This window comes from Tritonibacter mobilis F1926, assembly GCF_000376545.2.
Taxonomy (GTDB): domain Bacteria; phylum Pseudomonadota; class Alphaproteobacteria; order Rhodobacterales; family Rhodobacteraceae; genus Epibacterium; species Epibacterium mobile.
The window spans coordinates 1,042,294-1,152,019 of sequence record NZ_CP015231.1; the positions used below are offsets into that span (position 1 = coordinate 1,042,294).

The window sequence follows — 109,726 nt, forward strand, 5'->3', positions numbered from 1 at the left end:
CTCGCGGTGGAAATCCGCCCCGATGAGAACATCATTCCCCTCGCGGATGCGCCTCGCGCGCTGATTGAGGAATGGCGCGCTGCCTATGAGGTCGAAGCGGTGAATGCGTCTCCTGATCAAGCACAGGAAAAGGCGCGCCGTGACATCGCACAGTATATTGCCAGAGACAGCCACCGCGTGTTGTTGGTGGAGGGTCGCCCGGTTGCAATGGCCGGACATAATACTGCGTTTGCCGAGGCGGTGCAGGTCGGCGGGGTCTATACGCCGCCTGCGTTGCGTGGTCGGGGCTACGCGCGCCGCGTCGTCGGTCGGCATATGTTGGAAGCGCGTGCACGCGGCGCAACGCAAGGGGTGCTCTTTGCCGCCAGTGAAGAAGCAGCGCGCGCTTATCGCTCTATCGGTTTTCGCCGGGCGGGGACGTTTGCGCTGGTGCTGTTTGCGAGACCTGCGCAGATCCGCGCAGGCCATGTGAGGAGATGCACATGAGTTTCATTCGACCAGAAGCACAGGCCTTTTTGTGGCGCTGGCGCGAGCTTCTTGGGGCATTGGCGCTGCTGTTGCTGGGGCTTCGTTGGGCCATCTGGGGCATAGGTCTGATGCAGATCAACGGTTGGGCCTGTGTCGCATTAGCGCTGGTGCTTGGGGTGGTCGGCGCGCAGCGAATGCGGTTCCGGCTCGGCTCTGGCGGGCCGGGCGTGGTGCAGGTCACCGAAGGGCAAATCAGCTATTTCGGACCGCTCACTGGCGGTGCAGTGGCGCGTTCTGAGATTGAGACCTTGCGGCTCGACCATACAGCGCGGCCGTCGCATTGGGTGCTGGAACAGCCCGGTCAGTCACCGCTGGCAATCCCGGTGACAGCTGCCGGAGCAGAGGCGTTGTTTGATGTGTTTGCCAGCCTGCCGGGGTTGAAGACAGAACGCATGTTAAGTGAACTGCATCACAAAGGTCCTCATCAAGTCGTGATATGGCAGCGATCACCAGAGCCGCGCAGCCAGTATCGGCTGCATTGACACTGGCGCGATTTCGCATCACGACTTTAACCCCGGGCCCCGTGCCCTTTGTCAGAAATGCCACGCCTGCCCTTGGCGGCGACCTACGAAGGGGGCCTACCCATGTCCATTCCTCAGTCCGGCGGCGGACCAATCGAAAGCCATGCTCAACTGGCGGAGTATATGGAAGCGGGCTGCAAACCCAGCAATGACTGGCGGATCGGTACCGAGCATGAAAAATTCGGCTACTGCAAGGATACGCTGAAGCCGCTGCCCTATGAAGGTAAGCGCTCGATTCAGGCGGTGCTTGAAGGGCTGCGCGATCGGCACGGCTGGGACCCGGTCACCGAGGGGGGCAAGCTGATTGGCCTCACTAAGGACATGGCGAACGTCAGCCTAGAACCCGGCGGCGCGCTGGAGCTGTCGGGGGCGCCGCTAGAGACTATCCATGAGACCTGCGACGAGGTGAACACTCACCTGCGCGAAGTAAAAGACATCGCTGATGAGATCGGAGTTGGCTTTATCGGTCTTGGTGCTGCGCCGATCTGGCAACACGAAGAAATGCCCTTGATGCCCAAGGGGCGTTACACGCTGATGAACGACTACATGGAGCGCGTCGGCACCATGGGGCGCGCGATGATGCGGCGCACCTGCACCGTGCAGGTGAATCTCGATTTCGCTTCCGAAGCCGACATGGTGCAGAAGCTGCGCGTGGCTCTGGCCTTGCAGCCGGTGGCCACCGCGCTCTTTGCCAACTCTCCCTTCTTTGAGGGCAAGCCCAATGGGCTGAAATCCTGGCGCAGCCACATCTGGCGGCATCTGGATGATGCCCGTACGGGCATGCTGCCTTTCGTGTTTGAAGATGGCATGGGGTTTGAGCGTTACGCCGATTATGCGCTCGATGTGCCGATGTATTTTGTCTACCGTGATGGCAAATATATCGACGCTTTGGGCCAGTCTTTCCGGGATTTCCTCAAAGGAGAGCTGCCCGCGCTGCCGGGCGAAACACCGACGCTGAGCGATTGGGCGGATCACCTGACGACCGCATTCCCAGAGGCGCGGATCAAGAAATACATGGAGATGCGTGGTGCCGATGGTGGCCCGTGGCGACGCCTTTGTGCGCTGCCCGCCTTCTGGGTGGGACTGATGTACAATCAAACCTCTTTGGATGCGGCTTGGGATCTTGTCAAAGGCTGGGATGCGCAGACCCGCGAGAGCCTGCGCGTTGAGGCGTCGGTCAAAGGGCTGCAGGCCGAGGTTGGCACACTCAAGATGCATGATCTTGCCCGCGAGGTTCTGGCGATCTCCGAGGCCGGGCTGAAGGCCCGCGCACGCCAAGGTGCAGGCGGATTGGTGCCGGATGAGACACATTTCCTGAACGCCCTGCGCGAAAGCGTCGAGAGCGGGAAGGTTCCGGCGGATGAATTGCTGGATCGTTACAACGGCGACTGGAACGGTGATCTGAGCCGGATCTACGCAGACTATAGTTATTGATGTCTTGCGCATCTCAATATCGATAATGCAAAAGGGGCGCCGCTGAGACGCCCCTTTTTCTTGCCCCTGTTGTCCTGGCGGCGCGGCGAAACCTCGCGTTGGTGGTGACGATTAAGGGGCGTTTTTCCCCCTAATCCGATTCTTGTGAGATGACAGGCGGCCCCTTAAGAGAGCGCTCAATCTATCGCTCTGAAAGGTGTTCAAATGGGCAATTTCTTTATCTCTGCATTCGAGAAACTTGTTGGCGTCGTGATGGTTTTGTTGCTGCTGCTCGTATTGGGCGGCACTGTTGTCGCTCTAATCGAGCCCAGTGCAGGTGGCATTTTGCCGGCGCTTGGCGTGCTCGTCGGCGGCACACTCTATGTCATCTTGATTGGTGGTTCGCTCTATTTGGCGCTGGGTATCTACAACAATACCAAGCGTACAGCCGAAGCGGTCGAGCGTCTCGCATCGAAATAAGCGCCCTGTTCACCGTTCCCTCCGGTGTCAGTGTGCAAAGAACGGGCGACAGTATATCCTGTCGCCCGTTTTCATGTCGTGGGTGTGAGTGGCGCGCGCCGTCTTATTGCAGCAATTCTGCGGGATCAGCGTCTTCGATGTTTTCCCAGTTCACATCTGCTTTTTCGATGTAGCCCGGAATATCGGTGACCCAGCGTTCCTGAATGTCCTTGGAAAGGTTCAGGTACAGCACATCGTCAACGATCTTCCACTGATGCGGGTCGCCATCGAATTTAAAGCCCATTGCGGCGCCGAAAGCGCAGTAGCCACCATAAGCGGGCACATAGGCCTCCGGGTTGGCTTCGAACAGGGCTTTGTTTTCCTCAGACGTGAACCAGTAGGTCGCCTCGTCATGCGTTGCGGTCAGCTTGTAGCTGCCCTTGTTGGCCTCCCCTTCGGTGAAATAGGCGACCGGGTCGAAGCCCTGCATCGCAAGGCCAGTGGATGAGGCGTTCACGTCAACGCCCGCAGCGAAGGAGGCAGTTGCCAGCGCCACAGAGAAGGCGAGACCGCCGAGGAGGGATTTGGTCAGGGATGTTGTCTTGGTCATCGATTTGAACCTTTTGATCTGTCCGGGGCCGAAATGCACCCGGGGGGATGTGTGAAAAGGGACAGGTGCTTAAAATCCTGTGTGAGTTGGGCGGGTGAGTGCCGCCACACCGACGATTTGGGGAAGGGTCTGATCACATGCAAAACAACTCAATTTGTCTGTGCACCGGCGCAAGGTCGACCTGCGCTGCTGCGGCAAAACAATTCTGTGAGCGCAATGTGAAAAGCCCCGCCCATGAGGGCAGGGCTTTGAAAATCAACGGTGTATACGCTGGGTGGCGTTATTTCTGGCCAATCTTTGGCTCGGTCCCCGCTAGCAGTCGCGCGATGTTGTCCTTGTGCCGCCAAAAGATCACCAGCGTGAGGACGATCGAGAGCGCAACGGTCGAAGGGTAACCCAGGACCAGACACCAGATCGGAGCCGCCACAGTCGCACAGAGCGCCGCCAGTGACGAAATTCGCCGCAGCAGCGCCAGTGCAAGCCACGTCATGCAACAGGCGATGCCCACCGGCCAGGCGATAGCCAGCAAGAGCCCGAGGAAAGTTGCAACACCCTTGCCGCCCTTGAACCCCAGCCAGACCGGGAAGCAATGCCCGACAAAGGCCAACAACCCGGCCAGTTGCGCCGCATCCTCGCCCGCCAGAGCACGCGCCAGTAGCACTGCCGCCGCGCCCTTGCCGCCATCCAGAAAGAGCGTCGCTGCCGCGGCGGCTTTGCTTCCGGTGCGCAGCACGTTGGTAGTGCCGATATTGCCCGATCCGATTTCGCGCAGATTGCCCAGTCCAAAGGCCCGAGTGATCACCATGCCAAAGGGAATGGAACCCAGAAGATAGCCGATCACACCCCACATCAGGAGCATCGGCAGGGCGGTCTCAAGCGCAGGCAACATCACGCGTCCTTCCGATAGACGGGTTCACCCGCCACATAGGTGGCCAACACGCGGCCCTGCATCTGCTGGGTGTCAAACGGCGTGTTCTTGGATTTGGACTGTAGTTTGAAACGGTCCAAAACCAGCGGTGCGTCCGGGTCAAACAGCACCAGATCCGCAGGCGCGCCTGCGCTCAAGCGGCCAGACGCAAGACCAAGCCGCGTTGCGGGGTTCAGGGACATCGCCCGAAACAGCGTCGGCAGATCCAAAAGCTCCGCATGATAGAGGCGCAGCGCCGCCGGCAGCAGCGTTTCCAGCGCCACCGCCCCGGCGGCGGCCTCTTCAAACGGCAGTCGCTTGCTCTCTTCGTCCTGCGGCGTGTGCATCGACGAGATCACGTCAATCAGACCAGTGCGCACGGCCTCGACCACGGCGAGGCGATCCTCTTCGGAGCGCAGCGGCGGCTTCACCTTGAAGAAGGTGCGATAATTGGCCACGTCCAGCTCATTCAGCGTCAGGTGGTGGATCGAGGTGCCCGCCGTGATGTCGATCCCGTTGGCCTTGGCGCGCTCCAGCGCAGGCAGCGCGCGCGCCGTGGTGATTTGATCCGCGTGGTATTTGGCACCGGTCATTTCCAGCAGCGCAATGTCGCGGTCGAGCCCCATCCGCTCCGCAATGGGAGAGACCGACGGAAGTCCGCGGAGCGCTGCGAATTTGCCAGAGGTCGCGGCAGCGCCCGCCGACAGGCCTGGCTCTTGCGGATGGGCGATCACCAGCGCGCCGCAACTCCTGGCATAGGTCAGCGCGCGCGAGAAAACCTTGGTGCTGGTGACCACGTGGTCGCAGTCGGTAAAGGCCACGGCACCCGCGTCCAGCAAAAAGCCGATCTCGGTCATCTCGCGCCCCTCGCGCCCCTTGGTGAGCGCGGCCATGGGCAACACATTGACGGGGGCGTCGGCCTGTGCGCGGCGGGTGACGAATTCCAGCGTCTCCGGGCTGTCAATGCAGGGGGTGGTATCGGGACGGGTGACAATTGTGGTCACGCCACCTGCCGCCGCCGCAAGCCCCGCGGATTTATAGCTTTCCTTGTGACGCTCGCCCGGCTCGCAGACCTTGACGCCAATATCGACGATCCCCGGCGCAAGGCATTTGCCGTGGCAGTCTACTATCTGCACATCGGCTGTGTTCAGGTTATGCGCAGCAAGAAACGCGGCTTTGTCACTTTGATCGGACCGGGCAAGGATACGGCCATGCTGTACCAACAGGCTGCCGGGGGCATCGCTGCCTGCTTCGGGGTCGATCAGGCGGGCGTTGAGGAAAAGCGTCGTCATCAGACCGGGTCCTTCGCAAATGTCGGGCGGGCGGGGGAGCAGGGCGCGGTCATGTGGCCAGCGCCCAGATCAGCAGAAAAATCAGCAGCATCACCACTGCAAACAAGGACGCCCCGATGCGCCGGGCACGGTTGCGGGCGTCGCGGGGCGATGTGCGCAGGGACGGCTGGGCCGCGTCACTAGGGATCGCGCCGGTGGAGGACCAGTCGGTTTTGACCTCGCCGAGACGCGCCACCAACATGAGGCTGCTGGCCGGGGTCAGTCGGGTCTCTGCCCCGTCAAAGGCGCGGGCGCGCAGCACCAGGACCCAGCCGCTGAGACCATCCAGCGCCATGCCGTGGTCGGAAAGATCGGCCTCCGAGACCCCCATGCCCTCGCGCAGATACCCCAGCAGCCCCAGACCTTCGAGGTCCTCGACGGGGAAGATCTCCGCTTGCGTCATGTCCAGTGCAGGCAGTCCCAACACTTGCGCCAATGCGCCATCTTCGTCGCGCAGGAATTTTGCCTGCTCCACCGGCATGTCGAGGGCAAAGACCAGCACCTGATCGCGGGCGCCCTTAGGGATTTCGATCACATCACTCATCGCGCTCAGGACGCCTCGGCCTGACGGGTGCTGCGCAGGTTGCGCGCCAGCAGATCCATCGCGGCCATGCGCACGGCCACACCCATCTCCACCTGTTCCTGAATGACGGAGCGTTTGATGTCATCAGCGATGGTGCCGTCGATCTCCACGCCGCGATTCATCGGGCCGGGGTGCATGACGATAGCGTCGGGTTTGGCCAGCGCCAGCTTTTCGGCATCCAGCCCGTAGCGGTAGAAATATTCGCGTTCCGAGGGGATGAAACCGCCGTCCATACGCTCCTTTTGCAGGCGCAGCATCATGACCACATCGACGTCCTTTAGCCCTTCGCGCATGTCGTCATAGATTTCGGCGCCAAACTCCGCGAATTGCTGCGGCACCAATGTGGGTGGGCCGATCAGGCGGATGCGGTTTTCCATCTTGCCCAGCAGGATCAGGTTCGACCGGGCCACCCGCGAGTGGGTAACATCACCGCAAATGGCGATGTTCAGCCGGTGCAGCCGCCTTTTGGCGCGCCGGATTGTCAGCGCATCCAGCAGCGCTTGCGTCGGATGTTCATGCCGCCCGTCGCCGGCGTTCAGCACCGCACAGTTCACCTTTTGCGCCAAGAGATCTACCGCGCCGGAATGCGGATGGCGCACCACCAGCAGATCCGGGTGCATGGCATTCAGCGTCATAGCGGTGTCGATCAGGGTTTCGCCCTTTTTGATCGAGGACGCCTGCATCGCCATGTTCATCACATCCGCGCCCAGACGCTTGCCCGCCAGCTCGAAACTGGCCTGCGTGCGGGTGGAATTCTCAAAGAACATATTGATCTGGGTGAGACCCGCCAGCGCCTCGGAGTGTTTCTCTGTCTGCCGGTTCAGCGCTACATAGTCTTCGGCCAGATCCAGAATGGCGGTGATCTCATGTGGCCGAAGCGGCTCGATCCCGAGGAGGTGAGACTGGTCGAAAGAGGGGGGCTGCATGGGCGAACTCCGCGCTGTTTCGGCCCTTATAAGAGGGCTGTGCCTATGGGGCAAGCGGTGGTCAGGACCGCGTGGGCGGCTCTTCAAAAATTGTCTTTAGAGAGGCCAGCCGTGCGCCAGGATGCGCGCCGCGTCAGCGGCGCCCGGCCCAACGGGAGGGAATGCATCTTTGTTGCAGATCCGACGGGCGGGAGCGCTACGGTCGCGAGTTTTGTCTGTCGTCAGTGGCCAAGATCTCAGGCATGGCCCGCATCCATCGACAGGTTCAGCGGGGTCACACCCAGACTGGCCAGCGCCGCCTCCCACTTGGTGTCCGCAGTATCGGTAAAGATCATTTCCGGCTCGGCATCCGTGGTAAGCCAGCCGTTTTGCGCGATCTCGTCCTCCAACTGTCCCGGCCCCCAGCCCGCATAGCCCAGCATCACGAGATACCGCTCAGGCCCGCGTCCTTCTGCGATGTCTTCCAGAACATCCAATGTCGCGGTCATGGAAAATCCGGGCTTTACCGGCAGCGAATTGACAGTGGAGATATATTCATCCGAGTGCAGCACAAATCCGCGCTGCGTTTCCACTGGTCCGCCAAAATAGACGGGCGCACTTGCGATGGCGGGTTCGATATCGATTTCAAGCTGATCCATCAGGGTTTGCAGCGCCACGCCGGGCGCGAGCTTGTTGATGATCAGCCCCATCGCTCCCTCATCCCCGTGCGAACACAGGAATACCACCGAGTTGTCAAACCGGGGATCCCCGATTCCCGGCATAGCGATCAGCAACTTACCTGTCAGTTCCATGTGACTGCCTCTGTTGCGGCGCGTGGCCTTTCCACCCAGCATGACGCGCAGGCGCGACACTTGCAACCCTGCCACCGCCTCTGGGAAATTCACTTTCCATGTCACGATTGAGTTATTTTACGCGCGCCTCTCTGGGTTGTGACTTGGCTTTAACGACGCAAGCGGCAATAGCTTCGGACATGATTTCAATACTTCGCTCCTGCCTCGCGCCTGCTTTGCTTGCCTGTGCCACTTTGTTTGTGGCTCCGGGCATCGCCTCGGCGCGTGAAAATCTGGATAAGCTTGTCTCGATTGAGGTGCTGGATGGTGGCCCGACGCAGAATGGTCGCTATATGGGCGCTTTGCGTCTGCGGCTTGCGGAGGGGTGGAAAACCTACTGGCGCGCGCCGGGCGATGCGGGCATTCCGCCGCAGTTTAACTGGCAAGGGTCGCGCAACGTCGCCGATCTGCGCATCACATGGCCCACGCCCGAGGTGTTCCTGACCTCTGGAATGCGCACCATCGGGTATCACGATGAACTGGTGCTTCCGATTGAAATCACCCCCAAGACACCGGGCCAACCCATCCGTATCAAGGGCCGGATGGAGTTGGGTCTGTGTAAGGATGTTTGCATCCCGTCCGAACTGCGCTTTGACCATCGCGCCGACCTCGCCGCCGGACGCCATCCCGCGATTGCCGCGGCACTGGCTGCGCGGCCCTACACGGCGGCCGAGGCTCAGGTGCGCGGTGTGACCTGTCACCTTTCGCCAACGCCTTATGGTATGAAAGTGTCGGCTCGGATTTCCATGCCCTCTGCGGGGGGTGAGGAATACGCGGTGATCGAAGGGGGGGGTGCTTTGGTTGCGACAGAGACCAAATCCTGGCGCGAAGGTCGCGAATTGGTGGCCGAGGCCGAGCTTTTGCCTGCAAGCAACGGCCCCATTGCGGTTGACCGCTCCGCCCTGCGCTTTACGGTGCTGGGCAAATCACATGCGGTAGACATCCGGGGCTGCACTTCGGGCTAAAGGCTTGGTTCTTGCCAAGTCCATGTTGTCGCCGCGTCCTTTGTGTCGACAGAAGGCCCTTATCCTGATGACTGATATTACCCCGGCCCCACCGCGCCGACCGATCCTTGGTGCTCTTGGGGTGGTTTGCACCCATATCGAGGGTGAGGATTGCGTGATCCTTGTGAAGCGCAAGAACCCGCCCAATGCGGGCACATGGGGGTTTCCCGGTGGTCACGTGGAACTGGGCGAAACAGCCGCCGAGGCCGCCGCGCGGGAGCTTTTTGAAGAAACCGGCGTTATCGCAGAGCCCGGCGCGCAGTTGATGACGCTCGACGTGATCCCGCGCAATGCCGATGGCACGGTTGGCGGGCAGTATTTTCTCGTGGCGACGCTGTGCCATTATATGTCTGGCCAGCCGGTGCCCGATGATGACGCGCTGGAGGCTCGTTGGGTCCCGGTTGTGCGGATCGAGGACTTGGGCCTTGAGCTGCTGGACCGGGTGGCGGACCTGGCGCGACTGGCTCAGATTGCTTGGCGAGAAGAGCCCCGCGTGGCTCCCAACGCGCCGATTACATAAGTTAGCAACGCCAAGATCATCATACCGCCGAGGCACAAAAGCAGCGCGGCCCGGAGGGGGTCTATATCCGTCATCCATGGCAGTGCTTTGCGCAGCACCGCAGGCAGCAGACCCGTTGCCATGGTCCAGCCCAGTGTACAGGCCAACCACACAAGTTGCACAATCCCGCTAAGCGCGATCAGCGCCCGCAAGCGGCGTGCCCCGGCATGTTGCCCGGCGGCCATGGCCCGCTTCAGCGACTGCATCGGACGGGCAATGTCGGCCTGTATCGCCACCAATGCGGGCACCACGAGCAACACGAGGAACATGCCAAATCCAAGGCCATAGACCAGCGTGATGACCGTGGGCTTCAGAAACTGCGCCTGTTGCGAGGTCTCATACATCAGCGGTGCGAGCCCCAGCACCGTGGTCAGCGTGGTCAGCATCACCGGCCGCAACCGGTCCGCCGCCCCATCTATGATCGACGGGATCAACCCGCGCTCCTGCGCGTATTCGTCAATGGTCGAGACCAGCACGATGGAATCGTTGATGATGATCCCTGTCATCCCCAAGAGTCCCACGACGGTGAACATGCTCATCGGCAGCTCCCACAGATGGTGGCCCCAGATGGTCCCGACGAGGCCAAACGGGATGATCGCCATCACCACAATCGGGCGCGTCCAGCTGGAGAAGATCCAGCACAGCACCAGATAAATCCCGGTGAGGCACAGGATCAGCCCGGTGCGCGCATCGCTGAGGAACTCGTCCTCCTGCTCGCTGAGGCCAGACAGACGGAACTCGATCTGACGTTCCTCGGCGATCTTGGGCAGGATCTCGGTTTCCAGCGCCGCGATGATGGCCTCGGCCTGCACCGGATCATCCTCGGAGATGTCGCCGGTAACGGAAATCAGCCGCACCCCGTTTTCGCGCCGGACGGTTGAAAAACCGGTGCGCTGGCTGACGGTCACGATATCCGCGAGAGGCACATAAATCCCTGACGGCGCGCGCATTTGCGTGCGTTCCAGAAAGTCCGCTGTCAGCTCCCCTTCGGGCAGTTCCACCCGGATCTGGGCGGAGCGTGGCCCGTCCGGGTAGGTGGCGGCCTCGATCCCGTTCAGGCGCCGCCGCAGAGCCTGACTAAGGTTTTCAATAGTGAAATTGAGCGCCTGCCCCTGCGGTGTCAGATCCAGAACCAGCTCTTCCTTGTCATAGGCGAGGTTGTCCTCCACCGCCGAGACCTCTGGATAGCGGGTCAGCGCGGCTTTCAGATCTTCTGCGGCGGCCTTCAGCGTGGTGACATCGGCGCCATAGAACTGCACGTCCAGCGCATCGCCGCCGGGACCGGAGCGCCAGCCACGGAAGGACACCACCTCGGTCAGGGGCAATTGCACCACGCGTTCCTGCAACTCGCCCACAAAGGCAAAGCTCGAATAGGGGCGCAGGTCCGCATCGATCAGCTCGATCGCGATGCTACCCAAGAGGTCTCTGTCCTTGGTTTCTGTCCCTGCAAGGCCCCGGCCCGTGTTACCGCCCACTTCGGCCATGACAAAATCGACCGGATTGCGGCCATAGCGTTCCTCATATTCCGCTCCCAGGGCCTCAACCGTGCGTTGGAATTCGCGCATCTGTTCCAGCGTGTCGGCGCGTGTGGCACCTTCGACCATGGCAAAATTGCCGGACACCGATGCCCGCTCTGGCGCGTTGAAGAACCGCCAAGTGACATCGCCCTTGATGAACAGCGCCATCTGGCTGGCCAACAGCACAAAGGCACCCGCCACCACCACGTAACGCGCCCGGACCACACCGACCATCAGTGGCCGGAACAACCGGTCCCGGCACCAGCGAAAGCCTCGGTTCACCACCCGGTTTGGCGCGTCATACCAATGCCGCTCGCTGGTGTGGGCCAGGGCGTGCGCCATATGGTTGGGCAGGATCAGGAAACACTCCATCAGGCTCGCCGCCAGCACCGCAATGACGGTAAAGGGAATGTCGGCGATCAACTCGCCAAACCGCCCGCCAATCGCGGTCAGACCAAAAAAGGCGATCACGGTCGTAAGCGTCGCGGCAAAGACCGGCATCGCCATGCGCCGGGCGGCATTTTCGGCGGCGATCATTGGCGGCTCGCCCAGGCGGCGGGCGCGAAAATCCGCGTGTTCGCCCACCACGATGGCATCATCCACCACGATCCCCAGCGTGATAATCAGACCAAAGAGTGAGATCATATTGATCGTCAGCCCGCCAATATACATCAGCGCAATGGCGGCAAACATCGCCGCCGGGATGCCAGCGGCCACCCAGAATGCAATGCGGGCATTGAGGAACAAAAACAGCAGGATCACCACCAGCCCGAGGCCCATCAGACCGTTGTCGACCAGAATATCGAGCCGCCCGGTGATTGCCTCCGCGCGGGTGCGAATAAGTGAGACCTCCACCCCCTGCGGCAGTGACAGGTTCATCTCGGCCACGACGTCCTCGACCTGTCGCTGGATCTTGATCGCATCCCCCTGATCAGAGCGGTCCACCCGGATCGACATGGCCCGGTTGTCGCCGACAAAGTAGCTGCGCTGGCGATCCACGCCCTCGACCCGGATCGTGGCCACATCTCCAATCGTCAGCGCTGATCCATCCGTCTCGGAGCGCAGGACAACCGCCTCCAGTTCCTCGGGTGTGCGTTTCTGGGTGCCGGTGCGCACGCGGGCGTTTGCGCCCTCGACCTCGCCCGCCGGGTTGATCTCCACCTCGGCGGCGATCACCGACGCAATCTCCGCCATGGTTATATCATGGGCAATGAGCTGGCTGGATGGCACCTCGACAATGGTGCGGGGGGCGGCGACACCGCGAATGGTGGTGCGGGTGACACCGACCTCAAAAAGCCGCAGGATCAGCTCATCCGCCAACAGCCCCAGTTGCTGCGCCCCGACCGGGCCTGTGATGACAATATCGGTGACGCGGTCACGCCAGATCGCGCGCTCGACCTCCGGATCTTCGGCGTCTTCGGGCAGGGTGGTGACCGCATCGACCGCGTTTTGCACATCATCGGTGGCGCGCGCCATGTCCCAGCCGGGTTCAAAGTCGATGTCGATCACCGCGCGTCCCTCGCGCGAGGATGATCGTGTGTCCTCCACACCGTCGACGGCCAGCAAGGCAGGCTCCAGCGCCTGTACGATGGCGCTGTCGACATCCTCTGGACCCGCACCTTCCCAGACGATGGAAACATCGACGGATTCCACAATCACATCGGGAAAGAACTGTGCCCGCATATTGGGAATTGCAGCTGCGCCCAACACCAGAAGGAGCATCAGCAACAGGTTCGCCGCCGTGCGGTGGCGGGTGAAATAGCTCAGGATGCCGCTGGCCTTTTCGGTCGATTTGCTCGCCATGAGAATTCACCTGTTGCTGTCGCTTATGAGGGTCTGCCCCACGGCGAACGGTGGACTTGCGGCTAAGGTCGCCCCTCAGCCGCCCCTGTTTTGTTCAATTCGATCGATAAGCGTGACAGGAACTCGCGGCTGATCAAGCTGCGCCAGCACACGGGTTTTCACCGCGCTTGGCATACGGCCATTATCGGTAACGATGGCTTTCAACTGGGCGCGGCGTTCATCTGTCAGCTCAATGAGGTCAGGTTCCACCGCTTGCACGGCGTTGTCCGCGCCCTTGGTCAGGGGGCGGACCTTAATACCGGCACCCAGCAAGGGGGTGCGTCCGGTGACCACTTGGCGACCATTCAACCCATCACCACGCACGAGGATCTCATCTCCCTGACGGCGCACCAATTCCACCTGCACCTCCTCAAGACGATCATCATCGCCCAAAACCAGAACGGTTTGACGCGAATCCATCGCTGAGGCAGGCAACCGGGCCAGATTGGCGATCACCGGCTCTCGTACCGTAATGGTGACAAAATCGCCGGGTTTAAAGCCGGTCGCATTGTCCAGGCGAGCATAAATCAGACGTCCGGACTGGCCATCCCCGACCGCACCACTGGCCCGCACAAGCATGCCCTTCGCCTCGATCCCAGCACCGGCAGCGTCCAGTGTCACAGTGACCTCCGCCGGGATAAGCTGGCCAGTGTCCTCTAGCAGCCGCGCATATTGTGCCGTGGAGACGCGAAAGGCGACCTCCAGCAGGTCCGGGTCAACCAGTTGCGCCAAGATCTCATTGGCCGAGACCAGTCGCCCCTCGACCAGCGTCACCGCTTGCAATGTGCCGGTGAAGGGCGCAGTGACGGTGGTGTCTTCAAGGGTGCGCTGCGCCTCGTCCAGCGCGATTTGTGCCCGCGCCACGAGTGTTTGTGCCTGATCCACACGGGCCTCGGCCTGACTTACGGCCTGACGACGGGTGATCACTGCCTGACGAGCGCTGGTGGCGGTCAGCTCTGCCGCCTCAACCGAGGCTTCGGTGCCGACGCCGCGAGATTTCAGGTCCACTTGCCGCTGATAAGCCCGTTCCTGCAATTCGGCCTGCATTTGCGCGGTTTCCAACTCGTCCATCGCAAGCCCAAGGGCGCGTCCCGCATCGCGGCTCTCCGCTTCTGCATCCATCATGTCTGCTTCGGCGCGGGCCAGCGTGGCCTGTGCGTCGGCCTTGTCGATTTCCACCAGCGTGTCACCCGCAGTGACGCGACCGCCGTCCTGAAACCCCTCGGCCAGCGAAATGACGCGGCCTGAGACGGCGGCGCGCAGTTCAAGCGTGCGGCGGCTCTCAACATGGCCAAATCCCGTGAGTTCAGGGCGTTCTTCCCCCAGTGAGGCCGTGATCACATTCACCGCAAACACCCGTTCGCGTGCGGGCGGCGCGCGCCGCTCCTCTGCGAGGCTGTCCTGTATGGCTGAACTGATCAGTTGCAGCGCAAAAAGCGCCAGCGCAATCGTGAGGCCAAGCAAGAACAACCCCGTCACGCTGTGTCGCAGAAATCGCATCCTCATCCCTTTCGGCTGGCCCGGGTGCGTCCCGGCTGGCCATCTGATGTGTGTCACGCAAAGACCGCGCAAATATAGCACGAACCATATGCTTTACGCTCTTATACGTGACGGCAGATCATTTCCGTCGCAAATGTTCGTCAAGTCTGGGCATAATTTCTACGAAATTGCAGGGGCGATGCCGGTAATCGAGCTGTTTTTGCAGAATTTCATCCCAGGCATCTTTGCAGGCACCGGGGCTACCGGGCAGCGCAAAGAGGTAGGTGCCCTGCGCAACCCCGCCTGTTGCGCGGCTTTGTACGGCTGAGGTGCCGATTTTTTGCATCGAGACAATGGTGAACACGGTGCCAAAGGCGTCGATTTCTTTTTCATAGACATCGCGATGCGCCTCTACCGTGACATCACGCCCCGTAAGTCCGGTGCCGCCGGTTGAGATCACCACATCCACGTCTGGGTTTGCGCACCATTGACGCAATTGATCGGCGATGTCGGCACGCTCGTCCGGCAGGATCTGGCGGGCGGCAAGGGTGTGGCCTGCGGCCTGAAGTCGGTCAACCAACACTTGCCCCGAGCGATCCTCATCAAGGCTGCGGCTGTCGGATACCGTCAGAATGGCGATACGGACCGGGATGAATTCCTTGCTGTCATCAATACGGGACATGGCTTTCAGGCCCTTTCCAATAGCGCAAGCCGCACTGCGAGGCCTGCAAAAATTCCACCTGTGATGCGGCTCATCCAACGCGCGGCGCGTCCGCCTCCGGCAAAGAGTGCGCGCGCGCGTCCGGCAAAGACGCCAACACCGCCGTTGATCATCACTCCGCCCAGTCCGATGATCGCGCCGAACACCAAGAACTGACCCAACACCGATCCGGCCTCAGGTCGGATGAATTGCGGCACGAATGCCAATACGAACAGGATCACCTTTGGGTTTGTGAGGCTCACCATCAGCCCGGCACGAAAGGCGCGTGATGCACGCACTGCCTGACCGGGGGCCTGCGCGCCGCCGGGGTGCATGATCGCGCCCCACGCCAGATAGAGCAGATAGGCCACGCCGACCCAGCGGATGATATCAAACAGCGCCGGTCGTGCTGCGACCACTGCCGCAACGCCAAGCCCGGCCAGCGCCACATGCACCATGCCGCCCGCCGCCACGCCAAGGCTTGCGGCAATGGCAGGGCGCGGGCCGGATTTCAGCCCTTGCCCGAGGCAGAACATCATATCCGCACCGGGGGTGATGTTGAGCGCGAGCGCGGCTGGGACAAATGCGGCAAATGTGGAGAGCGCAATCATCGCGACACCTCAAACCAATTGGGCGTCGGGCCAAGGTTGGCGCATTGCGTCGCCCCGATCTGACCGCGATAGCCCCAGCAATCATGCACATGGCCATAAACCGCAAGTTTCGGCTGCAAGGTCTGGATCGCGGCGAGGATGCTTTCGGAACCAATCGACAGCCCCGCCGACGTGGTATCGCCTGCGTCTTTTGGTGGCGAATGGGTCACCAGAATGTCGATCTCGCCCGCTTTGGCCAATTCCCGTGCTGCGGCGCGGTCAGAAAGGTCAAAGGACCAATCGCCAAAGGGCGTCTCCGGGATGCCACCGCCAAGACCAAAGATGCGCAGCCCTTCGACCTCTGCGGCCTGACCATGCAGCACGGTCATGAAGGGCAGGGCGCATCCATGGAGCTCTTCGGCGCTTTCGGCGTTGCCGGGCACCACCACCATGGGGGCAGCAATACCGGCAAGCATCTCCATTGCGCGCGGCAGGCCTTGGCGTGTGTTGCAGAAATCGCCAGCGCCAATCACCAGATCCGCCCCGACACTGGCGGTGACCAGATCTGCGGCCAACTTCTCGACCAGATGCAAGTCGGAAAATGCGAGGATTTTCATGGGCAAGGGTCCTTGATGCGGAGGTCAGTTCTGACTGTTGAGGCGTGCGCGCAATTCCAGCAAATCGGCCCAAGCCTGTCGCTTGGCAGAGGTTTGTCGCAACAAATAAGCAGGGTGGAACATCGGGATCACCGGCTTGCCCCAGGCTTGGGCCCAATTGCCGCGCAGCCGCGTGATGCCCCGTTTGCCCAGTACGGCCTGACAGGAGATATTGCCCATCAACACCAGCACGTCTGGTTGCGCCAGCGCCACATGGCGCTCAAGGAAGGGCACCAGCATTGCAATTTCTGCAGGCAGCGGGTCGCGGTTCTGAGGGGGGCGCCACGGTAGCACATTGGTGATATAGACGTTCTCGTCGCGGCTCAGGTCAATGGCGGCAAGCATCTTGTCCAGCAACTGCCCGGCGCGGCCCACAAAGGGTTTGCCTTGCAGATCCTCGTCCCGGCCCGGTGCTTCGCCAATGATCATCACACGCGCACCGGCCTGACCATCTGAAAACACCAGATTGCGCGCCCCGCGTTTGAGGTCGCAATGTTCGAAAGTCTCAAGAGCGGCCCGCAAGCTTGGTAGTGCATCAGCGGATTTGGCGAGTTTGGCAGCTTCGGCCACGGGATCGACCGACTTGGGTTTTACCGGGGCGGGCGGGGCCTCCGCTCCGCGTGCGGCTTTAGGCTTTTGGTCCTGTAGCTCGTACCGGTTGATGGGCGCATCCATCATGGCTTCGGTAGCGCCAAGCTCTACCTGCCACTCCAACAGCGCCTTTGCGCTCCAATAATCCAGTTCCGATTCCATGGCTCACACAGTAGACCGCTGCTGAACAAAGGAAAACGCCCATTGCGCCTCGGATGGCATTCAGCTGTCGCGCGGGGCTGCAGCGCGGCGCAGGCGGTCGTTTATCGCGATGCCAAGGCCATGTTCCGGCACCGGAGCCACCGCAATCGGGCGCTCCATCGCGTCGAGTTGGTGCAGATACCCAAAGAGATTCGCCGCCGCCTCATTCAGATCACCACTAGGCGAGAGGTTCAGATCAAACGCACCCGGGCCAAACCCCAGCGATACTTCACCGGGGGCAAAATCGCGCGCCGCCAGCCGCACGCTGGCGTTTGGTGCGTAATGGGATTGCAACTGCCCCGGCGCGGTCAGGGGATCTGCGGCGTTTCGCTCGGCCAACGGACAGCCAAGGGCGGCCTCAATATCCTCAGCCGCCAGCCCACCGGGGCGCAACAGCACAGGGGCATCCCCCGCCAGCCCAAGGATGGTGGATTCCACACCAACCCCACAGGGGCCATCGTCAAGGATCGCGGCGATTTTGCCTCCGAGGCCTGCGCGGACATGGGCGGCGGTTGTCGGGCTGATCCGGCCCGACGGATTGGCCGAGGGGGCTGCAATGGGACGGGCCACCGCTGCCAGAAGATCACGCGCGCAGGCTTTGGCCGGGACCCGCACCGCCAAGGTACCAAGACCTGCGGTCACCAGAGGCGAAATAGGGTGGTCCGGGCGCAATGGCAAGACCAGCGTCAACGGGCCGGGCCAAAAGGCTGCCGCCATCGCTTCGGCCCACTCATTCCACTGCACCAAGGTCTGCGCTGCTGCAACATCAGCCACATGGGCAATCAGCGGATTGAACGATGGCCGCCCTTTGGTGGCATAGATCGCCGCCACCGCCGCGCCATTGGTGGCATCCGCGCCAAGGCCGTAAACAGTCTCTGTTGGGAACGCCACCAGCCTTCCTGCCGCAAGCAATTCCGCGGCACGGGCAATGCCCTCGGGCGCTGCGGTCAGCGCTTCGGTGTTATATGTGGCATCGGTCATGGTGGGGTACATCTCGGGGTAAAATTCAGGCTTGGCCGTTCCGTCACTTCTTCGGTGACGCCGCGTTTTGATTGCGCTGCCGCCGGGGCTGTTTACGAAATCGACCAAGGCACAGTAAATAACGGCTCGCAGCCCGGAAGCCAAGCGGCTCCGGTCTTGGGTCTGAAGGCTGCGCCATGACGCCCGCCAGGATGAGAAGAGGTCCCCCGATGAGCTACCGCGCCCCCGTTTCCGAGTATCAGTTCCTGCTGCAGCAGATCCTTGGCTATGAGCAGATCACCGCAACGGAGCGTTTCGCCGAAGCGGACAATGATCTGATGGCCGCGATCCTCACAGAGGCGGGCAAGATGTGTGACGAGGTGATGGCCCCTCTGCAACGCGGCGGCGATCTGGAACCGGCGCGGCTGGAAAATGGCGTCCTGCGCACCTCGCCGGGGTTTGGTGACGGCTACAAGGCCATCGCCGAGGGCGGCTGGATCGGGATGAGCGCGGACCCCGAGTATGGCGGCATGGGGCTGCCGATGTCGCTGACCACCTCGGTCAATGAGATGATGTCGGGCGCGTGTCTCAGCCTGCAACTGGCCCCGCTCATGAGCCAAGGCCAGATTGAGGCGCTGGAGCATCACGCCTCTGATGCGCTGAAGGCGCTGTATCTGCCCAAGCTCATCGCTGGCGAATGGGCGGGCACCATGAACCTCACCGAGCCGCAGGCGGGATCGGACGTTGGCGCTTTGTCTTCAAAGGCAGAAGACAACGGCGACGGCACCTATGCGGTCTCTGGCCAGAAGATCTATATCTCCTGGGGCGACAATGACTTTACCGAGAACGTCTGCCATCTGGTGCTCGCACGGCTGCCGGATGGGGTGCCCGGCACAAAGGGCATCTCGCTCTTTCTTGTGCCCAAATACCTGCCCGACGAGAACGGTAATCCCGGCAAGTCCAACAGCCTCAAGGTGGTCAGCCTTGAGCATAAGATGGGCCTGCATGGCTCACCCACCTGTGTGATGCAATACGACGGCGCAACAGGTTGGCTTGTCGGCAAGGAACATGGCGGCATGGCGGCGATGTTCACGATGATGAACAACGCCCGTCTTGGCGTGGGCGGTCAGGGTGTTGGCGCAGCCGAAGGGGCCTATCAGCACGCGCTGGCCTATGCGCTGGATCGCAAACAGGGCAAGACACCGGTCGAGGGCGGCACGGGAACCATTGTAGACCACGCCGATGTGCGCCGGATGCTGATGGAGATGAAGGCGGATGTCTATGCATCGCGCGCGATCATGCTGGCCTGTGCAGGTGCCATCGATATGGGCACCGCCACAGGGGACGCCGAGTGGAAAACCCGCGCGGCCTTCCTGACCCCCATTGCCAAGGCCTTTGGCACCGAGACCGGCATCCGTGTGTCCGAGCAAGGCGTGCAGGTGCATGGCGGTATGGGCTTTATCGAGGAAACAGGTGCGGCGCAGTTCTACCGCGACGTACGGGTGACGGCGATCTATGAGGGCACCAATGGTATTCAGGCCATGGACCTTGTGGCGCGCAAGATGATGGACGGTGGCGAGATGGCGCATCGCCTGATCGACGAGATCGAAGAACAGGCCGAGCGCGCCCGCCCCACGCACCCCAATATGGCCGAAGCCGTCTGGCAGGCCTGCGAAACCCTGCGCGAGGCCACCGAATGGCTGGTCGAAGCAGATATGCAGGACCGCTTTGCCGGGGCGGTGCCCTACCTGATGGCCTTTGCCCGCGTTTTGGGCGGGCACTATCACCTTGCGGCGGCCTTGGCGGACAAGGGCGGTGCGCGTGAGAAACTGGCGCGGTTCTATATCAAGCGGATGCTGCCCCAGCACGCAGCCTATCTGATCCACGCCCGTGAAGGCGCTGCTGGGACCTTTGCCCTCACCGCAGAAGAGCTGGCAAGCTGATGGTTTCCGTCGCCGACGTGGCCCCCCGCACCCCGTGGGAAGAGCCGCCCGCACAGGGCGACGCCATTGAGGTCGCCGAGGGCGTTCTCTGGATGCGCCTGCCGCTGCCGATGAAACTCGATCACGTCAACGTCTATGCCTTCGACGAGGGAGACAGCTGGACGGTGGTGGATACCGGCATGTCCTCAAACAAGACCCGCCGCATCTGGGAGCAGTTGATGGCGGGGCCTCTGGGCGGCAAACCCGTGCGCCGGGTGGTGGTGACCCATCATCACCCCGATCATATCGGCAATGCGGGCTGGTTTCAGTCCGAACACGGCGTGGAGCTGGTTACCACCCGCACGGCCTGGCTGTTTGCCCGGATGCTGACGCTGGATGTGCAGGAGGAATGGCCTGCGGAAACACTGGCCTATTATCGCAGCGCCGGCATGGACCCGGAAACCTACGAGACGCGCAAGGCCGACCGGCCCTTTAACTTTGCCGATACGGTCTACCCGATGCCCTTGGGCTTTACCCGCGTGCAGCAGGGCGATGTGTTTCGCATGGGTGGACGCGACTGGGACTTGCATATGGGCAATGGTCACGCGCCGGAGCACGCAACCTTCTGGAGCCGGGACGATAACCTCGTGCTGACCGGCGATCAGGTGCTGTCCTCCATCAGCCCCAATATCGGCGTCTATGCGACTGAACCCGAGGCCGATCCGCTGGCGGAATGGCTGGAGGCTTGCGAGCGACTGGCGGCTTTGGCGCGCCCCGAGCATCTGGCGCTGGGCGGGCACAAGCTGCCGTTTACCCGGCTGCCGCTCAGGATGCGGCAATTGATCGACAATCACCACGGCGCGCTGGAACGGTTGATGGAGTTTCTCGAGACCCCAAAAAGTGCAGCGGAGTGTTTTTCGGTCTTGTTCAAACGCACCATTGGACCGGGCGAATACGGCCTCGCGCTGGTCGAGGCGGTGGCCCATGTCAATCATCTCTACCGCACGGGCCAAGTCTCGCGTACACGGCGCGATGATGAGGCTTGGGTTTACCAACGGCGCTAAGCCTGCCACCTTGGGTGAAATATCGACGACCCAAGGACGTTTCCAATGGATGACAAGATTTCCACCAGTGCCGAAGTGGCAGAAGCGGCTGCACTGCCATGCCACCGCGAAGTGCATACAGATCCAGATGCGCCCGCCGCCCTGACGGATGTGCCTGCCCCGATGCAGAAGGTGCCAGCGCCTGAACAAAAAAGCGAGGCGCGCTGGGCCTACGAACGTCTGATTCTCTACATTCAGAACTTTGAAAAGACGCTCGACGGCGAACACGAGGTTGCTATGGGGTTCGCAGGCGGTGATGCAGGTGTGCTGCGGATCGAGGGCATGGGCTATTTCGATCCCGATATCATCACTTTCTACGGCAGCGACACGCGTGGCGCTAAAACGCAGCTTGTTCAGCATGTAAGCCAGCTCAATGTTATTCTGCGGGCGATGCCCAAGCCGAAACCGGAAGAACCTGCGAAACGCATCGGATTTCGGCTGGTGGCAGAACTGGAAGATCAGGTCTGAAACGGCGCCTGAAGAGCGATGTCGCCCGCAACTAAGTTGTGACCTTCCGCTCCGGGGCTTTGAGGTTTTGCGCTTTGCTTTGCAAATCGCCGGGGGCAGGGGCGGCGCCTTCGGCGCCGCCCCTGCCGGGCCCAACGCTTTTGCGGGAGGCTGTGCCTCATGCACAAAGGGGCGGGAGCGCTCCGCGCGTTGGCGCGAAGCTGTTTGATTTAAGGTGAGGGGCTGACGTGTTGCCCGTTTGGGTCTTGGCGAGAATGGGGCTTACTCGAGAAACGGGATACTTGCGCCAAACACATCCGCAAGCAGCACGAAATTGAGCCCCAAAACCGCGCAAGATCCAAGCGTTGCCAGCACACGCAACAGCGGGCTGATCGCGAAGGCCCCCATGATATCGCGGCGCGCAGAAAAGTAGAGCAAGGCGAGCATTGGCACCGGCAGTGCGATCGACAGCACCACCTGCGACAGAACCAGCGCCTGCGTGGCGTTGACACCCGCGGCCACCACGGCAAAGGCCGGCAGCATGGTGATCAGCCTGCGCAGCCAGATCGGAATGCGGATGTGCAGGAAGCCCTGCATGATCATCTGACCAGCCATGGTGCCGACCACCGAACTGGAAATCCCCGACGCAATCAGAGATGTCAGGAAAAATCCGGCCGCTGCGGCCCCCAGCAAAGGGGTGAGCATATAATATGCGGTCTCGATCTCGGCCACTTCGGGGTTGCCTTGGTGGAACGCGCTTGCGGCCATTACTACCATCGCCATGTTGATCATCCCTGCGACGGCCAGCGCCAGCACCACTTCGATATTGGAATAACGCAACAGTTTTCGGCGGTCGCCGTCATCACGCACCTCAGCCCGCGATTGGGTCAGACCGGAGTGCAGGTAGATCGCATGCGGCATGACTGTGGCACCGATGATTCCAACGGCGATGGTCAGTGCCATACTGTCGGGCAGTGCAGGGGTCATCAGCCCGACGCCAAGTGCCGCCCAATCAACGGGCGCAATCAGCATCTCAGCCAGATAACACAGCCCGATCACGCCGACGAAAGCCCCGATAATCAACTCCATCGGGCGAAAGCCACGGTTTTCAAAAATCAAAATGCCGTAGGTCACAACCGCGGTGATCGCCATGCCCACCACAAGCGGCAGATCAAACAGCAGTGAGAGCGCAATCGCGCCGCCCAGAAACTCTGCAAGGTCCGTGGCCATGGCTGCAATTTCGGAAATCGCCCACATCACCCAAACCAACGGGCGGGGCAGATTGTCGCGTGAGACCTCGGCCAAGTTCTTCCCCGTTACGATGCCGAGGCGCGCCGAAAGCGCCTGAAAGAGCATCGCGATGAGGTTCGCCAACAGCACAACCCACAGTAGTTTGTAGCCATAGCCCGCGCCGGCCTGAATGTTGGTCGCATAGTTTCCGGGGTCCATGTAGGCGACCGAGGCGATGATTGCGGGCCCCGCGAACAACAAGCGGCTGCGCAGACCACGCGCGTCACCGCGCAGCACGGCAGCTATTCCGCTGCGCGTGCGATGGGTCAGGTCAGGCATTGGGGATGACTCCATTAAATTTACACAAATATAGCCATGGCTATAACTTGGTTATCTGGCAATAAGGTGTAGCATCAACTTTTCGTGTAACATCTCGCTGAACCAATTGGTGTGGAAAACAGCATCGGCTTTGCTATATGTTGGACCTCCAACCAAGAGACTGCTGCCTTGCCCGATACTTTCCTTGATAAAGACCAGCCTGCGAACCGGTTTGCGCGTGCCAGAGAAGCACAGGCCGCTGCCGTTCTCGAAGACTATGTTGAGATGATTGGCGATCTTATTGAGGAGTTTGGCGAAGCGCGGGTGGCAGATATCGCAGCCCGCATGAGCGTCTCTCAACCCACCGCCACCAAATCGATAGCACGCCTCAAACGCGAGGGGCTGGCGATGTCTCGCCCCTATCGTGGTGTGTTTCTGACGGAAGAAGGCGCAGCGCTGGCGACGCGGGTGCGCGCACGGCATCGGACAATCGTTGAATTTCTGGTGAAAACGGGCGTGCCACGCGACATCGCCGAACTTGATGCGGAAGGGATTGAGCATCACGTGTCGCAGGTCACATTGGAAGTGTTTGAGCGCGCCCTTCAGGCCCGTGGTGGGGACTAACCCAGAAACGATTGCCAGGGCGCCACACCCTTGGGTTTAGAAGGTATTCCTTCCAGGCTCTTCTCTCCAGTAGGGTGGTGACAGCGGTTCTGAAATCCAGTATCACCGCTCTTAAGCAAAAGTCGCGAACAGGACCAAAGATATGGCTGAACATAAGCACGGCACCATGGACATCACCGTTCAGGAACAAACTTACACAGGGTTTATGACCTTCGTGACCCGCTTCTGCATTGCGATGGTGTTTTTCGCTCTGTTCCTCGCGATCTTCGCCACCTGATCTCACCAAATACCGGAGCAATCCTCCATGCGGACCCCGATCCTGATTCTTGCGCTTTGCACAGCTCTTGCGGGGTGCGCAGCGCCTCAGCGGCCGGACGCCGACCCCGAAGCGATCGCGCGTGCCGCCTATCGGGATGCAGGGCAGCCATCGATGACCCTGATTACCGTGGTGAATAACCGAACCGGGCAGGGCGGTCATACCGGGCTGATGATCAACGCCTCCGAGCGGATCATTTTTGATCCGGCGGGGTCGTTCTACGCCGATGTGGTGCCAGAGCGCCAAGACGTGCTTTACGGCATTACGCCGGGGGTCTTTCAGGCGTATCGCAGCGCACATGCGCGCTCCACCTTTCATGTTGTGACTCAGGAAATCCAGCTGACGCCTGAGCAGGCCCAGATCGCTTATCAGCTGGCGACAAGCAATGGCCGTGTGTCGGGAGCGTTTTGCTCAAACGCGACCTCGTCGCTGTTGAAGAAAATTCCTGGCTTTGAGAGTATTGATGTGACCTTTTATCCGGTGAAACTGCAGGAGCAATTCGCGCAACTGCCCGGGGTGGTTACTGACAAATACTACGAAGACGACAGCGATGACCTCAAAGCAGGACTTGCTGCAGGGAATGCCACGCTCAACGCGACGGCGGGCGGCTGATACATCGCATATTGCCAGTGAAGCTCATAAGGCGTCGCAAGTGCGACGCCTTATGAAGTTCTGCAGTTTGCGTTCTGAGCGACGACGACCTCAGCCGAAGAGATACATAAGGGTCCACAGGCTGCAGGCCCCTGTCACCATGGCAAGCAACACGTTCTTGCTGAACACGGCCACAGCAAAGGTCAGGGCAGCGGCGGCAAAATGAATGAGGCTGGGTGCGCCATCGGTTGGGGCGGGCCAGACCACCAGCGGGGCCACAAGGGCGGGAATAATCGCCACTGCCGTATACCGCAGGTGCCGCATCAGCCACGCAGGCATCGCGCGATTGCCGACCAGACCAATAAAGGTAAACCGCAGCGCATAAGAGCCGACGGCCAGCCCAATGATCACCAGCCAGAGCGTGGTGCGATCAAATGCCATCTCAGTGCCTGTCATTGTTTTGCCTCCGCTGCAGCGCTTTTGCGCTCAAACCACACTTCGGCCTGCGCGCCCGCCATCATGCCGGCGATCCCTGCAATGATCAGCCCAAGGTTATATGGCATCAAGGTTGCCGGCAGCGACACCGCGCAGGCCGTGAAGCAGGCGACCACATGTGCCGGAGTGCGTAGCATCGGCCCGATCATTGCAAGAAACGCGATGGGCAACACGAAATCCAACCCCAGACTATCTGGGATCGAGGCCCCGACCAGAGCGCCGGTGATGGTTGCCGCCATCCATGCCGGGGCCACCAGCCCATTGGTGCCAAAGAAATACGCCATCCGCTCGCGGGTGCCCCACTCTGCGCGGCGTTCAAATTCAATCATCGACAGAGCATAGGCTTGATCCACGGTCAGATAGGCTGCACAGGCCCGCTGCCACAGCGGCGCATCGCCCAGATACGGTGTGAGGGACGCCGAATACATCGCCACCCGCAGGTTCACCGCCAGTGCTGAGATCAGCACGATCAACGTCGGTGTATGTTCCTGCATCAACTGGAGCGCGGTGAACTGTGCCGAGCCTGCAAAGACCGCAAGCGAGAAAGACATTGCTTCGAGCACATTGAGCCCAGCCTCTGCGGCGAGCACGCCGAACAGCAGTCCAAAGGGGCCAGAGACCAGCACAAAGGGGGCGCTGTCGCGAACACCTTTCCAAAATGCGGATTTCGCGGTGGAGATTGTCATGGCGGGGCCTTAGGTTACGTTGCACATGGCTACGCGGGTTGAAGGATCTTGGCAATTGTCAAAGCTTAACGTGTCAACGGAATATCGTATTGCACCGGACCCCGGCAACCCGCGTCTGACTCGCAAGGTCACGGGTGTTGATCATCTTGGTCAAGAGGCCGAGATTTCGGTGGTCGAGGAGCGCCCGCTCACGATCTATCTGAACCGGCAAGAGATCGTCACCGCCATGACCATTGGCGACTACCCGGAGTATCTGGCGCTCGGTTTTTTGAAAAATCAGGGCATGCTGAGCGCTGATGATGTCGTGACCCGCGTCGACTACGACGAAGAAGTCGAGACGGTTGTGGTCCGCACCGAGGTCGAGACCTCGCATGAAGAAAAGCTCCAGAAAAAGACCCGCACCTCGGGCTGTGCGGTGGGCACGGTCTTTGGCGATATGATGGCGGGGTTGGAGGGCGTGACCCTGCCCGCAACACCGGTGAAGACCTCGTGGCTTTATGCGTTGGCGCATGAGATCAACCGCACGCCCTCGCTCTATCTGGAGGCGGGGGCGATTCATGGCACGGTGCTGTGTCATCAGGACCATCCACTGGTCTACATGGAGGACGTGGGGCGCCACAATGCGGTGGACAAGATCGCCGGCTGGATGCTGTCGGAGCGGACAGAGGCATCGGACAAGATCCTCTATACCACCGGGCGGCTGACCTCGGAGATGGTGATCAAGACCGCGATGATGGGCATCCCGGTGCTGGCCTCGCGCTCTGGCTTTACCGCCTGGGGCGTGGAAATTGCGCGGCAGGTGGGGCTGACCCTGATTGGCCGCATGCGCGGGCAGCGGTTTGTCTGTCTGGCGGGCGAAGAGCGTTTGGTCCGCGACGTGGACCCAAGCGCCATGCCCGAAGAAGACAAAAAACATCGCCGCAAGAGCGCGGATTGACCGCGCGCGGGGGCAGCGCGCCTCAGGGCCATCGAGGCCCCTCGGCGCGCGTCGCGGCTGTGCCGCTCTGGGTGCGCCGCGAGTGGATGGAAGTGAGCCATGGAACGTGATTTTGGGATATGGATCGTTGTCGGTTTTATGGCGTGGATCGTGGTCGGGTTCTCAGCACTTGCGATCTTTTGGAAAATGAAGTCGCTCTTGGGGCGCTATTTTAGCGCAATGGAGACGACCTCATGGCAGCACCGCGCCGCACTTGGGTGGCGACGTGGAAACCCGATTGTGCCGATACTGGGTGTTCGCCAAGAGTACTCGCATCGCAGATTGTTTTGGCGGCTTACGCTTTGGGGGCCACCGCCACAGCTGAAACACTCGCAAGAGGCGTTGTCGGCCCTGCAGTCCTATCGGCGCTTGGCTCTTTCGGTCTATTTGATGCAGGCGCTCGTCGTGGTGCTGTTTGGGTACTTTTTCACGTGGGTATTTTTATGGATGGCCTTAGGCGTCAGTGTGGCGGGAGCCATGTTGCTGCGGCCTGACCCTTGGACGGAGAATGTGACATGACCCAACCCCTTGGTGTGATCCTTGCCGGTGGCCTCGCGACCCGGATGGGGGGCGGTGATAAGGGGCTGCTGTCCTTGGGCGGCGAAAGCCTGTTGTCCCGGGTGATCGACCGGCTTTCGCCGCAGGTGGCGGGGCTGGCGCTCAACGCCAATGGGGACGCGGCGCGGTTTGCGGGGCTGGGGCTGCCGGTTGTCCCGGACAGTATCGAAGGCTTTGCGGGCCCGTTGGCGGGGGTTCTTGCGGGTCTCGATTGGGCGGCGGAACAGGGGGCGACGGCGATTGTCACGGTGGCGGCTGATACGCCGTTTTTCCCGCATGATCTGGTGGCGCGGCTGGTCGCGGCCTCTGATGGGCAGAGCCACCCGCTGGTTCTGGCGACCACGCCCAAGAGCGGCGATGAGGTGCTGAAATCCGGCGGCAAGGGGCGGGTGAACCGCCACCCGACGTTTGGTCTGTGGCCGGTTGCCTTGCGCGACGATCTGCGGGCGGCACTCACCGGCGGTTTGCGCAAGGTGGTCCTGTGGACCGAACAGCACGGCGGGCGCGAAGCCCTGTTTGAAGCGGAGCCCTTTGATCCTTTCTTCAACGTCAACACGCCCGACGATCTGGCGCGGGCAGAGGGTCTGTTGCGATGAAGCTCTATGGGGTGACGGGCTGGAAGAACAACGGCAAGACCGGGCTGATGGAGCGGCTGGTGGCGGAGTTCACTGCACGTGGCCTTATGGTCTCGACCCTGAAGCACGCCCATCACGCCACGGATGTGGATCAGCCCGGCACGGACAGTCATCGCCACCGTGTTGCGGGTGCATCAGAGGTGGTGCTGGCCTCGCCCAATCGTGTCGCCATCATGCAGGAGCTGCGTGGTGCGCAGGAACCCTCACTGACGGAACTCCTCGCCCGGATGCGGCCGGTCGACCTGATCCTGATCGAAGGCTACAAGCGCGAGACCCATCCAAAGATCGAAGTGCACAGGGCGGAAGCCTCGACGGCGCTGATCGCGCCAAACGATCCGACCATCCGCGCGGTGGCATCTGATACGACGCTGGAGCTTGATCGCCCTGTCTTTGATCTCGATGACACGGCGGCGATTGCCGATTTTATCGCAGCGGAGCTGGGGCTCTGAGGGGCTTTGACACGTTTGTCATGGTGGATTGGTCCGGGGGCAACGACACCGGACCACGTCCGCGCAAGGATGCCATCTGGGCCTGCGTGGCGCGCGGGGGCGCGGCTGAGGTGCCGGTCTACCTGCGCAATCGCGCGTTGGCGCAGGAGTGGTTGGCCGATCTGATCGAAACCGAACTGAAAGCGGGCCGCAGGGTGGCGCTTGGGTTCGATTTCCCGTTTGGCTATCCCGCAGGCTTTGCAGCGGAGATGACGGGCAGGCCCGACTCGCTGGCCCTGTGGCAATGGTTCGCTGACCGGATCGAGGATACGCCGAAGGCAAACAATCGCTTTGATCTGGCAGGCGAAATCAATCTGCGCTTTGGGTCGGGACCGCAGAGGCAGGGGCCGTTCTGGGGCAATGGGCTGAGGCGTGACATTCCCGGCCTGCCGCGTCGCAAGGTGCGTTATCACACCCCCTTTGCGGAGCGTCGAGCGGTGGAACACCGCGCCAAGGGCAGTTTCACGTGCTGGCAGATGTCTGGTGTGGGTGCGGTTGGCGGGCAGGTCATGATGGGCCTGCCGGTGCTGCACCGCCTGCGCGCAGGGTTTGCGCCCCATGTGGCGGTCTGGCCGTTCGAGCCGCTCGATGCACCGGTTGCACTGCTGGAGATCTGGCCGTCGCTCACGACCCCTCCGGCGCCCGACGGGTGGATCAAGGACGCCTGGCAGGTGCACAGCGTGGCGCTGGACCTCGCCCGTCGCCCTGTGGCAGACCTGAACCGATATCTGAACGTGACCGCCCCCATCGCATTGGAAGAGGGCTGGATTTTCGCCGTGGAGCATGACTGATGACCCTCACACCGCCGCCTCTCAGCAATGATTGTTTCGCTTTGCCGCAAGGGGTGAACTGGACGCCCGTGGATGAGGCATTGGCACTGTTGCGTGGCCGTCTGGGGCCGGTCACCGGGGCCGAGGCCTTGTCCTTGTCCGAGGCGCTGGGGCGTGTCCTTGCCGAGGATGCAATTGCGCTGCGCTCCAATCCGCCGCAACCCAATACGGCAGTGGATGGCTATGGCTTTGCCGGTGGGCGTCCCGAAGGAGCGCATGTGATGCCGCTGGTGGCGGGGCGTGCCGCTGCCGGGGTGCCATTTAACGGTGTCGTGCCGCCCGGACAGGCGATCCGCATCCTCACGGGTGCGGCGCTGCCCGAGGGGGTTGATACGGTGATCCTTGAGGAAGACGTGCGCACGGATGGGGCCTCTGTGGCCTTTAATGGACCGCTGAAAGCGGGGGCCAATACCCGTAAGGTGGGCGAGGATGTGGCCGCAGGCGATGTAATCCTGACCGCAGGCCGGGTGCTGACCCCAGCGGATCTGGCGCTGGCTTCTGCCACCGGGCTTGCGGAGCTTCTGGTGCGCAAACCCCTGCGAGTGGCGGTGATTTCTACCGGCGATGAACTGGTGGACCCCGGCGAGCCAGCAGGCCTGGGTCAGATCTACGATGCCAACCGTCCGATGCTGCTGGCTCTGATCCGGCAGTTCGGTTTTGAGACGGTGGATATGGGACGGATCAAGGATGACCGCGCCGCGCTTGGCGCCGCCTTTGATCAGGCCGCAGCGCAGGCGGATGTGATCTTGACCAGCGGTGGCGCCTCGGCGGGGGATGAGGACCATGTGTCGGCTCTGCTGCGCGAGGCTGGCGCGATGCAGGAGTGGCGCATCGCGCTGAAACCGGGCCGCCCACTGGCGCTGGGAATGTGGCAGGGCACGCCGGTCTTTGGTCTGCCGGGTAATCCGGTGGCGGCGCTGGTCTGTACATTGGTGTTCGCTCGCCCCGCGATGGGGCTGATGGCAGGCGCCGGTTGGGCAGAGCCGCAGGGGTTTGAGGTGCCAGCCGCCTTTGCAAAACGCAAAAAACCGGGGCGGCGGGAGTATCTGCGCGCGCGTATGCGGGCAGGACGGGCGGAGGTGTTTAAATCCGAAGGCTCAGGCCGGATATCGGGTCTCAGCTGGGCCGAGGGTCTGGTGGAACTGCCCGACGGGGCCGTGGAGATCGCGCCGGGGGACCCTGTGCGATTTATCCCCTTTGCCAGCTTTGGCATGGGGTGACAGGGCGGGGGCGCTCCCGCCGAGCGCGGCGGCATCACAGATGCCACCACCCCCGTTTGGGCCCGGCAGCGCGCCCTGCGGGCGCGCTGTGGGTCGCGCCTGAACCACCCTGTTGTAGAAAATCGCGGGCCGCGCCCGCAGGGCGCGCCGGGCCCAACGGGAACGGCTGCATTTATAATGCAGCTGTGACGGGCGGGAGCTTCCTCGTCGCTTAATCCCGGTCGATGCCGTCAGAGGTTCAGCGCCCGCGCAAAAACATCGTTTTGATAGGCCCGATCCTCAATGCAAAACTGCGTGATGCCGATCCGTTCAAAACCCTGAGCAAGGTAGAAGGCGACGGCGGGCGCATTCTCAGAGTTGGTGGTGAGCCAGACCGAAGCAGCTCCCGCCTCCTGTGCGGCCCGCATGCCTGCCAACAAGAGCGCGCGGCCAATGCCCTTGCCATGATGACGAGGCTGCACGTAGAGCGTGGCGATTTCGGTCTGGTGGTCGCCCGCCAGCGGGTCCGGGGAGCGATGCGACACGCGGATATAGCCATCAATGCCATCTTGGTTCTGCGACACGATGATGTTTTGATCCGGCGCGTCGATCAGTGCTTCCATTCGGGCGGGCGTAAACTCCCAGAGCACATAATCCGCAAAATGCGCGTTGATCCCTCGGCGCAGATACGTGCCGATCCAAACCTCCAGCGACAGGGCCGCAAGGCTTGACGCATCCTCGGGGCGGGCCGGGCGCAGGGTCATGCGCGGGCTATCCCTCGCACATAGCGCATCAGTCGAATGTGCCCGCAACACGGCCCAAGAGCATGAACGCCCGGGCGGTGCGGGTATCACTCAGAGCGGAGATTTCGGCATCCGTAGCCTCCCCCTCAAAGCGGGTGAACATCTGGTCAAACCGGCGCAAAAAATGATGGGCGCTGTCGCGAAACAAGGGATCTTGCCGCATCCGTGCTGACGACAGGGCCAGCGAGGAGCGATCCCGCACACCGCCAAGTGCTGCCACAGACCGCCCGCGCGCGCCATTGGCAAACTGACGCCAGATGTCCGGGCGCGCCCGGTCCGGACGCAGGTCATCCATATAGATGCCTTCTTGGCTGAGCAGCGTGAGCACATCCTGCGCGGCGCGGATCACCTGTGCCGCATGGCGGTCCCGCAAGGCCAGTCGCAGCGAGACAAATCCCTCTTCATCCTCGGCGGATTCGGGAAAGTTTAGCGCCCGGATGAAATGATCATTCGAGAGGGGCGGTGACATGTCCTCGGCGGAGGTACCAAGCTCCAGCGAACCCTGATCCGCAACCGCCTCCATCGCCTTAGACGGGATCGCAAGGCGGGTGGGCGTGGCGCGGGAGGATTGAAAGGTCGCAAGCACCGTTTCCGTCTTGCGGGCGGTTTCTGCGATCTCATCGAGCTTTTTGGTGACGGATGGCTCCGAGACAACCGCGGCTGCCTGCGTATGCGCCAGATACATGTGGCGCAGGCTGGAAATTGCAGCATGCAGGCGCTCGGTTTCTTCGCGCATGATCCGCGCCGAGCGCAGCGCAATCGCCGCCACCAGAAGCATCAAAACCGGCATCATCACCGCCAGAACCCGCACGAGGGGCGCGTTCCATTCGGTCGATAATGCCATCTCGGGTGCCAGCACATAGGTGGCAATCACCACCAGCGCCCACAACACGCCAAGCGCGAGAGCGACCACTTCGGCAAGGCCGAGGGACGGGCGCGAACCGCTCTCCAGCTCCGGCAGCGACAGATCGGACTGCCGCGGTGCTGTGGGCTGTTCTTTTTGATTGAGGTCGCTGGTCATGATGTGCCCGTCCGCCCCTCGCAGTGGTGCTTTTTGTTCAGCCGTAGGTGATCTTCAGGATCTCGTAAGCACGGTCCCCACCGGGAGTGCGTACCTCTACACTGTCGCCTTCTTCCTTGCCGATCAAGGCGCGTGCGATGGGGGATTTCACATTGAGAAGGCCCGCTTCGATATTGGCCTCATGCTCACCCACAATCTGCCAAGTTTTTTCTTCGTCGGTGTCTTCATCCACCACGGTAACTTTGGCACCGAACTTGATCGCACCCGAGAGTTTCGTCGGATCAATCACATCGGCCAGCGACAGCACACCCTCAAGCTCCTTGATGCGGCCTTCAATGAAAGACTGCTTTTCGCGGGCGGAGTGGTATTCGGCATTTTCCGACAGATCGCCCAGCTCGCGGGCTTCGGCGATGGCCTGAATGATCGCCGGGCGCTCTACGCTTTTCAGGTTTTTGAGTTCTGCTTCGAGGGCGCTAAAGCCCTGCGGCGTCATCGGGATCTTGTCCATGGTCTTGTCCGCTTTCGTCGTTCGTTCTTTTGTTGTTGCATGCACATGAACGCCGCCGCCCCGCCGCGAAGAGCAGCGGGGCGAGCAGTCGTGTTGGCAAATACCTGACCCAATCGCGGACGCAATTGCAAGGGGGGCATCACAGGTTGTGCGGGGTTTTGCTGTCTGGGGCGGGCGTTTAACGCTCCCGTGAGACTCGTTCAGGCAGCGGTGCCGTCAGACTGGGCGGACGCGGGCGGCTGCGCCTGTTGCGCCCAAACAGGCCAAATTCCCGAAACCCACGCGGACCATAAGCCGCAAGAAACAGCACCTCAATCATACTGAACGAGCTCATATTCCACCCCCTCCTCGTCTTCGAAGTAAAACCGCCGCCCGGGTTCATAATCCGCGTGGCTCTTTGGGGTGTAGCCTGCGTCCTTCACGGCTTGTTCTGCGGCATCGAGGTCATCAACAATCACCGCGAGATGATTGAGCGCGCCTTTGGTGGAATAGGGCGTGGGCGGCGCGCTCAGACCTTCTTTGGGGGCATAAAGCGCGAGATAGCTGTCTTTTGATCCCACATGCACGGAATAGCCACCGTTGATGGCCGGTCCCTCCCACCGGATGCGCCAGCCAAAGATCTTTTCCATCCATGCGGCGGTCTTATGTGGGTCACTGACGCAGATATTCGCGTGTTCGAGCGTTGCAGTCATGACTGAGGCTCCTTCCTTTTGTCTTGCCTCGGTCTGTGATAATTTCTAAACCTAACTTTAGCTCAAGCTATTTCTGAGGTGGTTCAGAAATTTTTCGCCTTGGCTCTGGCGGATTGCCTGATCGGTCTGACGAAACATCTAAAAAGGGGTACCCGATGCCTGCATCTCACGGATTGTCGATTGGATATCTCGCCGAGCGTACCGGCCTCGCGGTCTCGGCCATCCGCTATTACGAGGCGCAGGGTCTGTTGGAGCCTTGGCGCAATGCAGGTGGCCAGCGCCGGTTTCATCGCGCCGACATCCGGCGGTTGAGTTTTATCATGATCGCGCAGAAATTCGGCTTCACCTTGCCTGAAATTCGCGATCAACTGCAAAGCCTGCCTAATAAACGCACCCCGACCAAGGACGACTGGTCGCGCCTGTCGGCGGGGTTTCGCACCCACCTGGACGCCCGAATCGCAACGCTTGAAAAGCTGCGCGATGATCTGGATGGCTGTATTGGCTGCGGTTGCCTGTCGCTGCCCACCTGCGCGCTCTACAACGCCGACGACCGGGCGGCAAAAAACGGGCAAGGACCGCGATACCTGATGGGAGATCGCCCGGAAACTTGACACTCCTGTCGATTAACGCCGTTATTTGTGTCTCGGATGACGAAAACCAGCGCGCCAAGGGGGTGTTTTCCGGGTCTGTCAGGGAACCTACGTAGGGTATGGATTGACCTCTCTATGCTGCACCAGCTAAGCAACCGCGCAAGAATGTTGCGCCATAACGCCAGCGCACTCATGTTGCGCCAACCAGCCAAGGACCAGATGCGCGGGTCCGCACGATAGCCAAGGAGCACCTCGAATGGCCGAGATTGAACGCGAAGCAATGGAATACGACGTTGTGATCGTCGGGGCCGGTCCCGCCGGTCTGTCGGCCGCGATCCGTCTGAAACAACTGGATGCCGACCTACAGGTGGTGGTGCTGGAGAAAGGCTCCGAAGTGGGCGCGCATATCCTCTCCGGTGCGGTGCTTGACCCATGTGGTCTGGACGCGCTGATGCCCGACTGGAAGGAAAAGGGCGCACCGCTCAACGTTCCGGTTAAGGACGACAATTTTTACATGCTGGGTGAGGCGGGCGACGTTCGTATTCCGAACTTCCCGATGCCGCCCCTGATGAACAACCACGGCAACTACATCGTCTCCATGGGCAATGTGTGCCGCTGGATGGCGGAACAGGCCGAGGAGCTGGGCGTCGAAATCTTCCCCGGCATGGCCTGCTCTGAGCTGGTTTACGGCGACAACGGCGAAGTCAAAGGCGTGGTGGCCGGTGTCTTTGGCCTAGAGGAAGACGGCTCTTACGGTCCCAACACCGAACCGGGGATGGAGCTGCACGGCAAATATGTCTTCCTCTCCGAGGGCGTGCGCGGCTCGCTCTCCAAAGAAGTCATCGCCAAATACGGTCTCTCTGACGGCAAAGAGCCGCAGAAATACGGCGTCGGCATGAAAGAGATCTGGGAGATTGATCCCGCCAAGCACAAGGAAGGCTCCGTCACCCACACCATGGGCTGGCCGCTGAATTCCAACGCAGGCGGTGGGTCTTTCATCTATCACCTTGATAACAATCAGGTCTATGTGGGGTTTGTGGTGCACCTCAACTACAAGAACCCGCATCTCTATCCCTACATGGAGTTCCAGCGCTTTAAGCATCACCCGATGGTGGCGGAGCTTCTGAAGGGCGGTAAACGCGTGGCTTACGGCGCGCGGGCGATCACCGAGGGCGGCTATCAGTCGATGCCGAAGCTGACCTTCCCGGGCGGCGCGCTTCTGGGCTGTTCCGCGGGCATGGTCAACGTGCCGCGCATCAAGGGCAACCACAACGCCATGCTCTCGGGTAAAGCTGCCGCCGAGGCCGCCTATGAGGCGATCAAAGCAGGCCGTCAGTCCGATGAGCTCACCGATTACGAGGCAGACGTGCGGAACGGGCCGATCGGCAAGGATCTGAAAAAGGTCCGCAACGTCAAACCGATGTGGTCCAAATGGGGTCTCACCGCCTCGCTGGCGCTGGGTGGTCTGGACATGTGGACCAACACTCTCTTGGGGTTTTCGTTCTTTGGCACACTGGGTCACGGCAAAAATGATGCCGAGGCGACGGAGCCAGCTGAAAAACACAAGCCCATCGACTATCCCAAGCCCGATGGCGTGTTGTCCTTTGATCGACTGACCAACGTGTCCTTTGCGGCGACCAACCACGAGGAAAGCCAGCCCTGCCACCTGCGTCTGGGCAACAAGGACACGCCAATTGCGGTCAACCTGCCCAAATACGATGAACCCGCGCAGCGCTATTGCCCGGCAGGCGTCTATGAGGTGGTGGAAAAGGACGGAAAGCCCGAATTTGTGGTGAACTTCCAGAACTGCGTCCACTGCAAGACCTGCGACATCAAAGATCCGTCGCAGAACATCACATGGACAACGCCGCAGGGCGGCGACGGGCCGAACTATCCCAATATGTAACGGCAGATTTGCCATCTGTGATCACTTTGATGGGGCGGCCTGCGGGTCGCCCCATTGCGCATTGCGGGGCTGGCGTCTACGCTCCGCGCTAGATGTGTTGTGACCCTGCTCTGGAGGCCCCTTCGTGCCCGTATCCTATCTCCGTTCCCTGACCTGCGCCGCAGCGCTTTTGTTGACCACTGGCCCAATGGCGGTGGCGGACGGGCTGGCGGGGGCTTACCTCGCCGGGCGGGCTGCGACCTACGACAGCGATTTTGCTGCGGGTGCTAAATACTACACCCGTGCGCTGGTGCGCGATCCACAGAACGTCACCCTGATGGAAAACCTCGTCTATGCACAACTGGCACTGGGGGATGTGGAATCTGCCCTCCCGGTGGCAAAGCGGATGTGGGAAGCGGGCGTGCGCAGTCAGGTGGCCAATATCGTCATGGCCGGAAACCTTGCGCTGCAGGACGACTTTGACGGGCTTCTTGCGCGCGATTCCGCGCAATATGAGATCAGCCCGCTGGTTGATGGCTTGCTCGATGCGTGGGCCTATATGGGCAAAGGTGCGGTCTCTCAGGCGTTGGAGCAATTCGACGCCGTGGCCGAGCAGGACGGGCTAAAGTTCTTTGCCACCTATCACAAGGCCCTAGCGCTTGCTTCGGTCGGCGATTACGAGGGCGCAGAAGAGCTTTTTGCCGCCAATGAGGGCCAGCTTGGCCGGTCTTCTCGTCGTGCCGCGATTGCGCGGGTGCAGGTTCTGTCACAACTGGGGCGCACCGAACAGGCACTGGAAGTTCTGGTCGACAGCTTTGGCGAGGGCTTTGACCCGGCGCTCACCGATCTGGCGGATAAACTGGCGATGGGTGAAACCGTGGGCTTCACCATTACGCCGACCCCGCGTGATGGCATGGCCGAAGTGTTTTTCAGTCTCGGACAGGCGCTGTCCGGCGAGGCGGCAAGCGATTATGTGCTGATGTATGCACGTATGGCGGCAAAACTCAGCCCCGCCCATGTGGATGCGGTCCTGCTGAGCGCGGGTCTGCTGGACCAGATGGGCCGATATGAGCTGTCGATTGCCACGTACAAACAGGTGCCGCGCGATCATCCCGATTTTCACGCCGCAGAACTGGGCCGCGCCGAGGCGCTGCGCCGCTCTGCAAACCCGCAGGCGGCTGCCGAGGTGCTGGAACAACTGGCCCGCGACTTTCCCCAGCATGTTGCGGTCTATATCGACCTTGGCGACCTGCTGCGTCAGCAGGAAAATTACTCCGATGCTGCAAAGGCTTATAGCCGCGCTCTGGAACTCAGCCCCGAAGAGGCCACCAACCGTTGGTTCCTCTTCTATGCGCGTGGCATCTGCAATGAGCGTTTGAAAAACTGGGACGCGGCTGAGGCTGATTTCCGCGCGGCTCTCGAAATCGATCCGGAACAGCCGCAGGTGCTGAACTACCTTGGCTATTCGCTGGTGGAGCGTCAGGAAAAACTGGACGAGGCGCTCTCGATGATCGAACGCGCCGTCGAAGCCCGTCCGGAGAGCGGCTATATCATCGACAGCCTCGGCTGGGTGCTTTACCGGATGGGCCGCTACGAGGATGCCGTCAGCCACATGGAGCGCGCCGTCGAACTCATGCCGGTCGATCCGGTGGTGAACGACCATCTCGGCGATGTTTATTGGGCGGTGGGCCGCAAGTTGGAAGCAGAATTCCAGTGGCGTCGCGCCCTGTCCTTCGTTGATCCCGAAGACACCGACGCCGAGGCCAAACCCGACCGTATCCGTCGCAAGCTGGACGTGGGGCTGGATGTGGTCCTGGCCGAAGAAGGAGCAAAGCCGCTGCAGGTTGCCAATGACGACCGTTGAGGTCTTTGCTCCCGCCAAGATCAACCTGTCTCTGCATGTAACCGGCCGCCGCGCGGATGGGTATCATTTGCTCGACAGTCTGGTGGCCTTTGCAGACACCGGGGACCGTTTACAGATCACGCCGGGCGCTGATCTGTCGCTCACCGTGTCGGGCATGTTTGCCAAAGGTGTGCCACAGGATGCGCGCAATCTGGTCTGGCGTGCGGCCGAAGGAGCAGGCTGGCGCGGACAGATCGCGCTGGAAAAATCCCTGCCGCATGGGGCTGGGATCGGTGGTGGTTCCTCTGACGCGGGCGCGTTTTTGAATGCGCTTGCGGAGCAGGGGGTGGTGTTTCCAGACTCGCTGGCGCTTTCCCTTGGTGCGGATGTTCCGGTCTGTATGACCGCCTCCGCCGCGCGCATGCAGGGCATTGGTGAGGAAATCACCCCTGTCGCCCTGCCGCGCCTCCCGGCATTGCTGGTCAATCCCGGCGTTGAAGTCCCGACAGCTGCGGTGTTCTCGGCGCTCACGTCGCGCGATAATGCCGCAATGCCAGCTGAGGTGCCGCTGTTTGACGGTGTTGCGGATTGCGCAGGCTGGTTGTCGGCGCAGCGCAACGATCTGGAGCCCGCCGCGATCGAGGTCGCACCTCAAATCGACCGCGCGCTGAGCGATCTGCGCAGGTCGCGCGATGCGCTGATGGCGCGGATGTCAGGGTCAGGTTCGACCTGTTTTGCGCTCTATCCCAGCATGAAGGCGGCGCATTTCGCGGCCTATGAGATTGGCGCAGAACATCCCGATTGGTGGTGCGTGGCGACCGAACTCCATTGAGCACAGTCGCCATGCGCATTGCCCGGTCAGCGACCTCGCCAAACCACCGGGCACGCGGATCAGTTCAATCGCGAGACTACGTAATCTGCCAGGTGAATCAGCATGGTGCGGATCGGATGGTCTGGCAGCTCTGCCAGCGCTGATTTTGCCTTTTCTGCCCAGCCAAAGGCATCTGCGCGGGTGGCGTCCAGTGTGGCATATTTTGCCATCAACTCCAGCGCGTGGTCCAGATCACCCTCTTCCTGTCGCCCCTTGGCAATGGTGCGCTGCCAGAACGCGCGCTCCTCATCGGTGGCCTGTGCAATCGCTTTGATCACCGGCAGTGTCAGCTTGCGCTCGCGGAAATCATCGCCGACATTTTTGCCGGTTTTTGCCGTATCACCTTGATAATCCAGCAGATCATCGGCGATCTGGAACGCAATGCCAAGCGCGTCGCCATAGTCATAGAGCGCCTTCACCTGCGCGTCCGTCGCGCTCGCGATCACGCCGCCCACCTCGGTTGCAGCAGAAAACAACGCCGCAGTTTTGCCGCGCACGACTTGCAGGTAAATCTCTTCGGTGGTGCGCAGATCGGTCGCCGCTGTCATCTGCAGCACCTCACCTTCGGCAATGGTGGCCGAGGCATTGGCAAGGATATCGAGCACCCGCAGGGAGCCGGTATCGACCATCAACTGGAAGCTGCGGGCAAACAGATAGTCGCCCACCAGAACCGAGCTTTTGTTATCCCACAACAGGTTCGCGGTCGGACGCCCCCGGCGCTGTGCGCTTTCATCGACCACATCGTCATGCAACAGCGTTGCGGTATGGATGAACTCGACAGTTGCCGCGAGTTTTAGGTGATGATCGCCCTCATAACCGCACATGCGCGCCGCAGCCAAGGTCAACATCGGGCGCAACCGCTTGCCGCCTGCCTCGACCAGATGCGCGGTCACCTCTGGGATGCGCGGCGCGTGTTCCGATGCCATTCGCTCTTGGATCAAGAGGTTCACGGCTTCCAATTCAGAGGCCAGAGTTTCGGCCAGCAATTCATGGGGCTTGCCCTTAGGCGTCTGCGTCATCACCTGGTTCATCACATTCCCGACTGATAGGCTCGACAAGACCCCGGTCTTGCCCTTAGATCCGTGGATATGAAGGAACTTTTACGCAGCACTGACCCAACGGTCTTGGCCTTTGCCACCGCCCTTCTCAACGGGGAGGGTATAGACTGCTTTGAAATGGACGTAAATATGAGCGTTCTTGAAGGTGGCATCGGGATTTTCCCACGCCGTCTGCTTGTGCATGCGGACGATCTGGAAGATGCGCAACTGGTGATGCGCGACAATGGATTGCCGGTGTCGGACCGTGGCTGATCAGCCGGGCTTTTGCGATGCGGATCTGAGCGCGGACGGCTTTTTGGGGGGGCGGGTAACGCTCTTTCAGCCGAAATCAGGCTATCGCGCGGGTGTGGACCCGGTGTTGCTGGCGGCCGCTGTGAACGCGCGTCCCGGTCAATCTGTGCTGGAATTGGGCTGTGGGGCGGGGCAGGCGTTTCTTTGTTTGGCAGCCCGCGTGCAGGATCTGAAGATCACCGGAGTTGAGCTGCAGGCGGCCTATGCAGAGCTTGCGCGCCGAAATGCCGCAGAAAACGCTACCGCCGCGCATGTCGCCACTGCCAACCTGAGCGATCTGCCCGCTGATCTGCGCCAGCAGCGATTTGATCATGTGATCGCTAACCCGCCTTACTACCGCGCCGGGGCGCATAGCCAGGCCAACGACGCAGGGCGGCGCACGGCACTGGGCGAGGGTACTCCGCTTGAGCTGTGGTTCGATGTCGCCGCGCGCAGACTTGCGCCCAAGGGGTATTTGCACATGATTCAGCGGGTGGACCGCCTGCCAGATATGATGGCGGCCGCGCAGGGGCGGCTTGGCTCGCTCGAGATCCTGCCGCTTGCGCCGCGCGTCGGACGCGCAGCAGAGTTGGTGATTCTACGTGCCCGCAAAGGCGGGCGCGCGGATTTTCGGCTTCATGCACCGCTGTTGATGCATGATGGTGCGACCCATCAGACGGATGGCGATGACTACAGTGCCGCAATCCGAACTGTCCTGCGTGAAGGGGCCGCGCTGCCGTGGCCGGAGGGCAGATCTGTCTGATTTATCAGATCGCAAGGTGACCGCGACGATTTGCGCTAGCTTTGCGCGTTAGAATAGGCAGGTCGGAATAGCGCTGCCTGATCGCGCATCAGAATAGGCGGGAAACAGCCAAAAGTTGCAAATTGTTCGAAAGAACCGTTCCGAATTGTGCGCGTGCAGCGTGACAGGTTGAAAGAAGCGTGCTCCAATCACCATGTTGTTGGCATCAAGCTTTGTAGAAGGAGGAACGACATGAGCCTCAGCTCGCATCTGAACCAATTGAAGAAGAAGCACGAGCATCTGAGTTTTGAAGTCGAACAAGCCGAGAGATCTCCGGCCACCGACCGAATGCATATTAAGTCCCTCAAAAAAGAGAAGCTGCGCCTGAAGGACGAGATCGAACGTCTCAATCACGCCTGATCGCGCGATCTTTGGCCGCCTATCCGGCCCTCTTGTAGCGATCCGGCCTGCGACGCAGAAGACGGAGAGCCAAGGCCCTGCCACACGCGGGGCCTTTATTCGTTTTATGGTGTTCTTACGGCGTGGGCGGGGTGATCGCTGGCCCCTCCGCCACATCCTGTGCGGGGGTCGTTGAAGAGGCCCGCGCTGCCAGCACCGCGCCCGCGGTGATCAGCAGAGCGGCCAGAGCCAACCCCCAGGAGGGCGCGGCAATCCCCGCGATCACCAGAATCAGCGTCGACAATAGCGGCGCTGCGTAGGAACTGGTCCCGAGCATCTGAATGTCGCCCTGTTTGACGCCGATGTCCCAGACGTAAAACGCCAGCCCCACAGGACCAAGCCCCAGCAACACGGTCGATGTCCAGCCCAGTGCCCCAACGGGCCAGACTGTCTCTTCCAGCAGCAGATGTAATCCGAGCGAGGCAAGCGCGCTTAGCAGGCAAAACACCGCAACCGATGCGGTTGGCGCATCCCCCAACAGACGGGACCCCACGGAATAGCTGGACCAGAACAGCGCACATAGCAGCGCAAGGCCATAGCCCGGCAGATATTGCGCCTGAAACCCCTCACCGCCGCCGGTGATAATGCAGGCCGCGCCCGCAAAACCCAAAAGCGCCCCGAGGAAATGGCCCGTCCGCAGCTTCTCTCCGGGCAGCAAGCCCGACAAAAGCACGATCAACAATGGCCAGAGATAGGCGATCAGACCGGCCTCAGCCGCGGGGGCGGCGCGCAGAGCAGAGAAATACAGCGCGTGATAGCCAAAGACCCCAATGGAACCAAAGGCATAGACTCGCAGCGGAACGCGCCTGAGGTGCGCCCAACTGCCTGTCATCTGTACCCAGATCAGGCCAATCACGCCGCCAATCCCAAAGCAGATGGTATTGAGCAGCAATGGCGGCGTCGGGCTGGAGCCCACCGTCAGCAAAGCCAGCAGCGCCCAAAGTAGAACGGCAACAAATCCGATTGCGGTCGCGCGAGCACGGGTCATCTGGCTTATAGATCCTTCACGGGGACAATCTTGAAATCGTCCCACATATGCGCAGTTTTTTCGATCTCCGCAAAGAACCATTCGCGGAACGCCTTGATCTGCGGGCGGTCTTGGGTGCTGGGCAGGCACAAAAAGCGAAACTTGGCATCTGTCTCGATCGCCACCTTAAAGGGTGCAATCAGCCGCCCCTCCTGCACGTCTTTGATAATCATCGGCCGCCGTCCCAATGCCACCCCAAGACCGGCGCAGGCGGCGTCAATCGCGTGATCGGCGTGGGAAAAATGTGTGCCGTGACCCGGCGTGAACTCCAGACCCATCGCGCGAAACCACGTTGGCCAGTCGCAGGTTGGATTTAGAAAACCGATGCTGTCGTCATAGATCAACGGCGCTTCGCGCAGGCTCTCGGGCGTGGGAAACCGCGCATAAAGGTCCGGGGTCATCACCGGAGTCAGCCATTCGGGGCGGGCGGGTTGCGATACCAGATCCTCGTCAACGCCGTAACCGAATCGGATTGCCACATCCACATTGTCGCGGTGCAGGTCCATGACCCGCAGTCCGGCGGACAAGCGCAGATCAATGTCCGGGTGACTGCGGGCAAACTCGTATAACCGGGGTGCCAGCCATTTCGCCGTCAACGCCGGTCCTGCGGTCACCGTCAATGATGTGGTGTCCAGCACCCGCCGCGCCTGACGCCACGCGGTGCTCAACGCTTGAAACCCTTCATCTGCGCCCGGCGCCAATGCCGTGCCAGCCTCCGTCAACTCAACCGCGCGGTTGAGGCGGCGAAACAGTGGCGCGCCCAGATGCTCCTCCAGCGATTTGATCTGAAACGACAATGCCGCCGGAGTCACATTCAGTTCTTCCGCCGCCTTGGCAAAGGACATATGCCGGGCCGCCGCGTCAAAGGCGCGCAAAGCGGTCAGAGGGGGGAGGCGGTCGGACATGGTTCACCCAAGAATAACTTAACTGAAGCTCGCAAAACTCTCGTTTGTCGTCAATACAGCAAATGCGCATATTGAAGACACAACAGAGACGCTAAACCGAAAGGTGGCCAGGATGATCGAATATGCTGCAACAGCCGAAGTGAAACAGGGCATGGCCCGGGCCCACGAAGCGCGTGCGCAGGTCCTGCGTGATGCGCTCTCATGGATCTTTGCCCGCCGCCGTGCATCGGCTTCGGGGTATCGGGTTTCCCGCTGGGCCTCAGCGCGCGCGAGCTGAATGACAGGCACTTACGGGATGAGATAAGGGCCGGTTCATCACGAACCGGCCCTTGCTCTGTTTATAGCGTTGCGAAACCCGGGCGATCAGACGAAGAACTGGCCGCCGTTTGCGGAAATGGTGGAGCCGTTGATAAACGATGCCTCGTCCGAGGCGAGAAAGCCCACGCATCGCGCAATTTCTTCAGGCTCACCCAGACGCCCTGTGGGGATCTGGCCGATGATCGCATCGCGCACTTTTTCAGGCACTGCCATCACCATCTCCGTTGCGATATAGCCGGGGCAGACGGCGTTTGCGGTGATGCCCTTGGCCGCGCCTTCCTGGGCCAGAGATTTCACAATGCCGAGATCGCCTGCCTTGGTTGCGGCATAGTTGACCTGTGCAAACTGGCCCTTTTGACCATTGATCGACGAGATCACAATCACCCGGCCAAAACCCCGTTCGCGCATGCCGGGCCAGACCGGATGCACCGTGTTAAAGACGCCGGTCAGGTTGGTATCAATCACCTGCTGCCATTGTTCGGGCTGCATCTTGTGAAACGGCGCGTCGCGGGTGATGCCCGCATTGGCGACAACAATGTCGATGGGGCCAAGTTCCGCCTCAACCTGTTCGATCCCGGCCTTGCTCTCCTCATAGCTGGCCACGTTCCACTTATAGGTCTTGATTCCGGTTTCTTCGGTAAACTGTGCAGCTGCGGCATCGTTGCCGGCATAGGTCGCGGCGACCTGACAGCCTTGCGCCTGAAGAGTCTTAGAAATAGCGGCGCCGATACCGCGCGATCCGCCGGTAACAAGGGCAATACGAGCCATGTGAGGGGTCCTCCAACTTCTTTACTTCACTTTGTAATCTTATTGCACATCTATCAATGCCAGAGCAATAAAATTTCACAACCATTTTGCGCTTGCAGCATTCCGCCACGTCTCAGGTCGTGGCCCCACACTAAACCGGAGATTGTAACGGGGGAACGAAAAAACAAAGGGGCGCCCGAAGACGCCCCAAAATCAGCCTATATTTAAAGCGTTTGCGCGCTTTTTACGGACGCTCGACGCACATGGCGACGCCCATGCCACCACCAATGCACAGAGTCGCGAGACCTTTTTTCGCGCCGCGGCGTTTCATTTCAAACAGCAGCGTGTTCAGAACGCGGCAGCCGGAGGCACCGATCGGGTGGCCGATGGCGATGGCGCCGCCGTTGACGTTCACGATCTCCGGGTTCCAGCCCATGTCCTTGTTCACGGCGCAGGCCTGCGCGGCAAAGGCTTCGTTGGCCTCCACCAGATCCAGATCATCGACGGACCAGCCTGCCTTTTCCAGTGCTTTGCGCGAGGCAAACACCGGACCGACGCCCATGATAGATGGGTCCAGACCTGCGGTGGCATAAGATGCGATGCGGGCGAGCGGCTCGATGCCGCGTTTTTCTGCCTCGTCGGCGCTCATCAAAAGCGTCGCCGCCGCGCCGTCGTTCAGGCCGGAGGCATTCGCCGCAGTGACGGAGCCATCCTTGGCAAAGGCGGGGCGCAGTTTTTGCATCGCCTCAATGGTGGCACCGTGGCGGATGTATTCGTCCTGATCCACGGTGATGTCACCCTTGCGGTGCTTCACGACAAAGGCTGCGATCTCATCAGCGAACTTACCCGCTTTTTGTGCAGCTTCGGCCTTGTTTTGCGAAGCGACAGCAAATTCGTCCTGCATGTCGCGCGAAATCTGCCATTGCTCGGCCACGTTTTCTGCGGTCTGGCCCATGTGGTAGCCGTTGAAAGCATCCCACAGACCATCGCGGATCATGGTGTCGATATATTGCATGTCGCCCATTTTGTGACCTGCGCGCAGGTTGGCAGCATGGGGAGAGAGGGTCATGTTTTCCTGACCGCCTGCAGCCACGATGGACGCATCCCCCAGTTGGATGTGCTGGGCGCCGAGGGCGACGGCGCGCAGGCCCGAGCCGCACACCTGATTGATGCTCCAGGCGGCGGATTCTTTTGGCAGGCCTGCGTTGATATGGGCCTGACGTGCGGGGTTCTGGCCTTGGGCTGCGGTCAACACCTGGCCGAGAATGGTTTCCGAGACCTCGGATTTGTCGATGCCTGCGCGGGCCACAACGGCCTCCAGCACAGCTGCGCCCAGATCGTGGGCGGGCGTGTTGGCGAAGGCGCCGCCAAAGCTGCCGACGGCGGTGCGCGCGGCGGATGCGATTACTACGTTGGTCATTCGGTCAGTCCTCTGCATGTTCTGCGAAAACGCCGACGCGGCGGGGTCTTTAGCGTCACCCGGATTGCGCGACGTCTCCTCCCTTCAACCTTGGAATAGCCCAACCGTGCAGTTGCAGCAATGGTTTCGGCACAACCAGCGTGGATTGCGCATAAAATCGAAACTGATTTGAGGTCTGGATGCGCCGGGTGAAGCAAGGCGCGGACGTGCCACAAAACACAAGGCAGTCCCTGCTTGTTTCTATGCCTGCCACGGTGAAACATGGGAGATTTATGCGGAGGACGTTATGCGGGCGGGAAATGCCACGTCACATTTGCGATCCACTGCCAAGGGTCATGCCGCGTGGCAGCGGATTGTCATCAGGTGCTGTACTGCAGCAAACATTGCAGCAAACAGGGATCAGGCGCGGGCGCGCGACTCACCTTCGCCATGCCAAGGGGGCGTGATAGACGGCGCACCATAGAGGAAACCTTGCAGGCAATCCGCCCCGGCAGCGATCAGGAATTCTGCGTCTTCCTGCCGCTCCACCGACTCTGCGACAATAAACATGTCAAACTGTTTGGCGATGGCGATCAGGGCTTTGATCACCGCTTGATTGTCGTGGTTGTTGTGCACGCCGCGCACAAACTGGCCATCAATTTTCACCGCATCAAAGAAGAAATCGCGGAAATGACCAATGGCAGTGGTGCCCGCGCCAAAGTTATCAAGCGCAAAGGCGATCCCGTGCTGTTGCATCTGATCCATAAAGTCGATCACCAGTTCTGGCGCGGCCATGGCCGAGGCTTCGGAGATTTCCAGCACCAGCCGTTCGCCCAGAAACTGATCGCGTTCCAAAAACCGCTCAAGCACCTTATTCCATTGGCTATAGCCGATGGACCGGGCGGACATATTGATCGACAGTCGCACGTTGGGATTGCGCTGCAGAACCCGCAGACCCTGTTCCAGCGCGAGGCAGTCGAGCTTGCGCCCCAACTCGCGCTCCTCAATCACGCCCATGAACTCGCGCGCGGGGATAATGCGCCCGGTGGCGTCCATAACGCGGATGTAGCCCTCGTAAAAGGCGATGGTGTCGGTTGCCTGACTTTGCACGATGGGCTGATAGGCGAGCAGGGTCTGATCATGCTTCACCGCCTCCGCCACCATGTCCACTACATTGCGGTCGCGTGCCACGATGGCAGCAGACAGAGGGTTTTCAGCCCCTTCCGGGATATCGTTCTTCCAGAAATGCCGTTTCTTCACGTTCTCAGCCCCATCGGTTTGCGGTGCCCTTGCGCAAGGGCAGCCTTCCGAGTTGTAGATTGGACTCTACAGTCTCTCAAAAGGGTTGAGCGGGGATTAAGGCGCGAATTTTAACTACCCCTCCAGCAGAACGCGCAAAAACGTCGCTCTGCCGGCGGGGAAGGCATGGGGCATTCGCCGCTGTCAGGACCCGGCGACCAAGGCAGCGATCACCGCGCGTGCGCTTTCTGACGCCCAGTCCGCCTCGCCGCGAAGACGTGCAATTTCATTGCCTTCGGGGTCAAGAATCACAGTGATCGGCAGGCCAAAAACCCCCATTTCACGTGCCACGGCACTCTTGGGGTCCTGATGACGCGGCAGATTGGTGACGCCAATTTCGTCGAAGAACTTCTTTATGCCAGCGGGATTGTTGCGCCCGGTTGCCAGCGTCAAAACTTCGAAATTCTCGCCGCCGAACTCGTCTTGCAGGGCCGAGAGCATCGGCATTTCCTTACGGCAGGGCGGGCACCATGTGGCCCAGAAGTTCACGAGGACATATTTGCCCTCATAGTCCGACAGCTGCGCCTCACCCGCGCCATCGGCCAGCTCAAAGGTGGCCTTTGATGCCGGTTTTGCCTCGGTGTGGAAGACCAGTTTCTTCATGTCGCCTTCGCGCAGCGCTTCTACTGCGCTGAGATCGGCGCCAAAGGCGGCATTTGCACCGAGGGCAAGGGCCATATAAAGGGAAAGCTGACGAACAATACGCATAGTATCTCCAGGGTTGGCCATGACAGACAAGACCTCGAACCAGATGTGGGGCGGCCGCTTTGCCGCCGGACCGGACGCGATCATGGAGGCTATCAATGCCTCGATCGGGTTCGACCAGCGCATGGCAGCGCAGGATATTGCCGGTTCACGGGCGCATGCTGCGATGCTCGCCGCCACCGGTGTGATTACGGATAGTGATGCAGATGCGATCCGTGAAGGGCTGCTCACCGTTTTGTCAGAGATCGAAAGCGGAAATTTCCAGTTTTCCACCGCGCTCGAAGACATCCACATGAATGTCGAGGCGCGCCTGAAGGAAATCATCGGCGAGCCAGCAGGCCGTCTGCACACAGGCCGGTCGCGCAACGATCAGGTTGCAACAGATTTCAAACTCTGGGTGCGCGATCAGTTCGATGCCGCAGAAAAAGGCCTGCTGGCGCTGATTGGCGCGCTGGTGGATCAGGCCGAGGCCGGCGCGGATTGGGTGATGCCGGGCTTTACCCACCTGCAAACCGCGCAGCCGGTCACATGGGGGCATCACATGATGGCCTATGTGGAGATGTTTGGCCGCGATCTCAGCCGCGTCCGCGATGCCCGCAAACGGATGAACGAATCGCCCCTTGGCTCTGCCGCGCTGGCCGGGACGTCTTTTCCGATTGATCGCGAGATGACCGCCGAGGCCCTTGGTTTTGACCGCCCGACCGCGAACTCGCTTGATGCGGTCTCGGACCGTGATTTCGCGCTGGAGTTTCTGTCGACCGCCTCCATCTGCGCCATGCATCTGTCGCGCTTTGCCGAAGAGCTGGTGATCTGGTCCTCGGCGCAGTTCCGCTTTGTGACGCTTTCGGACCGCTTCTCCACCGGCTCCTCGATCATGCCGCAAAAGAAAAACCCCGACGCCGCCGAGCTGATCCGCGCCAAGGTGGGCCGGATCTTTGGTGCCAACACGGCGCTGATGATGGTGATGAAGGGCCTGCCGCTGGCCTATTCCAAGGACATGCAGGAAGACAAGGAACAGGTCTTTGATGCCGCCGACAACTGGATGCTCGCACTTGCGGCGATGGAAGGCATGGTGAAGGACATGACCGGCAACCGCGAAAGTCTTGCGGCCGCGGCGGGATCTGGCTTCTCCACCGCCACCGATCTGGCGGACTGGATGGTGCGGGTTCTCAAGGTGCCGTTCCGCGATGCGCATCATGTCACCGGCGCTTTGGTCGCGATGGCCGAAGGGCGCGGCGTTGATTTGCCGGATCTGACCCTTGAGGACATGAAATCCGTGCATGAGGGCATCACCGAGGATATCTTCTCTGTATTGGGCGTCGAGAATTCGGTGAATTCGCGTATGTCTTATGGCGGCACCGCCCCCGCGCAGGTGCGCGCTCAGGTGGCTCGCTGGAAAGAGATCTTGGGCTAACCCCCTGAGACAGGAGAGAATAACATGACCCGTGTTCTGATGTTTCTTGGTGTAGCAGCGGTGCTCAGCGCCTGCGGTGCAGATGGTGAACCCGTTCGCCCAAGCCTCAACGCGGGTCTTGGCCTCTCTAGTAGCGGCGTGCATGTCGGTGGCGCAGTTGGCGTCAGCAAAGGCCCCGTCACCCTGAGTGTGGGCCTGTGATGCGAGTCGTCCTGTTTCTGTGTCTGGCCGTGGTTGTCGGCTGTGACAACACCGGCGCTCCGTTGTCTGACCCTGCTGAACCGACCACGCCGGGGATTCACATCTCTGGCGAGGCCCGTGTGGGTGTCGTCTACGGCGATTGACAAGGGCGCGCTGCTGGTTGTCCTGCCGCAGGGCGGGGCAGCCAACTCCCTGTGTATCCACACATCGGAATCATTTGCCCAAGGGGCCAGTTTTGCCCTAAACGCGGGCCATGGATCATTTTCTCTACCGCGATGGCGCATTGCACGCCGAAGACGTCCCCGTAGCCGAGATTGCCGCTACGGTGGGCACGCCGTTCTACGTCTATTCGACCGCGACGCTCCTGCGCCACTTCCGCCTGTTTGACGAGGCACTCGAAGGCACCGACCATCTGGTGTGCTACGCGATGAAGGCCGCCTCCAATCAGGCGATCCTGAAAACGCTGGCCGCGGCGGGTGCGGGCATGGATGTGGTCAGCGAGGGCGAATATCGCCGCGCCAAGGCCGCAGGCGTGCCGGGGGACAAGATCGTCTTTTCCGGCGTCGGCAAGACCGCAGCGGAGATCCGCTGCGCGCTGAGGGGCGGCATTCGCCAGTTCAACGTCGAATCCGAGCCCGAGATGGAAGTCATCAATGCCGTTGCGCTGGAACTCGGCACCACCGCGCCGATCACCGTGCGGGTGAACCCTGATGTGGATGCCAAAACCCACGCCAAGATCGCCACCGGCAAGTCCGAGAACAAGTTCGGCATCCCGATTGCGCGCGCCCGCGAGGTCTACTCCCATGCCGCCAGCCTGCCGGGGCTTGAGGTCATCGGGATCGACGTTCACATCGGCTCTCAGCTCACGGATCTCGACCCGTTCCGCCTTGCGTATCAAAAGGTTGCGGAGCTGACGCAGGCCCTGCGCGATGATGGTCACGACATTCGCCGCCTCGATCTGGGCGGCGGGTTGGGCATCCCTTACACCCGCTCCAACGAGGCACCGCCGCTGCCGGTGGAATACGGCCAGATGATCAAGGAAGAACTCGGCCATCTGGGCTGCGAGATCGAGATCGAGCCGGGCCGTCTGGTGGCAGGCAACGCAGGGATCATGGTCTCCAAGGTGATCTACGTCAAAGAGGGCGAAGGGCGCGATTTCCTGATTCTGGATGGCGCGATGAACGACCTTATTCGCCCTGCCATGTATGAGGCCTATCACGATATTATTCCGGTGGTGGAACCCACCCCCGGACTGGAACCCAAACCTTACGATATCGTCGGCCCGGTCTGCGAAAGCGGCGACACCTTTGCCAAGCAGCGCCAGATGCCGCCGCTGGGGGCGGGCGATCTGGTCGCCTTCCGCAGTGCGGGCGCTTACGGCGCGGTGATGTCGAGCGAGTACAACTCTCGCCCGCTGATCCCCGAGGTTCTGGTGCATGGCGATCAATTTGCGGTCATCCGGCAACGCCCGACCTTTGACGAGATGATAAATCGCGATACCATCCCGGAGTGGCTGTAACCCACGCGCTTGGCTTGCCTCATCTGAACATTTAGATGGGGCGAGACGCATGGGGAGGGCCACGCCCCATTCAGGGCACACCCAAGGCGGAGCGGTATGAGCGAGCAAAAGACCCCCGACAGATCCCGCGCTGATGGTGCGGCACGGGCCACCAACCCGCTGGCTCCGCTCAGTCGGGCGCTGTTGCTGACAAGGCTCGGACTGGTCTCAGAGCGGCTGTGGCGCTGTTTCTGGCCGCTTGCAACCATCCTGTTTCTCGCCGCCGGTCTGGTCTTTCTTGGCATCCTTGATTGGATGCTTCTGGAAGCCGCTTGGGCGCTTGCGGTGCTGGTGGTTGTGGGGGCTGCGGCTGCACTTCTCTGGGGCGCTTTCCGGTTTCGCTGGCCCAGTCGCCAAGAGGCGCTTATCCGTCTGGATGCGACCCTGCCGGGCCGCCCGATTGCCGCGATTCTGGACACGCAGGTCTCCGGTGCGCAAGATTCCGCCTCCGTTGCCCTGTGGCAGGCCCATCAGGATCGTATGGCCGCCCGCGCCGCTCAGGCCGAAGCGCCCGCACCCAATCTGCGCATCGCGGACCGCGACCCATATGCGCTGCGCTATGTGGCGCTGCTGGTGCTGGTGACGGGGTTGTTGTTCGGCACCGCATGGCGGGCTGGTACCGTGGCGGATCTGATGCCGGGCAGCGGAACCGCTGGGCTCACCGGCCCCACATGGGAGGGCTGGGTGGAGCCACCGCGCTACACCGGTCTGCCGACGCTCTATTTGGGGGACATGTCCGATGACACCCTGCGCGTGCCGGAAAACAGCCGCATCACATTGCGGTTTTACGGCGATGTCGGGGATCTGACGCTTGCCGAAACCGTCTCCGGCCGCACCGGAGAACTGCCATCCGCTTCTACGCCCGAACAGAGTTTCAGCGTCACGCAGGCGGGCGATCTGACCATTCACGGCACCGGCGGGCGCAGCTGGAGCGTCGAGGTGATCCGCGACACTCCCCCGCGTGTCTCGCTCGCGGGGGAGCCTGATCTCTCTGCCGATGGCACGCTGACATTGCCCTTTAGTGCGTCTGACGACTATGGCGTGGTGGGCGGCACCGTGACGATTTCACTGGATGAAGACGCGCTGGACCGCCGCTACGGGCTTGCGACACCGCCAGATGCACGCGCGCCGATTGAATTGCCGCTGCCGCTGTCACTGACTGGGGATCGCCGCCTGTTCTCAGAGGTTCTGGAAGAGGAATTCTCCGCCCACCCTTGGGCCAATATGCCGGTGACCTACAGTTTCCGCGCGGATGATGCCGCAGGCCAGCACAGCCAGCCCGCCACCCTTCAGGGGCCGCTCACGGCGCGGCGGTTCTTTGACCCGATGGCAGCCGCCCTGATCGAGCAGCGCCGCGATCTCCTTTGGGCACGGGCCAACGGCCCCCGCGTCGCGCAAATCCTGCGCACCCTCAGCCACCGGCCCGAGGATGTGTTCCCCGATATGGGCAACTATCTGCAATTGCGCACTATTCTGAAGCGGCTTGAAGCCTACAACACTGCGGGTCTCAGCCCTGAACATCAGGACGAAGTGGCCACCGCGCTTTGGGATCTGGCTCTGCAACTCGAAGAGGGCGACGTCGGCGATGCGCTTGAACGGATGCGACAAGCGCAGGAGCGGCTCAGTCAGGCGATGCGCGACGGGGCCAGCGACGAAGAAATCGCCCGCCTGATGCAAGAGCTGCGCGAGGCGACCCAGGATTACATGCGTCAGCTGTCGCGACAGGCCCAGCAGCAAAATGAGGATGAGGACGGCAGCGAAAGCCGCGACAATGCCATTCAACTGAGCCAGCAGGATTTGCAGTCGATGATGGACCGCATCCAAGAGTTGATGGAGCAAGGCCGCATGGCCGAGGCCGAACAGGCTCTGCGCGAGTTCCAGCAAATGATGGAAAACATGCAGGTCACCCAAGGTGAAGGCGGGCAGGGCGATAGCCCCGGTCAGCAGGCCATGGACGGGCTTGCGGATACGCTGCGCGAGCAGCAGGGCTTGTCGGATCAGGCCTTCCGCGACCTGCAGGAACAGTTCAACCCCAACGCACAGCGGGGTGAAAGCCGGGGCAATGAGGGCCGCGATGGTGGTCTTGGCCGGGGGCAAAGCCACGAGGGCGGCGGTGAGGGCGGCGAGGGTGAAAGCCCCGGACAGCAAGGTGGGCAACAACAGGGCCAGCAGCAAGGCAACGGTGGGCAGCCACAAACCGGCCAGTCACAAGACGGCCAAGGCGGCACCGGTGATCTGGCGCAACGTCAGCAAACCCTGCGCAATGAGCTGCAGCGCCAGCGGGACGGCCTGCCCTTGGGCGGACCCGAGGGCGAAGCGGCGCGGGACTCGCTCGATCAGGCCGGTCGCGCCATGGAAGGGGCAGAAGATGCCCTGCGCGACGGCGATTACGCCGAAGCGATCGACCGCCAGTCCGAAGCCATGGAGGCGCTGCGCGACGGTATGCGCGCCTTGGGCGAGGCGATGGCCGAACAGCAGCAACAAGGCCAGCAACCGGGCGGCCAACAGGGGCAAAGCAACCGTCAGGGCAACGCGCTCGATCCTCTGGGACGTGATCGTGGCGGGCAGGGCAGCGATTATCTGAGCCGCGACAGCATCGGCGACGGTCAGGCCTATCGCCGCGCATGGGACCTCTTGGAAGAAATCCGCCGCCGCGCTGGCGAACGCGAGCGCAGCGAGAGCGAACGCAACTATTTGCAGCGGTTGCTGGACCGGTTCTGATCAGCCCACCCGATGTTGCCCATTAAAGCGTTTCGCCCAATTCAGTGTTTCATGGTTTGGGCGGAACGCATTAAAAAACCGCGCGGGCCTCTGCCATCGCGCGGTTTTTTCCAAAATCAGGTTGAACATCAGCAAAACCAGCGCAACACGCGCGCAGTCTGACGTCTCAGCGTTAGCGTGTTTTATTCTGCCGCCAGCGCCTTGGCCTGCTCATCAAGCCAGAATCGCCATTGATCGACCCAAGCCACATAAGAGCTGATGTAGGGATCGGCCTGCGGTAGTCGCTCTGCGATGACCGGAGCTTTGGTATAGGCGAGGATCGCCACCACCATCAGCAAGATCACCAATATGAACCCGCGTGAAAACCCGCTCTTGCGGGGGGCGGGTGCGGCGACGTCGACAGGGGGCGGCGTGGCGGATTTGGGTTCGCCCGGCGCGTCGGTGGCCACCTCTTCGATGTCGGGCAACAGCCCTCGACGTGATCCGGGTTGTGGCGCGGGGCGTTCCGACGCCGCCGGTCTATCCGCCGCAGGCTCCGCCACGGTTTCTGCGGTGGCGGCAGGCTCTTCGCCGCGCATCCGGGCAACGCGCTCTTGGGATTGGCGCGCACGGCGGGTGGCCTCATCTTCGGAGAGATCATCCAGACCCATTTCGGTCTGCGTCTCCAGCCCGTCCCGACCCGATCGCAGCGCCTCTTCGCGCATGGCTTCCTCACGCAAAACGCGCGAGATTTCAGGGTCAAGGCGGCGCTTGGCAGGGGCCGCCGCATGTGCCGCAACTGGCTCAGGCTCAGGCTCAGGCTCAGGCTCAGGCTCTGGCTCAGGCTCAGGCGTGTCGTCGTAAGCAGGCGCGTCCTCGGGGTGTTCCGGCGCGTCGGGATCTTCGTGCCACTGCTCTTGCGCCTCTGCGGCTTCTGGCGCAGGGGAGCGGGGCCAAGTCTCTTCGGCGGGTTCCGGCTCCGGCTCAGCTACGGGGGCAGGCTCAGGGGCCGGGTCTGCAGGCCGAGCACGCGGCTCTGGCACCGGATCAGGCTCCGGCTCAACATATTCTGGTTCTGGTTCTGGTTCTGGCTGTCGGGCGGGCGCAGCAGGGGGGCTCTCCGCCTCGTCTTGATCCGCCAGCATCTGCGCGGAAGGTTGAAACCAAGTGTCGCCGCAATTTGAACATTGCACATCGCGCCCGTTTTCCGGAATCACATCCTCGGGCACTTCATACTGTGCGCCGCAATTGGGGCATATCAGTCTCATCCGGTCTCCTTGGCGGGCGATCTCGCCGCGAAAAGGGTGAATTTCCCTCTAATCATAGTAACTTCCTGAAAGGCAAGAAAGAGCCAATCCCCGCTGAGCCTCACAATGAGCGCGCGGCTGGCCCTTGTGCACCATTGAAACTGGCGCAGGGGTCGTGCAAAACACCGCGACAAACGGCGGGACCGCTATAAGAACACCGAATGACACGTCGGGCTGGGATGTTACTGTGATCGAACTTGAAAATGTGGGTTACAATTATGGCGGAGGCGAGCTCTTTAGCGATCTCTCCGTGCAACTGGCCCCCGGCTCCTTTCACTTTCTGACTGGCCCCTCTGGTGCGGGCAAAACCACCCTGCTGAAACTCTGCTACGGTGCGCTGACGCCGACGGCGGGGCGGGTGCGTGCCTTTAACATGGATGTCAAAGGGCTGGACCGCGACCAGATGGCCTATCTGCGCCGCCGCGTCGGGGTTGTGCATCAGGACTGCCGCTTTCTCGATCACCTGCCGGTGGTGGAAAACATCGCTCTGCCGCTGACCGTCTCGGGCCGGGGGCTTTCTGAAGAACAGGCCAACCTGCAAGAGTTGATGAACTGGGTGGGTTTGTCGGAACGTATGGATGCGCTGCCGCCGGAGCTTTCGGGCGGCGAGCGTCAACGCGCCGCTCTGGCGCGCGCGGTGATCCTCAGCCCCGACGTGATTATCGCGGATGAACCCACCGGCAACGTCGATTGGGAAATGTCGCAGCGCCTGTTGCGCCTGCTTGTTGAGTTGAACCACATGGGCAAGACCATCCTCGTGGCGACCCATGATCTGCCGCTTATTCGCGCCGCCAAGAACCAGGTGCAAGCACGGGTGCTCAGGATCTCCAACCGGCAACTGATCTCGGCAGGAGCAGACCTATGAACGCACTGCGTAAACTCATTATCGGGGATGCTCAGGCCGACCGCGTGGTGCCGCCTTCTGGTTTTACCGCGCAGCTGACGCTCTTTGTGTCGGGCGCGATGGCCTTTCTCTGTGTCTTTGCGCTGGCGCTGTCGCTGGCCTCGGGCCGGGTCGCCAACCGCTGGTCCGATGAACTCGCCCGTGCGGCAACCCTGCGCATCAATGCCCCTGCCGAACAGCGCGAGGCCCAGACCGAAGCGGCGCTCAAGATCCTGCGCCAGACCCCCGGCGTGGCCCATGCCCGCGCCCTCACCAAGGACGAACAGGCCGCTCTGTTGCAACCATGGTTCGGCGCGGGAATACCGCTTGATACGCTGCCGGTGCCCCAACTTATCGAAGTGACAGAAGACGACCCCGGCTATGACGCGCAGGGGCTGCGGTTGAGGCTGCAGGCCGAGGTGCCCGGCGCGGTGCTTGATGATCATGCGCGCTGGCGGCGCCCGTTGGTCGATGCCGCTATCGCGCTGCGCAGGCTCGGTGTGGTGTCGATCCTGCTGATCGGCGGGGCGATGGCGGCGATGATTACGCTTGCGGCCAATGCAGCCCTTGCCGCCAACGCCCAGGTTATCGAGGTGCTGCGCCTTGTGGGCGCGCAAGACAGCTATATCGCGCAGGCCTTCGTGCGCCGTTTTACCCTGCGGGCACTTTCTGGCGCTGCGGTGGGCGTCGTCCTTGGTATGATCGGCGTATTCCTGATGCCCGAAGCCTCTGAAGAAGGCGGCTTCCTCACCGGACTGGGGTTCCAGAACTGGCGCTGGCTCTTGCCCCTTATCATCCCGCCACTGGCGGCGCTTGTGGCCTTTTTTGCCACCACCCGCGCGGCCCGCAAACGTCTCGGAGAACTCGCGTGACCCTAGCTTTTCAATATCTGCGCTCGCTTCTCTATATGATCCAGATCTATGTGGCGATGCTGGTGCTGGGGATCGTCTTTGCCCCCTATGCGCTCCTGTCGAAGAACGGCGCGCGCCAAGCCTGCAAGACCTATGCCCGCTGGGCGATCTGGTCGGCGCGCTGGATGGTTGGCATCCGCTGCGAGGTACGCGGCCCGGTGCCCAAAGGCGAGGTCATCGTGGCCGCCAAGCATCAGAGCTTTTTGGATATCCTTGTGATTTTCAATGCGCTGCCGCAGGCCAAATTTATCATGAAGCGTGAACTGATGTGGACGCCGATCATTGGCGTCTATTCCAAACGTCTGGGCTGTATCCCGGTGAACCGCGGCAAACGTGGCGCGGCGATTGCCCAGATGGTCAAAGATGTGGCGCGCGAATTTTCCGAACCCGGCCAGTTGGTGATCTACCCGCAAGGCACGCGCGTCGCACCGGGGGTACAAAAACCTTACAAAGTCGGCAGCGGTGTGCTCTATGAAGAGTTGAAACAGCCCTGCGTTCCGGTCGCCACCAATGTTGGCATGCTCTGGCCTCGCACCGGGCTTTTGCGCAAACCCGGACTGGGCGTGGTCGAATTCCTCGAACCGATCCCACAAGGAAAGCCGCGCGACATATTTATGGCCGAGCTAGAAAGCCAGATTGAAGCCCGGTCGGATGCATTGATGGCAGAACTGGGATTTGACAAAGATGAACTTCGTCGCATCGATTGAAGACTTAGAGGCGCTTTACGGGACACCGGGAGCGCCTTCTTTACGTAAAGTGGCCCGGCAAATGACGCCGCTTTATCGCAAATGGATCATGGCGTCGCGGCTGTGCATGCTGGCCACGGTCGGCCCCGAGGGCACCGACGACAGCCCGCGCGGCGATGATGGCCCGGTGGTGCTGGAACTTGATCCCGGCACCTTGGCGCTGCCGGATTGGTACGGCAACAACCGCATCGATTCCTTGCGCAATATCGTGCGCGACGGGCGGGTATCGCTGATGTTTCTGGTGCCCGGCTCAAACAATGTGGTGCGGGTGAATGGCACCGCCAAAGTGACCGCCGACCCTGACCTGCTGCAGCGGTTTGACAAAGCGGGCAAACTGCCGCGCGCGGTGATTGTGATCAAGATTAACGAGATCTACAGCCAATGCGCCCGCGCCCTGATGCGGTCGCGGATCTGGACCTCAGGCAACGAGGCCGACGGTCTTCCTTCCATGGGGGAGATCCTCGCCGAGCAAACCGCAGGCGAAGAAGGCGGTCGCGCCTATGATGAGGAATGGGCCCCCCGCGCCGCCAAAACCATGTGGTGAGGTGTGACTACTGGAGCGGTGCTGAGCGCAGCAAAGGGCGATCTGGCGCCGCGAACATGAGAATACTGCCTGCGCTATCACCCCAATCGGGATAGGCGAAATGCGCAATCCCCCACCGCTCGGGGGATTGTGACGCCCCCAAGAACCACCCTTTGGACAGGGCCTCATCGCCCATTTTGGCCCTGGGATCAAAAGCCAGCTGCGGGAAATCCCGCGCAACGATTGTGCGCGTCAATTCCAACAGTTCTTCTGCGTCTTCATAACTCAGCGCATAAGGGGCGTAGGTGGATATTGTGCAACTGGAGTCATCTAGGCGCAGGAAACTGCCCGATTGCGTGTCGATCCAGCTTTTTTCCGGCTTATGAAACAGCCCCGACAGCAGCGCGTTGGGACTGTCTCCGGTCAGTATGGGGGCAAGACAGATACCATAAAACAGTTCGGCAATACGTTCCGCGCGTGAATGCCTCGGCCAGATCTGCGATGCCGCGCCAAACCCCATCGCAAAACCTGCGACGATGATCCCGAACAGAATGCGTTTCTTCAAAACACGGGCCCCAGATATCCGCCGGTGACCTGTTTCGGCCACCAGTGCGCTTGCCTCAGCTCATCAACAACTCGCCCACGAGGATCTGCGGACGGATGTTGGTGAAATTGGCCACATCATCAATAATCACGCCGCCTTTTTCACCCATAGCGGTGTTGAGCGCGTCCTGATCGGCAAAGGTGATGGTCGCAATCAACAGATAGGGCGGCGGCACATCCGGCCCCCCGGCCATCCCACGCGACGCCTCAACCGTTTCAATCAAGTCCCCCCAATGCTCCTCAATCAGGGGGAGGTGGGTCTCAACATAGTAATCATAGTCAAACGTCGCCTCGTTGGAAGCGGGGTAGAGCACTTGCAGGCTGATGGTCATTGGCATGTCTCCTGTTGAGGACGCAAACGGCCCGCCAAGAGGCGGGCCGCTGGTGATGGACGCGCTGCGGGGCGCGGTGCCCGAGTTGGGCTTAACTGTGGATCGCGCCGTCGCCGCAGGCAAGGGCGGCTTCGCGCACGGCCTCTGAATAGGTCGGGTGCGCGTGGCAGGTCAGTGCAATGTCTTCGGCGGAGGCGCCAAATTCCATCGCCACGCAGATCTCGTGGATCAGATCGCCTGCGCCGGGGCCGATGATGGCCGCGCCGAGGATACGGTCGGTTTCCTTGTCGGCGATCAGTTTGACAAAACCACCCTCGGCCTGATGCACAGCCTTGGCGCGCGCATTGCCCATGAACATGAATTTGCCGGTCTTGATCTTGCGACCTTCGGCCTTGAGTGCGTCCTCGGTGGCACCGACGGTTGCAACCTCGGGTGTGGTGTAGACCACACCGGGAATGACGCCGTAGTTCACATGGCCATGTTTGCCGGCGATCACCTCGGCGACGGCCATGCCCTCGTCTTCGGCCTTATGCGCCAGCATGGGACCCTCGATGACGTCGCCGATGGCGTAGATGCCTTTGACATTGGTGGCCCATTGCGCGTCGGTGGCGATCTGGCCGCGTTCGGTCATCTTTACACCCAGCGCATCCAGCCCAAGGCCCTCGGCATAGGGTTTACGCCCCGTGGCAACCAGCACCACATCGGCCTCGATGACCTCGGCGTCGCCGCCTTTTTTCGGCTCATAAGAGACTTTGGCCTTGGATTTGGTGGTTTCCACGCCCTTGACGGCGGCCCCCATGATGAAGGTGAGGCCCTGTTTTTCAAGGATGCGCTTAAAGCCGCGCTGGACGTCCTTGTCCATGCCGGGGCAGACCGCGTCCATATATTCGACCACGGTGACCTCCGCGCCGAGGCGCGCGTAAACCGAGCCCAGCTCGAGGCCAATGACGCCCGCGCCGATCACGACCATTTTCTTTGGCACTTTGGGCAGTTCCAGCGCGCCGGTGCTGTCCACCACGATCCCCTTGTCGTTGTCGACCTCGACACCCGGCAGGGCGGAGGGCACGGAGCCGGAGGCAATCACGATGTTCTTGGCATCATGGGTGTCGTCGCCGACCTTGACTTTGCCTGCCTCGGGGATGGAGGCCCAGCCTTTCAGCCAGTCGATCTTGTTCTTCTTCATGAGGAACTCAACACCGCCGGTGTTCTGGCCGATGACCTCATCCTTGTAGGATTTCATCTGGTTCCAGTCGACCGAGGGGCTTTTGCCCTTCAGGCCCATGGAGGCGAAGTTATGTTCTGCCTCATGCAGCATATGCGTCGCGTGCAACAGCGCCTTGGAGGGGATGCAGCCCACATTGAGGCAGGTGCCGCCGAGGGTCTCGCGGCCCTCTACGATGGCGGTCTTCAGGCCCAGCTGGGCGCAGCGGATGGCGCTGACATAGCCGCCGGGGCCGGCGCCGATGATGATGACGTCATAGGATGCCATGGGTCATGTGCTCCTTTAGAGTTGAGCGGGGAGGGGGCGCTGCCCCCGGCCCATATGGGCCTCCCCCGGGATATTTTGGGTTAGAAGATGAAGATGCGCTCGGCAATGTCCAGAGCGAATTTGTTCGATCTGAAGGATCATCAGAGCGCCTCCTGGATGGTGATTGGAGTTCCGTTTGGGACAAGCGACCAGATTTCGCGCATCTCGGCGTTGGTCACCGCGATACAGCCGTCGGTCCAGTCCCGCATCAGGTGCAATGCGCCCAAGGCCCCCCAACCATTGGGCAGGCCGTGGATCATGATATTGCCGCCGGGATCGCGCGCGGCGGCTTTGGCTGCGGCCTGGTCTGCGGCATTGGGGTAGGAGATATGCAGGCTCAGATGCGCGACGGAGTTTGGATTGCGCCAGTCGATTTTATAGCGACCTTCGGGTGTGCGCTCGTCGCCCTCGGACTGTTTGTGACCTGCGGGTGCGGCCCCAAGCGAGATGTCGTAACTACGGATGGTTTCGCCTTGGCGCAGCAGATGCAGCGCGCGGGTGGATTTGATCACGAGGATCTCATCCGCTTGTGCGTGGGCTTCGGCCATTGGCGGCGGTGTGCCGGACCCCGTGCGCGCCATCACCTTGGTATAGGCGAAGATGGCCACGCCGAGCCCCAGCACCAGCAGGCCTAAGCGCAGGATATGTCTGGTGATGCTCATATCAGGGCGGCCACCAGCATCGCCGCGGTCGCCAGATAGCCCACGGCCCAGATCAGGCTGCGCCAGGGCACCCAGCCAAAGGCATAGGCCGGGATGTAAAGCACCCGCGCGCCAAGGTAGGCAAAGGCGCAGGCGGTGGTGAACAGCGAGGATTGCCCCGCGAGGGTGACGACGACGCAGGCGATCGAGAAGAGGATCAGCCCCTCAAAGTGGTTGTTCATCGCACGAAACAGCCGCGCGGTGCGTTTGGAAACCTGATCTTGCAGGTCCCCGCCCATGCGGTCCCGGTCACGGGGCCCCATGGTCTGGCCTGACTTCAGCTCAAGGTTCGCCGGCACCGCCATAAGGGCGATCTGAAAAACCTGGAGCAGGGCAGCAAGGGTGAGGGCAGTGAGTTCGGGGGTCATTTTGCGCTCTCATACTCTGTCATCAGGTGTTGGATCTGGGCGATCTCCTCGGGGGTGAAATCGCCCGCTGTGCCGCCCACCATAAATTCCTGCAGCACGTACCACTCCGCGTCATTTGCAAGTTTGCCGCGTTTTACGGCCTTGTTCGTCGTCTTGCGTATGAGGCCTGACTCCGACAAGAAATCAAACTCTATATCCGCGCGAAACCGGGCGAGGAAGGCGTTGATGTCCTGTACAACCTCCTGCTCGCCGGATTTCATAAACTCATGAAATTCATTCGCAGTGTGGGCGTACCAGCTTTGGACCTCTTTTAGAATTTGCTTGCGGTCGCTTTTGCGAGACTGCTGATCATAAAGATCGAGGAAGAAACTCCCGGGCACCACAACGGTGTTGAGGTCCAGCGTTTCCCCCGGTGGGAGCGTGGCTTCCAGCTGAGCAATGCGCCACGTGCGAAAGTAGTCCAGACCTTCGATCAGTCGGACGAGTTCGGCACGTATCTCTGTATCTGGTTGAGGAGACGTCATTGTCGCCCTGTTGAGGTCATTGCAGCAAGTTTACCTTGCTTTTGTTTAAGCAAGTAGACGATGGCACATGTTGAAACGGAAATCACAATTCCCCAGTAGCCGAAAAACGTCCAAAACATGAAATTTGGCAGCGTTCGACCAAAGGCGGTGGCTTCGAGAACTGAAAGAAATACCAATACCTGTGAGGCAAGAAATAATGCCGTAAATCCAACCGCCCGTCGCGATCTCAAGAAACTTGAAATCGCGACGCCAGCGCTTGCAACGACACTGCCAAGGAAACCCGCGAGTGAGAAGACATATGCAATCTCGTTCGAAAGTAGTGCTGGATAACGTTTCTTCGGCATTGGCATAGAAAGAATGTCTGCAGTCCGCGACAACCCGGAAATTGCAAAAATGGCGTAACCAATGATGATTAACCAAAGCAAGATGGGCTTCCCAGACTGCAGTTGCATCTCTTTCTTACAGATCCATCAACAACCGGCGGGGATCTTCCAGCGCTTCTTTGACGCGCACGAGGAAGGTCACAGCGCCTTTGCCGTCGACGATACGGTGGTCATAGGACAGCGCCAGATACATCATCGGGCGGATCTCAACCTTGCCATTGATCGCCATCGGGCGGTCTTGGATCTTGTGCATGCCGAGGATACCGGATTGCGGCGGGTTCAGGATCGGCGAGGACATCAGCGAGCCATAGACACCACCGTTGGAGATGGTGAAGGTGCCGCCTTGCATTTCGGCCATCGACAGCTTGCCGTCACGGGCGCGCGCGCCTTTTTCGGCAATCGCCTTCTCAATATCGGCAAAGGACATCGCATCGGCGTCGCGGATGACCGGAACCACCAGACCCGTGGGCGTGCCTGCGGCGATGCCCATGTGGACGAAGTTCTTGTAGACGATGTCGGTGCCGTCGATCTCGGCGTTGACCTCGGGCACTTCGCGCAGGGCGTGCACGCAAGCCTTAGTGAAGAAGGACATAAAGCCCAGTTTCACGCCGTGCTTCTTCAGGAACAGGTCTTTGTACTCGTTGCGCAGCGCCATCACCTCGGTCATGTCGACCTCGTTGTAGGTGGTGAGCATGGCAGCGGTGTTCTGACTGTCTTTCAGGCGCTTGGCGATGGTCTGGCGCAGACGGGTCATTTTTACGCGTTCTTCGCGCGAGGCATCATCGGCAGACACCGGCGCGCGCGGGGCCGCGGGGGCCGCAGCAGGGGCGGGCGCGGATTTTGCGGCGGCGATTGCGGCAGAGACGTCCTCTTTCATGATGCGTCCGTCGCGGCCTGTGCCTTTGACATCAGATGCAGAGAGACCGGCCTCGGCCATCGCCTTTTCCGCCGATGGCGCATTGGCGACGTCCTTGGAGGCGGCGGCAGGGGCCTCCGCCGCAGCGGGCGCTGCGGCCGGGGCCGCCGCTACCGCTGCACCGTCACCGGAGATCACGCCCAGTTTGGCAGAGGCATCAACGGTGGTGCCTTCGGCAGCGGTGATCTCTGCCAGCACACCAGCGGCAGGCGCGGGCACCTCGACGGAAACCTTGTCGGTTTCCAGCTCACAGAGCATTTCGTCCTGCGCGACGCTATCGCCGACTTTCTTGAACCAGGTGGAGACGGTCGCCTCAGAGACACTTTCGCCCAGCGTCGGCACCATCACGTCAACGGAGGCCCCACCTGAGGAGGCAGGCGCCTCAGCCGGGGCGGATTTCGCTGCCGGGGCCTCTGCCGCAGCAGAACCGCCTTCGGAGATATTGGCCAAGAGCGCATCAACGCCCACGGTCTCGCCTTCCTTGGCAACGATCTCGGCAAGGGTGCCAGCCGCCGGGGCGGGCACTTCGACAGTGACCTTGTCGGTTTCCAGCTCACAGAGCATCTCGTCTGCGGCAACAGTGTCGCCCGGCTTTTTGAACCAGGTGGCGACGGTGGCTTCGGTCACGGATTCGCCCAGAGTGGGCACGCGCACTTCGGTGGTCATGATCTCAATCTTCCTCAGATGCTCAGCGCTTCGTTCACGAGCGCAGCTTGTTGGGCTTTGTGTTCGCTGGCCAAGCCGGTTGCAGGCGAGGCCGAGGTGGCGCGTCCGACGTAAACCGGACGGGTATTCTTGGCTTTGATGCGGGTCAGGACCCACTCAATATTGGGCTCGATAAAGGTCCATGCCCCTTGGTTCTTGGGCTCTTCCTGACACCAGACCATCTCCGCATCCTTAAAGCGCTCCAGCTCTTTAACGAGGCTGATCGCCGGGAACGGATAATATTGCTCGATCCGCATGATGTAGACATCATCGATGCCACGGGCGTCGCGCTCTTCCAGAAGGTCGTAGTAGACCTTGCCGGAACACAGAACGACCCGTTTGATCTTCTTATCCTCGACCAGCTTGGTTTCGGATGCGCCGGTTTCCGCATCATCCCACAGAACCCGGTGGAAGGACGAACCGCTGGTGAATTCATGCGCCTTGCTGACCGCAAGCTTGTGACGCAGCAGCGACTTCGGCGTCACCAGAATAAGCGGCTTGCGGAAGGTGCGGTGCAGCTGACGGCGCAGGATGTGGAAGTAGTTCGCAGGCGTCGTACAGTTCGCCACGATCCAGTTGTCCTGCCCGCACATCTGCAAGAACCGCTCCAGACGCGCGGAAGAGTGCTCCGGCCCCTGACCTTCAAACCCATGCGGCAGCAGGCACACCAGACCGGACATCCTGAGCCACTTTGATTCACCCGAAGAGATGAACTGGTCGAACATGATCTGCGCGCCGTTGGCAAAATCGCCAAACTGCGCTTCCCACAGTGTCAGCGCATTGGGTTCCGCCAGCGAGTAGCCATATTCAAAGCCCAGCACCGCGTATTCCGACAGCGCAGAGTCGATGACTTCATATTGCGCCTGACCCTCGCGGATGTGGTTGAGCGGGTAGTAGCGGTCCTCATTGTCCTGATTGACGATGCCGGAGTGACGCTGCGAGAAGGTGCCGCGGGTGGAATCCTGACCCGCCAGACGCACGGGATAGCCCTCGGTCAGGAGCGAGCCGAACGCCAGCGCTTCACCAGTGGCCCAGTCAAAGCCCTCGCCGCTGTCAAACATCTTTTTGCGCGCATCCAAGAAACGACCGATGGTCTTATGCACCGGATAGCCCTCGGGCAGGGTGGTCAGACCCTTGCCAACTTCCTCAAGCGTCTCGGGCTTGATGGCGGTCTCGCCGCGCTGGTAATCCTCGTCCTTGCTGTCGAGATGCGACCAGCGCCCATCCAGCCAATCGGCCTTGTTGGGCTTATAGGTCTTGCCGGTTTCAAACTCCTCATTGAGGTGCGCCTGAAACGCCGCTTTCATGTCCTCGATCTCGCCCTCGGGGATCAGACCGTCCTTCACCAAACGCTCGGTATAGAGGGACAGAGTCGTTTTGTGGCCTTTGATCTTCTTGTACATCAACGGGTTGGTGAACATCGGCTCATCGCCTTCGTTGTGACCAAACCGGCGGTAGCAGAAAATGTCGATCACCACGTCCTTGTGGAATTTCTGGCGGAACTCGGTTGCGACCTTGGCCGCGTGCACCACGGCCTCCGGGTCGTCACCGTTGACGTGGAAGATCGGAGCCTCAACCACCAGCGCGTTGTCGGTGGGATAGGGCGAGGAGCGCGAGAAATGCGGTGCTGTGGTGAACCCGATCTGGTTGTTCACAACGATATGCATGGTGCCGCCGGTGCGGTGACCGCGCAGACCGGAGAGCGCAAAACACTCTGCCACAACGCCCTGACCCGCAAAGGCCGCGTCGCCGTGCAGCAGGATCGGCAGAACCGCCGTGCGCTCGGCGCGGTCATTGAGCTGGTCTTGCTTGGCGCGGACCTTGCCCAGCACAACCGGGTTCACCGCCTCAAGGTGCGAGGGGTTCGCGGTCAGCGACAGGTGGACCTTGTTGCCGTCAAACTCGCGGTCCGAGGACGCGCCGAGGTGATATTTCACATCGCCAGAGCCATCCACGTCTTCGGGTTTGAACGACCCGCCCTGAAATTCGTTGAAGATCGCGCGGTAGGGCTTTTGCATCACATTGGCCAGAACCGACAGGCGGCCCCGGTGCGGCATGCCGATGACGATATCCTTGACGCCCAGATTGCCGCCGCGCTTGATGATCTGCTCCATCGCCGGGATCAGGCTTTCGCCGCCGTCGAGACCAAACCGCTTGGTGCCCATGTATTTGACGTGCAGGAATTTTTCGAACCCTTCGGCCTCAACCATCTTGTTGAGGATCGCCTTGCGGCCTTCACGGGTAAAGGTGATTTCCTTGTCGTAGCCCTCGATGCGCTCTTTCAGCCATGCAGATTGCTCCGGGTCGGAGATATGCATGTACTGCAGCGCAAAGGTGCCGCAATAGGTCCGCTTCACGATGTCCACGATCTGACGCATGGAGGCCACCTGCAGCCCCAATACGTTATCGATAAAGATCGGACGGTCCAGATCAGCGCCACTAAAGCCGTAGGTCTTGGGGTCAAGCTCCGGATGCGCCGTGCTGGCGCGCATGCCCAAGGGGTCGAGATCGGCCGCCAGATGGCCCCGAATACGGTAGGCCCGGATCAGCATGATGGCGCGGATCGAGTCGAGCACCGCGCGCTGGATCGCCTCGTCAGAGACCTCAACGCCCTTTTCTTTCGCCTTGTCTGCAATCTTCTTGCCTGCAGCCTTCGCCTCAACGGGGGCGGGCCACTCACCGGTCAGTGCTGCCGTGAGGTCGTCACTAGGCGCGGGCGGCCAGTCGTTGCGCGCCCAGCTTGGGCCAGCGGCTTCGGCTTTGACATCCGGCTCAGCATCGCCCATGGCGCGAAAGAACTCGGCCCATGCAGCATCTACCGCATTGGGGTCATTGGCGTATTGGGCATAAAGCTGCTCCAGATACTCCGCGTTGTGCCCCTGCATAAAGGAGGACGCATGGAAGATGTCGTTGGGGCTCTGTTCGGTCATTTGAGTGCCTCGTATGGGTTTGGACCGTAAGCGATCAGCCGGTTCTGAAAGGCTGAAAGCCCGAAAGGGCGAAATGTTCCGTGTCAAGTTCCGGGTGGATCTTGCGGCGAAGGCGGCCACAAGGCCGCATCAGCAACAGGATCCGTATGCCTGCAAAGCAAGCGCAGGAAGGGGGCGGGCACATGATGCCCACCCCGAAGATCATCAGATGATCTTTCGCTATATGCTGAATGCAGTCGCATCAGCCGTTTGCGATCGCTTTCTGAACCGCTTCGCCCAGAGTGGCCGGGCTGTCGGCAACAACGATACCTGCGGATTTCATCGCTTCGATCTTGTCTTCTGCGCCACCTTTGCCGCCGGCAACAATCGCGCCCGCGTGGCCCATGCGGCGGCCCGGAGGGGCGGTGCGGCCCGCGATGAAGCCCGCAATCGGCTTCCAACGGCCTTTTTTCTTCTGCTCGGCGATGAATTCCGCCGCTTCTTCTTCGGCAGAGCCACCGATCTCACCGATCATGATGATGGACTGTGTTTCCGGATCGTCGAGGAACATGTCGAGGACGTCGATATGCTCGGTGCCCTTGATCGGGTCGCCGCCGATACCCACAGCCGAAGACTGGCCCAGACCGATATCGGAGGTCTGCTTCACCGCCTCATAGGTCAGGGTGCCGGAACGGGACACAACACCAACCGAGCCACGCTTGTGGATGTGGCCGGGCATAATGCCGATCTTGCAAGCGTCGGGGGTGATAACGCCGGGGCAGTTGGGGCCGATCAGGCGCGATTTCGATGTCTCCAGCGCGCGCTTCACCTTCATCATGTCCAGAACCGGAATGCCTTCGGTGATGCAGACAATCAGTTCCATTTCGGCGTCGATCGCCTCAAGGATGGAGTCGGCTGCAAACGGCGGCGGCACATAGATCACCGAGGCATTGGCTTCGGTCACATGTTTTGCTTCATGCACGGAGTTGAAAACCGGCAGGTCGAGGTGCTTTTGACCGCCTTTGCCGGGGGTCACGCCGCCGACCATCTTGGTGCCATAAGCGATGGCCTGTTCGGTGTGGAAGGTGCCCTGTGAGCCGGTGAGGCCCTGACAGATAACTTTGGTGTTTTCGTCGATGAGGACTGCCATGATGTCCTTTCCTTTCGATTATACGGGTTGTGCCTCGGCGGCACGCGCCGCGCTGTCGTCGGTGAGCGCCCGATCCGCGTAGATGACCCGCACAAGTCGTGCGCGTCCCGAGATCAGGCGAAGGAGATGCAGGGGCAGAGCGCGCAACTCGGCCATGCCCCGCAGGCGTTTTTGTTTACGGTAGAGCGCACCTTGAGGCTTGCGCTGCGCATGCCCCAGAAAAGTGCCCTCGTCAGGAGGGGTGTTGCCCTGTGTCACAAGCGCAGGGGTGATCTGATGGGGTTTGAGGGAGACCGCCAAAGGAGAAACAAGAGGATTGAACAACAACTGATCAATCGAGACTGCAAATGGACGCGACGCAAGCAGAGCCTCCGCTCCTTTGCGCGTTACCAGATATCCCGCAGATCCGGGATTGCGTGACAACATCGGCGCCATCTGTCGTCCCAAATGATGCGAGGCAGATGTGCCAAGCATCACCTTGAGCGTCTCGCTGCGCCAGAACTCCAGATTCACTAGCTCGCAGCCCTGCGGCCACCAGCTCAGATCCGCGATCCATTGGCGCAACTCCGTCGAGATAAAGACATCATCCTCAAAAATGAGGGCAACATCCGCATCCGACGCCAGAAACTGCTCCCAAACCTTGGCGTGGCTCAGGGTGCAGGCCATGTTGCCATGGGCAAACACCCCCCAGGGGCCAAAGCTCTTGCACTGCTGCAACAGCTCTGCTTCCGAGGTTTCAGCCAGATCCACGGCCTCGACAAACTCCGCCTCTATACCCGCCTCCGCCAGCGTCGCACGCATCTGCGCATGACGCCCTTTGGCACGGGTCAGAGAGATGATATAAGTCGAAGGCTTCATCGGGTTCAGTATCTCTGCTCAGATCACACTATGGCTGCCGGCCCACGACCATGAAATCTGCGGGCGGGTGAGACCCTGACAGATGACTTTGGTGTTATGGTCGACAAGAGTGGCCATCTAAGCCTCCTTGGTTCTTTCCCGGACCAATCCCGAAATGACGAATGTCCCTAAGAACAAAACTGTCAGAAATATCGGTGTCCAGATTGTAGCAACGCGGATTTCGAGCATGTGTGTGGGAGACGTGAGAACCGGGAGTCCGTCGGGACCGATCGCAGGAGCGCTTTCAAGCAATCCCCAGACGGAAAGGGTCGCGACTGCAAAAATTGCGAACCCTGTACCAATTCCGTATGCACTGCCTTTCTTGGCCGTTAGCAAGAAAACTGGAAGCAGGGCAATCGCACTAAGAAGTGCGATTACGATTGTCTCCAGCGCAGTCGGCCAATCCCACACTTGCTCAGCCCTTCACCGCTTTCACGATTTTCTGAGCGCCATCGCTAAGGTCATCCGCCGCAATCACGTTGAGGCCGGAGTTTGCGATGATCTCTTTGCCCTTCTCGACGTTGGTGCCTTCGAGACGCACAACCAGCGGCACCTCAAGGCCCACTTCTTTCACGGCTGCGATCACGCCTTCCGCGATCACGTCGCAGCGCATGATGCCGCCAAAGATGTTCACCAGAATGCCTTTGACGTTCTTGTCGGAGGTGATGATCTTGAACGCTTCGGTCACTTTCTCTTTGGTGGCGCCGCCGCCCACATCGAGGAAGTTCGCAGGCTCCGCACCATAGAGTTTGATGATGTCCATGGTGGCCATCGCCAGACCCGCGCCGTTCACCATGCAGCCGATCTCACCATCGAGCGCGATGTAGTTCAGGTCGTATTTGGAGGCTTCGAGCTCTTTGGGGTCTTCTTCGGTCTCGTCGCGCAGCGCAGCGATATCGGCGTGGCGATAGATCGCGTTGCCGTCAAAGCCGAGTTTTGCGTCCAGAACTTTCAGATCGCCCGTGTCGGTCACGATCAGCGGGTTGATCTCCAGCATCTCCATGTCTTTGTCGATGAAGGCTTGGTAGAGCTGACCCATCAGCTTGACGCACTGCTTCACTTGCGCGCCTTCAAGGCCGAGCGAGAAGGCAATGCGGCGGCCGTGATACGGCTGATAGCCAGTGGCCGGATCGACGGAGAAGGACAGGATCTTTTCCGGGGTCTCAGCGGCGACCTCTTCGATGTCCATGCCGCCCTCGGTGGAGCAGACAAACGACACGCGCGAGGTCACGCGGTCCACCAGCAGCGCCAGATAGAGTTCGGTCTGAATGCCGGAACCTGCTTCGATGTAGATGCGGTTGACCTGCTTGCCCGCCGGGCCAGTCTGGTGGGTCACAAGGGTGCGGCCCAGCATCTTCTTGGCTTCTTCAGCCGCTTCTTCGACCGATTTGGTCAGGCGCACGCCGCCTTTTTCACCGGCGTCGGCTTCCTTGAAGGAGCCCTTGCCGCGACCACCTGCGTGGATCTGGGCCTTCACGACCCATAGCGGGCCGTCAAGCTCGCCTGCTGCGGTTTTGGCTTCGTCTGCTTTCAGCACCACGCGCCCGTCCGATACCGGAGCGCCGTAGCTGCTAAGAAGGGCCTTGGCCTGATATTCGTGGATGTTCATGAGAAACTGTCCCGTCTGGCTGCAATTGTCCCTTCCTAGTACGCCTGTATCAAACAGGAGGTTAAAGCCTTTTCTGTCCGGTGAGCGCTAAATGATGAAGTTTTTTTGTATTTGTGATCACAGGTTTGAGGCGTGTGATCACATATCGAAAACGACTAAAATTACGCGATTCGCGCTATGTGGGCTGAGTGTGATCCTGCTGTTTGGTCTCACGTCAAGAGCCTTCCAGAAGCTGGAAGTCCCCGATCTGCCGCTTCGATTCATTCTTGAACGGGGTGTCGGCTGCGTTTGCATGTGAACGCGCATGTGCTAGGGAATAAATACAATTTATTGGAAATTTCATTTGGTTCCCTGAATGATGAGTACCTCTCCGACCTGGGCCGTGGTCGCAACTGTTGCGGAGCCGATCGAGCTCATTGCTGCCTTCGCCGCCTATCACATCGAGATGGGCGCGGCGCAGGTGTTTCTCTTCCTTGATGCGCCCCGACCCGGTGACGCGGATATACTCGAAAAATTGCCCGGTGTTCAGGTCATCTGCTGTGACGCGGCCTACTGGCAGGAACGGTTGCAAGCGGCGCGTCCGGACAGTCTGACGCGGGTGCAGCGTGTAAACGCGAATTACGCATATGAGCAGACCTCGGCAGATTGGCTGTTTCATATCGATGCGGATGAATACCTCGTCTCTGAACGTGGCATTTCGGACGTGCTGGCTGGTGTGTCAGAGCAGGTGGACTATCTCCGGGTGCAAAATCTGGAACGCGTCTATCGTCCACATCAGCAGGACCAGACCTTCACCACCTTGTTCAGAGTGCCCTTTGAGGGGCTTCGCTGGCAGGAGCGGGATTTGTTCGGATCTGCCACGGTGTTCACTCACAAGGGTTTCGCAGGGTATACCGCTGGCAAAGGGGCCGGACGCACGGACCGAGAGTTGAAACTGGCGTTACACAAGGCCAATTTCCAAAAGGGAGCGGCGCGCTCAGGTCCACCCAATGAGACACAATGCTCAGAAATTCTGCTGGCGCATTTTGACGGCTTCACACCGCTGAGCTGGATGGCCAAATTGCTGCGGTATACCGATCTTGGCACATATAATTGGCAACCGGGAAAAGGGCGCGGAAAAGGGCAGTGCAAACGGGCGAAACAGATCGATTTTGCGCGTTATTACGGCGGTGAACTGCGGCGTCTGGTTGAACTGCACATGCTGCTGAAGGTGGTGTTGCCGGATCAGGAACAAGAGCTGACACAGCACGGCTGGCTGTTGGAGCTTTCGGTTGATCCTGTCGCGGCGCTGCGCAAACTGCTGCCGGAACATGCGTGGAGCTTTAGCGCAGATAGCGTCAATGCATCCCTGCGCGCGCGGGCCGCACCGCAGCGCCAGATCGCGCTGAACGCCCTGCAGCAGGAAATTGATGCAGGTTTGCCTCTCGAAATCCCTGATGTTCCGACCACGTTTCCGGATCGGGTCCAACAGAACCTGCGCGAAAAAGAAAAAGCGCCCCAGTAAGAGGGGCGCTTTGATCATTGCGACACGCGGGCCGTGACTTAGGCCAGCGAGTTGTCGATGCCTTTGCAGGCGTCCACGAGACCTTTGACCGCGTTGACGGAGGTGTCGAACATGGCCTGCTCTTCTGCGTTCAGCTTGATGTCGACCACACGCTCGATGCCGCCAGCACCGATCACGGTCGGCACACCGACATACATGCCGTTGAGACCCAGAGCGCCGTCCACATAGGCCGCACAGGGCAGGACGCGTTTTTGGTCTTTGAGGTAGGCCTCGGCCATCTCAATTGCAGAGGTCGCCGGCGCGTAATAGGCAGAGCCGGTTTTCAACAGGCCAACGATTTCGGCACCGCCATCACGGGTGCGCTGCACGATCGCGTCCAGTTTGTCCTGCGTGGTCCAGCCCATTTCAACCAGATCCGGCAGCGGGATGCCTGCAACGGTGGAGTAGCGTACCGACGGCACCATGGTGTCGCCGTGGCCACCCAGCACGAATGCGGTGACATCTTTCATGGAGACGTTGAATTCCTCGGCGAGGAAGTGGCGGAAACGGGCGCTGTCCAGCACACCTGCCATGCCGCAGACTTTTTCGTGCGGCAGGCCGGAGAATTCGCGCAGCGCCCAGACCATCGCGTCGAGCGGGTTGGTGATGCAGATCACGAATGCGTTGGGTGCGTTGTCGCGGATGCCTTCGCCGACGGATTTCATAACCTTGAGGTTGATGCCCAGAAGGTCGTCACGGGACATGCCGGGCTTGCGCGGCACACCTGCGGTCACGATGCAGACGTCTGCGCCCGCGATGTCTGCGTAGTCCTGCGTGCCCTTGAGGCTGGCGTCAAAGCCTTCGGAAGGACCGGATTCAGCAATATCCAGCGCTTTGCCTTCGGGGGTGCCTTCTGCGATGTCGAACAAAACGACGTCGCCGAGTTCTTTGAGGGCTACAAGATGCGCGAGGGTGCCACCGATCTGACCTGCGCCGATAAGGGCGATTTTGGGTCGTGCCATGGGATAATCTCTCCGGTCCGGTTGATTTCTGCCCAGATGCCTACGGCGTTCGCCTCCGCTTCGCAAGTGTTCTGCGTTGCGGCATGGGCTTCCTGCCGATGCGGCTGGCGTTTGTGCGCGCCTCTTAGATGTCGGATTTATGAAGCGAGAGGCGAAAATCGACCGATCTCGGTGCCCTTGAGCGCCATGAGCCCCTGCATGGCAAATGTGTGCGAAGGTATGCAAATACGCGGCAGATCGATCATAAATCGCGCTCCCTGCGTGAGCGTTTGCGCCCGATTTGCGAAAGATATCATCGCTCAGACCGAATCAAGTGGCGGATGATTTCCGCTGTGACGTCCGCACCAAAACCTGACTTTACCGTGCATCAAACGTATACACTCACGCCTCAATCCGCGGTCACGGTGCGTCATCGCGTCATCGCGTCATCGCGTCATCGCGGCAGCGTGGAGGCGGCGCGGCGCTGTAATGCGGCAAGCCGTGCGGGCGGCCATGCGAAGCGACCATATTAAGGTGCAACACTATGGCGCAAAGCGGCGCATCGCGGGATGCGCCAACTGTGGTGCGGGCAGTGACTGCGGGCAGGGTGCCCTTGGGCGGACCTGTGATCAGGCGTCCTTATCCATCACGGGAAGGGCCTCAGCCAGAACCTCATAAGATTGCCCCGAGGCCACCAGACAGGTCATGCCATTAGGGGTCGTCACCGTAATGGTCCAAGAGCCGGTTTCATTGGAGGCGAATGTCTCCATCACCATGCCTTGTTGGCCCATGCCGATGCTCTGGCGGCTTTCGCCGTATTTCTCCGCAAGGCGCTTCACCACCATGTCGCGCGGGGCGCAATTCTGGCTTTGGGCGGCGGCCATTTGGCTGGAGACCACAAGAGCGAGACCAGCGGCGATTGTAAACAGCGTCTTCTTCATAGGTTTTACCCCTTTCGGAACGGCTTCCCCGTCAGGGGGCCAAAAGGGCACCCCGGCGACCTGGGACGGACCGGTTTTCTGGTGACGTAATCATGACTGCAGACCCAAGGTCCGCGTGGCGCCAGAGCGGGAAACGACCGCCAGAGAAGAGCGCCGGTATGAGTCAGAATGACACAGAGGTCCAAAGAACTGGTTAACCCTGAGTTCTCTATATTTATCAGCCGTATAGCTGAATAAACCCGACCGGATGGGCGTAAGTTTCTGCATTGCAGAAGGATTTTCCTTGAAATCAATCGCCCTCAAAGGTAGCCATTTCGGTAACTTTATGACTCTGGTAATCTTGGAGAGCCCTCATGGACTCGCGCGCGCGCCCTTATCGTTCCGTCCTTTATATCCCTGGCTCAAAGCCCCGCGCCCTGGAGAAAGCACGGGGCCTGCCGGTAGATGCGATCATCTTTGATCTGGAGGACGCGGTCTCGGTCGAGGAAAAGGAAAACGCCCGCGCCACGCTGGCAGAGGCGCTGGCGCAGGGAGGCTATGGCGCGCGGGTCAAGATTGTCCGCATCAACGGGCTCGACACCGCATGGGGGCGTGCGGATGCCGAGGCTGCCGCAAACATGGGATGTGACGCGATCCTTCTGCCGAAGGTGTCTTCGCCCGCTGATCTGGACGCACTGGCTGCAATCACCAAGGACGTGCCGCTCTGGGCGATGATGGAAACGCCCCGTGGCATGCTCAACGCTGCGGCCATCGCCGCGCACCCCAAGCTGCAAGGCATGGTCATGGGCACCAATGATCTGGCCAAGGAGATGCAGACCCGCTTTCGCGCCGACCGTTTGCCGCTGATGTCTGGCCTTGGTCTCTGTCTGCTCGCCGCCAAGGCGGAAGCGAAGATCATCGTCGATGGGGTCTATAATGCCTTTAAGGATGACGCAGGTCTGGCAGCGGAATGCGAGCAGGGCCGCGACATGGGATTTGACGGCAAAACCCTGATCCACCCGGCGCAGGTCGAGGTCACCAATCAGGCCTTTGCGCCCTCCGAGGCGGAAGTTGATCTCGCGCAACGTCAGATCGCCGCGTTTGAGGCGGCTGAGGCCAGCGGACAAGGCGTGGCAGTGGTTGACGGCAAGATCGTCGAGAACCTTCATGTGGTCACCGCGCGCGAGATTCTTGCAAAAGCGGATGCAATTGCGGCGATCTCCGGCTAGGGCTGTGATGGGGTCAGGGAGACTGTACCCTGACACTCGGCACCCGTCTGACGTTGGAGAAAGACATGGCACTTCTGATACTTGGCATCATTCTATGGTGGGGCGCCCACCTGTTTAAACGTCTGGCCCCCGCGCAGCGGGCAAGCCTCGGCGACAAGGGCAAGGGGCTTGTGGCCCTTCTGTTGGTGCTGAGCGTTGTTTTGATGGTCCTTGGCTATCGTGGCATGGATTACATCCATGTCTGGGCGCCGATGCCGTTCATGGTGCACATCAACAATACGCTGATGCTGTTTGCGCTTTATTTTACCAGTCCGGGGCCCAAGAAGGGTGCGCTGTTTTACAAGATGCGCCACCCGATGCTGACCGGGTTCAAGATCTGGGCTGTGGCGCATCTCTTGGTCAACGGCGATCTGGCCTCGGTGATCCTCTTTGGCTCCATGCTGGCGTGGGCCGTGGTTGAGGTGATCACCATCAACAAATCTGAACCGAACTGGCAGCCAAATCCAAAGGGCAGCATTGCCAAGGATGCCATGTTCTTTGTCGCTTCGATCGTGCTTTTGGGTGTGATCGGCTATATTCACGGGCTGATCGGGCCCTCACCATTTCCGGGGTAACATCATGAAACTCTACCGTTTTCTAAGCGAGGACGATACGTCAGCTTTTTGCCATAAGGTAACCGATGCGTTGAACAAGGGCTGGGAGCTTTATGGCAGCCCGACCCAGACCTTTGATCCCGTAAAGGGCATCATGCGCTGCGGCCAGTCGGTGGTGAAAGAGGTGGATGGCACCTACACCCCAGAGACCAAGCTGGGGGCACACTGATATGGGCAAGACCAACCACGGGCGTTTCTTTGAGGACTACAAACTGGGCGAGGTGATCCGTCATGCGGTGCCGCGCACGGTATCGGGTGGAGAGCGAGCATTGTATCATGCGCTCTATCCGGCGCGCCATGCGCTTTACTCCTCGGATGAGTTTGCCCGTTCGGTTGGTCTTGCACATGACAAAGGCGCGCCGCTGGATGATCTGGCGGCGTTCCACATCGTCTTTGGCAAGACGGTGCCGGATATCTCGCTCAATGCGGTGGCGAACCTTGGGTATGCCGAGGGGCGCTGGCATCTGCCGGTCTATGCGGGCGACACGCTGCGGGCCGAGAGCGAGGTGATCGGGCTGAAGCAGAATTCCAACGGCAAGACCGGCGTGGTCTGGGTGCGCACGCGCGGGCTCAACCAGCGTGATGAGGTGGTGCTGGAATATGTGCGCTGGGTCATGGTGCGCAAGGGCAACATGGACGCCGATGCACCGGAGACCCGGGTGCCGGATCTGAAACCGGTTTTGGCAGCGGAAGATCTGGCGCTGCCAGCGGGGCTTGATTTCACCTCTTATGATTTTGCGCTGGCAGGAGAGCCGCATCGCTGGGGAGACTACGCCATTGGTGAGCAGATCGACCATGTGGATGGGGTCACCGTTGAAGAGGCCGAGCATATGCTGGCCACCCGCCTGTGGCAGAACACGGCCAAAGTGCACTTCGACAGCACCGCGCGCCCGGATGGCACCCGGTTGATTTATGGCGGCCACGTGATTTCCATGGCGCGGGCGTTGTCGTTTAATGGGCTGGCGAATGCGCAGATGATCGTCGGCCTGAACGGCGGTGCGCATGCAAACCCTTGTGTGTCGGGCACGACAATCCGGGCATGGTCCGAGGTTTTGGATAAGGCGCAGACCGCAGCCCCCGGTGTTGGCGCGATCCGCTTGCGTCTGGTGGCGACATCCGGTGGTGCGCCGTTCGCGCTGAAGGGCGCGGATGGGAAATATCTGCCAGAGGTGCTGCTTGATCTGGATTACTGGGCGTTGATGCCGCTGTAATGCGGGCGGGGGTCAGGGGGCGCTGCCCCCTCTTGCCCGGGCCGGGCAATTCACCCCCGGGATATTTCTCGTTAGAAGAGGAGGGGCCTCTGTGGCGCAGGTACTGTATCTGACGCATCCTGAGGTGGGTATTGATCCGGCGGTGGCGGTTCCTGATTGGGGCTTGAGCGCCCATGGCGCGGCGCGGGTGGCGGATCTGGCCAAGCGCGGCGCGTGGAATGGCTGGCATGTTGTGACAAGTGCGGAGCGTAAGGCCCTGGAGACGGCATGGCCGCTTGCTGCCGCAGCGGGCACCGCCGTTGAGGTACGTCCTGACATGCATGAAAATGACCGCTCGGCCACGGGGTATCTGCCGGGGGCGGAGTTTGAGGCCGTGGCGGATGCGTTTTTTGCCGACCCTGAGGTCTCGGTGCGGGGATGGGAGCGGGCGGTGGATGCGCAGGCGCGGATTATGCGCGAGGTGCAGGCTGTTTTAGCGGCGCAACGCGGGCAGGACGTGATCTTTTGCGGTCATGGCGCTGTGGGCACGCTTTTGTATTGTGCGCTGGCCGGAGAAGCGATCTCGCGTCGCTGGGATCAGACCGGGGGTGGGCATTATTTTTCATTCGATCTTGAGCATATGACACCTGAGACGCATTGGCAGGCACTGGAGACACTCTGGCGTTAAGCGGATGTGCAAGGATCGCGGGGTAAGCTTTGACGACTCAGTGATTGATTCTGACTGTTATACTTGGGATTTGACTTTGTGATCACAGCAATCTGGCTTGTGATCACAACGTGTAGAAATTGCGACAAACGGCAGCGATAACAGGTGATTTTTACCACTCGTTTGCGTGACAGTGCGCAAAAATAGGCTAAAATGTCGTCAGCTAACCGGAAAGGAGCCAACATGGCCGATGTCAATCGGGGCAATCGCCCGCTTTCGCCGCATTTGACCATCTACCGCCCGCAGCTCACCTCTATGTCGTCGATCATGGTGCGGATCACCGGAATCGCGGCGCTTGGGGTGGCGCTTCTGGTGGTGTGGTGGCTCTTGGCCGCTGCAACTTCGGAGAGCGCATTTGCGTTCATCGACGGATTGATGCGCAGCTGGCTGGGAGATCTGGTCATGCTCGGCGCGGCTTGGGCCATTTTTTATCACATGCTCGGACGCCTGCGTCACGTGGTCTGGGACTTCGGCTACTGCCTGGAGGTTGAGACCTCGGAGAAGCTGGGCATCGGCATGTTCATCGGTGCAACCGTACTGACCGTCCTTGCGGCGATCGTGGTCTGAGGGGGCAGAGTTCATGAATTATCTCACCGACCGTAAACGCGCAGAAGGCCTTGGAGCCGGGGGCGCAGGGACGCATCATCACTGGCAGATGATGGTCAGCTCCATCTTGCTGGTGTTTCTGGTTCCGGCCTTCGTGATCACCTTTGGGCTGGGTCTGGGGGGCACCTATGAAGAGGTGCTGGCCTATTATGGACGCCCGGTGCCTGCGATCATCACCGGCCTCACGCTGGTGGTTGGCATCATCCATCTGATGCGTGAGGCGCAGGTCGCGGTGGAGGATTACATGCACGGGCTGGCGGAAAAACTGACGCTGATCGCCGTTGCGGCCTTCTCCTACACGATGATTGCCGCGGGTCTCTTTGCCCTCGTCAAGCTCGCCCTGTGATCCGCGCGGTAAGGAACAAAGACGATGACAGCAGCATATGAATATGAAACCCACGAATATGACGTGGTGGTTGTGGGCGCCGGTGGCGCGGGTCTGCGTGCGACGCTTGGCATGGCCGAGCAAGGCCTGCGCACGGCCTGTGTAACCAAGGTGTTCCCGACCCGCTCGCACACCGTGGCGGCGCAGGGTGGTATCGCGGCCTCGCTTGGCAATATGGGGCCCGACAGCTGGCAGTGGCACATGTATGACACCGTCAAAGGGTCTGACTGGCTGGGTGACACGGACGCGATGGAATACCTCGCCCGTGAAGCGCCCAAGGCGGTTTATGAACTTGAACACTACGGCGTGCCCTTCTCGCGGACTGAGGAAGGCAAGATCTACCAGCGTCCCTTTGGCGGCCACACCACCGAGTTTGGCGAAGGCCCGCCGGTGCAGCGCACCTGTGCCGCCGCCGACCGGACCGGCCACGCGATCCTGCACACGCTTTATGGTCAAAGCCTCAAGAACAACGCGGAATTCTACATCGAGTATTTCGCCATCGACCTGATCATGTCCGACGACGGGCAGTGTCAGGGCGTGGTGTGCTGGAAGCTTGATGATGGCACCATGCATGTCTTCAACGCCAAGATGGTGGTGCTGGCGACCGGCGGTTATGGCCGCGCCTATTTCTCCGCGACCTCGGCCCATACCTGCACCGGCGATGGTGGCGGTATGGTGGCACGCGCAGGTCTGCCGCTTCAGGATATGGAGTTTGTGCAGTTCCACCCGACCGGTATCTACGGCTCCGGCTGTCTGATTACCGAAGGCGCGCGTGGCGAAGGCGGCTACCTGACGAACTCCGAGGGTGAGCGCTTTATGGAGCGTTATGCGCCCAACTATAAAGACCTCGCACCGCGCGACTATGTCTCGCGCTCCATGACCATGGAGATCCGCGAAGGTCGTGGTGTGGGTGAACATGGCGATCATATCCACCTGAACCTCAGCCACTTGCCTGCCGAGGCACTGGCGGAGCGTCTGCCGGGGATTTCCGAGTCTGCGAAGATTTTCGCAGGTGTCGACGTCACCAAAGAGCCGATCCCGGTTCTGCCGACCGTGCACTACAACATGGGCGGTATCCCGACGAACTATTGGGGTGAGGTGCTGAACCCGACCGAGGACAACCCGACCGGCGTCGTGCCGGGCTTGATGGCCGTGGGTGAGGCGGGCTGTGCATCGGTGCATGGTGCTAACCGTCTCGGCTCCAACTCCTTGATTGACCTTGTGGTCTTTGGTCGTGCATCGGCTATTCGCGCTGGCAAAGTGGTGGACCCAGAGGCACCCAACCCGGTGCTCAATCAGGCGTCGATCGACAAGGCGTTCGATCGCTTTGACGGGCTGCGCAACGCCAAGGGTGGCACGCCCACCGCAGAGCTGCGTCTGGAAATGCAGCGCACCATGCAGGCGGATGCGGCGGTGTTCCGCACCGACAAGACCCTGAAAGAAGGCGTCGAGAAGATGGAGGTGATCGCGCAAAAACTCGACGATCTCCATGTCACCGATACTTCGCTGGTGTGGAACTCCGACCTGATGGAAACGCTGGAGCTCACCAACCTGATGCCCAACGCACTGGCCACTATTGTTGGCGCTGAGGCGCGCAAGGAAAGCCGTGGTGCGCATGCGCATGAGGATTACGCTGAGCGTGACGATAACGCATGGCGCGTGCACACTGTGGCGCGGGTTGAGGGCAACAAGACCACCCTCAGCTATCGTCCTGTGATCGTTGATCCGCTGACCAATGAGGACGAAGGCGGTATAAGCCTCAAGACCATCGCACCGAAGGCACGGACGTTCTAAATGAGCGTTGCGCCTCCTCGAATCTTGTGCGTCGGCACGCATCACAAGACGGGTACCGTCTGGATGCGGCGTGTCTGGCGTTTGATCGGGGAGGCGCTCGATATTCCTTTTGTGCCGGTTCACAATCCGGCCAGATGGAAAAAAATCCCGCAGACGGGGCGTGCGATTGTGGTGAACTGGGCCGGGGCCTTTGCGCCGGAGCTGTTCGACAATCCAGAAGCAAGGTTCCTGCACATCATCCGCGATCCGCGCGATGTGTTGTTGTCCGGGGCGCGTTACCACGAAAACAGTCCCGGCCGGCAAGAGCGGTTCTTGCATGGCCCGCGCGAGGACCTTGGCGGCAAGAGCTATCAGGAACACCTGCAGGCGCTGCCTGATCCGGTGGCCAAGCTGGATTTCGAGATGCAGAATATGCATCTGAAAACACTGAATGAAATGCTCGCGTGGCCCTATGGGCATGACCGCGCGATGGATCTGCGCTACGAGGATCTGATTGCGGATCAGGACTGCGCGATCTTTGTGGGCGTGTTGCGTTTCTTTGGCTTCAGTGAGGCCGAAATTGAAACCGCGCGGCAGATCTACTATGACAATTCGCTGTTTGGCGGCCTGAGTTCTGAGAGCGGCGTTGGGCGCACCGCGACCCATGTCTCCTCGGGCAAGGCGCGCCAGTGGCCTTCCAAGCTGCCGCGCGCCGCCGCAGAGCGCTATCTGGAGTGTCACGGCGACGATCTGATCACGCTGGGCTATGAGAGCGACAAGGACTGGCTGTCGCGGCTGGAAACTGACCAACAGGCAGAGGCCGCAAGCCCCCCTTTCGCACAGGCGGCAGGGGGGACGGCATGACCTCTGTCGCAGCCCTCGCCACCGTAGAAAATGTCTGGAGCGCCCTTGGCATTGCGCCCACGTCTGCGTTGCGGATGACCGGCATGCGCCGGTCCGGCAACCATGCGATTGCCAATTGGCTGCAACGCAACGCGGATCATGCGTTGTTCTTGAACAATTGCCGCCCCGGTCATGACCCGCTGCGCAGCCACAATGGCATCGAGGTCTCGGGCCTGCGATATGATGGCAGCCTGCAGGATGCCGCGGTAGACGCGGGCGAGGGCGCGCTGTTGCTGCTCTCTTACGAGGACACGCTGCATCTGCGCTTTGACAGCAAGGACAACCTGTCTGGCCCCTATAAAAGCGCCAGTTTCGACGGCGATCTGCTGATTTACCGCAGCTTCCTCAATTGGAGCGCGTCGCTGCTGAAAAAGCTGCAACGCAATGAAAGCTATCGCTCGGCGGACCGTATGGCGGTGATGGCGCGGGCGCTGGCGACCTATGGCGATCTGCTGGTTGAGGTGCGCGAGGCGCAAGACAGCGGGCGGATCGCGGTTTGTTATGACGCGTGGTCTCGAGATGAGCTTTACCGCGCGCGCGTGCTGGCGGATTTGGGGCTGACGCTTCGGGACAACAGTCTTGGTGCGGTGCAGCCCTATGGCGGCGGGTCGAGCTTTCAGCTTGATGTGGCGGCTGCCGAGGATCTGCACTCGCAGGAGCGCTGGCACGCGATGATTGGTGACCCGGAATATCAGATGCTGCTGCGTCTGGCGGCATTGGACCGCGCGTTTATGGACCGTCTTGAGGCGTTGTTTCCTGCCGATGCGGCGCTGATGACGCGCCTTCCCGCATTGCCCGAACTTGACGCGGAGGTCTTCTCATGATCCCGCGCCCGACTGAAATGCGCAGGTTCTGCGCCCAAGATGACGCCCGGATCTGTCCGGGCCCAGCCCTCTCTCCGCGTGCGCTGCCTTTGGCAGTGGTCGCGGGCAGCTAAGCAAGGAGACACGATCATGGTCGAATTCGCACTTCCGAAAAACTCCAGGATCACCACTGGCAAGACGTGGCCCAAGCCAGAAGGCGCAACCAATGTCCGCAAGTTCCAGATCTACCGCTGGAACCCGGATGATGGCAAAAACCCGCAGGTCGATACCTATTTCCTCGATATGGATAAATGCGGCCCGATGGTTCTGGACGCGCTTATCAAGATCAAGAATGAGGTCGACCCGACGCTGACCTTCCGCCGCTCCTGCCGTGAGGGCATCTGTGGCTCTTGTGCGATGAACATCGACGGGATCAACACGCTGGCCTGTATCTATGGTCTCGATGAGGTGAAGGGCGACGTGAAGATCTACCCGCTGCCGCATATGCCGGTGGTGAAGGACCTCATTCCCGATCTGACGCATTTCTATGCCCAGCATGCCTCGATCATGCCGTGGCTGGAAACCAAGACCAACCGCCCCGCCAAAGAGTGGAAACAGTCCATCGAGGACCGCAAGAAACTCGACGGTCTCTATGAATGCGTGATGTGCGCATCCTGCTCCACCTCCTGCCCGAGCTACTGGTGGAACGGCGATCGCTATCTCGGCCCCGCCGCGCTGCTGCACGCCTATCGCTGGATCATCGACAGCCGTGATGAGGCCACCGGAGAGCGCCTGAACCAGCTGGAAGACCCCTTCAAGCTCTACCGCTGCCACACCATCATGAACTGCGCCAAAACCTGCCCCAAGGGTCTCAACCCCGCTAAGGCAATTGCGCATATCAAGAAAATGATGGTCGAACGCACCGTTTGATTAATCAGGACGGTTTGATCGGGACTGTTTGATCAGGACTGAAAGGTCACAAGATTTGCCCCGGAGCCCAAAGCGGCTGCGGGGTTTTCTTTTGCTGCTTTGTTCGGCCTACCGGCCAAACGGGACCTCTTGTTGTATCGTCAAAATAGGCGGCCGCCCATTGAGGCGGAGGATTGGAAGGGGTGGAAAGCCCCATGTCCGAAAATGAGCTCGGATCGGACCCAGCCTGCACCCAATGAGGGGGTGGTCTTTGGCGGGCCAGTCTCCTGTTGGTCTTTGTGTCGCGACGCATTGATCCTGCCAGATCCGGGTGAAACACCGCTCAACAGGGCGCGCGGCGGGGGCGCAACGGGTCTGGGAGAGCTTTGCTTGCAAGGGGTGCATAACCCCCTTGCAAAACTGTCTGATGCGGCAGTGCAGCATTGAGCCTAGATTACCCGCGAGGGAGGCGCTGATACTGACATGACGAAAGACACCCCGATGACCAATCTGATCTCCGCCCCGATCGCCCAAGCCCAGGTTGAAGCCGACAAAACCGCTGCTGTGGCTGCGCTGGCTGTGCTTGAGGACGCATGGTCCTACTACACCCCCGAAGCCCCTGTAGCGACCCGTGAGGTTGAGGCACAGGACGGTGTGATTGCCTACTACGAGGCGGCCTGAGGCCACCTCGCTTGAACCGGCGCGCGCCACCGTGTAGGTCGCGAGCATGCCGGTTCTTCTGATCCTTTTGTTACTGGGGGTGCTCAGCTATCTTTATTGGCGCCGTCACACCACGACGCTGACACGCGATTGTCGCTGGCGGCGCGCACGTAGCGGGCCGGGCTGGCACTGCGCTTTTTGTGGTGCCGTTGATGACGATGCACGGCCACCGCGCCACTGCAGCCGCCGCGCCCCGCACTGACATTGCCACATGCGCCACGCCGACCCGTCAGGGGCGGCGCCGGGCCCAAGGCTTTGCCCGGCATCTGTGATGCAGGGTCAAAGGGGCGGGAGCCCCCCTCGCGCATTCCATGAATCTATCTGGTGAAGCCGCCGTTTGTTCCGGGTGAGGCGAAGCTCCGCGAAAAGCCCAAACCTACCGATCCGTGGATTCGAAGCTGTCCATTTCTCTAGCGACCTGGGATACGCATTCTTCTATTTCGCTGATGCTGGTGTCGACTATCAAGCGATCTTCCCGCCACGGTTCGAACGTACGATCGGATACTGTCTGCCAGTCGGGGACGACAAACCCCGGGATGTCGCTTGCGCGTGCTTTTACTCGGCTCCGATGGAGCGCCCTATCGGAACACACCACTTCGACGTTCAAAATACGGGCGTTGCCAGATGCAGCGGTCTCAGCCCATAGGTTCCTTGTGATTTCAATGGGATTGACCGTATCTGCTATCACGTCGAAACCGAGTAGGAGATTGTCGCGCGCCACGGAAGCGATTGCGAGATAACCTGCATCTTCTGCCCGGTTGATCTTGAGAACGCTGTTCTTCAGCGCAGCCTCAACGGAGTCCACCCGCAAATGAACGGCTTTTACTTTTGCTGCTAACGCCTTCGCCAAGGTTGTCTTGCCGACTCCCGGAAGGCCTGAAAGAGAAACGAGTATTGTCATTTCTGGAGCGTATCATTGGCCAAGTGGACGGACCACATTGACGGCAGCTTCGTCCGCATCCTGTCAGTTTACGCACTCCTGCGCAGGGCGGCTGTTGTGTCAGCGTGAGGGCGACCCTCGGGGATACGATGTGGTAGGCCGCGTGGGCGTTGCGGCTGTCTGAAAGCATCAAAGTCGCACATGGCAATGAGGAATGCGCATCCGGGCGCGTCACCCTGGCCGGCTCACTGTAGCGCGCACGCTAGCACGCGGAGCTATGCAGAAAAGAAATATCTTCCTTGCAGAAATTGGTGCTTGATCGACTCGAAGTTTTGCCCGATATGCGCGCTTAAGACGCCAACGCACGCGCCTCTGTCGAAAGGGTTCACAGCCCTAGGGTTACGTAGCGACGGTAACGTCTCTGATGGAACTGAGCGGCCATAGATGGCCGGGTCTTTTGGAGATGACCATGACTGTATTCGTGACCGGGTCTGCAACCCGCGACGACGTGACTCTTGTCCCTCGCCACCTGCAATATATCGCCAACACCCGGTTCGAGCGTCCGACGCTGGTGATCGACAGCGAAGCTGTGGCGCGTCAGTACATGGGCCTTGCCCGTGGTCTGGGGCGTGCGCGTATCCACTACGCCGTCAAGGCCAACCCGGCACCGGAAATCCTGCGCCGTCTCTGTGCGCTGGGGTCGAATTTCGATGCCGCCAGCCGCGCCGAGATCGAGATGTGCCGTGCTGCCGGTGCCTCTGCTGCGCGCATCACCTTTGGCAACACCATCAAGAAACCCGCAGACATCGCATTCGCGCATGCACTGGGGATCACCCATTATGCGGCGGACGCGGTGGAAGAGCTGGAAAAGCTCGCTGAGCACGCACCGGGCGCACATATCTGCATTCGTATTTTGGTCGACGCCACCTCAGCCGATTGGCCGCTGAGCCGCAAATTCGGCTGCGCGCCGGATATGGCGGTGGGGCTGATGGACCGCTGTGTTGCGCTGGGTCTGGTGCCACATGGGCTGTCGTTCCATGTGGGCTCGCAGACCCGCGAACCTCAGATGTGGGAGCCGATCCTCGATCAGGTTGCCGACGTCTGGCAAGCGGCCCGCGCGGCAGGCCATGACCTGAAACTCCTGAACATCGGGGGTGGTTTTCCAGCAGGCTATCGCAATGCGGTGATGGCGCCTGAGGTCTATGCCACCGAAGTGATGAAGCGCGTCAATGCACGCTTTCCCGATGCTGCCGAGGTGATGGCGGAGCCGGGTCGCGGACTGGTGGCCGAAGCCGGTGCGATCGCCGCTGAGGTGATGCTGGTGTCGCGCAAACACGACAGTGATCTGCACCGCTGGGTTTACCTCGACATTGGCAAGTTCTCCGGTCTTGCGGAAACCATGGACGAGGCGATCCGCTACAAGATCACCACCGACCGCGACCATGAGACCATGGGTGCTTGCGTGCTGGCGGGGCCGTCCTGTGACAGTGCCGATGTGCTCTATGAAAAGCAGCCCGTTCAGTTGCCGTTGGGGCTGAAATCTGGCGACCGCGTGGTGATCCACTCTTGTGGGGCCTATACTACCACTTATGCGTCGATTGGCTTCAACGGCTTCCCGCCGCTGGATGTTGTGGTGCTCTGAGGTCATCAGGGCGCTGAGACGCCCCTAAGCGCGTGAACCGTTGTTCGGCTGCAAGGCCGGACAGCACTCACCCAAGGTCGGGCGCTATCCTTGTTCTGTTAAGCCATGTATCAGGTAGAAAACAGAACAGGGAGACCCGCGCAGAATGTCCGACACCCAATTCCCCATTCCCGCCGACGCAGACACCCGCCGCGCGGTGCCGCCGGTGATTTGCTATCCAAATGAGACCTTGCCAAAGCCCGATCTGGCGCTCTATCGCGCAGCACGGGACGGCGCGGAAAAGGTCGCAGAGGTCACCGTGCCGCCGCGCGAAGCTGCCACCTTTGAGGTCGCCGCCGGGCAGTTCTTCCGTATCTCCTCCATTGAAGGGCCGCAGGTGGGAGACCTGAACCTGTGGAACCGCAATGACATTTCCGAGCGGTTCTTTTCCGGCAAGACCCGCGCCCTGCATGGCACCCATGTCACCACGGGCGAGCGGCTGTGGTCGAACCTGCCTTATATGCGCCCGATGGCGACGATCATTGCCGATACGCTGGAATGGTACGGAATCGACGCCTATGGCGGCTCCGTGCATGATGTGATCGGCACGCGATGTGATCCCTACACCGGCAATCTGCTGCAAGGCAGCCAGTATCACCATTGTTGCCATTCAAACCTGACCCGGGCGCTGGCCGATCACCTTGGCCTGTCGCTAGCGGAGGCGGAACCGCATGTGCATGACGTGCTGAACGTCTTTATGTGCACTGGTTTTACCCGCGATACCGGCCAGTATTTCATGAAAGCAAGCCCGGTGCGTCCGGGCGATTATCTGGAGTTTTTTGCCGAGATCGACCTCCTTGGCGCGATGAGCGCCTGCCCGGGTGGCGATTGCTCGGCCGAGCATTCCAGCGATACGGCGGCCTGCCATCCGATGCTGGTGGAGGTCTTCGCCCCCAGAGAAGGCAGCCTTGCCGCGTGGCAAAGCCCTGCTCTCAATGGCTATGACCGCAGTCACGGGCGCTGAGCGGCGGCGATAAAGCGGTGAATAAAAAGGGCCGTCCCTATACTGGGGGCGGCCCTTTTTGGTGACATCCAGCATCCACCAACTCCCTTGCGCGGGGAGAATGGATACGGAGAAACGCGGCTTAAGCGAAAGCCGCTGCGAGGGCGATTTCCACCATCTCACCAAAGCTGCGTTCGCGTTCCTCAGACGGGAGAGCTTCGCCGGTTTGAAGATGGTCGGATACGGTCAGCACCGCGAGGGCGCGGCGACCGTAGCGCGCGGCGAGCGTGTAAAGCTCTGCCGCTTCCATCTCCACTCCGAGGACACCATGGCGGACCATCTGTTCATTGAGGTCGGGGCGCTCGTCATAAAAGGTGTCGGAAGAATAGATCCCGCCCACATGGGGCGACAGACCCTGTGCTTCAGCAGCCTGCACCGCATTGCGCAGCAGGCTCCAGTCGGCACTTGGCGCGAAGTTCACGTCTTTGAATATGGTACGGGAGGGCGTGTTGACGCTGGTGGCGGTCATCGCGATGATCACATCGCGCACCTTAACATGCGGTTGCATGCCGCCACAGGATCCGATGCGGATCAATGTCTGAACGTCGAAATCCCGGATCAGTTCGTTGGTGTAGATCGACAAGGACGGCATCCCCATGCCGCTGCCCTGGATCGAGACCCGGTGTCCGTTCCACATGCCCGTATATCCAAGCATTCCGCGCACTTCATTTACGAGGCGCACATCACTTAGAAATGTTTCCGCTGCCCATTTGGCGCGATAAGGATCGCCCGGAAGTAGGACGGTTTCGGCGTAATCACCTTTTTGTGATCCAATATGCACAGTCACTTAATCGCGCCTTCCGTATCAAATTTCCAGATCGGATATATCGACACCATTGCTGAGTGCCGTATGGACCCAATGCGGTTTACGGCCACGGCCTGTCCACGTTTCGTCCGGATTTTCAGGATTGCGGTATTTCGGGCTTGCTTTTGATTTCCGTGCGGCACCTTTTGCCGAGTTGGAAAGGACTTCATCGAGGGAGAAGCCATATTCAGCAGCTGCCTGCTCTGCAGCTTTCAATGCTTCGGTGCGTTCGCGCTGTTCGGCATCTTTCAGTGCCTTTTCAACGTCTTTGCGCAACTGAAGCAGGTCCTTTCGGGACATTTGGTTCAGATCGAGGGACATAAGTTTTACTCCGTAGAATTTAGCCACGACAAAAACTTCGGGCTAATGCACTTAATGCCCGAATTCTCAGTGCAGTTCAGCACTTAATTTTCGTTTTTAGCGGTTTTCGGCGAAATTCGTCTGAGTGGAATTAAACTGATGTGTTTGTTTTTGCGAGCTCGACTATATCTTTCATGATTGAATTTAGTTCGAAATTCTTTGGTGTGTAGACTCTCGCAACGCCCATATCGAGAAGCATATTTGCGTCGTCTTCGGGAATAATTCCCCCCACAACAACAGGCACATTTTCCAGTCCTGCGTCGCGAAGTTGGGCCAATGTGTCCTTTACCAATGGCAAATGGCTGCCCGAAAGAATGGATAGACCGATGACATGGGCTGAGTCGCGTTGCGCACTGCTGACCAGTTCCTGCGGCGTGAGGCGGATGCCGTCATATGTAATGTCCATGCCGCAATCTCGGGCGCGGAATGCGATCTGCTCGGCGCCATTGGAGTGGCCATCAAGGCCGGGCTTGCCCACCACGAATTTTAAGCGACGGCCAAGCTGATCCGATACGGCGTTCACCGCGTCGCGCAGATCATCAAGCCCTTCTGTCTTGTTGGACATGGACGCGGAGACGCCAGTGGGGCCCCGGTAGGTGCCATAGGTCTTGCGCATCTCCTCGGCCCATTCGCCGGTGGTGACGCCTGCGCGGGCCGCGCGAATGGAGGCAGGCATGATGTTCTCGCCCTCGCGTGCGGCCTTGCGCAGCCCTTCAAGTGCTGCGGCCACCTCGGCGTCATCGCGCGCGGCGCGCCATGCATTGAGACGTGCGATCTGATCGGCCTCAACCGCCGGGTCGACGGTCATGATGCCGCCATCCTCGGTTTGCAGCGGCGAGGGTTCCCCATCGGTCCATTTGTTGACCCCGACCACCACAGTCTCGCCGGCCTCGATGCGGTTCAGACGTTCGGCGTTGGAGTCCACGAGGCGAGACTTCATGTACTCAATTGAGGCAACCGCACCGCCCATACCCTCCAGCGTGGCAAGCTCGGCGCGCGCGCCGTCCTTCAGCGTTTCGACCTTGGCATCCACCACCGGGTTGCCATCAAAGAGGTCGCCGTACTCCAACAGGTCGGTCTCATAGGCGAGGATCTGTTGCATCCGCATCGACCATTGCTGATCCCAAGGGCGCGGCAGGCCAAGCGCCTCGTTCCACGCGGGCAGTTGCACCGCGCGGGCGCGGGCCTTTTTTGAGAGCGTCACGGCGAGCATCTCAATCAGGATGCGATAGACGTTGTTTTCCGGCTGCTGTTCGGTCAGCCCGAGAGAGTTCACCTGCACGCCATAGCGGAAGCGGCGGAACTTTGGGTTGTCGATCCCGTAGCGTGTCAGGCAAATCTCGTCCCAGAGGTCCACAAAGGCGCGCATCTTGCACATCTCGGTCACGAAACGGATGCCCGCGTTCACAAAGAACGAGATGCGCCCGACCAGCGCCGGGAAATCCTCGGCGGGCACGCGGGGTTTCAGCTCGTCGAGCACCGCCTGCGCGGTGGCCAGCGCAAAGGCCAATTCCTGTTCCGGCGTCGCGCCGGCCTCTTGCAGGTGGTAGGAACACACATTCATCGGGTTCCATTTGGGCACGTTTGTATAGCAGTACTCCGCCACATCCGCGATCATCTTGAGGCTGGGGGCCGGGGGGCAGATGTAGGTGCCGCGGCTGAGGTATTCCTTGATCAGGTCGTTTTGCACCGTGCCCTGAAGTTTTGACACGTCTGCGCCCTGTTCTTCGGCCACCGCAATATAAAGGCTAAGGAGCCACGGCGCGGTGGCGTTGATGGTCATCGAGGTGTTCATCTGCTCCAGCGGGATCTGGTCGAACAGCGCCCGCATGTCGCCGAGATGCCCTACCGGCACGCCGACCTTGCCCACCTCGCCCCGCGCCAGCACGTGATCGCTGTCATAGCCGGTCTGGGTCGGCAGATCGAAGGCCACGGACAGGCCAGTCTGACCCTTGGCGAGGTTTGCGCGGTAGAGGGCGTTGGAGGCGGAGGCGGTGGAGTGGCCCGCATAGGTGCGGATCAGCCAGGGCCGGTCCCGGCTGGGGGCTTCGGGGCGTTCATTCTGCGCGAGCGACATGGCGGGCCTCGTGAATCATCGTGAGAGCAATAAAGTTACGTTGAAACGATCTAAACTGGAATTATGCTACCTTGTCAATTCGCCGCGTTGCGGCAATTGCTGCGCTGCCACTTTTGCACCTGCAGAAGATGTACGGTTACAGTTGTGCCGCAGAGTGGGCACAGTAAGAGTGCGGGTATGACGCAGACTGTTGAACTTCCTCTTTGGGCTTTTGTGCTGATCCTGCTGTTTGCAGCGGTGACATTTGCGTCGCATTTCCTGTTTCCCTCGGTGCGCTGGTTCTTTCGCCGTCGGCTGGAACGGGCAGTGGCGCGGCTCAATCAGCGGCTGGAGCGCCCGATTGAGCCGTTCAAGCTGGCGCGCCGCTACGACATGATCCAGCGGCTGATCTATGACCCGCAGGTGGCGCAGGCGGTCTCGGACCATGCGGCGGCAAAGGGCATCCCGGAAAACGTCGCCTTTGAGGAGGCCCGACGCTACGCGCGCGAGATTGTGCCGTCCTTTTCGGCGTTCACCTATTTCAGCTTTGCGATCCGGGCGGCGCGGCTGCTGTCGAATGCGATCTATCGGGTGCGGTTGGGCAGTTACGACGAGGGGCTTTTGAAGGCCATCGACCGTGACGCCACCGTGGTTTTTGTGATGAATCACCGCTCCAACATGGATTACGTGCTGGTGACCTATCTGGTCGCCAAACGCTCGGCCCTGTCCTACGCGGTGGGTGAATGGGCGCGGGTCTGGCCGCTGAGCCTGCTGATCCGGGCGATGGGGGCCTATTTCATCCGGCGCAAATCACAAAATGCGCTCTACCGGGCCGTGCTGGCGGCTTATGTGCGGCTCGCCACGCGGGCAGGGGTGACGCAGGCGATGTTCCCCGAGGGGGGGCTGAGCCTCACGGGGGCGATGGCCCCGCCCAAGCATGGCTTGCTCAAATACATCGTGGATGGCAGCGCCGAGGTGGGCAAGGACGTGGTCTTTGTGCCGGTGGCGCTGAATTATGACCGGGTGCTGGAGGACAAAATCCTGATCCGGGCCGCACAGACCGGCGACCGGCGATTCCGGGCGCGGATCGGGGCGGTGATGCTGCGTTTGCTGCGGCAATTCTGGCTCTGGGTGACCGGACGGTATCAGCATGCGGGGCAGGCGGCGGTGAGCTTTGGCCGCCCGCTCAGCGTTAGCGAGCTGCCGCAAACCTCTCGTGAAGATCGCGCGCGGATGCTGTCGACCGAGCTGATGCGAAGGATCGGAGAGGTGGTGCCAGTGCTGCCGGTGCCGATGGTCAGCTATCTCTTGTTGCAACGCGGCGCGATGAGTGAGGCGGCATTGTTGCAGGCGTTGCGCGACACCGTGGCGCGCATGCCGCTGGCGAGCATCCATTTGCCCGAACACGCCCATGATGCCGCCATTCAGAGCGCGATATTGCAGATGCGCAGGCGCAAGCTGATCCGCACCTCTGGTGGCGTTGTCACGCCGGACCGGAGCCAGATTGATATGCTGCGGTATTACGCCAATTCCATTGCGCATCTGGTGCCTGCTGCCTTGGAACCACCTTCGGAGACGGAGGTTATTTCTGCGACCGCAAAAGAAAATTCTGCATCCGCTGGGTCATAAAATTACAAACAGTGACTGATTGGGGTTGCTTTATTACCTTACCGTTCGTACTCCTTGGGGGAGAACGGCGCGATTCTGCGTTGCAGAACCACTGCGCCGACAGATCGAGACCAAGGGAGGCCGACATGGCTCTGGACACTCAGGACGGCATGATGACCTACGACGCACCGCAAAAAGACCTCTATGAAATGGGGGAAATCCCCCCGATGGGCTATGTGCCCAAGCAGATGTACGCCTGGGCGATCCGCAAGGAACGCCATGGCGAGCCGGATACTGCGATGCAGCAGGAAGTGGTCGATGTCCCCACACTCGACAGCAACGAAGTGCTGGTTCTGGTGATGGCGGCGGGCGTGAACTACAATGGCGTCTGGGCTGCATTGGGCCAGCCGATTAGCCCCTTTGACGGCCATAAGGCCCCCTACCATATCGCCGGTTCTGATGCCTCGGGCATCGTCTGGGCGGTGGGTGACAAGGTGAAGCGCTGGAAGGTCGGCGACGAGGTGGTGATCCACTGCAATCAGGATGATGGCGACGATGAGGAATGCAACGGCGGTGATCCGATGTATTCCACCAGCCAGCGGATCTGGGGCTATGAGACGCCGGATGGCTCTTTCAGCCAGTTCACCCGCGTGCAAGCGCAGCAGTTGATGCCGCGTCCCAAACATCTGACGTGGGAGGAAAGCGCCTGCTACACGCTGACGTTGGCCACCGCCTATCGGATGTTGTTCGGCCATGAGCCGCACGACCTGAAACCGGGCCAGAACGTGCTGGTCTGGGGCGCCTCGGGCGGGCTGGGGTCTTATGCGATCCAGCTGATCAATACGGCGGGTGCAAATGCGATTGGTGTGATCTCGGACGAAAGCAAACGCGATTTTGTCATGAGTCTTGGCGCCAAGGGTGTGCTTAATCGCAGAGATTTCAACTGCTGGGGGCAATTGCCCACCGTGAATACACCGGAATATGCGCAGTGGTTCGCAGAGGCGCGTAAATTCGGCAAAGCGATCTGGGAGATCACCGGCAAGGGCAATAATGTCGATATGGTGTTTGAACACCCCGGTGAAGCGACCTTCCCGGTGTCGACCTTTGTGGTGAAAAAAGGCGGCATGGTGGTGATCTGCGCGGGCACCTCCGGGTTCAACTGCACCTTTGACGTGCGCTACATGTGGATGCACCAGAAACGTCTGCAAGGCAGCCATTTTGCGCACCTCAAACAAGCGTCGGCGGCCAATAAGCTGATGATTGAACGCCGTCTGGACCCTTGTATGTCTGAGGTCTTTACCTGGGCGGACCTACCGGCAGCACATATGAAGATGCTGCGCAACGAACATAAGCCCGGCAATATGTCGGTGCTGGTTCAAGCGCCCAAAACTGGCTTGCGCACACTTGGTGAAGTGCTCGACGCGTAACCCCAGCCTTTGCTGAACGCTCAAAACATCCGCCCCTAGGGGCGGGTGTTTTTGTTTGAGACGTGGAGTGGCCACCCCATTGCCAAGCGGCCTTTTCGTTGGTTGACTGGTCGGCAGGCGAGAACTGCGCTATTTCGTCAAGCAAGGTGACAGCGCAATGCAACCCCAGATAGAATGATCAATGTCGATGACATATCTCATAAGTTGGGATGGTTTAAGCGGCTCAGAAATTTATAGTAGGAGAATAGATCTAAAAGATCTAATGTAGGGCACGCAAAAAGACTCAGGCCCGCAGCAACGCTCTGAAACAGACACGACAGACTTTCTAAGAACCAGTGTCAGGTCCGACCTGAGCAGGGGCCGACTTAATAGACCAGCGCGTTATATGCAGCGTGGCCCCGGCATCGTCGGACGCAAAGCTCCGACAGCAAGTGCGAGATAGAATGGTACGACGTCAAAACCTGAACGCGATTCTCGAAATGATCGAGAGTTCAGCCAATCTTGAAGAGATTGGTGAGGTTCTGACGCAGTTTCGAAACCTCCTGGAGGTGGATCACGTCTTTTACCGCTGGGTGGACCGTTCGGGCAGCATCAACGGATGCTCGACCTTGCCGGTGGCGTGGCAGGACCGCTATTCCGCCATGGGCTATCACCGCATCGATCCGGTTGTGATCGGCTGCTACACCGCGTTTCACCCTGTCGATTGGCGCGATCTGGACTGGTCGGCGCGGCTGGCGGCAGCGTTTCGCAAGGATTCACTGGCCTTTGGGGTCGGCAATCAGGGCTATAGCGTGCCCGTGCGCGGACCTGCCGGACAATATGCGGTGTTTAGCATCACCAAGACTTGCAAGGGCGACGTGTGGGATAAATTCACGCGTAAACACAGCCGCGATCTCATTCTTGTGGCTCATTACGTGAACCGCCGGGCACTGGATTTTGAGATGTCCTTCTATCCGCTGCCGGAACAGCCGCTGTCGATGCGCGAATCCGAGGCACTCAGCCTGCTGGCCGAGGGGATGAGCCGTGCGCGTGCGGCGGAGGCGATGGATATCTCTGAACATACGCTCCGCGTTTATATCGAGGGCGCGCGCAGCAAGCTGCAGGCGCAGAATACGACCCATGCGGTGGCACGGGCCGTGACGATGGGGCTGATCGGGGCCTGATGCCACTGGTGTGCCCCGGCGCACGCCTGTAATGTCGCGCCATGACACAGGCCACATCTCCAGCGCCCGCGCTGCAATTCTCTGACGATCAGGCACAAGCCTTTGATGCCCTTACGGAACAGCTGCGCAAAGCGGGTGTCGATCTGGGCGAGGACTTGCTGCATCCGCCGCGGGGTGAAACCGGCGTCAGCGCCGTGATCGGCAAGGCCGGATCGGGCAAGACGCTATTGCTGGCGGAGTTTTACAAAGCCTTGGCTGCGGCCGGTGTCGATGTGGTTTCCGGGGACTATGAAAGCCGAAAGAAAGCCGACAAACGCACCTTGGCCATTCTGGCGCCCACCAACAAGGCGGCAAGCGTGTTGCGCCTGCGCGGTGTGCCGGCCACCACCATCCACCGCATTCTTTATACCCCGGTTTATGATCCCGAATATGAGCGCATTGCCGAGTGGCTGGCGGGCGAGGGGGAGCGGCCCGAGATTGAGGGGCTGAGCGAGGAGGCGCTGGCGCGCGCCGAAGCCTTTTATGCCACCAACAAATCCATGCCGGGCGCATTGGCAGCTGCGGGGCTGCGGGGTTCGGATTTCATTACGGGTTGGAAACGGCGTGAAGAGCCGCTGGACATCGGCTTTGTCGATGAGGCCTCGATGCTGGACAATCGTCAGTTTGAGGATCTGAAGGAGATTTTCCCGACGCTGGTGCTGTTTGGCGATCCGGCGCAGTTGGCACCGGTGAACCAGTCGGGGTCGATGGTGTTTGAGGACCTGCCCGAAGAGCGCAAGCTGATCCTCAACCGTATTCACCGCCAGGAGGCCGATAACCCGATCCTCGATCTGGCCCATGCGCTGGCGGACCCGCAGCTGGGGTTTGAAGATTTCGAGCGCATGGTTGAGGACAAAGCCCGTCAGGACGAGCGCGTGGTCTGGGGGCAACGGGTCGAGGTCGACCTGATGGCACGCTCGCCGGTGCTGGTCTGGCGCAACAACACGCGCATCCGGCTGATCAACGCGTTTCGCGCGGTACATGGCGCGCCCGAAGATCAGCTCCTTGAGGGTGAACCGCTGATCTGTGACGGGTTGGAGCTGCCGCTGAAACACCGCAAGAAACGGCTGGATCTGGAGGCACGTGGCCTGATCAAGGGCGCGCAGGTGATCTACCTCGGCCCCGGCCGCAAACCCGGATTTTCGCGCCTGCATGTGATGGGGGCAGAAGATCCGCAGGTCTCTGCCGCCTCTATCGTGAAGATCGAAAAACCCGAGGAAGAAGAACCGTTTATTCCCTTTGCCGCGCGCATGGGGGCGACGTTTTTGCATGGTGCGGCGGTCACGATCCACAAGGCGCAGGGCTCGCAATGGGATACGGCACAGGTTTTTGCCCCCGATATTTACGCAGCCGCCCGGATGGGGCGGGTGGAGGCGGGCCAGCCCCTGTGGAAGCGGCTGGCCTATGTGGCCATCACCCGCGCGCAGGAGCGGCTGATCTGGGTGGTGCGCAATCGGTTGGCGAAGCCCACAGGCCCGCTGCCGGTCGATGACTTGCGGCAGGTGGCGGCCCCGACATTGACGCTTGAGGCACAGGGTGAGGAGGCTCCGGTATGACAAAATCTATTCTGGTCACAGGTGCCAGTTCCGGGATCGGCCGCGCGGTGGCGGAGCTGTTCCTTGGGCACGGCTGGACGGTTGGTCTGTTGGCACGGCGGGAGGAAAAGCTGGCGGAGATCGCCGAGGGGCAACGCCGTGCCGTGGTGCTGCCTGCGGATGTGACCGACCCTGCAGCGGTGGAGGCCGCGTTTGATCACTTCTGCACCGAGGCCGGGCGGATTGATGTGCTGTTCAATAACGCTGGCATCTTTACCCCGCCGGGCACCATTGACGAGATCGCGCTGGAGGATTGGTTCGCGGCGGTGAACGTCAACCTCAACGGCATGTTCCTATGTGCGCGGGCGGTGTTTGCCCGGATGCGCCACCAAAGCCCACGGGGCGGACGGATCATTAACAATGGCTCTATCGCTGCGTATGTGCCGCGCCCTAATAGTGTGCCCTATGCGGCGACCAAGGCGGCGATCACCGGGCTGACCAAATCGCTGTCGCTGGATGGGCGTGCCTATGACATCGCCTGCGGGCAGATCGACATTGGCAATGCCCGCACCCCGATGGTGGCGGATCTGGCGCAGCGGCAGGCCGAGGCGCAGCCGGACGCGCCGCCGATGGACACCTTTGATGTGGCCGATGCGGCGCGCTCTGTTCTGCATATGGCGGAGCTGCCGTTGGAGGTCAATGTTCAGTTCATGACCGTGATGGCAACAAAAATGCCCTATATCGGTCGCGGCTGACCTTTGGTGTTGATCCGGGACGGGGGCGCTCCCGCCCATATGCCCCGCGCCGTGCGGCACGTCGCCTCTGGTTGGGCCGGGCGCCGCGCTGACGCGCGGCGCGGGTGCGCCAAGTTCAGCGGTCGCGCAGAAGCTGGAAACCGGCTGCCGCGCCCCAACCTGAAATCACCGCTATCAGCAGCGCCAACAGGCCATAAATCGCGGGTTGTTCGCGTGAGAGATTGAACAAAAAGCGCTCCATCCCCACCTTGTTGACCTCAATCACCGTTTCGTACTGGGACACCACCCGGCCTGCGCGGGTCAGGAAGATACGCGTGCGATAATGGCCTTCGATCAGATCCGCGGGCATACGCAGGGCGGTGCGAAACAGGGTCTGTTCGTCCAAGGCAACGGCGTTTTCCTGTAGCGAATAGAACCCCTTTTCCTCGCGGATACGCATTAAGGCTTCGGTGAAGGTTTGCGCGCCTTCAACGGTGGAGCCTACGGAACGGATCGCCCGATGGATCGAGACCTTATGGCGCAGATCTTCCGTGTCGCTGAGTGCCTCTGAAAACGGTGCAGAGGTGGCAACGGCGTAAAAGCTCGGCGCGGAGTCGACGGTGACGGCTTGTGTGTTCACCCAGATCCCAAATTCGCGATCCTTGCGACGCACCATCACCGGCTCGCTGGGGCCAGAGACGGTGACGACAACCTCAAGAGGGGCATCGGTGGCAATGGGGGATTCGCGTTTTACCGCGCCGAAGATCAGGATTTCAGAGCCGTCAAAGGTCGCGGTGATGGCAACGCGGTCCTGGCTGAGGCCGAGGACGACTTCTTCGGCAGCGGCGATGCTGGCTGTGAGGGCCGCCCAACACGTCAGGGCAATCAGGCGCAAGAGGGGCATCAGTGCACCTCCCGGATCGGTGTCACAGAGAAGACTTCGCTGGGTTCCAGCAGCAGATCAAGCGCCAGTTTGGCGCAAACCAGAATGACGAGGAGGGCGAGCAGAATGCGCAGCTGTTCGGCCTTTAGCAATGTGCCAATACGGGTGCCGAACTGCGCCCCCACAACGCCGCCAATCAGCAAAAGCACCGCAAGGACAATATCCACGGTCTGGTTGGTGATCGCATGCATCATCGTGGTGGCCGCCGTCACGGTGATAATCTGAAACAGCGAGGTGCCGACCACGACTTTTGTGGGCATGCCCAAGAGATAGATCATCGCGGGCACCATGATGAAACCACCGCCAACCCCCATGATCGCGGTGAGCATCCCGACAAAGAGCCCAACCGCAACTGGCGGCAACACCGAGATATATAGACCCGAGGTGCGAAAGCGCATCTTGAGCGGCAGGCTATGGACCCACCCGCGTTGGCGTCGTTTGGGCGGTCCGCCGCGTTTGGATTTGCGCAGGGCATTGACGCTCTCGATGAACATCAAACCCCCAACAATGCCGAGGAAGACCACGTAGCAGAGCGTCACAAACAGGTCGATCTGCCCGAGAGATTTCAGATAGTTAAAGATCGCAACGCCAAGTGCTGCGCCGATGAGGCCACCGGCTTGCAGAACGGCCCCCATCTTGAGGTCGACGGTGCGGCGGCGCAGATGCGCAAGCACGCCGGAGACCGAGGAGGCGACGATCTGATTGGCCCCAGTGGCCACCGCCACCGCCGGAGGGATGCCGATAAAGAACAAGAGCGGCGTCAGAAGGAAACCACCGCCGACACCGAACATGCCCGAAAGCACCCCGACCATGCCGCCAAGTCCCAGAATAAGGAATGCATTCACGGCCACTTCGGCGATGGGGAGGTAAATGTTCATATCGCTGAGGCGTCTTCTGCTGGCGAGTGGGCGTGGGGATGACACCCACGGGCTGTGTGTGGTTCGACCATAGAACAGGCTGATTTTGAAAGCGACAGCCCGCGACAGAAAAACGCCCCCGCGCTCAGGACTGAGGCGGGGGCGCTACAGCGCGCGCTAAGGCGTGCGGCGTTTGCCCGGAGTTTCATCACCAAGCCGGGCAGTGACGTTTGCTTTAGCGTTCCTTCACATAGGGCTGGCCACCGGCGCGCGGCGGGATCGCTTTGCCGACAAAGCCTGCGAGGATCACAACGGTCAGCACATAGGGCAGGGCGTCCATCACCTGCACCGGGATCGACACACCGCCGAGCTGGATGCTCTGGAACCGCAGGGCTACCGCTTGCAACAGGCCAAACAGCAGACAGGCCCCAAGCGCGTGCCAAGGGCGCCATTTTGCAAAGATCAGGGCGGCCAGCGCGATATAGCCGCGACCGGAGGTCATTTCCTTGACGAAACCCGCCTGAAGACCGGTGGCGAGATAGGCACCCGCGATGCCACAGAGCACGCCCGCAATGCCGATTGCGGCAAAGCGCAGCCCACGCACGGAAACACCTGCGGTGTCCACAGCGGCCGGGTTTTCCCCCACGGCGCGCAGGCGCAGGCCAAAACGGGTGCGAAACAGCACCCACCACGTCAGGGGCACCGTCAGGGCGGCGACATAGACCAGAATGGAGTGTCCGGAGATCAGCTCGGACCAGATCTGCTGGATTACGTTGGCCTCGCCAATCAGCTCGCTGAGAGGGCGACCGGCGGCTTCGGCTTCGGAAGGTCCAATGGCAAAGGGCAGTTCAATCCCGTTGAAGCGCCCCTCGGTTAGCAATGAGGGCGTGCGCCCCCCCTGACGAAACCAGCTCTCGGCAATCAAGACCGTGAGACCGGAGGCCAGAAAGTTGAGCGCCACGCCCGAGATCAGCTGATTGCCACGGAAGGTGATCGAGGCCAGACCGTGCAGACCAGAGAGCAGCATGGATGCGCCAATCCCGGCCAGTAGGCCAAGCCAGACATTCCCGGTGACGGCGGCGACGGCGGCAGAGAAAAACGCTGCCATCAGCATCTTGCCCTCAAGGCCGATGTCGAAAATGCCTGCGCGTTCCGAAAACAGACCTGCCAGACAGGCCAGCAGCAGCGGCGTCGCCATGCGCACGGTGCTGTCGAGCACCTGAATGAGTGTCAGGAAATCCATCAGGCGTTCTCCTTCCGGAAGGCGAGGAAAATCTTTTCAATCGGCATCCGCACCATATTGTCGAGCGCGCCGGTGAATAGGATCACGAGGGCCTGAATGACCACGATCAGCTCGGACGGGATATTGGTCCAAAGCGCCAGCTCCGCGCCGCCCTGATAGAGGAACCCAAAGAGGATCGCCGCGAGGAAGACGCCAAACGGGTGGTTGCGGCCCATCAAGGCCACCGCGATCCCGATGAAGCCGGCGCCCTCGGTGGCGTTCAGCACCAGACGTTCGGCCTCGCCCATGACGTTGTTGGTGGCCATCAATCCGCAGAGCGCGCCGGAGATCAGCATGGTGATCATCACCGTGCGCACCGGTGAAATACCTGCATAGACCGCACCGCGCTCGGATTTGCCCAAGGCGCGGATCTCGTGGCCCAGCGGCGTGTGCCAAATGAGGCCCCAGACCACGATGCAGGCGGCAATGCCGACAAAGAGCGTGACATTGGCGGGGGCGGATTTGGAGAACTCGATGCCGATTGGCGCAAGGATCTCATGCAGAGAGGGCAGTTGCGTGCTTTCGGGGAACTTGGCCGTGGCCGGGTCCATCGCGCCCTTAGGCTTGAGGACGCTCACCAGCATGTAGTTCAGCACCGCTGCCGCGATGAAGTTGAACATGATGGTGGTGATCACGATATGGCTGCCGCGCTTGGCTTGCAGATAGGCGGGGATCGCGGCCCATGCCGCACCAAAGATCCCGGCCCCCACTGCGGCGACAAGCAATGCAATCGACCAATGCGGGAAGGGAATATAGAGGCAGACAATGGCGAGGCCCAGCCCGCCGATCATCGCCTGACCTTCACCACCGATGTTGAACAGACCGGCATGGGCGGCGACCGCCACCGCGAGGCCGGTAAAGAGGAAATTGGTGGCGTAATAGAGCGTGTAGCCCCAGCCATAGGTGGACCCCAGCGCGCCATTGACCATCAGGTTCAGCGCCTCCATCGGGCTTTCGCCGATTAGCAGGATCACGATTGCGGAAATTACGGCGGCCAACAGGAGGCTGATCACTGGGATCAGCACCACATCGGCCCATTTTGGCATCTTTTCCATTTACGCGGCCTCCCCCGCGACGCCGGCCATCAGGAGGCCGAGTTCTTTTTCATCGGTTTGATCTGCGGGGCGTTCGCCCATGATCTTACCGTCAAACATCACCGCAACCCGGTCGCTCAGCGACAGGATTTCCTCTAGCTCCACCGAGACCAGCAGGATCGCCTTGCCTTGGTCGCGCAGCTCCATGATCTGCTGGTGGATGAACTCGATCGCGCCGATATCGACACCGCGGGTGGGCTGGCCGATCAGCAGGAGGTCGGGGTTGCGCTCAATCTCGCGCGCCACGACGATCTTCTGCTGGTTGCCGCCGGAAAAGCTCTTGGCGGCGAGCCAGGGATTGGGCGGGCGGACGTCGAATTTCTCCATCTTGGCCTCGGTGTCGGCGCGCAGAGCGGCGTTGTCGAGGAACAGGCCCTTTTTATAGATCTCTTCGCGGTGATAGCCGAAGGCGACGTTTTCCCAAGCATGGAAGTCCATGATGAGACCCTCGCGCTGGCGATCCTCGGGCACATGGGCGATGCCTGCGTGACGGCGGGCGCGTGCGTCCGAGCCCTTGCCCGAAAGTGGCAGTGGCTGGCCGTTGATACGGATGCTACCGGTGCCCTCGCGCATACCGCCAAGCACCTCCAGCAGTTCCGACTGTCCGTTGCCCGCAACACCTGCAATGCCAAGGATTTCGCCCGCGCGCACGGTGAGGTCAATGTCTTTCACGCGCTGCACACCGGCACTGTCGACAACCGAGAGCTTTTCGATCTCAAGGATTGGCTTGCCGGGGGTGGCGGGAACTTTATCGACGCGCAACAAGACCTTACGGCCCACCATCAGCTCTGCGAGCTGCTCGGGGCTGCTTTCGGCGGTCTTTACGGTGGCGGTCATCTGGCCGCGCCGCATCACTGAGACGGTGTCGGTATATTCCATGATCTCGCGCAGCTTGTGCGTGATCAGGATGATGGTTTTGCCTTCCGAGCGCAGCCGGTCGAGGATGCGGAACAGCTGGTCGGCCTCGGCTGGGGTCAGCACGCCAGTGGGTTCGTCCAGAATGAGGATTTCGGCCTTGCGGTAGAGCGCTTTGAGGATCTCCACCCGCTGCTGCATGCCAACGCCGATTTCGTCGATGCGTTTGTCGGGATCGACATAAAGCTCGTATTCTTCCTCCAGCTCCTTCAGCTCCTTGCGGGCGCGAGAGAGCGAGGGCATCAGCAGGCCGGAATCCTCGGCGCCGAGCACGATGTTTTCAAGCACGGTGAAATTCTCAACCAGCTTAAAGTGCTGAAAGACCATGCCAATCCCGGCGGCGATGGCGGCCTGACTGTCGGGGATCTCGGTTTTGGTGCCCTTGATCCAGATCTCGCCTTTGTCGGCCTTATAAAATCCGTAGAGAATGCTCATCAGCGTGGATTTACCCGCGCCGTTTTCGCCGATGATCCCATGGATCGTACCGGGCTGGACGCTGATGGAAATGTCCTTGTTCGCCTGGACGGGGCCAAAGGCCTTGGAAATGCCTTTGAGTTCGATTGCTGGTGCCGTCATCGGGGCTCCCCTGTCATCTCATCGCCGGTTCCCGCGTGCGAATACGCGGGGATTTCATGATCATGTTAAGAAGGACCGGGACGGGAAAAACCAAACCCGGAGGGCACGCGGGACGCGACCTCCGGGCCATATGCAAACGCCCCGTCCGCCGGGCAATCAGCCATGGGCGGAGCGGGGCGCGGATCATGTGATCAGAAGTTCAGAACCGGGCAGCTGTCGTCGCTGGTGTAGTTGTGAACCTTGATGTCGCCGGCGATGATCTGTGCCTTGGCCTCTTCGACAGAGGCCTGCATCTCATCGGTGATCAGCTCTGCGTTATACTCGTCCATTGCATAGCCAACGCCGTCATCAGACAGATCGAGGGTGACTTTGCCGACTTCGAGATCGTCGCCAGCCATCAGGATGTTGTAGACCGCAACGTCCACGCGTTTCAGCATGGAGGTCAGCACCTTGCCCGGATGCAGGTGGTTTTGGTTGCTGTCGACGCCGATGGAGAGGATGCCCTCATCGGCAGCGGTTTGCAGAACGCCCACGCCGGTGCCGCCCGCTGCCGCATAGATCACATCCGCGCCCTGAGAGATTTGCGCCTTGGTCAGCTCGGAGCCTTTAACCGGGTCGTTCCAGGCCGCCGGGGTGGTGCCGGTCATGTTGGAAATGACGGTCGCATCCGGGTTCACAGCCTTGACGCCCTGCGCGTAGCCGCAGGCAAATTTGCGGATCAAAGGTACATCCATGCCACCGATAAAGCCGACGGTGCCGGATTTGGAGGCTTCAGCCGCCAGCATGCCCACGAGGAAGGAGCCTTCGTGCTCGGAGAAGCTCACAACATGGACGTTGGGGGCATCGACCCAGCCGTCGATGGTGACGAATTTGGTGTCGGGGTAGTCACCGGCCACGTCTTCCAGCGGCGCGCTCATGGCGAAACCGGTGGTGATGATCGGGTTGGCACCGGATTCCGCGAAACGACGCAGCGCCTGTTCACGCTGGGCTTCGGACTTCATCTCAATCTCGAGGTACTTGCCGCCGGTCTCATCCGCCCAACGCTTGGCACCGTTGTAGGCGGCCTCGTTGAAGGATTTGTCGAACTTGCCGCCGAGGTCGAAGATGACAGCCGGGTTTGCCAGTGCGGTACCCGCGGTCAGCGCGACTGCCGCAGCTGCGCCCATGAGCGATTTCATCAGGGTCATTCAGTTACTCCCAGTTTTTTCTTTTTTGCCCCGCGTGGCGGGCGTGTCCGTTCAAAAAGGTGGAGCGATTTAGCCTGTTGCGCATGCCCGGGGTCAACATTTTTTTGACCATCCGGTCTAAAAATATGCACTTCCGTTAAGGAAGGCTCCGTTTCATAAGCATGGCATCCGCCGCTGCAGCCTGTGGTCGCGGATAATAGGCCTTTCGAATCCCAACAAGGCCGAATCCGCAGGCTGAGTATAGCGCCTGTGCGGCGGTATTGTCTTGTGCGACCTCAAGAAAAGCCTCCTCTGCCCCGCGCGCCGCCGCGTCATGCATCCATTGTTGCATGATCTTGAGGCCAAGGCCTTGCCGCTGATGTGCCGGGTGGGTGGCAATGGTGAGCAATTCGGCCTCACCTGCGATTTCGCGCACAACTGCAAAGGCGCGGGCATCGCCGGTCAGAGCGGTGAAACGGTCGGCCAGAAGCTCTGCAAATTCCTGCGCGGACCACGGTCGGGACTGGGCAAAGGCCGCCTTATGCGTGGCAGCGAGCGCTTCTGGGGTGGCGTGCGGCAGGATCGGATCAGTCATCGAGCAGGGCAGGCGGCTGTTCGCGCGAGGGGGCGGCATCGGCCTCGCGCAGATAAAGCGGTGCCGGTGCGGGCAAATCCGATTGTGCTAAGCGGGTGGCCGCAACACGGGCAATGGCCTCCGCCATCGGGTAGCGTGCCATCGCCACCGTGCCACCACATCGCGCGGCAATCTCATGCGCGCGGTGGCCAATGCAACGGGCACCGGTCGCCAGTGGCGGCAGGTTGTCTGTGGTGAACAGGCCGGGGTGCTCAGCGTCAATTTGCAGATACAGGTGGTCGCGGCGTGCATCGAGGCTGGAGATCACCGGTTTTTCTTGCCCAAAGGCTTGCGCCTCAAGGCTGGAGACGCCGATGGCGGGCACATCAAGTCCCAGCGCAAGGCCGCGTGCGGCAGAGACTGAAATGCGGATGCCGGTGAAATTGCCGGGGCCTATGCCAACCGCGATGGCGTCCAGATCCGCCCATGTCACGCCGCCGTCGGTCAGGAGTTCCTCGAGCAATGGTATCAAGCGTTCCGCCTGACCCTTGGCCATTTCCTCGCGGCGCTGCGCCAGTACGCTGTCGCCGCGCAACAACGCCGCCGCGCAATGGGCCGATGAGGTGTCAAAACCCAGGATCAGGGGGGCGTCGGTTGGCATCTCGAATTAATCTCTGTCGTCTGTGGCTGCGTTCAACCGGTCTCTGGCAGAGCTGCCGGCCCGTGGCAAGTCATCCGCCACATGGAGCCACGGCAGGGCGCTGTCTGCATGGCTGTGCAAACGCGGCGCGAGTTCTGTCGCCTGCGCCTGATCTAGAATACCGAGGGGAATATAGGTCTGGCCGGGCAGGTAGTCGAACCGTGCCGCCAATGGTGAGCCGCAATCCGTGCAGTTCCAGCGCCAGACACCAGGATTGACACAGGTGGCCTTTTGGGCGGGCAAGGGCGTTGCGATTGCATCGTCGTAAAAGGCCGCAAAAGCCGCAAGCGGCGCTCCGGTCCAGCGTCTGCAATCAACGCAGTGGCAGTAAGAAGAAGTCGTTGGCGGGGCACGAAACAAGAGCCGCGTCCCGCCACAGTAACAGCGCGCCGAGTAGGGCGCTTGGGGTGTTTCAGCCGGGGTTGCCTCAGACGGCAACCGGGCGGACCTCGGTCACTTCGGGGATGTAATGGCGCAAGAGGTTCTCAATCCCCATCTTGAGCGTCAGGGTCGAAGACGGGCAGCCCGCGCAGGCGCCCTGCATGTGCAGGTAAACAACGCCGCGGTCAAAGCCGTGGAAGGTGATGTCGCCGCCATCTTGTGCCACCGCAGGGCGCACGCGGCTGTCCAGCAGCTCTTTGATCTGACTGACGATTTCGCCATCTTCACCGGTGTGTTCTGCGTGGCCGGAGGCTTGTTGCTGACCTTCGTCGATCACAGGCTGGCCGGACTGGTAATGCTCCATTACCGCGCCCAGAACGGCGGGTTTGATGTGGTCCCATTCGACCGAGTCATCTTTGGTCACGGTGACAAAATCATTGCCAAAGAAAACGCCAGTTACACCGCTCACAGCAAAGATGCGCTGCGCCAGCGGCGATTTTGATGCGGCCTCTGCGGAGGGGAAGTCGGCGGTGCCTGCATCCAGAACGGTCTGGCCGGGCAGGAATTTCAGGGTCGCCGGGTTCGGCGTGGATTCGGTCTGGATAAACATCTCGGCTCTCCGTCAGGTTGACCCGGCACTCAGGAATGTCCGGGGCCTGTTTCGTTTTGGAATGGTTCTAAATTAGAGGCTGCGGCGCAAATTGCAAGGGCTGATGATACCTGAGAAAACAAATGAGCGCGCTCAAGAGAGCATAAGTTTGCGCAAGACTTGTCAAGGGTGAAACATGCTGCCTGACGCGTCGTGGGGTGGTGATTGTCCTGATCATCAGCACGGCGCGCGGGTGTGGTCTTGCTCGATTATAACCCGTTTGGGCGGGCAGTGCTATTGCGCAAGGCACACAGAAGCTGCTCAGATGTGGCGACATCTAAGGAATGGCTTATTTTGCCAAGCGTTTTAGCGCCTCAACCCCGGTGACACTCTCTGTGTTGTCAAAGTGAATTAAGAGCTGGGTGCGCAGATTTGGCTGCCAGGTCCGCCTGCGGAGGCCAAATGTCACCAATGCCACTCGATCTCCGGCGTGTAGCCCTCCAAGATCGGTTCCTGCGGGAAGGCCACTTGAGCGCATATCCACCAGCATCAGTTCATGCGCATCCGCTGTTCTCAGGGTTTTGTTCACGTCCTGCAGGGGCAATCCACTTAGGATTTCGCGCAGTTGGGCCTCCAGGTCTTGTGGAGCGGTCGCGGCTTTCAGCATCCAGATCTATCTCCGCTGGGGCATTATCTAGGTAACACCGCCTCCGTTTGCGCGCGAGGCGGCCCAAACGGCACGAAATACGCGTCGTGGACTTTCTGGCCGTGACGAAGTGGAAGCCTTACTGAAGGCAACCGACCAGTCGACCTGGTTTGGGCGGCGTGATTGGGTGTTGTTTCTCACAATGCTATAGATGGGTTAGGCGTATCACAGGCGATCGGCCTGCGCGTGGGTGACGTCGAGCTCGGCACCGGGGCGCAGCTCAGATGCATGGGCAAGGGCCGAAAGAAACGCGCAACGCCGCTTCGCGCAGACAGCCGGGATGCATTGAAAGCATGGCTTACGCAGTGCCGGCCTGAGCCTAGCGATCCCTTGTTTGCAACCATCCTTGGCAGGCCGCTCAGCAGAGATGCGGTTGAGCGAATTGTGCGGAAACATGCGGCCACAGCCGCCTCGATCAATTCGACGTTCAGGCTGAAGCGCGTCACACCACATGTCTTGCGCCATGCGCCAAGGTGGCTTAGTGGGCTTCGAAGCTTTCAAAGATGGGCATCTACATGGTCGCTATCGCCTGCATAGTGCTCAGAATCCCCGCCATGGCGGATGTCGGCTCCAGTGGCGGCAAATAATGCATCTGCATGCGTGATGCGTTCAGCTGGATCAATCACCGGCTCGGGCTTGATGTAGTAATGATTTGGCAAGCCGTCGATCTGCTCGACGTTGAACACGGTGTAACCCTTCATGAAAGGGATAAACGCTCTTCCTCGCTGCCGTCGTCCTGCTCCTCGGTCTTGGTGATGGTGTTGGGATAGACAATCAGATTTGGGCCCCTCAACGAGATCGCGCAAATGCCGATCTGCCGCCGCCCGCACATATGGCCCGGCCACAACCTCACCCGCCTCAACCGCTTGCGCCCAGGCTGTCACCGGATCCTCGCTGGCCGAGACCCGCACGTGCTCTGCGCTCACGTCAGATACCTCTCGGGCCCATTGGGATCGGCGAAGTTAAACCCCATCTGGCCCGCGCCCGAGAGGCCCCGCTCCGCTGCAGGCGTCATGCCAAAGTCATTGGCCAGCCCGCGGATCTGGCGGAAGGTCTCATTGAGGTGCGCCACCTCGGGCCGCGCTTTGATCTGCACCCCGTTGCGCGTCTCGCTCTCATAGGTCTCGCCGGTCTCTTCCAGTTCCAGCTCCAGACGTTCAAACCGCAGCACCGCTTTGCAGAGCTGTTTGAACATCATCACATTGCTGGGCTTCAACCGATCCACGGTCGGGTGACACAGCGGCAGCGCCAGCCGGTCAAAGGTCCAGCGCAGCTCGCCGGTCAGCCCCTCGGGCCGGATCTCCTCTAGGCGCAGCCGCGCCCGCTCTTCCAGATTGTGAAGCGGCGCACCCTCTTCCGCGAGGGCCACCACTTTTTCCTCTGCCGGTCTGCGCCCTCGCATCTTCCGATCAACTCCTTGTTCATGTGGCTTTTTCTATTCAATTTCCACTTTGCACAGACAAAGGCTCCCCCTCCGGTTGCCAGTGCTTCCGGAATTCCTTCGAACCCTCCCCCCGGGGTATTCGCTCCGCTGCGTCAGCGGTTGGCCGGGTGCTGTGGATCCACCGGCCAGCCATCCGCGCCGCGCTCTTCCGAGAACCCGCGCGCCTCCAGCCGTTGTTTGTTCTGATCATGATCATCCGGGCACAGCGTCTGCAGATTGTCCGGATCCAGAAACAGCGCCGGATTACCCCGATGCGGGATCACATGATCCACCACCAGGCGGCAGCGCTTTGGGTTACCCTGTCGAGATCCCGAGGCGGTCAGTGAACCATCGTTCACGATCCCCCGACGCAGACACGCCCGGCACAGCGGCTCCCGCGCCAGATGCTCAGGCCGCAGCCGACGCCGCCACGCCGACAGATTGTACAAATGGTGATACGCGCTCCGTGCCATCATACCATACCCCCGGAACGAAAAAGCGCCCGACGGTTTCCCGTGGGCGCAATCAGTGATGATGCACATTTACTGATATGCCAGTGACATCAGCATCAAGGGGCGATCTGGGAAGAGGGCCGCTAGCTAGAAGGGTTCTTCTTGTTCACAACGATTGGAGGTGAGTTTTGCAAGATGCTGAAACGCTCGAGTCATGCGAGGAGCCAAGTCTGGCTCTTTGTGATAAAACCCAGCTGCTCCAATTTCCAAATAGGAAAAGCCAGTCCGCATATCCGGCTTAGGAACCTTTACGCCAAAACAGGTTGCTGCCCTCTCACCCGAGCAATCACGCTCTCCGGACCGCGTTCGAATTTCGTCTCCTTCTGTTTTGAACACCAATCTTTTTCTGCCCTCGATCGGAAGAAAACTGTCGAACGTAACTTCTTTGAGAGAGGCATAAGGCATTTCATAATACTTATGAAAAACATGTGAAGGTAGTCCGTACATGTATACGATTAGGTCATAAGTCATATGGCATTCAGTGAACTCCACAGACCAACTGAGAGTGCAGTACTCTTGATCTTCACTGCGACACCCGCCATCATAATATTCTGTGAACTTGGATGTGATCCAATCGACAGTTTCACTAAAACTTGGCCCGTCATCGGCATGAGACATGGCCGGTAGAAATAAAGATGCTGTATAGACAACGGACGAAGAGATCACCGAATAGATAGTTTGTTTCATCAGCACTTTGCCCTATCGATAGCTCTCCGTGCTGAGTTCTCGTAGCTTTCCGTTTCTCGTTGAGCTTGAAACACTCGGCAACGCCCATAGTCT

118 protein-coding genes (1 of these 118 cut by a window edge) are annotated in these 109,726 nt (G+C 60.6%); 56 read left to right on the forward strand and 62 right to left on the reverse strand.

Going from position 1 to position 109,726, the window contains the following annotated elements; translation table 11 throughout:
* From K529_RS20370 to K529_RS20385, 4 genes are all read left to right on the forward strand, one after another.
* Positions 1-486 carry the 3' portion of a GNAT family N-acetyltransferase gene (locus K529_RS20370; RefSeq protein ID WP_046002615.1) on the forward strand. 384 nt of this gene lie to the left of the window's left edge, so only the last 486 of its 870 coding nucleotides appear in the window; its start codon lies off the left edge, out of view; the stop codon is at positions 484-486.
* Positions 483-1,010, forward strand: coding sequence for a hypothetical protein (locus K529_RS20375; RefSeq protein WP_040643095.1), 528 nt, complete (start codon positions 483-485; stop codon positions 1,008-1,010). The genes K529_RS20370 and K529_RS20375 overlap by 4 nt, the downstream gene beginning before the upstream one ends.
* 102 nt (positions 1,011-1,112) lie before the next feature.
* The gene (locus K529_RS20380; protein WP_005640786.1) at positions 1,113-2,483 is read left to right on the forward strand and encodes a glutamate--cysteine ligase; all 1,371 of its coding nucleotides are present in this window, start codon (positions 1,113-1,115) and stop codon (positions 2,481-2,483) included.
* Positions 2,484-2,687: 204 nt separating this feature from the next.
* Complete coding sequence (locus K529_RS20385) at positions 2,688-2,942, forward strand: hypothetical protein (protein WP_005640783.1); 255 nt, start codon at positions 2,688-2,690, stop codon at positions 2,940-2,942.
* A 103-nt stretch (positions 2,943-3,045) separates the two neighbouring features.
* Here the strand turns inward: K529_RS20385 and K529_RS20390 are convergent, their stop codons facing one another.
* From K529_RS20390 to K529_RS20415, 6 genes are all read right to left on the reverse strand, one after another.
* Complete coding sequence (locus tag K529_RS20390) at positions 3,046-3,531, reverse strand: YHS domain-containing (seleno)protein (protein ID WP_005640780.1); 486 nt, start codon at positions 3,529-3,531, stop codon at positions 3,046-3,048.
* Between the two features lie 280 nt (positions 3,532-3,811).
* On the reverse strand, positions 3,812-4,420 hold the full coding sequence (gene plsY / locus K529_RS20395; protein WP_406707191.1) for a glycerol-3-phosphate 1-O-acyltransferase PlsY: 609 nt from the start codon (positions 4,418-4,420) through the stop codon (positions 3,812-3,814).
* Positions 4,420-5,730 (reverse strand): dihydroorotase, encoded by a 1,311-nt coding sequence (pyrC, locus tag K529_RS20400; protein WP_046002614.1) that lies wholly within the window; start codon positions 5,728-5,730, stop codon positions 4,420-4,422. The genes plsY and pyrC overlap by 1 nt, the downstream gene beginning before the upstream one ends.
* Before the next feature lie 49 nt (positions 5,731-5,779).
* Complete coding sequence (locus tag K529_RS20405; protein WP_046002613.1) at positions 5,780-6,313, reverse strand: hypothetical protein; 534 nt, start codon at positions 6,311-6,313, stop codon at positions 5,780-5,782.
* 5 nt (positions 6,314-6,318) lie between these two features.
* On the reverse strand, positions 6,319-7,278 hold the full coding sequence (locus K529_RS20410) for an aspartate carbamoyltransferase catalytic subunit (protein ID WP_005623776.1): 960 nt from the start codon (positions 7,276-7,278) through the stop codon (positions 6,319-6,321).
* Positions 7,279-7,514: 236 nt separating this feature from the next.
* Positions 7,515-8,069 carry a YqgE/AlgH family protein gene (locus K529_RS20415; RefSeq protein WP_039982325.1) on the reverse strand — a complete coding sequence of 185 codons (555 nt, stop codon included), beginning with the start codon at positions 8,067-8,069 and terminating at the stop codon, positions 7,515-7,517.
* A 179-nt stretch (positions 8,070-8,248) separates the two neighbouring features.
* Between K529_RS20415 and K529_RS20420 the strand changes: the two genes are divergently transcribed.
* Both K529_RS20420 and K529_RS20425 read left to right on the forward strand, forming a co-directional pair.
* Entirely contained in the window at positions 8,249-9,073 is an 825-nt protein-coding gene (locus K529_RS20420; protein WP_005623782.1) for a protein-disulfide reductase DsbD domain-containing protein, read from the forward strand.
* Between the two features lie 67 nt (positions 9,074-9,140).
* Positions 9,141-9,632 carry an NUDIX hydrolase gene (locus K529_RS20425; RefSeq protein WP_005623785.1) on the forward strand — a complete coding sequence of 164 codons (492 nt, stop codon included), beginning with the start codon at positions 9,141-9,143 and terminating at the stop codon, positions 9,630-9,632.
* On the opposite strand, the gene K529_RS20430 is transcribed toward K529_RS20425, so the two are convergent.
* The 7 genes from K529_RS20430 to K529_RS20460 form a co-directional block, all read right to left on the reverse strand.
* Positions 9,578-12,991 carry an efflux RND transporter permease subunit gene (locus K529_RS20430; RefSeq protein ID WP_046002612.1) on the reverse strand — a complete coding sequence of 1,138 codons (3,414 nt, stop codon included), beginning with the start codon at positions 12,989-12,991 and terminating at the stop codon, positions 9,578-9,580. The two genes, K529_RS20425 and K529_RS20430, sit on opposite strands and share 55 nt — an antisense overlap.
* Positions 12,992-13,066: 75 nt before the next feature.
* The gene (locus tag K529_RS20435) at positions 13,067-14,530 is read right to left on the reverse strand and encodes an efflux RND transporter periplasmic adaptor subunit (protein WP_046002611.1); all 1,464 of its coding nucleotides are present in this window, start codon (positions 14,528-14,530) and stop codon (positions 13,067-13,069) included.
* A 118-nt stretch (positions 14,531-14,648) separates the two neighbouring features.
* On the reverse strand, positions 14,649-15,191 hold the full coding sequence (gene moaB / locus K529_RS20440; RefSeq protein WP_005662009.1) for a molybdenum cofactor biosynthesis protein B: 543 nt from the start codon (positions 15,189-15,191) through the stop codon (positions 14,649-14,651).
* 5 nt (positions 15,192-15,196) lie between these two features.
* The gene (locus tag K529_RS20445) at positions 15,197-15,820 is read right to left on the reverse strand and encodes a LysE family translocator (protein ID WP_046002610.1); all 624 of its coding nucleotides are present in this window, start codon (positions 15,818-15,820) and stop codon (positions 15,197-15,199) included.
* On the reverse strand, positions 15,817-16,416 hold the full coding sequence (locus K529_RS20450) for a metallophosphoesterase family protein (protein ID WP_005661673.1): 600 nt from the start codon (positions 16,414-16,416) through the stop codon (positions 15,817-15,819). Before K529_RS20450 ends, K529_RS20445 begins: the two co-directional genes overlap by 4 nt.
* Before the next feature lie 24 nt (positions 16,417-16,440).
* The gene (locus K529_RS20455; protein WP_046002609.1) at positions 16,441-17,208 is read right to left on the reverse strand and encodes a uracil-DNA glycosylase; all 768 of its coding nucleotides are present in this window, start codon (positions 17,206-17,208) and stop codon (positions 16,441-16,443) included.
* A gap of 60 nt (positions 17,209-17,268) precedes the next feature.
* Positions 17,269-18,228, reverse strand: coding sequence for an L-threonylcarbamoyladenylate synthase (locus tag K529_RS20460; RefSeq protein WP_046002616.1), 960 nt, complete (start codon positions 18,226-18,228; stop codon positions 17,269-17,271).
* 209 nt (positions 18,229-18,437) lie between these two features.
* Between K529_RS20460 and K529_RS20465 the strand changes: the two genes are divergently transcribed.
* From K529_RS20465 to K529_RS20475, 3 genes are read left to right on the forward strand one after another with little or no spacing between them, the layout of a single operon-like run.
* The gene (locus K529_RS20465) at positions 18,438-20,150 is read left to right on the forward strand and encodes an acyl-CoA dehydrogenase (RefSeq protein ID WP_046002608.1); all 1,713 of its coding nucleotides are present in this window, start codon (positions 18,438-18,440) and stop codon (positions 20,148-20,150) included.
* Positions 20,150-21,193 (forward strand): MBL fold metallo-hydrolase, encoded by a 1,044-nt coding sequence (locus K529_RS20470; protein WP_005675720.1) that lies wholly within the window; start codon positions 20,150-20,152, stop codon positions 21,191-21,193. The genes K529_RS20465 and K529_RS20470 overlap by 1 nt, the downstream gene beginning before the upstream one ends.
* A 45-nt stretch (positions 21,194-21,238) precedes the next feature.
* Positions 21,239-21,700, forward strand: a complete 462-nt coding sequence (locus tag K529_RS20475; RefSeq protein WP_005675718.1) for a DUF6173 family protein — start codon at positions 21,239-21,241, stop codon at positions 21,698-21,700.
* A 261-nt stretch (positions 21,701-21,961) separates the two neighbouring features.
* On the opposite strand, the gene K529_RS20480 is transcribed toward K529_RS20475, so the two are convergent.
* Positions 21,962-23,248 (reverse strand): Nramp family divalent metal transporter, encoded by a 1,287-nt coding sequence (locus K529_RS20480; protein WP_005629601.1) that lies wholly within the window; start codon positions 23,246-23,248, stop codon positions 21,962-21,964.
* Between the two features lie 168 nt (positions 23,249-23,416).
* Here K529_RS20480 and mntR point away from each other — a divergent pair, with 168 nt between their 5' ends.
* The 3 genes from mntR to K529_RS20495 all read left to right on the forward strand — a co-directional run bounded on the left by mntR (position 23,417) and on the right by K529_RS20495 (position 24,779).
* Positions 23,417-23,851: a manganese-binding transcriptional regulator MntR gene (gene mntR, locus K529_RS20485; protein ID WP_009175563.1), complete on the forward strand. Its 435-nt coding sequence runs from the start codon at positions 23,417-23,419 to the stop codon at positions 23,849-23,851.
* A 142-nt stretch (positions 23,852-23,993) separates the two neighbouring features.
* Positions 23,994-24,128, forward strand: a complete 135-nt coding sequence (locus tag K529_RS20490; protein WP_005629607.1) for an aa3-type cytochrome c oxidase subunit IV — start codon at positions 23,994-23,996, stop codon at positions 24,126-24,128.
* Between the two features lie 27 nt (positions 24,129-24,155).
* On the forward strand, positions 24,156-24,779 hold the full coding sequence (locus tag K529_RS20495) for a hypothetical protein (RefSeq protein WP_005629610.1): 624 nt from the start codon (positions 24,156-24,158) through the stop codon (positions 24,777-24,779).
* A gap of 90 nt (positions 24,780-24,869) precedes the next feature.
* Here K529_RS20495 and K529_RS20500 read toward each other — a convergent pair whose 3' ends face one another.
* The gene (locus K529_RS20500) at positions 24,870-25,214 is read right to left on the reverse strand and encodes an AzlD domain-containing protein (protein WP_005629612.1); all 345 of its coding nucleotides are present in this window, start codon (positions 25,212-25,214) and stop codon (positions 24,870-24,872) included.
* Positions 25,211-25,939, reverse strand: coding sequence for an AzlC family ABC transporter permease (locus tag K529_RS20505; protein WP_005629615.1), 729 nt, complete (start codon positions 25,937-25,939; stop codon positions 25,211-25,213). Before K529_RS20505 ends, K529_RS20500 begins: the two co-directional genes overlap by 4 nt.
* A gap of 25 nt (positions 25,940-25,964) precedes the next feature.
* Between K529_RS20505 and K529_RS20510 the strand changes: the two genes are divergently transcribed.
* The 6 genes from K529_RS20510 to K529_RS20535 all read left to right on the forward strand — a co-directional run bounded on the left by K529_RS20510 (position 25,965) and on the right by K529_RS20535 (position 30,646).
* A complete protein-coding gene (locus K529_RS20510) occupies positions 25,965-26,876 on the forward strand; it encodes a formate dehydrogenase accessory sulfurtransferase FdhD (RefSeq protein WP_198528113.1) in 912 nt (303 codons plus the stop codon).
* A gap of 99 nt (positions 26,877-26,975) precedes the next feature.
* Complete coding sequence (locus K529_RS20515; protein ID WP_046002607.1) at positions 26,976-27,434, forward strand: hypothetical protein; 459 nt, start codon at positions 26,976-26,978, stop codon at positions 27,432-27,434.
* The gene (gene mobA / locus K529_RS20520; protein ID WP_046002606.1) at positions 27,431-28,069 is read left to right on the forward strand and encodes a molybdenum cofactor guanylyltransferase MobA; all 639 of its coding nucleotides are present in this window, start codon (positions 27,431-27,433) and stop codon (positions 28,067-28,069) included. Before K529_RS20515 ends, mobA begins: the two co-directional genes overlap by 4 nt.
* Entirely contained in the window at positions 28,066-28,557 is a 492-nt protein-coding gene (gene mobB / locus K529_RS20525; protein WP_005671095.1) for a molybdopterin-guanine dinucleotide biosynthesis protein B, read from the forward strand. Before mobA ends, mobB begins: the two co-directional genes overlap by 4 nt.
* A gap of 20 nt (positions 28,558-28,577) precedes the next feature.
* Positions 28,578-29,387, forward strand: coding sequence for a hypothetical protein (locus tag K529_RS20530; protein WP_046002605.1), 810 nt, complete (start codon positions 28,578-28,580; stop codon positions 29,385-29,387).
* Positions 29,387-30,646: a molybdopterin-binding protein gene (locus tag K529_RS20535; protein ID WP_046002604.1), complete on the forward strand. Its 1,260-nt coding sequence runs from the start codon at positions 29,387-29,389 to the stop codon at positions 30,644-30,646. The genes K529_RS20530 and K529_RS20535 overlap by 1 nt, the downstream gene beginning before the upstream one ends.
* 230 nt (positions 30,647-30,876) lie before the next feature.
* Here K529_RS20535 and K529_RS20540 read toward each other — a convergent pair whose 3' ends face one another.
* The 5 genes from K529_RS20540 to K529_RS20555 all read right to left on the reverse strand — a co-directional run bounded on the left by K529_RS20540 (position 30,877) and on the right by K529_RS20555 (position 33,649).
* A complete protein-coding gene (locus K529_RS20540; RefSeq protein ID WP_046002603.1) occupies positions 30,877-31,389 on the reverse strand; it encodes a GNAT family N-acetyltransferase in 513 nt (170 codons plus the stop codon).
* Positions 31,390-31,417: 28 nt separating this feature from the next.
* Positions 31,418-32,449, reverse strand: coding sequence for a hypothetical protein (locus K529_RS20545; RefSeq protein ID WP_005675087.1), 1,032 nt, complete (start codon positions 32,447-32,449; stop codon positions 31,418-31,420).
* A 37-nt stretch (positions 32,450-32,486) separates the two neighbouring features.
* Positions 32,487-32,957 carry a transcription elongation factor GreA gene (greA, locus tag K529_RS20550; RefSeq protein ID WP_005675090.1) on the reverse strand — a complete coding sequence of 157 codons (471 nt, stop codon included), beginning with the start codon at positions 32,955-32,957 and terminating at the stop codon, positions 32,487-32,489.
* A 178-nt stretch (positions 32,958-33,135) separates the two neighbouring features.
* The gene (locus K529_RS23565) at positions 33,136-33,291 is read right to left on the reverse strand and encodes a hypothetical protein (RefSeq protein WP_157859742.1); all 156 of its coding nucleotides are present in this window, start codon (positions 33,289-33,291) and stop codon (positions 33,136-33,138) included.
* Entirely contained in the window at positions 33,269-33,649 is a 381-nt protein-coding gene (locus K529_RS20555) for a VOC family protein (RefSeq protein ID WP_046002602.1), read from the reverse strand. The genes K529_RS23565 and K529_RS20555 overlap by 23 nt, the downstream gene beginning before the upstream one ends.
* A 155-nt stretch (positions 33,650-33,804) precedes the next feature.
* Here K529_RS20555 and soxR point away from each other — a divergent pair, with 155 nt between their 5' ends.
* The 4 genes from soxR to K529_RS20575 all read left to right on the forward strand — a co-directional run bounded on the left by soxR (position 33,805) and on the right by K529_RS20575 (position 38,799).
* Positions 33,805-34,260 (forward strand): redox-sensitive transcriptional activator SoxR, encoded by a 456-nt coding sequence (gene soxR / locus K529_RS20560; protein ID WP_005632233.1) that lies wholly within the window; start codon positions 33,805-33,807, stop codon positions 34,258-34,260.
* 235 nt (positions 34,261-34,495) lie between these two features.
* Entirely contained in the window at positions 34,496-36,145 is a 1,650-nt protein-coding gene (locus tag K529_RS20565) for an electron transfer flavoprotein-ubiquinone oxidoreductase (protein ID WP_005632237.1), read from the forward strand.
* A 124-nt stretch (positions 36,146-36,269) separates the two neighbouring features.
* A complete protein-coding gene (locus tag K529_RS20570; protein WP_005632240.1) occupies positions 36,270-37,988 on the forward strand; it encodes a tetratricopeptide repeat protein in 1,719 nt (572 codons plus the stop codon).
* Positions 37,975-38,799 (forward strand): 4-(cytidine 5'-diphospho)-2-C-methyl-D-erythritol kinase, encoded by an 825-nt coding sequence (locus tag K529_RS20575; protein WP_005632243.1) that lies wholly within the window; start codon positions 37,975-37,977, stop codon positions 38,797-38,799. The genes K529_RS20570 and K529_RS20575 overlap by 14 nt, the downstream gene beginning before the upstream one ends.
* A gap of 59 nt (positions 38,800-38,858) precedes the next feature.
* On the opposite strand, the gene K529_RS20580 is transcribed toward K529_RS20575, so the two are convergent.
* Positions 38,859-39,869 carry a polyprenyl synthetase family protein gene (locus tag K529_RS20580; RefSeq protein ID WP_005632246.1) on the reverse strand — a complete coding sequence of 337 codons (1,011 nt, stop codon included), beginning with the start codon at positions 39,867-39,869 and terminating at the stop codon, positions 38,859-38,861.
* A gap of 57 nt (positions 39,870-39,926) precedes the next feature.
* Between K529_RS20580 and K529_RS20585 the strand changes: the two genes are divergently transcribed.
* The 3 genes from K529_RS20585 to K529_RS20595 all read left to right on the forward strand — a co-directional run bounded on the left by K529_RS20585 (position 39,927) and on the right by K529_RS20595 (position 41,328).
* Entirely contained in the window at positions 39,927-40,148 is a 222-nt protein-coding gene (locus tag K529_RS20585) for a putative signal transducing protein (RefSeq protein WP_005632250.1), read from the forward strand.
* A complete protein-coding gene (locus K529_RS20590; protein ID WP_046002601.1) occupies positions 40,120-40,929 on the forward strand; it encodes a tRNA1(Val) (adenine(37)-N6)-methyltransferase in 810 nt (269 codons plus the stop codon). Before K529_RS20585 ends, K529_RS20590 begins: the two co-directional genes overlap by 29 nt.
* A gap of 231 nt (positions 40,930-41,160) precedes the next feature.
* Positions 41,161-41,328 carry a YdcH family protein gene (locus K529_RS20595; protein WP_005641483.1) on the forward strand — a complete coding sequence of 56 codons (168 nt, stop codon included), beginning with the start codon at positions 41,161-41,163 and terminating at the stop codon, positions 41,326-41,328.
* Between the two features lie 115 nt (positions 41,329-41,443).
* Here the strand turns inward: K529_RS20595 and yddG are convergent, their stop codons facing one another.
* Complete coding sequence (gene yddG, locus K529_RS20600; RefSeq protein WP_005641486.1) at positions 41,444-42,355, reverse strand: aromatic amino acid exporter YddG; 912 nt, start codon at positions 42,353-42,355, stop codon at positions 41,444-41,446.
* Positions 42,356-42,360: 5 nt separating this feature from the next.
* Entirely contained in the window at positions 42,361-43,299 is a 939-nt protein-coding gene (locus K529_RS20605; RefSeq protein WP_005641489.1) for a transcriptional regulator GcvA, read from the reverse strand.
* A gap of 112 nt (positions 43,300-43,411) precedes the next feature.
* Here K529_RS20605 and K529_RS23570 point away from each other — a divergent pair, with 112 nt between their 5' ends.
* Entirely contained in the window at positions 43,412-43,576 is a 165-nt protein-coding gene (locus K529_RS23570; protein ID WP_009175597.1) for a hypothetical protein, read from the forward strand.
* A gap of 86 nt (positions 43,577-43,662) precedes the next feature.
* On the opposite strand, the gene phbB is transcribed toward K529_RS23570, so the two are convergent.
* From phbB to K529_RS20625, 4 genes are all read right to left on the reverse strand, one after another.
* Complete coding sequence (phbB, locus tag K529_RS20610; protein WP_005641492.1) at positions 43,663-44,385, reverse strand: acetoacetyl-CoA reductase; 723 nt, start codon at positions 44,383-44,385, stop codon at positions 43,663-43,665.
* Positions 44,386-44,608: 223 nt separating this feature from the next.
* A complete protein-coding gene (locus K529_RS20615; RefSeq protein ID WP_046002600.1) occupies positions 44,609-45,784 on the reverse strand; it encodes an acetyl-CoA C-acetyltransferase in 1,176 nt (391 codons plus the stop codon).
* Between the two features lie 399 nt (positions 45,785-46,183).
* Complete coding sequence (locus tag K529_RS20620; protein ID WP_005630595.1) at positions 46,184-47,023, reverse strand: EAL domain-containing protein; 840 nt, start codon at positions 47,021-47,023, stop codon at positions 46,184-46,186.
* A gap of 183 nt (positions 47,024-47,206) precedes the next feature.
* Complete coding sequence (locus K529_RS20625; RefSeq protein ID WP_040642899.1) at positions 47,207-47,770, reverse strand: TlpA family protein disulfide reductase; 564 nt, start codon at positions 47,768-47,770, stop codon at positions 47,207-47,209.
* Between the two features lie 19 nt (positions 47,771-47,789).
* Here K529_RS20625 and argH point away from each other — a divergent pair, with 19 nt between their 5' ends.
* The 5 genes from argH to K529_RS20640 all read left to right on the forward strand — a co-directional run bounded on the left by argH (position 47,790) and on the right by K529_RS20640 (position 53,661).
* On the forward strand, positions 47,790-49,181 hold the full coding sequence (gene argH, locus K529_RS20630; RefSeq protein ID WP_040642900.1) for an argininosuccinate lyase: 1,392 nt from the start codon (positions 47,790-47,792) through the stop codon (positions 49,179-49,181).
* Positions 49,182-49,205: 24 nt separating this feature from the next.
* The gene (locus K529_RS23750; RefSeq protein WP_005630605.1) at positions 49,206-49,382 is read left to right on the forward strand and encodes a hypothetical protein; all 177 of its coding nucleotides are present in this window, start codon (positions 49,206-49,208) and stop codon (positions 49,380-49,382) included.
* Positions 49,382-49,525, forward strand: a complete 144-nt coding sequence (locus K529_RS23755) for a hypothetical protein (RefSeq protein ID WP_198528112.1) — start codon at positions 49,382-49,384, stop codon at positions 49,523-49,525. Before K529_RS23750 ends, K529_RS23755 begins: the two co-directional genes overlap by 1 nt.
* Positions 49,526-49,635: 110 nt before the next feature.
* Positions 49,636-50,901: a diaminopimelate decarboxylase gene (lysA, locus tag K529_RS20635; RefSeq protein WP_005630607.1), complete on the forward strand. Its 1,266-nt coding sequence runs from the start codon at positions 49,636-49,638 to the stop codon at positions 50,899-50,901.
* A gap of 96 nt (positions 50,902-50,997) precedes the next feature.
* The gene (locus tag K529_RS20640; RefSeq protein WP_046002599.1) at positions 50,998-53,661 is read left to right on the forward strand and encodes a TIGR02302 family protein; all 2,664 of its coding nucleotides are present in this window, start codon (positions 50,998-51,000) and stop codon (positions 53,659-53,661) included.
* Positions 53,662-53,843: 182 nt separating this feature from the next.
* On the opposite strand, the gene K529_RS20645 is transcribed toward K529_RS20640, so the two are convergent.
* Positions 53,844-54,908, reverse strand: a complete 1,065-nt coding sequence (locus K529_RS20645; protein ID WP_046002598.1) for a zinc-ribbon domain-containing protein — start codon at positions 54,906-54,908, stop codon at positions 53,844-53,846.
* Positions 54,909-55,134: 226 nt separating this feature from the next.
* Between K529_RS20645 and K529_RS20650 the strand changes: the two genes are divergently transcribed.
* The 4 genes from K529_RS20650 to K529_RS20665 are packed head-to-tail and all read left to right on the forward strand — an operon-like array spanning position 55,135 to position 58,031.
* Positions 55,135-55,812, forward strand: coding sequence for a cell division ATP-binding protein FtsE (locus K529_RS20650; RefSeq protein WP_009175666.1), 678 nt, complete (start codon positions 55,135-55,137; stop codon positions 55,810-55,812).
* Complete coding sequence (locus tag K529_RS20655; protein WP_009175688.1) at positions 55,809-56,702, forward strand: cell division protein FtsX; 894 nt, start codon at positions 55,809-55,811, stop codon at positions 56,700-56,702. Before K529_RS20650 ends, K529_RS20655 begins: the two co-directional genes overlap by 4 nt.
* The gene (locus K529_RS20660) at positions 56,699-57,448 is read left to right on the forward strand and encodes a lysophospholipid acyltransferase family protein (RefSeq protein WP_005643522.1); all 750 of its coding nucleotides are present in this window, start codon (positions 56,699-56,701) and stop codon (positions 57,446-57,448) included. The genes K529_RS20655 and K529_RS20660 overlap by 4 nt, the downstream gene beginning before the upstream one ends.
* The gene (locus K529_RS20665; RefSeq protein WP_040643168.1) at positions 57,426-58,031 is read left to right on the forward strand and encodes a pyridoxamine 5'-phosphate oxidase family protein; all 606 of its coding nucleotides are present in this window, start codon (positions 57,426-57,428) and stop codon (positions 58,029-58,031) included. Before K529_RS20660 ends, K529_RS20665 begins: the two co-directional genes overlap by 23 nt.
* 7 nt (positions 58,032-58,038) lie before the next feature.
* Here the strand turns inward: K529_RS20665 and K529_RS20670 are convergent, their stop codons facing one another.
* The 12 genes from K529_RS20670 to sucC all read right to left on the reverse strand — a co-directional run bounded on the left by K529_RS20670 (position 58,039) and on the right by sucC (position 70,635).
* Positions 58,039-58,575: a hypothetical protein gene (locus K529_RS20670; RefSeq protein WP_227512302.1), complete on the reverse strand. Its 537-nt coding sequence runs from the start codon at positions 58,573-58,575 to the stop codon at positions 58,039-58,041.
* A 55-nt stretch (positions 58,576-58,630) separates the two neighbouring features.
* The gene (locus K529_RS20675; protein WP_005643516.1) at positions 58,631-58,945 is read right to left on the reverse strand and encodes an EthD family reductase; all 315 of its coding nucleotides are present in this window, start codon (positions 58,943-58,945) and stop codon (positions 58,631-58,633) included.
* A gap of 91 nt (positions 58,946-59,036) precedes the next feature.
* Positions 59,037-60,434, reverse strand: a complete 1,398-nt coding sequence (gene lpdA, locus K529_RS20680) for a dihydrolipoyl dehydrogenase (RefSeq protein ID WP_005643515.1) — start codon at positions 60,432-60,434, stop codon at positions 59,037-59,039.
* Between the two features lie 140 nt (positions 60,435-60,574).
* Positions 60,575-61,135 (reverse strand): L,D-transpeptidase family protein, encoded by a 561-nt coding sequence (locus K529_RS20685; protein ID WP_005668451.1) that lies wholly within the window; start codon positions 61,133-61,135, stop codon positions 60,575-60,577.
* Positions 61,132-61,542: an MAPEG family protein gene (locus K529_RS20690; RefSeq protein WP_005668453.1), complete on the reverse strand. Its 411-nt coding sequence runs from the start codon at positions 61,540-61,542 to the stop codon at positions 61,132-61,134. The genes K529_RS20685 and K529_RS20690 overlap by 4 nt, the downstream gene beginning before the upstream one ends.
* On the reverse strand, positions 61,539-62,066 hold the full coding sequence (locus K529_RS20695) for a hypothetical protein (protein ID WP_005668456.1): 528 nt from the start codon (positions 62,064-62,066) through the stop codon (positions 61,539-61,541). The genes K529_RS20690 and K529_RS20695 overlap by 4 nt, the downstream gene beginning before the upstream one ends.
* Positions 62,063-62,518 carry a hypothetical protein gene (locus tag K529_RS20700; RefSeq protein ID WP_005668459.1) on the reverse strand — a complete coding sequence of 152 codons (456 nt, stop codon included), beginning with the start codon at positions 62,516-62,518 and terminating at the stop codon, positions 62,063-62,065. The genes K529_RS20695 and K529_RS20700 overlap by 4 nt, the downstream gene beginning before the upstream one ends.
* Before the next feature lie 7 nt (positions 62,519-62,525).
* Positions 62,526-64,031 (reverse strand): 2-oxoglutarate dehydrogenase complex dihydrolipoyllysine-residue succinyltransferase, encoded by a 1,506-nt coding sequence (gene odhB / locus K529_RS20705; RefSeq protein ID WP_046002597.1) that lies wholly within the window; start codon positions 64,029-64,031, stop codon positions 62,526-62,528.
* Positions 64,032-64,045: 14 nt separating this feature from the next.
* On the reverse strand, positions 64,046-67,000 hold the full coding sequence (locus K529_RS20710; protein WP_005659669.1) for a 2-oxoglutarate dehydrogenase E1 component: 2,955 nt from the start codon (positions 66,998-67,000) through the stop codon (positions 64,046-64,048).
* A gap of 241 nt (positions 67,001-67,241) precedes the next feature.
* Positions 67,242-68,129 carry a succinate--CoA ligase subunit alpha gene (gene sucD, locus K529_RS20715; protein WP_005623893.1) on the reverse strand — a complete coding sequence of 296 codons (888 nt, stop codon included), beginning with the start codon at positions 68,127-68,129 and terminating at the stop codon, positions 67,242-67,244.
* An 18-nt stretch (positions 68,130-68,147) separates the two neighbouring features.
* Positions 68,148-68,987: a glycosyltransferase family 25 protein gene (locus K529_RS20720; protein ID WP_005623891.1), complete on the reverse strand. Its 840-nt coding sequence runs from the start codon at positions 68,985-68,987 to the stop codon at positions 68,148-68,150.
* A 454-nt stretch (positions 68,988-69,441) separates the two neighbouring features.
* Entirely contained in the window at positions 69,442-70,635 is a 1,194-nt protein-coding gene (gene sucC / locus K529_RS20730) for an ADP-forming succinate--CoA ligase subunit beta (RefSeq protein ID WP_005623885.1), read from the reverse strand.
* A gap of 355 nt (positions 70,636-70,990) precedes the next feature.
* Between sucC and K529_RS20740 the strand changes: the two genes are divergently transcribed.
* Entirely contained in the window at positions 70,991-72,139 is a 1,149-nt protein-coding gene (locus K529_RS20740) for a glycosyltransferase family 2 protein (RefSeq protein WP_005623883.1), read from the forward strand.
* Positions 72,140-72,177: 38 nt separating this feature from the next.
* Here K529_RS20740 and mdh read toward each other — a convergent pair whose 3' ends face one another.
* Positions 72,178-73,140 (reverse strand): malate dehydrogenase, encoded by a 963-nt coding sequence (gene mdh / locus K529_RS20745; RefSeq protein ID WP_005623881.1) that lies wholly within the window; start codon positions 73,138-73,140, stop codon positions 72,178-72,180.
* A gap of 608 nt (positions 73,141-73,748) precedes the next feature.
* Complete coding sequence (locus tag K529_RS20750) at positions 73,749-74,060, reverse strand: hypothetical protein (RefSeq protein ID WP_005623876.1); 312 nt, start codon at positions 74,058-74,060, stop codon at positions 73,749-73,751.
* Positions 74,061-74,413: 353 nt separating this feature from the next.
* On the opposite strand from K529_RS20750, the gene K529_RS20755 reads away from it, so the two are divergent.
* From K529_RS20755 to K529_RS20815, 12 genes are all read left to right on the forward strand, one after another.
* Positions 74,414-75,268 carry an HpcH/HpaI aldolase/citrate lyase family protein gene (locus K529_RS20755; protein WP_005623871.1) on the forward strand — a complete coding sequence of 285 codons (855 nt, stop codon included), beginning with the start codon at positions 74,414-74,416 and terminating at the stop codon, positions 75,266-75,268.
* 65 nt (positions 75,269-75,333) lie between these two features.
* A complete protein-coding gene (locus K529_RS20760; protein ID WP_005623869.1) occupies positions 75,334-75,882 on the forward strand; it encodes an NnrU family protein in 549 nt (182 codons plus the stop codon).
* 4 nt (positions 75,883-75,886) lie between these two features.
* Positions 75,887-76,090, forward strand: a complete 204-nt coding sequence (locus K529_RS20765; protein ID WP_005623868.1) for a DUF1737 domain-containing protein — start codon at positions 75,887-75,889, stop codon at positions 76,088-76,090.
* A 1-nt stretch (position 76,091) separates the two neighbouring features.
* Positions 76,092-77,132, forward strand: a complete 1,041-nt coding sequence (locus tag K529_RS20770) for a MaoC family dehydratase (RefSeq protein WP_005623865.1) — start codon at positions 76,092-76,094, stop codon at positions 77,130-77,132.
* A gap of 91 nt (positions 77,133-77,223) precedes the next feature.
* Complete coding sequence (locus K529_RS20775; protein ID WP_005680100.1) at positions 77,224-77,799, forward strand: histidine phosphatase family protein; 576 nt, start codon at positions 77,224-77,226, stop codon at positions 77,797-77,799.
* A 222-nt stretch (positions 77,800-78,021) separates the two neighbouring features.
* Positions 78,022-78,405 carry a succinate dehydrogenase, cytochrome b556 subunit gene (gene sdhC, locus K529_RS20780; RefSeq protein ID WP_005680101.1) on the forward strand — a complete coding sequence of 128 codons (384 nt, stop codon included), beginning with the start codon at positions 78,022-78,024 and terminating at the stop codon, positions 78,403-78,405.
* Between the two features lie 13 nt (positions 78,406-78,418).
* Entirely contained in the window at positions 78,419-78,790 is a 372-nt protein-coding gene (locus tag K529_RS20785; RefSeq protein WP_005680103.1) for a succinate dehydrogenase, hydrophobic membrane anchor protein, read from the forward strand.
* A 24-nt stretch (positions 78,791-78,814) separates the two neighbouring features.
* Positions 78,815-80,623, forward strand: a complete 1,809-nt coding sequence (gene sdhA, locus K529_RS20790; protein ID WP_009175752.1) for a succinate dehydrogenase flavoprotein subunit — start codon at positions 78,815-78,817, stop codon at positions 80,621-80,623.
* Positions 80,624-81,466: a sulfotransferase domain-containing protein gene (locus K529_RS20795; RefSeq protein ID WP_227512303.1), complete on the forward strand. Its 843-nt coding sequence runs from the start codon at positions 80,624-80,626 to the stop codon at positions 81,464-81,466. It begins immediately after the preceding gene.
* Positions 81,463-82,329 (forward strand): hypothetical protein, encoded by an 867-nt coding sequence (locus tag K529_RS20800; protein ID WP_005651338.1) that lies wholly within the window; start codon positions 81,463-81,465, stop codon positions 82,327-82,329. Before K529_RS20795 ends, K529_RS20800 begins: the two co-directional genes overlap by 4 nt.
* A gap of 129 nt (positions 82,330-82,458) precedes the next feature.
* On the forward strand, positions 82,459-83,238 hold the full coding sequence (locus K529_RS20805; protein ID WP_005651340.1) for a succinate dehydrogenase iron-sulfur subunit: 780 nt from the start codon (positions 82,459-82,461) through the stop codon (positions 83,236-83,238).
* 462 nt (positions 83,239-83,700) lie between these two features.
* Positions 83,701-83,898: a hypothetical protein gene (locus K529_RS20815; RefSeq protein ID WP_005651344.1), complete on the forward strand. Its 198-nt coding sequence runs from the start codon at positions 83,701-83,703 to the stop codon at positions 83,896-83,898.
* A 415-nt stretch (positions 83,899-84,313) separates the two neighbouring features.
* Here K529_RS20815 and K529_RS20825 read toward each other — a convergent pair whose 3' ends face one another.
* Positions 84,314-84,838: an AAA family ATPase gene (locus K529_RS20825; protein ID WP_005634745.1), complete on the reverse strand. Its 525-nt coding sequence runs from the start codon at positions 84,836-84,838 to the stop codon at positions 84,314-84,316.
* Positions 84,839-85,241: 403 nt separating this feature from the next.
* Here K529_RS20825 and K529_RS20830 point away from each other — a divergent pair, with 403 nt between their 5' ends.
* Positions 85,242-86,459: a type III PLP-dependent enzyme gene (locus K529_RS20830; RefSeq protein WP_005634748.1), complete on the forward strand. Its 1,218-nt coding sequence runs from the start codon at positions 85,242-85,244 to the stop codon at positions 86,457-86,459.
* A 145-nt stretch (positions 86,460-86,604) separates the two neighbouring features.
* Positions 86,605-87,462 (forward strand): urea carboxylase-associated family protein, encoded by an 858-nt coding sequence (locus K529_RS20835; RefSeq protein ID WP_005634751.1) that lies wholly within the window; start codon positions 86,605-86,607, stop codon positions 87,460-87,462.
* Positions 87,463-87,583: 121 nt separating this feature from the next.
* Here the strand turns inward: K529_RS20835 and deoD are convergent, their stop codons facing one another.
* The 3 genes from deoD to K529_RS20850 form a co-directional block, all read right to left on the reverse strand.
* A complete protein-coding gene (gene deoD / locus K529_RS20840) occupies positions 87,584-88,288 on the reverse strand; it encodes a purine-nucleoside phosphorylase (protein WP_005634753.1) in 705 nt (234 codons plus the stop codon).
* Positions 88,289-88,306: 18 nt separating this feature from the next.
* Positions 88,307-88,627, reverse strand: coding sequence for an H-NS histone family protein (locus K529_RS20845; RefSeq protein ID WP_005634757.1), 321 nt, complete (start codon positions 88,625-88,627; stop codon positions 88,307-88,309).
* Between the two features lie 130 nt (positions 88,628-88,757).
* A complete protein-coding gene (locus K529_RS20850; protein ID WP_046002300.1) occupies positions 88,758-90,743 on the reverse strand; it encodes a protein meaA in 1,986 nt (661 codons plus the stop codon).
* A 177-nt stretch (positions 90,744-90,920) separates the two neighbouring features.
* Here K529_RS20850 and K529_RS20855 point away from each other — a divergent pair, with 177 nt between their 5' ends.
* From K529_RS20855 to K529_RS20875, 5 genes are all read left to right on the forward strand, one after another.
* Complete coding sequence (locus K529_RS20855; protein ID WP_046002301.1) at positions 90,921-92,351, forward strand: 1-acyl-sn-glycerol-3-phosphate acyltransferase; 1,431 nt, start codon at positions 90,921-90,923, stop codon at positions 92,349-92,351.
* Positions 92,352-92,476: 125 nt separating this feature from the next.
* Positions 92,477-93,757, forward strand: coding sequence for a crotonyl-CoA carboxylase/reductase (ccrA, locus tag K529_RS20860; RefSeq protein ID WP_005649336.1), 1,281 nt, complete (start codon positions 92,477-92,479; stop codon positions 93,755-93,757).
* A 443-nt stretch (positions 93,758-94,200) separates the two neighbouring features.
* A complete protein-coding gene (locus K529_RS20865; RefSeq protein ID WP_005649340.1) occupies positions 94,201-94,920 on the forward strand; it encodes a helix-turn-helix transcriptional regulator in 720 nt (239 codons plus the stop codon).
* Between the two features lie 41 nt (positions 94,921-94,961).
* Entirely contained in the window at positions 94,962-96,515 is a 1,554-nt protein-coding gene (locus K529_RS20870; protein WP_046002302.1) for an ATP-dependent DNA helicase, read from the forward strand.
* Positions 96,512-97,249, forward strand: a complete 738-nt coding sequence (locus tag K529_RS20875; RefSeq protein WP_046002303.1) for an SDR family oxidoreductase — start codon at positions 96,512-96,514, stop codon at positions 97,247-97,249. The genes K529_RS20870 and K529_RS20875 overlap by 4 nt, the downstream gene beginning before the upstream one ends.
* A gap of 115 nt (positions 97,250-97,364) precedes the next feature.
* Here the strand turns inward: K529_RS20875 and K529_RS20880 are convergent, their stop codons facing one another.
* The 11 genes from K529_RS20880 to K529_RS20930 form a co-directional block, all read right to left on the reverse strand.
* On the reverse strand, positions 97,365-98,132 hold the full coding sequence (locus K529_RS20880) for a TIGR02186 family protein (protein ID WP_005640870.1): 768 nt from the start codon (positions 98,130-98,132) through the stop codon (positions 97,365-97,367).
* Positions 98,132-99,049, reverse strand: a complete 918-nt coding sequence (locus tag K529_RS20885; protein ID WP_005640868.1) for a sulfite exporter TauE/SafE family protein — start codon at positions 99,047-99,049, stop codon at positions 98,132-98,134. The genes K529_RS20880 and K529_RS20885 overlap by 1 nt, the downstream gene beginning before the upstream one ends.
* Before the next feature lie 214 nt (positions 99,050-99,263).
* Positions 99,264-100,271 carry an ABC transporter permease gene (locus tag K529_RS20890; protein WP_005640867.1) on the reverse strand — a complete coding sequence of 336 codons (1,008 nt, stop codon included), beginning with the start codon at positions 100,269-100,271 and terminating at the stop codon, positions 99,264-99,266.
* Entirely contained in the window at positions 100,271-101,365 is a 1,095-nt protein-coding gene (locus K529_RS20895; RefSeq protein ID WP_005640865.1) for an ABC transporter permease, read from the reverse strand. Before K529_RS20895 ends, K529_RS20890 begins: the two co-directional genes overlap by 1 nt.
* Positions 101,366-102,895, reverse strand: a complete 1,530-nt coding sequence (locus K529_RS20900; RefSeq protein WP_005640863.1) for an ABC transporter ATP-binding protein — start codon at positions 102,893-102,895, stop codon at positions 101,366-101,368. It abuts the gene before it with no gap.
* A gap of 191 nt (positions 102,896-103,086) precedes the next feature.
* On the reverse strand, positions 103,087-104,082 hold the full coding sequence (locus tag K529_RS20905) for a BMP family lipoprotein (protein ID WP_005640862.1): 996 nt from the start codon (positions 104,080-104,082) through the stop codon (positions 103,087-103,089).
* Between the two features lie 136 nt (positions 104,083-104,218).
* Positions 104,219-104,656, reverse strand: a complete 438-nt coding sequence (rimI, locus tag K529_RS20910) for a ribosomal protein S18-alanine N-acetyltransferase (RefSeq protein ID WP_046002304.1) — start codon at positions 104,654-104,656, stop codon at positions 104,219-104,221.
* Positions 104,649-105,296 (reverse strand): tRNA (adenosine(37)-N6)-threonylcarbamoyltransferase complex dimerization subunit type 1 TsaB, encoded by a 648-nt coding sequence (gene tsaB / locus K529_RS20915; protein WP_046002305.1) that lies wholly within the window; start codon positions 105,294-105,296, stop codon positions 104,649-104,651. Before tsaB ends, rimI begins: the two co-directional genes overlap by 8 nt.
* Before the next feature lie 6 nt (positions 105,297-105,302).
* The gene (locus K529_RS20920) at positions 105,303-105,773 is read right to left on the reverse strand and encodes a GFA family protein (protein WP_110590736.1); all 471 of its coding nucleotides are present in this window, start codon (positions 105,771-105,773) and stop codon (positions 105,303-105,305) included.
* On the reverse strand, positions 105,763-106,326 hold the full coding sequence (locus K529_RS20925) for a NifU family protein (RefSeq protein WP_005653064.1): 564 nt from the start codon (positions 106,324-106,326) through the stop codon (positions 105,763-105,765). Before K529_RS20925 ends, K529_RS20920 begins: the two co-directional genes overlap by 11 nt.
* Before the next feature lie 328 nt (positions 106,327-106,654).
* Positions 106,655-106,972, reverse strand: coding sequence for a hypothetical protein (locus K529_RS20930; protein ID WP_005653061.1), 318 nt, complete (start codon positions 106,970-106,972; stop codon positions 106,655-106,657).
* A gap of 162 nt (positions 106,973-107,134) precedes the next feature.
* Here K529_RS20930 and K529_RS24110 point away from each other — a divergent pair, with 162 nt between their 5' ends.
* Positions 107,135-107,548, forward strand: coding sequence for a tyrosine-type recombinase/integrase (locus tag K529_RS24110; RefSeq protein WP_080929590.1), 414 nt, complete (start codon positions 107,135-107,137; stop codon positions 107,546-107,548).
* Here K529_RS24110 and K529_RS23760 read toward each other — a convergent pair.
* The 4 genes from K529_RS23760 to K529_RS23575 form a co-directional block, all read right to left on the reverse strand.
* Positions 107,509-107,712, reverse strand: coding sequence for a zincin-like metallopeptidase domain-containing protein (locus K529_RS23760; RefSeq protein ID WP_005653058.1), 204 nt, complete (start codon positions 107,710-107,712; stop codon positions 107,509-107,511). The genes K529_RS24110 and K529_RS23760 overlap by 40 nt on opposite strands.
* 221 nt (positions 107,713-107,933) lie before the next feature.
* Positions 107,934-108,413: a P27 family phage terminase small subunit gene (locus K529_RS20945; protein WP_046002306.1), complete on the reverse strand. Its 480-nt coding sequence runs from the start codon at positions 108,411-108,413 to the stop codon at positions 107,934-107,936.
* Between the two features lie 134 nt (positions 108,414-108,547).
* Positions 108,548-108,910: an HNH endonuclease signature motif containing protein gene (locus K529_RS20950; protein ID WP_046002307.1), complete on the reverse strand. Its 363-nt coding sequence runs from the start codon at positions 108,908-108,910 to the stop codon at positions 108,548-108,550.
* A 123-nt stretch (positions 108,911-109,033) separates the two neighbouring features.
* A complete protein-coding gene (locus tag K529_RS23575) occupies positions 109,034-109,633 on the reverse strand; it encodes a hypothetical protein (protein WP_131664981.1) in 600 nt (199 codons plus the stop codon).
* Positions 109,634-109,726 lie beyond the last annotated feature (93 nt).

What these genes read in the sequence shown, in the direction of transcription:
- odhB (WP_046002597.1), bottom strand. Translation starts at nt 64,031, where the DNA reads ATGACCACCGAAGTGCGCGTGCCCACTCTGGGCGAATCCGTGACCGAA.
- K529_RS20815 (WP_005651344.1), top strand. Translation starts at nt 83,701, where the DNA reads ATGACGAAAGACACCCCGATGACCAATCTGATCTCCGCCCCGATCGCC.
- K529_RS20740 (WP_005623883.1), top strand. Translation starts at nt 70,991, where the DNA reads ATGATGAGTACCTCTCCGACCTGGGCCGTGGTCGCAACTGTTGCGGAG.
- K529_RS20585 (WP_005632250.1), top strand. Translation starts at nt 39,927, where the DNA reads ATGAAGGAACTTTTACGCAGCACTGACCCAACGGTCTTGGCCTTTGCC.
- K529_RS20950 (WP_046002307.1), bottom strand. Translation starts at nt 108,910, where the DNA reads ATGATGGCACGGAGCGCGTATCACCATTTGTACAATCTGTCGGCGTGG.
- K529_RS20695 (WP_005668456.1), bottom strand. Translation starts at nt 62,066, where the DNA reads ATGACGTCTCCTCAACCAGATACAGAGATACGTGCCGAACTCGTCCGA.
- K529_RS20785 (WP_005680103.1), top strand. Translation starts at nt 78,419, where the DNA reads ATGAATTATCTCACCGACCGTAAACGCGCAGAAGGCCTTGGAGCCGGG.
- K529_RS20905 (WP_005640862.1), bottom strand. Translation starts at nt 104,082, where the DNA reads ATGACCCTGATGAAATCGCTCATGGGCGCAGCTGCGGCAGTCGCGCTG.
- tsaB (WP_046002305.1), bottom strand. Translation starts at nt 105,296, where the DNA reads ATGCCAACCGACGCCCCCCTGATCCTGGGTTTTGACACCTCATCGGCC.
- K529_RS20895 (WP_005640865.1), bottom strand. Translation starts at nt 101,365, where the DNA reads ATGGAAAAGATGCCAAAATGGGCCGATGTGGTGCTGATCCCAGTGATC.
- mobB (WP_005671095.1), top strand. Translation starts at nt 28,066, where the DNA reads ATGAAGCTCTATGGGGTGACGGGCTGGAAGAACAACGGCAAGACCGGG.
- K529_RS20830 (WP_005634748.1), top strand. Translation starts at nt 85,242, where the DNA reads ATGGAACTGAGCGGCCATAGATGGCCGGGTCTTTTGGAGATGACCATG.
- K529_RS20825 (WP_005634745.1), bottom strand. Translation starts at nt 84,838, where the DNA reads ATGACAATACTCGTTTCTCTTTCAGGCCTTCCGGGAGTCGGCAAGACA.
- lysA (WP_005630607.1), top strand. Translation starts at nt 49,636, where the DNA reads ATGGATCATTTTCTCTACCGCGATGGCGCATTGCACGCCGAAGACGTC.
- soxR (WP_005632233.1), top strand. Translation starts at nt 33,805, where the DNA reads ATGCCTGCATCTCACGGATTGTCGATTGGATATCTCGCCGAGCGTACC.
- K529_RS23575 (WP_131664981.1), bottom strand. Translation starts at nt 109,633, where the DNA reads ATGAAACAAACTATCTATTCGGTGATCTCTTCGTCCGTTGTCTATACA.
- K529_RS20685 (WP_005668451.1), bottom strand. Translation starts at nt 61,135, where the DNA reads ATGAGCATCACCAGACATATCCTGCGCTTAGGCCTGCTGGTGCTGGGG.
- K529_RS20500 (WP_005629612.1), bottom strand. Translation starts at nt 25,214, where the DNA reads ATGACAGGCACTGAGATGGCATTTGATCGCACCACGCTCTGGCTGGTG.
- K529_RS20480 (WP_005629601.1), bottom strand. Translation starts at nt 23,248, where the DNA reads ATGCCTGACCTGACCCATCGCACGCGCAGCGGAATAGCTGCCGTGCTG.
- K529_RS20770 (WP_005623865.1), top strand. Translation starts at nt 76,092, where the DNA reads ATGGGCAAGACCAACCACGGGCGTTTCTTTGAGGACTACAAACTGGGC.
- K529_RS20455 (WP_046002609.1), bottom strand. Translation starts at nt 17,208, where the DNA reads ATGGAATCGGAACTGGATTATTGGAGCGCAAAGGCGCTGTTGGAGTGG.
- sucD (WP_005623893.1), bottom strand. Translation starts at nt 68,129, where the DNA reads ATGGCAGTCCTCATCGACGAAAACACCAAAGTTATCTGTCAGGGCCTC.
- K529_RS20555 (WP_046002602.1), bottom strand. Translation starts at nt 33,649, where the DNA reads ATGACTGCAACGCTCGAACACGCGAATATCTGCGTCAGTGACCCACAT.
- K529_RS20900 (WP_005640863.1), bottom strand. Translation starts at nt 102,895, where the DNA reads ATGACGGCACCAGCAATCGAACTCAAAGGCATTTCCAAGGCCTTTGGC.
- K529_RS20390 (WP_005640780.1), bottom strand. Translation starts at nt 3,531, where the DNA reads ATGACCAAGACAACATCCCTGACCAAATCCCTCCTCGGCGGTCTCGCC.
- K529_RS23755 (WP_198528112.1), top strand. Translation starts at nt 49,382, where the DNA reads ATGCGAGTCGTCCTGTTTCTGTGTCTGGCCGTGGTTGTCGGCTGTGAC.
- K529_RS20495 (WP_005629610.1), top strand. Translation starts at nt 24,156, where the DNA reads ATGCGGACCCCGATCCTGATTCTTGCGCTTTGCACAGCTCTTGCGGGG.
- K529_RS23750 (WP_005630605.1), top strand. Translation starts at nt 49,206, where the DNA reads ATGACCCGTGTTCTGATGTTTCTTGGTGTAGCAGCGGTGCTCAGCGCC.
- K529_RS20580 (WP_005632246.1), bottom strand. Translation starts at nt 39,869, where the DNA reads ATGAACCAGGTGATGACGCAGACGCCTAAGGGCAAGCCCCATGAATTG.
- lpdA (WP_005643515.1), bottom strand. Translation starts at nt 60,434, where the DNA reads ATGGCATCCTATGACGTCATCATCATCGGCGCCGGCCCCGGCGGCTAT.
- K529_RS20565 (WP_005632237.1), top strand. Translation starts at nt 34,496, where the DNA reads ATGGCCGAGATTGAACGCGAAGCAATGGAATACGACGTTGTGATCGTC.
- K529_RS20430 (WP_046002612.1), bottom strand. Translation starts at nt 12,991, where the DNA reads ATGGCGAGCAAATCGACCGAAAAGGCCAGCGGCATCCTGAGCTATTTC.
- K529_RS20625 (WP_040642899.1), bottom strand. Translation starts at nt 47,770, where the DNA reads ATGCGTATTGTTCGTCAGCTTTCCCTTTATATGGCCCTTGCCCTCGGT.
- K529_RS20835 (WP_005634751.1), top strand. Translation starts at nt 86,605, where the DNA reads ATGTCCGACACCCAATTCCCCATTCCCGCCGACGCAGACACCCGCCGC.
- K529_RS20850 (WP_046002300.1), bottom strand. Translation starts at nt 90,743, where the DNA reads ATGTCGCTCGCGCAGAATGAACGCCCCGAAGCCCCCAGCCGGGACCGG.
- K529_RS20690 (WP_005668453.1), bottom strand. Translation starts at nt 61,542, where the DNA reads ATGACCCCCGAACTCACTGCCCTCACCCTTGCTGCCCTGCTCCAGGTT.
- sdhC (WP_005680101.1), top strand. Translation starts at nt 78,022, where the DNA reads ATGGCCGATGTCAATCGGGGCAATCGCCCGCTTTCGCCGCATTTGACC.
- greA (WP_005675090.1), bottom strand. Translation starts at nt 32,957, where the DNA reads ATGGACAAGATCCCGATGACGCCGCAGGGCTTTAGCGCCCTCGAAGCA.
- K529_RS20595 (WP_005641483.1), top strand. Translation starts at nt 41,161, where the DNA reads ATGAGCCTCAGCTCGCATCTGAACCAATTGAAGAAGAAGCACGAGCAT.
- ccrA (WP_005649336.1), top strand. Translation starts at nt 92,477, where the DNA reads ATGGCTCTGGACACTCAGGACGGCATGATGACCTACGACGCACCGCAA.
- K529_RS20505 (WP_005629615.1), bottom strand. Translation starts at nt 25,939, where the DNA reads ATGACAATCTCCACCGCGAAATCCGCATTTTGGAAAGGTGTTCGCGAC.
- plsY (WP_406707191.1), bottom strand. Translation starts at nt 4,420, where the DNA reads ATGTTGCCTGCGCTTGAGACCGCCCTGCCGATGCTCCTGATGTGGGGT.
- K529_RS20675 (WP_005643516.1), bottom strand. Translation starts at nt 58,945, where the DNA reads ATGACCATCAGCCTGCAAGTGCTCTACCCCGCTTCCAACGAGGCGACG.
- phbB (WP_005641492.1), bottom strand. Translation starts at nt 44,385, where the DNA reads ATGGCTCGTATTGCCCTTGTTACCGGCGGATCGCGCGGTATCGGCGCC.
- K529_RS20590 (WP_046002601.1), top strand. Translation starts at nt 40,120, where the DNA reads ATGGATTGCCGGTGTCGGACCGTGGCTGATCAGCCGGGCTTTTGCGAT.
- moaB (WP_005662009.1), bottom strand. Translation starts at nt 15,191, where the DNA reads ATGTCCCGTATTGATGACAGCAAGGAATTCATCCCGGTCCGTATCGCC.
- K529_RS20855 (WP_046002301.1), top strand. Translation starts at nt 90,921, where the DNA reads ATGACGCAGACTGTTGAACTTCCTCTTTGGGCTTTTGTGCTGATCCTG.
- K529_RS20515 (WP_046002607.1), top strand. Translation starts at nt 26,976, where the DNA reads ATGGAACGTGATTTTGGGATATGGATCGTTGTCGGTTTTATGGCGTGG.
- K529_RS20665 (WP_040643168.1), top strand. Translation starts at nt 57,426, where the DNA reads ATGAACTTCGTCGCATCGATTGAAGACTTAGAGGCGCTTTACGGGACA.
- K529_RS20420 (WP_005623782.1), top strand. Translation starts at nt 8,249, where the DNA reads ATGATTTCAATACTTCGCTCCTGCCTCGCGCCTGCTTTGCTTGCCTGT.
- sdhA (WP_009175752.1), top strand. Translation starts at nt 78,815, where the DNA reads ATGACAGCAGCATATGAATATGAAACCCACGAATATGACGTGGTGGTT.
- K529_RS20640 (WP_046002599.1), top strand. Translation starts at nt 50,998, where the DNA reads ATGAGCGAGCAAAAGACCCCCGACAGATCCCGCGCTGATGGTGCGGCA.
- K529_RS20765 (WP_005623868.1), top strand. Translation starts at nt 75,887, where the DNA reads ATGAAACTCTACCGTTTTCTAAGCGAGGACGATACGTCAGCTTTTTGC.
- K529_RS20460 (WP_046002616.1), bottom strand. Translation starts at nt 18,228, where the DNA reads ATGACCGATGCCACATATAACACCGAAGCGCTGACCGCAGCGCCCGAG.
- K529_RS20700 (WP_005668459.1), bottom strand. Translation starts at nt 62,518, where the DNA reads ATGCAACTGCAGTCTGGGAAGCCCATCTTGCTTTGGTTAATCATCATT.
- K529_RS20465 (WP_046002608.1), top strand. Translation starts at nt 18,438, where the DNA reads ATGAGCTACCGCGCCCCCGTTTCCGAGTATCAGTTCCTGCTGCAGCAG.
- sucC (WP_005623885.1), bottom strand. Translation starts at nt 70,635, where the DNA reads ATGAACATCCACGAATATCAGGCCAAGGCCCTTCTTAGCAGCTACGGC.
- K529_RS20880 (WP_005640870.1), bottom strand. Translation starts at nt 98,132, where the DNA reads ATGCCCCTCTTGCGCCTGATTGCCCTGACGTGTTGGGCGGCCCTCACA.
- K529_RS20750 (WP_005623876.1), bottom strand. Translation starts at nt 74,060, where the DNA reads ATGAAGAAGACGCTGTTTACAATCGCCGCTGGTCTCGCTCTTGTGGTC.
- K529_RS20510 (WP_198528113.1), top strand. Translation starts at nt 25,965, where the DNA reads ATGGCTACGCGGGTTGAAGGATCTTGGCAATTGTCAAAGCTTAACGTG.
- K529_RS20380 (WP_005640786.1), top strand. Translation starts at nt 1,113, where the DNA reads ATGTCCATTCCTCAGTCCGGCGGCGGACCAATCGAAAGCCATGCTCAA.
- yddG (WP_005641486.1), bottom strand. Translation starts at nt 42,355, where the DNA reads ATGACCCGTGCTCGCGCGACCGCAATCGGATTTGTTGCCGTTCTACTT.
- K529_RS23570 (WP_009175597.1), top strand. Translation starts at nt 43,412, where the DNA reads ATGATCGAATATGCTGCAACAGCCGAAGTGAAACAGGGCATGGCCCGG.
- K529_RS20755 (WP_005623871.1), top strand. Translation starts at nt 74,414, where the DNA reads ATGGACTCGCGCGCGCGCCCTTATCGTTCCGTCCTTTATATCCCTGGC.
- K529_RS20450 (WP_005661673.1), bottom strand. Translation starts at nt 16,416, where the DNA reads ATGAAAATCCTCGCATTTTCCGACTTGCATCTGGTCGAGAAGTTGGCC.
- pyrC (WP_046002614.1), bottom strand. Translation starts at nt 5,730, where the DNA reads ATGACGACGCTTTTCCTCAACGCCCGCCTGATCGACCCCGAAGCAGGC.
- K529_RS23760 (WP_005653058.1), bottom strand. Translation starts at nt 107,712, where the DNA reads ATGAAGGGTTACACCGTGTTCAACGTCGAGCAGATCGACGGCTTGCCA.
- K529_RS20535 (WP_046002604.1), top strand. Translation starts at nt 29,387, where the DNA reads ATGACCCTCACACCGCCGCCTCTCAGCAATGATTGTTTCGCTTTGCCG.
- K529_RS20385 (WP_005640783.1), top strand. Translation starts at nt 2,688, where the DNA reads ATGGGCAATTTCTTTATCTCTGCATTCGAGAAACTTGTTGGCGTCGTG.
- K529_RS20405 (WP_046002613.1), bottom strand. Translation starts at nt 6,313, where the DNA reads ATGAGTGATGTGATCGAAATCCCTAAGGGCGCCCGCGATCAGGTGCTG.
- K529_RS20930 (WP_005653061.1), bottom strand. Translation starts at nt 106,972, where the DNA reads ATGCTGAAAGCCGCGACCGCTCCACAAGACCTGGAGGCCCAACTGCGC.
- K529_RS20655 (WP_009175688.1), top strand. Translation starts at nt 55,809, where the DNA reads ATGAACGCACTGCGTAAACTCATTATCGGGGATGCTCAGGCCGACCGC.
- K529_RS20445 (WP_046002610.1), bottom strand. Translation starts at nt 15,820, where the DNA reads ATGATTGCGCTCTCCACATTTGCCGCATTTGTCCCAGCCGCGCTCGCG.
- K529_RS20945 (WP_046002306.1), bottom strand. Translation starts at nt 108,413, where the DNA reads ATGCGAGGGCGCAGACCGGCAGAGGAAAAAGTGGTGGCCCTCGCGGAA.
- K529_RS20865 (WP_005649340.1), top strand. Translation starts at nt 94,201, where the DNA reads ATGGTACGACGTCAAAACCTGAACGCGATTCTCGAAATGATCGAGAGT.
- rimI (WP_046002304.1), bottom strand. Translation starts at nt 104,656, where the DNA reads ATGACTGATCCGATCCTGCCGCACGCCACCCCAGAAGCGCTCGCTGCC.
- K529_RS20410 (WP_005623776.1), bottom strand. Translation starts at nt 7,278, where the DNA reads ATGCAGCCCCCCTCTTTCGACCAGTCTCACCTCCTCGGGATCGAGCCG.
- K529_RS20870 (WP_046002302.1), top strand. Translation starts at nt 94,962, where the DNA reads ATGACACAGGCCACATCTCCAGCGCCCGCGCTGCAATTCTCTGACGAT.
- K529_RS20885 (WP_005640868.1), bottom strand. Translation starts at nt 99,049, where the DNA reads ATGAACATTTACCTCCCCATCGCCGAAGTGGCCGTGAATGCATTCCTT.
- K529_RS20720 (WP_005623891.1), bottom strand. Translation starts at nt 68,987, where the DNA reads ATGAAGCCTTCGACTTATATCATCTCTCTGACCCGTGCCAAAGGGCGT.
- K529_RS23565 (WP_157859742.1), bottom strand. Translation starts at nt 33,291, where the DNA reads ATGAGCTCGTTCAGTATGATTGAGGTGCTGTTTCTTGCGGCTTATGGT.
- K529_RS20490 (WP_005629607.1), top strand. Translation starts at nt 23,994, where the DNA reads ATGGCTGAACATAAGCACGGCACCATGGACATCACCGTTCAGGAACAA.
- K529_RS20470 (WP_005675720.1), top strand. Translation starts at nt 20,150, where the DNA reads ATGGTTTCCGTCGCCGACGTGGCCCCCCGCACCCCGTGGGAAGAGCCG.
- K529_RS20615 (WP_046002600.1), bottom strand. Translation starts at nt 45,784, where the DNA reads ATGACCAACGTAGTAATCGCATCCGCCGCGCGCACCGCCGTCGGCAGC.
- K529_RS20540 (WP_046002603.1), bottom strand. Translation starts at nt 31,389, where the DNA reads ATGACCCTGCGCCCGGCCCGCCCCGAGGATGCGTCAAGCCTTGCGGCC.
- K529_RS20375 (WP_040643095.1), top strand. Translation starts at nt 483, where the DNA reads ATGAGTTTCATTCGACCAGAAGCACAGGCCTTTTTGTGGCGCTGGCGC.
- K529_RS20575 (WP_005632243.1), top strand. Translation starts at nt 37,975, where the DNA reads ATGACGACCGTTGAGGTCTTTGCTCCCGCCAAGATCAACCTGTCTCTG.
- K529_RS20925 (WP_005653064.1), bottom strand. Translation starts at nt 106,326, where the DNA reads ATGTTTATCCAGACCGAATCCACGCCGAACCCGGCGACCCTGAAATTC.
- K529_RS20530 (WP_046002605.1), top strand. Translation starts at nt 28,578, where the DNA reads ATGGTGGATTGGTCCGGGGGCAACGACACCGGACCACGTCCGCGCAAG.
- K529_RS20760 (WP_005623869.1), top strand. Translation starts at nt 75,334, where the DNA reads ATGGCACTTCTGATACTTGGCATCATTCTATGGTGGGGCGCCCACCTG.
- K529_RS20845 (WP_005634757.1), bottom strand. Translation starts at nt 88,627, where the DNA reads ATGTCCCTCGATCTGAACCAAATGTCCCGAAAGGACCTGCTTCAGTTG.
- K529_RS20645 (WP_046002598.1), bottom strand. Translation starts at nt 54,908, where the DNA reads ATGAGACTGATATGCCCCAATTGCGGCGCACAGTATGAAGTGCCCGAG.
- K529_RS20795 (WP_227512303.1), top strand. Translation starts at nt 80,624, where the DNA reads ATGAGCGTTGCGCCTCCTCGAATCTTGTGCGTCGGCACGCATCACAAG.
- K529_RS20890 (WP_005640867.1), bottom strand. Translation starts at nt 100,271, where the DNA reads ATGGATTTCCTGACACTCATTCAGGTGCTCGACAGCACCGTGCGCATG.
- K529_RS20805 (WP_005651340.1), top strand. Translation starts at nt 82,459, where the DNA reads ATGGTCGAATTCGCACTTCCGAAAAACTCCAGGATCACCACTGGCAAG.
- K529_RS20710 (WP_005659669.1), bottom strand. Translation starts at nt 67,000, where the DNA reads ATGACCGAACAGAGCCCCAACGACATCTTCCATGCGTCCTCCTTTATG.
- K529_RS20425 (WP_005623785.1), top strand. Translation starts at nt 9,141, where the DNA reads ATGACTGATATTACCCCGGCCCCACCGCGCCGACCGATCCTTGGTGCT.
- K529_RS20800 (WP_005651338.1), top strand. Translation starts at nt 81,463, where the DNA reads ATGACCTCTGTCGCAGCCCTCGCCACCGTAGAAAATGTCTGGAGCGCC.
- argH (WP_040642900.1), top strand. Translation starts at nt 47,790, where the DNA reads ATGACAGACAAGACCTCGAACCAGATGTGGGGCGGCCGCTTTGCCGCC.
- K529_RS20875 (WP_046002303.1), top strand. Translation starts at nt 96,512, where the DNA reads ATGACAAAATCTATTCTGGTCACAGGTGCCAGTTCCGGGATCGGCCGC.
- K529_RS20545 (WP_005675087.1), bottom strand. Translation starts at nt 32,449, where the DNA reads ATGACCAGCGACCTCAATCAAAAAGAACAGCCCACAGCACCGCGGCAG.
- K529_RS20435 (WP_046002611.1), bottom strand. Translation starts at nt 14,530, where the DNA reads ATGCGATTTCTGCGACACAGCGTGACGGGGTTGTTCTTGCTTGGCCTC.
- K529_RS20605 (WP_005641489.1), bottom strand. Translation starts at nt 43,299, where the DNA reads ATGTCCGACCGCCTCCCCCCTCTGACCGCTTTGCGCGCCTTTGACGCG.
- mobA (WP_046002606.1), top strand. Translation starts at nt 27,431, where the DNA reads ATGACCCAACCCCTTGGTGTGATCCTTGCCGGTGGCCTCGCGACCCGG.
- mdh (WP_005623881.1), bottom strand. Translation starts at nt 73,140, where the DNA reads ATGGCACGACCCAAAATCGCCCTTATCGGCGCAGGTCAGATCGGTGGC.
- K529_RS20415 (WP_039982325.1), bottom strand. Translation starts at nt 8,069, where the DNA reads ATGGAACTGACAGGTAAGTTGCTGATCGCTATGCCGGGAATCGGGGAT.
- K529_RS20475 (WP_005675718.1), top strand. Translation starts at nt 21,239, where the DNA reads ATGGATGACAAGATTTCCACCAGTGCCGAAGTGGCAGAAGCGGCTGCA.